Origin of the sequence: Pseudomonas sp. WP18 (assembly GCF_036689585.1) — a bacterium.
In the GTDB taxonomy this organism is placed as follows: domain Bacteria; phylum Pseudomonadota; class Gammaproteobacteria; order Pseudomonadales; family Pseudomonadaceae; genus Aquipseudomonas; species Aquipseudomonas chlororaphis_E.
In genome coordinates, this window is record NZ_CP144758.1 from 5,639,232 (window position 1) to 5,754,574 (window position 115,343).

General features: G+C 61.7%; 95 protein-coding genes, 7 tRNA genes, 3 rRNA genes and 1 pseudogene (2 of these 106 cut by a window edge). 54 read left to right on the forward strand and 52 right to left on the reverse strand.

The window, feature by feature from the left end:
* From nusG to tyrS, 16 genes are all read right to left on the reverse strand, one after another.
* On the reverse strand, positions 1-207 hold the start of the coding sequence (nusG, locus tag V5F23_RS25175; protein ID WP_010443972.1) for a transcription termination/antitermination protein NusG. 327 nt of this gene lie to the left of the window's left edge; 207 of the gene's 534 nt are visible here — the first part of the coding sequence; its start codon is at positions 205-207; its stop codon lies beyond the left edge, outside the window.
* 9 nt (positions 208-216) lie between these two features.
* Positions 217-585 (reverse strand): preprotein translocase subunit SecE, encoded by a 369-nt coding sequence (gene secE, locus V5F23_RS25180; protein ID WP_003186101.1) that lies wholly within the window; start codon positions 583-585, stop codon positions 217-219.
* Between the two features lie 44 nt (positions 586-629).
* Positions 630-705 (reverse strand) — tRNA-Trp (locus V5F23_RS25185).
* A 53-nt stretch (positions 706-758) separates the two neighbouring features.
* The gene (gene tuf / locus V5F23_RS25190) at positions 759-1,952 is read right to left on the reverse strand and encodes an elongation factor Tu (RefSeq protein WP_047736380.1); all 1,194 of its coding nucleotides are present in this window, start codon (positions 1,950-1,952) and stop codon (positions 759-761) included.
* A gap of 85 nt (positions 1,953-2,037) precedes the next feature.
* A tRNA-Thr gene (locus tag V5F23_RS25195) sits at positions 2,038-2,113 on the reverse strand.
* 26 nt (positions 2,114-2,139) lie between these two features.
* Positions 2,140-2,213 (reverse strand) — tRNA-Gly (locus V5F23_RS25200).
* 25 nt (positions 2,214-2,238) lie between these two features.
* Positions 2,239-2,323 (reverse strand) — tRNA-Tyr (locus tag V5F23_RS25205).
* Between the two features lie 142 nt (positions 2,324-2,465).
* Positions 2,466-2,921 (reverse strand): hypothetical protein, encoded by a 456-nt coding sequence (locus V5F23_RS25210; protein WP_042732896.1) that lies wholly within the window; start codon positions 2,919-2,921, stop codon positions 2,466-2,468.
* A 7-nt stretch (positions 2,922-2,928) separates the two neighbouring features.
* The gene (locus tag V5F23_RS25215) at positions 2,929-3,678 is read right to left on the reverse strand and encodes a pantothenate kinase (protein WP_338496910.1); all 750 of its coding nucleotides are present in this window, start codon (positions 3,676-3,678) and stop codon (positions 2,929-2,931) included.
* Positions 3,668-4,624, reverse strand: coding sequence for a bifunctional biotin--[acetyl-CoA-carboxylase] ligase/biotin operon repressor BirA (gene birA / locus V5F23_RS25220; protein WP_338496912.1), 957 nt, complete (start codon positions 4,622-4,624; stop codon positions 3,668-3,670). The genes V5F23_RS25215 and birA overlap by 11 nt, the downstream gene beginning before the upstream one ends.
* 131 nt (positions 4,625-4,755) lie before the next feature.
* Positions 4,756-4,871: ribosomal RNA gene (gene rrf, locus V5F23_RS25225) — 5S ribosomal RNA — on the reverse strand.
* A gap of 137 nt (positions 4,872-5,008) precedes the next feature.
* A 23S ribosomal RNA gene (locus V5F23_RS25230) occupies positions 5,009-7,900 on the reverse strand.
* Positions 7,901-8,146: 246 nt separating this feature from the next.
* Positions 8,147-8,222, reverse strand: a tRNA-Ala gene (locus tag V5F23_RS25235).
* A 30-nt stretch (positions 8,223-8,252) separates the two neighbouring features.
* A tRNA-Ile gene (locus V5F23_RS25240) sits at positions 8,253-8,329 on the reverse strand.
* Positions 8,330-8,452: 123 nt separating this feature from the next.
* Positions 8,453-9,989 (reverse strand): 16S ribosomal RNA (locus V5F23_RS25245).
* Together the 16S, 23S and 5S rRNA genes with 2 tRNA genes alongside form the textbook arrangement of a ribosomal RNA operon.
* A gap of 560 nt (positions 9,990-10,549) precedes the next feature.
* Positions 10,550-11,749: a tyrosine--tRNA ligase gene (gene tyrS, locus V5F23_RS25250; protein WP_047738451.1), complete on the reverse strand. Its 1,200-nt coding sequence runs from the start codon at positions 11,747-11,749 to the stop codon at positions 10,550-10,552.
* A gap of 210 nt (positions 11,750-11,959) precedes the next feature.
* Between tyrS and V5F23_RS25255 the strand changes: the two genes are divergently transcribed.
* Both V5F23_RS25255 and V5F23_RS25260 read left to right on the forward strand, forming a co-directional pair.
* Entirely contained in the window at positions 11,960-13,375 is a 1,416-nt protein-coding gene (locus V5F23_RS25255) for a peptidoglycan DD-metalloendopeptidase family protein (RefSeq protein WP_042730276.1), read from the forward strand.
* Positions 13,376-13,378: 3 nt separating this feature from the next.
* Positions 13,379-14,470: an anhydro-N-acetylmuramic acid kinase gene (locus tag V5F23_RS25260; RefSeq protein ID WP_338496918.1), complete on the forward strand. Its 1,092-nt coding sequence runs from the start codon at positions 13,379-13,381 to the stop codon at positions 14,468-14,470.
* A gap of 68 nt (positions 14,471-14,538) precedes the next feature.
* Here the strand turns inward: V5F23_RS25260 and erpA are convergent, their stop codons facing one another.
* Positions 14,539-14,889: an iron-sulfur cluster insertion protein ErpA gene (gene erpA, locus V5F23_RS25265; RefSeq protein WP_003177727.1), complete on the reverse strand. Its 351-nt coding sequence runs from the start codon at positions 14,887-14,889 to the stop codon at positions 14,539-14,541.
* 141 nt (positions 14,890-15,030) lie between these two features.
* Complete coding sequence (gene argC / locus V5F23_RS25270) at positions 15,031-16,065, reverse strand: N-acetyl-gamma-glutamyl-phosphate reductase (RefSeq protein WP_042730274.1); 1,035 nt, start codon at positions 16,063-16,065, stop codon at positions 15,031-15,033.
* Between the two features lie 134 nt (positions 16,066-16,199).
* Here argC and hemJ point away from each other — a divergent pair, with 134 nt between their 5' ends.
* The 6 genes from hemJ (at position 16,200) to coq7 (ending at position 20,664) form a co-directional block, all read left to right on the forward strand.
* Positions 16,200-16,631 carry a protoporphyrinogen oxidase HemJ gene (gene hemJ / locus V5F23_RS25275; protein WP_003177725.1) on the forward strand — a complete coding sequence of 144 codons (432 nt, stop codon included), beginning with the start codon at positions 16,200-16,202 and terminating at the stop codon, positions 16,629-16,631.
* Between the two features lie 49 nt (positions 16,632-16,680).
* On the forward strand, positions 16,681-17,649 hold the full coding sequence (locus V5F23_RS25280) for a nitronate monooxygenase family protein (protein WP_042730273.1): 969 nt from the start codon (positions 16,681-16,683) through the stop codon (positions 17,647-17,649).
* Positions 17,650-17,702: 53 nt separating this feature from the next.
* Positions 17,703-18,671, forward strand: coding sequence for a DUF805 domain-containing protein (locus tag V5F23_RS25285; protein WP_042730272.1), 969 nt, complete (start codon positions 17,703-17,705; stop codon positions 18,669-18,671).
* A 62-nt stretch (positions 18,672-18,733) separates the two neighbouring features.
* The gene (locus V5F23_RS25290) at positions 18,734-19,522 is read left to right on the forward strand and encodes an SDR family oxidoreductase (protein WP_042730271.1); all 789 of its coding nucleotides are present in this window, start codon (positions 18,734-18,736) and stop codon (positions 19,520-19,522) included.
* Positions 19,523-19,604: 82 nt separating this feature from the next.
* The gene (locus tag V5F23_RS25295; RefSeq protein WP_042730270.1) at positions 19,605-19,943 is read left to right on the forward strand and encodes a histidine triad nucleotide-binding protein; all 339 of its coding nucleotides are present in this window, start codon (positions 19,605-19,607) and stop codon (positions 19,941-19,943) included.
* Between the two features lie 73 nt (positions 19,944-20,016).
* A complete protein-coding gene (coq7, locus tag V5F23_RS25300; RefSeq protein WP_042730269.1) occupies positions 20,017-20,664 on the forward strand; it encodes a 2-polyprenyl-3-methyl-6-methoxy-1,4-benzoquinone monooxygenase in 648 nt (215 codons plus the stop codon).
* Between the two features lie 60 nt (positions 20,665-20,724).
* On the opposite strand, the gene V5F23_RS25305 is transcribed toward coq7, so the two are convergent.
* The gene (locus V5F23_RS25305) at positions 20,725-21,147 is read right to left on the reverse strand and encodes an OsmC family protein (protein WP_042730268.1); all 423 of its coding nucleotides are present in this window, start codon (positions 21,145-21,147) and stop codon (positions 20,725-20,727) included.
* 232 nt (positions 21,148-21,379) lie between these two features.
* On the opposite strand from V5F23_RS25305, the gene crp reads away from it, so the two are divergent.
* Positions 21,380-22,024, forward strand: a complete 645-nt coding sequence (crp, locus tag V5F23_RS25310; protein WP_042730267.1) for a cAMP-activated global transcriptional regulator CRP — start codon at positions 21,380-21,382, stop codon at positions 22,022-22,024.
* On the opposite strand, the gene V5F23_RS25315 is transcribed toward crp, so the two are convergent.
* From V5F23_RS25315 to V5F23_RS25330, 4 genes are read right to left on the reverse strand one after another with little or no spacing between them, the layout of a single operon-like run.
* Positions 22,021-22,722 carry a lipoate--protein ligase family protein gene (locus V5F23_RS25315; RefSeq protein WP_042730266.1) on the reverse strand — a complete coding sequence of 234 codons (702 nt, stop codon included), beginning with the start codon at positions 22,720-22,722 and terminating at the stop codon, positions 22,021-22,023. The two genes, crp and V5F23_RS25315, sit on opposite strands and share 4 nt — an antisense overlap.
* A 5-nt stretch (positions 22,723-22,727) precedes the next feature.
* Positions 22,728-23,564 (reverse strand): indole-3-glycerol phosphate synthase TrpC, encoded by an 837-nt coding sequence (gene trpC, locus V5F23_RS25320; RefSeq protein ID WP_042730265.1) that lies wholly within the window; start codon positions 23,562-23,564, stop codon positions 22,728-22,730.
* Positions 23,561-24,610, reverse strand: coding sequence for an anthranilate phosphoribosyltransferase (trpD, locus tag V5F23_RS25325; protein WP_042730264.1), 1,050 nt, complete (start codon positions 24,608-24,610; stop codon positions 23,561-23,563). The genes trpC and trpD overlap by 4 nt, the downstream gene beginning before the upstream one ends.
* 9 nt (positions 24,611-24,619) lie before the next feature.
* Positions 24,620-25,213, reverse strand: coding sequence for an aminodeoxychorismate/anthranilate synthase component II (locus V5F23_RS25330; RefSeq protein ID WP_042730263.1), 594 nt, complete (start codon positions 25,211-25,213; stop codon positions 24,620-24,622).
* 411 nt (positions 25,214-25,624) lie between these two features.
* Here V5F23_RS25330 and estP point away from each other — a divergent pair, with 411 nt between their 5' ends.
* The gene (gene estP / locus V5F23_RS25335) at positions 25,625-27,532 is read left to right on the forward strand and encodes an esterase EstP (RefSeq protein ID WP_053151320.1); all 1,908 of its coding nucleotides are present in this window, start codon (positions 25,625-25,627) and stop codon (positions 27,530-27,532) included.
* A gap of 125 nt (positions 27,533-27,657) precedes the next feature.
* On the opposite strand, the gene trpE is transcribed toward estP, so the two are convergent.
* The 10 genes from trpE to V5F23_RS25385 all read right to left on the reverse strand — a co-directional run bounded on the left by trpE (position 27,658) and on the right by V5F23_RS25385 (position 40,118).
* Positions 27,658-29,139, reverse strand: coding sequence for an anthranilate synthase component I (trpE, locus tag V5F23_RS25340; RefSeq protein ID WP_123579675.1), 1,482 nt, complete (start codon positions 29,137-29,139; stop codon positions 27,658-27,660).
* Between the two features lie 69 nt (positions 29,140-29,208).
* Positions 29,209-30,027, reverse strand: a complete 819-nt coding sequence (locus V5F23_RS25345) for a phosphoglycolate phosphatase (RefSeq protein WP_042730712.1) — start codon at positions 30,025-30,027, stop codon at positions 29,209-29,211.
* A complete protein-coding gene (gene rpe / locus V5F23_RS25350; protein ID WP_042730713.1) occupies positions 30,024-30,698 on the reverse strand; it encodes a ribulose-phosphate 3-epimerase in 675 nt (224 codons plus the stop codon). The genes V5F23_RS25345 and rpe overlap by 4 nt, the downstream gene beginning before the upstream one ends.
* A 78-nt stretch (positions 30,699-30,776) precedes the next feature.
* Positions 30,777-31,925, reverse strand: a complete 1,149-nt coding sequence (locus V5F23_RS25355) for an iron-containing alcohol dehydrogenase (protein WP_042730714.1) — start codon at positions 31,923-31,925, stop codon at positions 30,777-30,779.
* Between the two features lie 202 nt (positions 31,926-32,127).
* On the reverse strand, positions 32,128-32,952 hold the full coding sequence (locus V5F23_RS25360; RefSeq protein ID WP_042730715.1) for an ABC transporter permease: 825 nt from the start codon (positions 32,950-32,952) through the stop codon (positions 32,128-32,130).
* Between the two features lie 13 nt (positions 32,953-32,965).
* On the reverse strand, positions 32,966-34,213 hold the full coding sequence (locus tag V5F23_RS25365; RefSeq protein WP_338496922.1) for an ABC transporter permease: 1,248 nt from the start codon (positions 34,211-34,213) through the stop codon (positions 32,966-32,968).
* A gap of 201 nt (positions 34,214-34,414) precedes the next feature.
* Positions 34,415-35,458: an ABC transporter substrate-binding protein gene (locus tag V5F23_RS25370; protein WP_338496923.1), complete on the reverse strand. Its 1,044-nt coding sequence runs from the start codon at positions 35,456-35,458 to the stop codon at positions 34,415-34,417.
* 49 nt (positions 35,459-35,507) lie between these two features.
* Complete coding sequence (locus V5F23_RS25375; RefSeq protein WP_042730718.1) at positions 35,508-36,632, reverse strand: ABC transporter ATP-binding protein; 1,125 nt, start codon at positions 36,630-36,632, stop codon at positions 35,508-35,510.
* A 347-nt stretch (positions 36,633-36,979) separates the two neighbouring features.
* Positions 36,980-37,609: a response regulator transcription factor gene (locus tag V5F23_RS25380; RefSeq protein WP_042730721.1), complete on the reverse strand. Its 630-nt coding sequence runs from the start codon at positions 37,607-37,609 to the stop codon at positions 36,980-36,982.
* Positions 37,610-37,721: 112 nt separating this feature from the next.
* Complete coding sequence (locus tag V5F23_RS25385; RefSeq protein ID WP_123579676.1) at positions 37,722-40,118, reverse strand: sensor histidine kinase; 2,397 nt, start codon at positions 40,116-40,118, stop codon at positions 37,722-37,724.
* Positions 40,119-40,192: 74 nt separating this feature from the next.
* Here V5F23_RS25385 and V5F23_RS25390 point away from each other — a divergent pair, with 74 nt between their 5' ends.
* Positions 40,193-41,185 (forward strand): alpha/beta hydrolase family protein, encoded by a 993-nt coding sequence (locus V5F23_RS25390; protein WP_047735950.1) that lies wholly within the window; start codon positions 40,193-40,195, stop codon positions 41,183-41,185.
* A 65-nt stretch (positions 41,186-41,250) separates the two neighbouring features.
* Here V5F23_RS25390 and V5F23_RS25395 read toward each other — a convergent pair whose 3' ends face one another.
* The 3 genes from V5F23_RS25395 to V5F23_RS25405 are packed head-to-tail and all read right to left on the reverse strand — an operon-like array spanning position 41,251 to position 43,713.
* Positions 41,251-42,018 carry a TerB family tellurite resistance protein gene (locus V5F23_RS25395; protein ID WP_042730363.1) on the reverse strand — a complete coding sequence of 256 codons (768 nt, stop codon included), beginning with the start codon at positions 42,016-42,018 and terminating at the stop codon, positions 41,251-41,253.
* Position 42,019: 1 nt separating this feature from the next.
* Positions 42,020-42,691, reverse strand: a complete 672-nt coding sequence (murU, locus tag V5F23_RS25400; RefSeq protein ID WP_123579678.1) for an N-acetylmuramate alpha-1-phosphate uridylyltransferase MurU — start codon at positions 42,689-42,691, stop codon at positions 42,020-42,022.
* Positions 42,688-43,713 carry a phosphotransferase gene (locus V5F23_RS25405; protein ID WP_338473959.1) on the reverse strand — a complete coding sequence of 342 codons (1,026 nt, stop codon included), beginning with the start codon at positions 43,711-43,713 and terminating at the stop codon, positions 42,688-42,690. Before V5F23_RS25405 ends, murU begins: the two co-directional genes overlap by 4 nt.
* A gap of 130 nt (positions 43,714-43,843) precedes the next feature.
* Here V5F23_RS25405 and V5F23_RS25410 point away from each other — a divergent pair, with 130 nt between their 5' ends.
* The 11 genes from V5F23_RS25410 (at position 43,844) to V5F23_RS25460 (ending at position 57,930) form a co-directional block, all read left to right on the forward strand.
* Positions 43,844-46,642, forward strand: a complete 2,799-nt coding sequence (locus tag V5F23_RS25410) for an LPS-assembly protein LptD (protein WP_042730366.1) — start codon at positions 43,844-43,846, stop codon at positions 46,640-46,642.
* Complete coding sequence (gene surA, locus V5F23_RS25415) at positions 46,623-47,939, forward strand: peptidylprolyl isomerase SurA (RefSeq protein WP_148049567.1); 1,317 nt, start codon at positions 46,623-46,625, stop codon at positions 47,937-47,939. Before V5F23_RS25410 ends, surA begins: the two co-directional genes overlap by 20 nt.
* A complete protein-coding gene (pdxA, locus tag V5F23_RS25420; protein ID WP_338496926.1) occupies positions 47,936-48,925 on the forward strand; it encodes a 4-hydroxythreonine-4-phosphate dehydrogenase PdxA in 990 nt (329 codons plus the stop codon). Before surA ends, pdxA begins: the two co-directional genes overlap by 4 nt.
* Positions 48,922-49,740: a 16S rRNA (adenine(1518)-N(6)/adenine(1519)-N(6))-dimethyltransferase RsmA gene (gene rsmA, locus V5F23_RS25425; protein WP_047735947.1), complete on the forward strand. Its 819-nt coding sequence runs from the start codon at positions 48,922-48,924 to the stop codon at positions 49,738-49,740. Before pdxA ends, rsmA begins: the two co-directional genes overlap by 4 nt.
* Positions 49,741-49,853: 113 nt before the next feature.
* Positions 49,854-50,234, forward strand: coding sequence for a Co2+/Mg2+ efflux protein ApaG (apaG, locus tag V5F23_RS25430; protein WP_042730369.1), 381 nt, complete (start codon positions 49,854-49,856; stop codon positions 50,232-50,234).
* Positions 50,234-51,109: a symmetrical bis(5'-nucleosyl)-tetraphosphatase gene (locus V5F23_RS25435; RefSeq protein WP_338496928.1), complete on the forward strand. Its 876-nt coding sequence runs from the start codon at positions 50,234-50,236 to the stop codon at positions 51,107-51,109. The genes apaG and V5F23_RS25435 overlap by 1 nt, the downstream gene beginning before the upstream one ends.
* 31 nt (positions 51,110-51,140) lie before the next feature.
* Positions 51,141-51,470: a thiosulfate sulfurtransferase GlpE gene (gene glpE / locus V5F23_RS25440; protein WP_042730371.1), complete on the forward strand. Its 330-nt coding sequence runs from the start codon at positions 51,141-51,143 to the stop codon at positions 51,468-51,470.
* A gap of 300 nt (positions 51,471-51,770) precedes the next feature.
* Positions 51,771-53,693: a PrkA family serine protein kinase gene (locus tag V5F23_RS25445; RefSeq protein ID WP_042730372.1), complete on the forward strand. Its 1,923-nt coding sequence runs from the start codon at positions 51,771-51,773 to the stop codon at positions 53,691-53,693.
* A 112-nt stretch (positions 53,694-53,805) separates the two neighbouring features.
* On the forward strand, positions 53,806-55,077 hold the full coding sequence (locus tag V5F23_RS25450; RefSeq protein WP_003206179.1) for a YeaH/YhbH family protein: 1,272 nt from the start codon (positions 53,806-53,808) through the stop codon (positions 55,075-55,077).
* Positions 55,074-56,639, forward strand: coding sequence for a SpoVR family protein (locus tag V5F23_RS25455; protein WP_042730373.1), 1,566 nt, complete (start codon positions 55,074-55,076; stop codon positions 56,637-56,639). Before V5F23_RS25450 ends, V5F23_RS25455 begins: the two co-directional genes overlap by 4 nt.
* Before the next feature lie 64 nt (positions 56,640-56,703).
* Entirely contained in the window at positions 56,704-57,930 is a 1,227-nt protein-coding gene (locus V5F23_RS25460) for a multifunctional CCA addition/repair protein (protein WP_338473960.1), read from the forward strand.
* A 144-nt stretch (positions 57,931-58,074) separates the two neighbouring features.
* On the opposite strand, the gene folK is transcribed toward V5F23_RS25460, so the two are convergent.
* Complete coding sequence (gene folK / locus V5F23_RS25465) at positions 58,075-58,599, reverse strand: 2-amino-4-hydroxy-6-hydroxymethyldihydropteridine diphosphokinase (RefSeq protein WP_042729751.1); 525 nt, start codon at positions 58,597-58,599, stop codon at positions 58,075-58,077.
* Complete coding sequence (gene folB / locus V5F23_RS25470) at positions 58,590-58,943, reverse strand: dihydroneopterin aldolase (protein ID WP_018607238.1); 354 nt, start codon at positions 58,941-58,943, stop codon at positions 58,590-58,592. Before folB ends, folK begins: the two co-directional genes overlap by 10 nt.
* Positions 58,944-59,017: 74 nt before the next feature.
* Here folB and plsY point away from each other — a divergent pair, with 74 nt between their 5' ends.
* Positions 59,018-59,587: a glycerol-3-phosphate 1-O-acyltransferase PlsY gene (gene plsY, locus V5F23_RS25475; RefSeq protein ID WP_003206189.1), complete on the forward strand. Its 570-nt coding sequence runs from the start codon at positions 59,018-59,020 to the stop codon at positions 59,585-59,587.
* A gap of 51 nt (positions 59,588-59,638) precedes the next feature.
* On the opposite strand, the gene tsaD is transcribed toward plsY, so the two are convergent.
* Positions 59,639-60,664, reverse strand: a complete 1,026-nt coding sequence (gene tsaD / locus V5F23_RS25480) for a tRNA (adenosine(37)-N6)-threonylcarbamoyltransferase complex transferase subunit TsaD (RefSeq protein WP_338496930.1) — start codon at positions 60,662-60,664, stop codon at positions 59,639-59,641.
* A 199-nt stretch (positions 60,665-60,863) separates the two neighbouring features.
* Between tsaD and rpsU the strand changes: the two genes are divergently transcribed.
* The 16 genes from rpsU to V5F23_RS25560 all read left to right on the forward strand — a co-directional run bounded on the left by rpsU (position 60,864) and on the right by V5F23_RS25560 (position 83,042).
* Positions 60,864-61,079: a 30S ribosomal protein S21 gene (gene rpsU / locus V5F23_RS25485; RefSeq protein ID WP_002551877.1), complete on the forward strand. Its 216-nt coding sequence runs from the start codon at positions 60,864-60,866 to the stop codon at positions 61,077-61,079.
* A gap of 477 nt (positions 61,080-61,556) precedes the next feature.
* Positions 61,557-63,515 carry a DNA primase gene (gene dnaG, locus V5F23_RS25490; RefSeq protein ID WP_042729753.1) on the forward strand — a complete coding sequence of 653 codons (1,959 nt, stop codon included), beginning with the start codon at positions 61,557-61,559 and terminating at the stop codon, positions 63,513-63,515.
* Positions 63,516-63,582: 67 nt separating this feature from the next.
* The gene (gene rpoD, locus V5F23_RS25495; protein WP_042729754.1) at positions 63,583-65,430 is read left to right on the forward strand and encodes an RNA polymerase sigma factor RpoD; all 1,848 of its coding nucleotides are present in this window, start codon (positions 63,583-63,585) and stop codon (positions 65,428-65,430) included.
* A gap of 126 nt (positions 65,431-65,556) precedes the next feature.
* Complete coding sequence (locus V5F23_RS25500; protein WP_338496932.1) at positions 65,557-69,300, forward strand: EAL domain-containing protein; 3,744 nt, start codon at positions 65,557-65,559, stop codon at positions 69,298-69,300.
* A gap of 15 nt (positions 69,301-69,315) precedes the next feature.
* Positions 69,316-69,392 (forward strand) — tRNA-Ile (locus V5F23_RS25505).
* Between the two features lie 43 nt (positions 69,393-69,435).
* Positions 69,436-71,904: a hypothetical protein gene (locus tag V5F23_RS25510; protein WP_338496934.1), complete on the forward strand. Its 2,469-nt coding sequence runs from the start codon at positions 69,436-69,438 to the stop codon at positions 71,902-71,904.
* A gap of 35 nt (positions 71,905-71,939) precedes the next feature.
* Positions 71,940-72,401 carry an Lrp/AsnC family transcriptional regulator gene (locus V5F23_RS25515; RefSeq protein ID WP_042729756.1) on the forward strand — a complete coding sequence of 154 codons (462 nt, stop codon included), beginning with the start codon at positions 71,940-71,942 and terminating at the stop codon, positions 72,399-72,401.
* A gap of 267 nt (positions 72,402-72,668) precedes the next feature.
* The gene (locus V5F23_RS25520) at positions 72,669-74,351 is read left to right on the forward strand and encodes an NAD(P)/FAD-dependent oxidoreductase (protein WP_042729757.1); all 1,683 of its coding nucleotides are present in this window, start codon (positions 72,669-72,671) and stop codon (positions 74,349-74,351) included.
* Positions 74,352-74,363: 12 nt separating this feature from the next.
* Entirely contained in the window at positions 74,364-75,158 is a 795-nt protein-coding gene (locus V5F23_RS25525) for a carbon-nitrogen hydrolase family protein (RefSeq protein WP_042729758.1), read from the forward strand.
* Between the two features lie 48 nt (positions 75,159-75,206).
* Entirely contained in the window at positions 75,207-77,645 is a 2,439-nt protein-coding gene (pqqF, locus tag V5F23_RS25530) for a pyrroloquinoline quinone biosynthesis protein PqqF (RefSeq protein WP_212803088.1), read from the forward strand.
* 156 nt (positions 77,646-77,801) lie between these two features.
* The gene (pqqA, locus tag V5F23_RS25535; RefSeq protein ID WP_003177660.1) at positions 77,802-77,876 is read left to right on the forward strand and encodes a pyrroloquinoline quinone precursor peptide PqqA; all 75 of its coding nucleotides are present in this window, start codon (positions 77,802-77,804) and stop codon (positions 77,874-77,876) included.
* A gap of 80 nt (positions 77,877-77,956) precedes the next feature.
* A complete protein-coding gene (gene pqqB / locus V5F23_RS25540) occupies positions 77,957-78,868 on the forward strand; it encodes a pyrroloquinoline quinone biosynthesis protein PqqB (RefSeq protein ID WP_338496936.1) in 912 nt (303 codons plus the stop codon).
* Between the two features lie 213 nt (positions 78,869-79,081).
* Positions 79,082-79,834: a pyrroloquinoline-quinone synthase PqqC gene (pqqC, locus tag V5F23_RS25545; protein WP_047735939.1), complete on the forward strand. Its 753-nt coding sequence runs from the start codon at positions 79,082-79,084 to the stop codon at positions 79,832-79,834.
* Positions 79,831-80,106 (forward strand): pyrroloquinoline quinone biosynthesis peptide chaperone PqqD, encoded by a 276-nt coding sequence (gene pqqD, locus V5F23_RS25550; RefSeq protein WP_042730665.1) that lies wholly within the window; start codon positions 79,831-79,833, stop codon positions 80,104-80,106. The genes pqqC and pqqD overlap by 4 nt, the downstream gene beginning before the upstream one ends.
* Positions 80,078-81,247, forward strand: a complete 1,170-nt coding sequence (pqqE, locus tag V5F23_RS25555) for a pyrroloquinoline quinone biosynthesis protein PqqE (RefSeq protein ID WP_338496938.1) — start codon at positions 80,078-80,080, stop codon at positions 81,245-81,247. The genes pqqD and pqqE overlap by 29 nt, the downstream gene beginning before the upstream one ends.
* Positions 81,213-83,042, forward strand: coding sequence for a S9 family peptidase (locus tag V5F23_RS25560; protein WP_338496940.1), 1,830 nt, complete (start codon positions 81,213-81,215; stop codon positions 83,040-83,042). Before pqqE ends, V5F23_RS25560 begins: the two co-directional genes overlap by 35 nt.
* Positions 83,043-83,095: 53 nt before the next feature.
* Here V5F23_RS25560 and V5F23_RS25565 read toward each other — a convergent pair whose 3' ends face one another.
* From V5F23_RS25565 to bioB, 11 genes are all read right to left on the reverse strand, one after another.
* Complete coding sequence (locus tag V5F23_RS25565; RefSeq protein ID WP_003177654.1) at positions 83,096-83,254, reverse strand: YqaE/Pmp3 family membrane protein; 159 nt, start codon at positions 83,252-83,254, stop codon at positions 83,096-83,098.
* Between the two features lie 323 nt (positions 83,255-83,577).
* Positions 83,578-85,356 carry an acyl-CoA dehydrogenase C-terminal domain-containing protein gene (locus tag V5F23_RS25570; RefSeq protein WP_338496942.1) on the reverse strand — a complete coding sequence of 593 codons (1,779 nt, stop codon included), beginning with the start codon at positions 85,354-85,356 and terminating at the stop codon, positions 83,578-83,580.
* 174 nt (positions 85,357-85,530) lie between these two features.
* Positions 85,531-87,327 (reverse strand): acyl-CoA dehydrogenase C-terminal domain-containing protein, encoded by a 1,797-nt coding sequence (locus V5F23_RS25575; protein ID WP_338496944.1) that lies wholly within the window; start codon positions 87,325-87,327, stop codon positions 85,531-85,533.
* Between the two features lie 91 nt (positions 87,328-87,418).
* Positions 87,419-88,708 carry a GGDEF domain-containing protein gene (locus tag V5F23_RS25580; RefSeq protein ID WP_042730670.1) on the reverse strand — a complete coding sequence of 430 codons (1,290 nt, stop codon included), beginning with the start codon at positions 88,706-88,708 and terminating at the stop codon, positions 87,419-87,421.
* Positions 88,709-89,043: 335 nt separating this feature from the next.
* A complete protein-coding gene (locus tag V5F23_RS25585; protein ID WP_042730671.1) occupies positions 89,044-90,849 on the reverse strand; it encodes a phenylacyl-CoA dehydrogenase in 1,806 nt (601 codons plus the stop codon).
* 275 nt (positions 90,850-91,124) lie between these two features.
* Positions 91,125-91,421 carry a hypothetical protein gene (locus V5F23_RS25590; RefSeq protein ID WP_042730672.1) on the reverse strand — a complete coding sequence of 99 codons (297 nt, stop codon included), beginning with the start codon at positions 91,419-91,421 and terminating at the stop codon, positions 91,125-91,127.
* A gap of 108 nt (positions 91,422-91,529) precedes the next feature.
* Complete coding sequence (gene bioD / locus V5F23_RS25595) at positions 91,530-92,210, reverse strand: dethiobiotin synthase (RefSeq protein WP_047735934.1); 681 nt, start codon at positions 92,208-92,210, stop codon at positions 91,530-91,532.
* Positions 92,207-93,019 (reverse strand): malonyl-ACP O-methyltransferase BioC, encoded by an 813-nt coding sequence (bioC, locus tag V5F23_RS25600; protein WP_047735933.1) that lies wholly within the window; start codon positions 93,017-93,019, stop codon positions 92,207-92,209. Before bioC ends, bioD begins: the two co-directional genes overlap by 4 nt.
* The gene (locus V5F23_RS25605) at positions 93,012-93,743 is read right to left on the reverse strand and encodes an alpha/beta fold hydrolase (protein WP_338496946.1); all 732 of its coding nucleotides are present in this window, start codon (positions 93,741-93,743) and stop codon (positions 93,012-93,014) included. The genes bioC and V5F23_RS25605 overlap by 8 nt, the downstream gene beginning before the upstream one ends.
* Positions 93,736-94,914, reverse strand: coding sequence for an 8-amino-7-oxononanoate synthase (gene bioF, locus V5F23_RS25610; RefSeq protein ID WP_338496948.1), 1,179 nt, complete (start codon positions 94,912-94,914; stop codon positions 93,736-93,738). The genes V5F23_RS25605 and bioF overlap by 8 nt, the downstream gene beginning before the upstream one ends.
* A 161-nt stretch (positions 94,915-95,075) precedes the next feature.
* On the reverse strand, positions 95,076-96,131 hold the full coding sequence (bioB, locus tag V5F23_RS25615) for a biotin synthase BioB (RefSeq protein WP_047735930.1): 1,056 nt from the start codon (positions 96,129-96,131) through the stop codon (positions 95,076-95,078).
* 92 nt (positions 96,132-96,223) lie between these two features.
* Between bioB and V5F23_RS25620 the strand changes: the two genes are divergently transcribed.
* The 5 genes from V5F23_RS25620 (at position 96,224) to rarD (ending at position 102,037) form a co-directional block, all read left to right on the forward strand.
* Entirely contained in the window at positions 96,224-96,964 is a 741-nt protein-coding gene (locus tag V5F23_RS25620; RefSeq protein ID WP_042732645.1) for a ComF family protein, read from the forward strand.
* A gap of 57 nt (positions 96,965-97,021) precedes the next feature.
* The gene (locus tag V5F23_RS25625; protein ID WP_042732646.1) at positions 97,022-97,786 is read left to right on the forward strand and encodes a TOBE domain-containing protein; all 765 of its coding nucleotides are present in this window, start codon (positions 97,022-97,024) and stop codon (positions 97,784-97,786) included.
* Between the two features lie 66 nt (positions 97,787-97,852).
* The gene (locus V5F23_RS25630; protein ID WP_042732647.1) at positions 97,853-99,760 is read left to right on the forward strand and encodes a PhoX family phosphatase; all 1,908 of its coding nucleotides are present in this window, start codon (positions 97,853-97,855) and stop codon (positions 99,758-99,760) included.
* Positions 99,761-99,955: 195 nt separating this feature from the next.
* Positions 99,956-100,930: a serine/threonine protein kinase gene (locus V5F23_RS25635; protein WP_123579693.1), complete on the forward strand. Its 975-nt coding sequence runs from the start codon at positions 99,956-99,958 to the stop codon at positions 100,928-100,930.
* Positions 100,931-101,149: 219 nt separating this feature from the next.
* On the forward strand, positions 101,150-102,037 hold the full coding sequence (gene rarD, locus V5F23_RS25640; RefSeq protein ID WP_042732809.1) for an EamA family transporter RarD: 888 nt from the start codon (positions 101,150-101,152) through the stop codon (positions 102,035-102,037).
* 217 nt (positions 102,038-102,254) lie between these two features.
* On the opposite strand, the gene V5F23_RS25645 is transcribed toward rarD, so the two are convergent.
* Positions 102,255-102,773, reverse strand: coding sequence for an ACT domain-containing protein (locus V5F23_RS25645; protein WP_053151428.1), 519 nt, complete (start codon positions 102,771-102,773; stop codon positions 102,255-102,257).
* Positions 102,774-103,246: 473 nt separating this feature from the next.
* On the opposite strand from V5F23_RS25645, the gene V5F23_RS25650 reads away from it, so the two are divergent.
* A complete protein-coding gene (locus V5F23_RS25650) occupies positions 103,247-105,424 on the forward strand; it encodes a malate synthase G (RefSeq protein ID WP_338496953.1) in 2,178 nt (725 codons plus the stop codon).
* Between the two features lie 83 nt (positions 105,425-105,507).
* Here the strand turns inward: V5F23_RS25650 and V5F23_RS25655 are convergent, their stop codons facing one another.
* Positions 105,508-105,954, reverse strand: coding sequence for a response regulator (locus tag V5F23_RS25655; protein WP_042729620.1), 447 nt, complete (start codon positions 105,952-105,954; stop codon positions 105,508-105,510).
* A 258-nt stretch (positions 105,955-106,212) separates the two neighbouring features.
* On the opposite strand from V5F23_RS25655, the gene V5F23_RS25660 reads away from it, so the two are divergent.
* From V5F23_RS25660 to V5F23_RS25700, 9 genes and pseudogenes are all read left to right on the forward strand, one after another.
* On the forward strand, positions 106,213-108,147 hold the full coding sequence (locus tag V5F23_RS25660) for a putative nucleotidyltransferase substrate binding domain-containing protein (protein ID WP_311197337.1): 1,935 nt from the start codon (positions 106,213-106,215) through the stop codon (positions 108,145-108,147).
* Positions 108,144-108,851: a 3'-5' exonuclease gene (locus V5F23_RS25665; RefSeq protein WP_047735922.1), complete on the forward strand. Its 708-nt coding sequence runs from the start codon at positions 108,144-108,146 to the stop codon at positions 108,849-108,851. Before V5F23_RS25660 ends, V5F23_RS25665 begins: the two co-directional genes overlap by 4 nt.
* Before the next feature lie 220 nt (positions 108,852-109,071).
* Positions 109,072-109,590, forward strand: coding sequence for an RNA polymerase sigma factor (locus tag V5F23_RS25670; RefSeq protein ID WP_042729617.1), 519 nt, complete (start codon positions 109,072-109,074; stop codon positions 109,588-109,590).
* Positions 109,587-110,564, forward strand: a complete 978-nt coding sequence (locus tag V5F23_RS25675; protein ID WP_042729616.1) for a FecR family protein — start codon at positions 109,587-109,589, stop codon at positions 110,562-110,564. The genes V5F23_RS25670 and V5F23_RS25675 overlap by 4 nt, the downstream gene beginning before the upstream one ends.
* Before the next feature lie 173 nt (positions 110,565-110,737).
* Entirely contained in the window at positions 110,738-113,176 is a 2,439-nt protein-coding gene (locus V5F23_RS25680) for a TonB-dependent siderophore receptor (RefSeq protein ID WP_123579696.1), read from the forward strand.
* 33 nt (positions 113,177-113,209) lie between these two features.
* Positions 113,210-113,341 (forward strand): annotated as a pseudogene (locus V5F23_RS25685) (metal ABC transporter ATP-binding protein); the annotation flags it as partial.
* A gap of 49 nt (positions 113,342-113,390) precedes the next feature.
* Positions 113,391-114,521, forward strand: coding sequence for a PepSY-associated TM helix domain-containing protein (locus V5F23_RS25690; protein WP_047735917.1), 1,131 nt, complete (start codon positions 113,391-113,393; stop codon positions 114,519-114,521).
* Complete coding sequence (locus V5F23_RS25695) at positions 114,518-114,697, forward strand: hypothetical protein (protein WP_042729613.1); 180 nt, start codon at positions 114,518-114,520, stop codon at positions 114,695-114,697. The genes V5F23_RS25690 and V5F23_RS25695 overlap by 4 nt, the downstream gene beginning before the upstream one ends.
* Before the next feature lie 207 nt (positions 114,698-114,904).
* On the forward strand, positions 114,905-115,343 hold the 5' portion of the coding sequence (locus V5F23_RS25700; RefSeq protein ID WP_042729612.1) for an MFS transporter. 860 nt of this gene lie beyond the right edge of the window; the window shows 439 of its 1,299 coding nt (coding positions 1-439); its start codon is at positions 114,905-114,907; its stop codon lies beyond the right edge, outside the window.

A 115,343-nucleotide genomic window follows, 5' to 3' on the forward strand; every position in this document is an offset into this window, starting at 1 on the left:
CATCTGTACCAGCACGTAGCCTGGAAAGAACTTGCGTTCACTTTTGCGCTTCTGGCCATTACGCATCTCAACCACTTCTTCAGTGGGGACCAGAATCTCGCCAAAGCCGTCTTCCATGCCAGCCAGCTTTACGCGCTCAATCAGCGAGCGCATGACATGCTTCTCGTAACCCGAGTAAGCATGCACAACGTACCAACGCTTAGCCACGGGACACCCTTAGCCAACAATCAAGGAAACAAGCCAACCGAGCAGGGAATCAAGACCCCACAACAGCAACGCCATGACCAGGACAACAGCCACGACAATCAGCGTGGTCTGCGTGGTCTCTTGGCGAGTCGGCCATACGACTTTACGAATCTCGGTGCGAGCTTCCTTAGCGAGTACAAAGAAAGACTTGCCCTTGGCTGTCTGCAGACCAACGAAGGCAGCAACGGCAGCAATGGCGAGCAATGCAAGTACGCGGTACAGGATCGGCGAAGCAGAGTAATACTGATTGCCAACAACGCCAACAACCACCAAAGCGACTACCACTAGCCACTTAAGCAGATCGAAGCGAGAGCCTTGAGCTTCAGCTTTAGGAGTCATCTATCAGATCCTGTGAAAAGAAAGCCAGACACACCGAGTGAATCTGGCAGGTCAGGAGGGAATCGAACCCCCAACCTACGGTTTTGGAGACCGTCGCTCTGCCAATTGAGCTACTGACCTAAAACAAAATCAGGCCGACCATTATGCCGGCCCGAAAAAGACATTACAACTGTTTACTCGATGACTTTGGCTACGACGCCAGCGCCGACGGTACGACCGCCTTCACGGATAGCGAAACGCAGACCGTCTTCCATCGCGATAGTCTTGATCAGAGTGACAGTCATCTGGATGTTGTCACCTGGCATTACCATTTCAACGCCTTCTGGCAGCTCGCAGTTACCAGTCACGTCAGTTGTACGGAAGTAGAACTGTGGACGGTAGCCTTTGAAGAACGGAGTATGACGACCGCCTTCTTCCTTGCTCAGAACGTAAACTTCTGCGGTGAACTTGGTGTGCGGCTTGACGGTGCCTGGCTTGACCAGAACCTGGCCACGCTCAACGTCGTCACGCTTGGTGCCGCGCAGCAGCACACCGCAGTTCTCGCCAGCACGACCTTCGTCGAGCAGCTTGCGGAACATTTCAACGCCGGTGCAGGTAGTTTTCTGAGTGTCGCGCAGACCGACGATCTCAACTTCTTCCTGGATGCGGACGATGCCACGCTCAACACGACCAGTCACAACAGTACCGCGACCGGAGATCGAGAAGACGTCTTCGATTGGCATCAGGAACGGCTTGTCGATAGCACGCTCTGGCTCTGGGATGTAGCTGTCCAGAGTTTCAACCAGCTTCTTCACAGCGCTGGTGCCCATTTCGTTGTCGTCTTGGCCGTTCAGGGCCATCAGAGCCGAACCAATGATGATTGGAGTGTCATCACCTGGGAAGTCGTAAGTGCTCAGCAGGTCGCGCACTTCCATCTCAACCAGTTCCAGCAGCTCAGCGTCGTCAACCATGTCAGCCTTGTTCAGGAAGACAACGATGTACGGAACGCCTACCTGACGGGACAGCAGGATGTGCTCACGGGTTTGTGGCATCGGACCATCGGCAGCCGAGCAAACCAGGATCGCGCCGTCCATCTGGGCAGCACCGGTGATCATGTTTTTTACGTAGTCGGCGTGACCTGGGCAGTCAACGTGTGCGTAGTGACGCACGGACGAATCGTATTCAACGTGAGCGGTGTTGATGGTGATACCGCGAGCTTTCTCTTCCGGGGCGCTGTCGATCTTGTCGAAGTCAACCTTGGCCGAACCGAAAACTTCGGAGCAGACACGGGTCAGAGCAGCGGTCAGAGTGGTTTTACCGTGGTCGACGTGACCAATGGTACCCACGTTGACGTGCGGCTTATTACGTTCGAACTTTTCCTTAGCCATCGAAATCACCCTTAGGAGAAGAAATTTAGCGAGTCACACAAGCCATTAAAACAAAGGCAGATATTTTCATATCTGCCTTGTTATATGGAGCTCTTGAGCGGATTTGAACCGCTGACCTCACCCTTACCAAGGGTGTGCTCTACCAACTGAGCTACAAGAGCGAAACACTTTGCACGACCTGCAAGTTTGGAGCGGGTAGCGGGAATCGAACCCGCATCATCAGCTTGGAAGGCTGAGGTTCTACCACTAAACTATACCCGCGGAGCCTGCAGCTCACGCTAGAAACTGGTGGAGGGGGAAGGATTCGAACCTTCGAAGTCGTAGACGTCAGATTTACAGTCTGATCCCTTTGGCCGCTCGGGAACCCCTCCTAAGCGAGCCGGCATTCTATATCATGCCAGCCTTCTGTCAAGCATTTTCTCATTAAAAACCTGAGGTTAGCTGCGTTGACTACGCTTCGACGTGCCAACCGGTAAAGGTCTTCACTGCGAAGCGGGCGCCATTCTATGCAAACTACCCAGCAGGTGCAACCCCCTCACAAGGCATTATTTTATGTTTTAACTCATTGAATTCTTTAGAAAGGTTTTGAACCAGGGTTTCATTCACCTTCGCACCGCTGTCTGGCGAAACCTGAACCCAGAAACCAGCATTCTCAGATGAGTTTTGCACGCCCAATGTCACGGGGCGAGCTACGACACCCGATGCCGCCAGGCGCTGCTCCAATTGCCTGGCCATTTCCGGACGCGCCAAACCACCCAGGTAGACGCACGAAGTTTTTTGCGCCTCAGCGCTTGTAGAGTCGCGCCGGGCAAGCGCATCTGCTGTTTCGCTCAAGAGATGAATATCTTGCTGGGAGCCACGATACAAACTCAGCGGAGTGACATCCTTGGCTCGGAGGGGCGCCTCTTGCTGGTGCCAAACGTAATAAAAGACATTCAAAACCAGCAATAACAGAAACAGCCAGCGCATAGAAACCTCAAGATAAAGGACAGGCCATCGCCAGCCCGACAAAAACCAAGTCAGGCACCACTCTGGCACCAGGGACAACGCCGGAAACAAGACTGGCATCGCCTCCGGTGAGGAACACCACGAAGTCCTGCCCCCAATATTGCCGCGCGAGCTCAAGCTGAGTCAGGACGAAGCCCCTGAGCATCAGCAAACAACCACGCTCCACAGCCTCGACGGTCGTGCGACCAGGAGCGAGGCTCTCGTGGGCCCGCTCAGCGGCAGTATCGTCGTAGCGAATTCGCCGAGTATGGGTGCGCAATTGGTTACGCATCAACGGCATACCAGGACAGATAAACCCTCCGAGGTGCTCACCATCTGCCGCCACGAAATCGGCGGTGATCGCCGTACCGAAATCAAGCACCAGGCATGCACCTGCAGCAAGATGGTATCCGCCGAGAAGGGCTAGCCATCGATCCAGCCCCAACCGTTCAAAGTCTTCATAGCCGTTTCGCACGCCCGCCATCTCGCGAGTGGGTACGGCACGAACCACGGACACGCCAAATGCATCAACTAACATGGCAACCAGCGAGTCAGTTTCTTCCGGCGTCCGAACACTCACCAGCCGGCACTTCTTCAACTGGAATTTTTCGGCATCCTTCAGGCTCACCAACAGATCGCCATCAGAGCTGACAACACCTCCTTCAATAGGCGTTACCGCATCAGAGCGAAGTACACGCCACTTGATAAAGCTATTGCCGCAATCGAGCTCAAGAATCATCACGCAACCTCAAGCTGAGCTCACCGCCGCTAAATGTTTTTTCCACACCATCCACCTTCAAACGCAGCGCACCTTGGTGATCGATCCCCATGACAACGCCGTCGATTCGATTGACTCCAGCGATTAGCGACACAGCCCGCCCCTGCCACAAGTGAAACCTCTCCCACTCCGACTGGATCGCAGCAAACCCCGCCTCGTGATGAAGCGCCAGATATTGCTGAAGCTTCGCACCCAAGCGAGCCACAAGCTCATTGCGATCAAAATCTCGACCCGACTCAAGACTCATGGATGTCCACTGCTGATCGACCTCGTCAGTCGAGCGCATATTCACGTTAATGCCTACACCCAGAACCACATGACAAACATCCGCCGGATCTCCCACCAACTCAAGCAGGATGCCAGCGATCTTCTTGTCACCCACCAGGACGTCGTTGGGCCATTTCAATGCCGCTTCCGCAATTCCCATGTCGCGCAGCGCATGCATGACAGCAAGCCCTACAACGAGGCTCAGCCCTTCTATCTGGCGCATGCCACCGTCAATGCGCAACACCAGGCTGTGATAGAGATTGTCTGCAAACGGACTGACCCACTTGCGACCGCGACGACCGCGCCCGGCTATCTGCCTCTCAGCCAGAACCAGGAACGGCGCCTGGACACCACGCTCGATGGAACGCAACGCCTCGGCGTTGGTGGAGTCGATGGAATCGAATACATGAACAGGCCACTCACAGAGGCCATTTGCACAGATTTGCGCCACATCCAGAAGCAACAGCGGCTTGGCCAACTGGTACCCCTTACCTCGGACCTTATGAACCGATAGACCCAAGTCTGCCTCCAAGTGCTGTAGTTGCTTCCAGACAGCACTACGACTGATACCCAGCGCAGCACCCAGCGCCTGACCCGAATGAAAGCGACCGTCCTTGAGAAGTTTTAGCAACGTGAGCATGCGGACTGCGCCCTGACAATGAGGCCCGCATGATAGCCATGCGCAAGACGGTTGCATAGAAACACAAAATGACTTTCCTGCGGGCAAAACAAAACCCCAACTGCTTTCGCAATTGGGGTTTCGGAATTTAATCTTGACGATGACCTACTCTCACATGGGGAAACCCCACACTACCATCGGCGATGCATCGTTTCACTGCTGAGTTCGGGATGGGATCAGGTGGTTCCAATGCTCTATGGTCGTCAAGAAATTCTTGAGCCAGCGCGCTTTTCAGCGCTCCAGCGAATCGGGTATGTGATCGGGTGTGAGCCGCAAACTTTCGGTTCGTTTCGTCTTCACCACACCGCAATCTGGCTTTCTAAGCGCAAATTGCTTGGGTGTTATATGGTCAAGCCTCACGGGCAATTAGTACAGGTTAGCTCAACGCCTCACAGCGCTTACACACCCTGCCTATCAACGTCGTAGTCTTCGACGGCCCTTCAGGGAGCTCAAGGCTCCAGTGAGATCTCATCTTGAGGCAAGTTTCCCGCTTAGATGCTTTCAGCGGTTATCTTTTCCGAACATAGCTACCCGGCAATGCCACTGGCGTGACAACCGGAACACCAGAGGTTCGTCCACTCCGGTCCTCTCGTACTAGGAGCAGCCCCTCTCAAATCTCAAACGTCCACGGCAGATAGGGACCGAACTGTCTCACGACGTTCTAAACCCAGCTCGCGTACCACTTTAAATGGCGAACAGCCATACCCTTGGGACCGGCTTCAGCCCCAGGATGTGATGAGCCGACATCGAGGTGCCAAACACCGCCGTCGATATGAACTCTTGGGCGGTATCAGCCTGTTATCCCCGGAGTACCTTTTATCCGTTGAGCGATGGCCCTTCCATACAGAACCACCGGATCACTAAGACCTACTTTCGTACCTGCTCGACGTGTCTGTCTCGCAGTCAAGCGCGCTTTTGCCTTTATACTCTACGACCGATTTCCGACCGGTCTGAGCGCACCTTCGTACTCCTCCGTTACTCTTTAGGAGGAGACCGCCCCAGTCAAACTACCCACCATACACTGTCCTCGATCCGGATAACGGACCTGAGTTAGAACCTCAAAGTTGCCAGGGTGGTATTTCAAGGATGGCTCCACGCAGACTGGCGTCCACGCTTCAAAGCCTCCCACCTATCCTACACAAGCAAATTCAAAGTCCAGTGCAAAGCTATAGTAAAGGTTCACGGGGTCTTTCCGTCTAGCCGCGGATACACTGCATCTTCACAGCGATTTCAATTTCACTGAGTCTCGGGTGGAGACAGCGCCGCCATCGTTACGCCATTCGTGCAGGTCGGAACTTACCCGACAAGGAATTTCGCTACCTTAGGACCGTTATAGTTACGGCCGCCGTTTACCGGGGCTTCGATCAAGAGCTTCGCGTTAGCTAACCCCATCAATTAACCTTCCGGCACCGGGCAGGCGTCACACCCTATACGTCCACTTTCGTGTTTGCAGAGTGCTGTGTTTTTAATAAACAGTCGCAGCGGCCTGGTATCTTCGACCGGCGTGGGCTTACGCAGCAAGTGCTTCACCCTCACCGGCGCACCTTCTCCCGAAGTTACGGTGCCATTTTGCCTAGTTCCTTCACCCGAGTTCTCTCAAGCGCCTTGGTATTCTCTACCCAACCACCTGTGTCGGTTTGGGGTACGGTTCCTGGTTACCTGAAGCTTAGAAGCTTTTCTTGGAAGCATGGCATCAACCACTTCGTCACCCAAAGGGTAACTCGTCATCAGCTCTCGGCCTTGAAACCCCGGATTTACCTAAGATTTCAGCCTACCACCTTAAACTTGGACAACCAACGCCAAGCTGGCCTAGCCTTCTCCGTCCCTCCATCGCAATAACCAGAAGTACAGGAATATTAACCTGTTTTCCATCGACTACGCTTTTCAGCCTCGCCTTAGGGACCGACTAACCCTGCGTCGATTAACGTTGCGCAGGAAACCTTGGTCTTTCGGCGTGGGTGTTTTTCACACCCATTGTCGTTACTCATGTCAGCATTCGCACTTCTGATACCTCCAGCAAGCTTCTCAACTCACCTTCACAGGCTTACAGAACGCTCCTCTACCGCATCACTTACGTGATACCCGTAGCTTCGGTGTATGGTTTGAGCCCCGTTACATCTTCCGCGCAGGCCGACTCGACTAGTGAGCTATTACGCTTTCTTTAAAGGGTGGCTGCTTCTAAGCCAACCTCCTAGCTGTCTAAGCCTTCCCACATCGTTTCCCACTTAACCATAACTTTGGGACCTTAGCTGACGGTCTGGGTTGTTTCCCTTTTCACGACGGACGTTAGCACCCGCCGTGTGTCTCCCATGCTCGGCACTTGTAGGTATTCGGAGTTTGCATCGGTTTGGTAAGTCGGGATGACCCCCTAGCCGAAACAGTGCTCTACCCCCTACAGTGATACATGAGGCGCTACCTAAATAGCTTTCGAGGAGAACCAGCTATCTCCGAGCTTGATTAGCCTTTCACTCCGATCCACAGGTCATCCGCTAACTTTTCAACGGTAGTCGGTTCGGTCCTCCAGTCAGTGTTACCTAACCTTCAACCTGCCCATGGATAGATCGCCCGGTTTCGGGTCTATTCCCAGCGACTAGACGCCCTATTAAGACTCGCTTTCGCTACGCCTCCCCTATTCGGTTAAGCTCGCCACTGAAAATAAGTCGCTGACCCATTATACAAAAGGTACGCAGTCACAGAACAAAGTCTGCTCCCACTGCTTGTACGCATACGGTTTCAGGATCTATTTCACTCCCCTCTCCGGGGTTCTTTTCGCCTTTCCCTCACGGTACTAGTTCACTATCGGTCAGTCAGTAGTATTTAGCCTTGGAGGATGGTCCCCCCATATTCAGACAAAGTTTCTCGTGCTCCGTCCTACTCGATTTCACTTCTAAGATCCTTTCGCGTACAGGGCTATCACCCACTATGGCCGCACTTTCCAGAGCGTTCCGCTAAAATCAAAGAAGCTTAAGGGCTAGTCCCCGTTCGCTCGCCACTACTAAGGGAATCTCGGTTGATTTCTTTTCCTCAGGGTACTTAGATGTTTCAGTTCCCCTGGTTCGCCTCTTGCACCTATGTATTCAGTGCAAGATAACCATCTTATGATGGCTGGGTTCCCCCATTCAGACATCTCCGGATCACAGTCTGTTTGCCGACTCCCCGAAGCTTTTCGCAGGCTACCACGTCTTTCATCGCCTCTGACTGCCAAGGCATCCACCGTATGCGCTTCTTCACTTGACCATATAACCCCAAGCAATCTGGTTATACTGTGAAGACGACATTCGCCGAAAATTTGCATGCTCAATTAAGAACGCTCACAAATTTTACCTTAGCCTGATCCGTTACCAGTGAAAGTAACGTTCAGTCTATCTTTCTATCACATACCCAAATTTTTAAAGAACGATCCAGTCAAAAGACCAGAAATCAACATTCACCATCACGTCGATGGAATGCTCATTTCTAAGCTTTCAGTCTCAGAAGCAGTAGTGGTGGAGCCAAGCGGGATCGAACCGCTGACCTCCTGCGTGCAAGGCAGGCGCTCTCCCAGCTGAGCTATGGCCCCGTATTTCTACAGGCGTTTCCCACACAAAATTGGTGGGTCTGGGCAGATTCGAACTGCCGACCTCACCCTTATCAGGGGTGCGCTCTAACCAACTGAGCTACAGACCCAATTTCGAGCTTGTAACTGTTAGCGTGCGCTATCAGCTTGGAGCTTAAAGCTGCTTCTAATCGTCTTCTTCAATGAATCAAGCAATTCGTGTGGGAGCTCATGAAGCCGCTGCTGTCGTCGATTAAGGAGGTGATCCAGCCGCAGGTTCCCCTACGGCTACCTTGTTACGACTTCACCCCAGTCATGAATCACACCGTGGTAACCGTCCCCCCGAAGGTTAGACTAGCTACTTCTGGTGCAACCCACTCCCATGGTGTGACGGGCGGTGTGTACAAGGCCCGGGAACGTATTCACCGCGACATTCTGATTCGCGATTACTAGCGATTCCGACTTCACGCAGTCGAGTTGCAGACTGCGATCCGGACTACGATCGGTTTTATGGGATTAGCTCCACCTCGCGGCTTGGCAACCCTCTGTACCGACCATTGTAGCACGTGTGTAGCCCAGGCCGTAAGGGCCATGATGACTTGACGTCATCCCCACCTTCCTCCGGTTTGTCACCGGCAGTCTCCTTAGAGTGCCCACCATAACGTGCTGGTAACTAAGGACAAGGGTTGCGCTCGTTACGGGACTTAACCCAACATCTCACGACACGAGCTGACGACAGCCATGCAGCACCTGTCTCAATGCTCCCGAAGGCACCAATCCATCTCTGGAAAGTTCATTGGATGTCAAGGCCTGGTAAGGTTCTTCGCGTTGCTTCGAATTAAACCACATGCTCCACCGCTTGTGCGGGCCCCCGTCAATTCATTTGAGTTTTAACCTTGCGGCCGTACTCCCCAGGCGGTCAACTTAATGCGTTAGCTGCGCCACTAAGAGCTCAAGGCTCCCAACGGCTAGTTGACATCGTTTACGGCGTGGACTACCAGGGTATCTAATCCTGTTTGCTCCCCACGCTTTCGCACCTCAGTGTCAGTATCAGTCCAGGTGGTCGCCTTCGCCACTGGTGTTCCTTCCTATATCTACGCATTTCACCGCTACACAGGAAATTCCACCACCCTCTACCATACTCTAGCTCGACAGTTTTGAATGCAGTTCCCAGGTTGAGCCCGGGGCTTTCACATCCAACTTAACGAACCACCTACGCGCGCTTTACGCCCAGTAATTCCGATTAACGCTTGCACCCTCTGTATTACCGCGGCTGCTGGCACAGAGTTAGCCGGTGCTTATTCTGTCGGTAACGTCAAAATTGCAGAGTATTAATCTACAACCCTTCCTCCCAACTTAAAGTGCTTTACAATCCGAAGACCTTCTTCACACACGCGGCATGGCTGGATCAGGCTTTCGCCCATTGTCCAATATTCCCCACTGCTGCCTCCCGTAGGAGTCTGGACCGTGTCTCAGTTCCAGTGTGACTGATCATCCTCTCAGACCAGTTACGGATCGTCGCCTTGGTGAGCCATTACCTCACCAACTAGCTAATCCGACCTAGGCTCATCTGATAGCGCAAGGCCCGAAGGTCCCCTGCTTTCTCCCGTAGGACGTATGCGGTATTAGCGTTCGTTTCCGAACGTTATCCCCCACTACCAGGCAGATTCCTAGGCATTACTCACCCGTCCGCCGCTCTCAAGAGGTGCAAGCACCTCTCTACCGCTCGACTTGCATGTGTTAGGCCTGCCGCCAGCGTTCAATCTGAGCCATGATCAAACTCTTCAGTTCAAACATCTTTGGGTTTTGAGAAAACCCTAAACTTGGCTCAGCAATCGTTGGTTACATCTTTGATTTCTCGCGGAGTAACTTGTGATGCTGATAATCTGTTGACTAGCAGTCTGACTCCACAAGCACCCACACGAATTGCTTGATTCAGTTGTTAAAGAGCGGTGGTTGATTCTTTCGTCTCAACCGAGGCGCGCATTCTACAGCGCCTGGCGTTACTGTCAAGCGGTTATTTAAGAAGTTTTTCAAAGTTTCCCGTGGAAAACACTAACAACTTCAACCACTTGCGCTTTCGATCTCTCGTTAGCGGGAGGCGAATTCTACAGCGTTGTTCGCTGCCGTCAACACCTCTTTTTCACCGCTTTCGACCGGGAGGATCGAACCGTTGATAAAGCCAAACTACCGCGCCTTATCCACGGCTTCCGGACTTCGATGAACTGAAGCCCTGCACTGCCTAAAATCGTTTAACTCATTGAAACTCAAGGAGTTTTTCGTTTCGACTGCGCCGGAAGTGGGGCGAATTATAGACGTCTGGAATCTGCCGTCAACACTTAATTTCAGCTTTATTCGGATTTCAGCGTGATACGCGCAAAAGCCTTCTTACCAGCCTGACATACGTGAGTAGCGCCCAGCTTATATAGGAAGGCGCGATCAACCACCTCACCATCGATACGCACGCCACCCGAACCCAGGAGATCACGCGCCACAGCGGCGTTCTTGACCAAGCCAGCCTTATTAAGAACAGCCGCAATCGGCATATCTTCAGCCGCAGCCAGTTCGATCTCCGGCAGATCATCCGGCAACTCGCCATCCTTCATGCGGTTACCGGCCGCACGATGGGCGTTGGCCGCCGCTTCTTCACCGTGGAAACGAGCAACGATTTCCTCGGCCAGCTTGATCTTGATGTCCCGCGGATTGGCCCCCGCCTCGACATCGGCACGGAAAGCGTTGATCTCATCCATGGAGCGGAAACTCAGCAGCTCGAAGTAACGCCACATCAAAGCATCCGGAATGGAAACCAACTTTCCGTACATAACGCCCGGCGCTTCCTGGATACCGACGTAGTTGCCCAGCGACTTGGACATCTTCTTCACGCCATCCAGCCCTTCCAGCAACGGCATGGTCAAGATGCATTGAGCTTCCTGACCATAACCACGCTGCAGTTCACGTCCCATTAGCAGGTTGAACTTCTGATCCGTACCGCCCAACTCGACGTCGGCCCGCAATGCGACCGAGTCGTACCCCTGCACCAGCGGATAGAGGAATTCATGGATAGCGATGGGCTGATTGGTGGTGTAGCGCTTATCGAAGTCATCGCGCTCGAGCATACGAGCCACGGTGTACTGGGAGGTCAGGCGAATGAAGTCCGCCGGCCCCATCTTATCCATCCAAGTGGAGTTGAACGCCACCTCGGTCTTGGCCGGATCAAGAATCTTGAAAACCTGCGCCTTGTAGGTCTCGGCATTCTCGAGAACCTGCTCACGAGTCAGCGGTGGACGAGTCGCACTCTTGCCACTCGGATCACCAATCATCCCGGTGAAGTCACCGATCAGGAAGATGACCTGGTGCCCCAGGTCCTGGAACTGGCGCAGCTTATTAATAAGTACGGTATGCCCCAGGTGCAGATCGGGCGCCGTCGGGTCGAAACCGGCCTTGATACGCAGCGGCTGCCCACGCTTGAGTTTTTCGATCAGCTCGGACTCGACCAACAGTTCTTCCGCACCACGTTTGATCAGCGCTAGCTGCTCTTCAACCGACTTCATAACAGACCCGCAAGGCTCAGATTCAAAGGGCCCCAACCATACAATATCGCGCACCAAATACAAGGCTTGCCCGGCACGCGGACGCCAATCCACGGACAGAGCGTCCGCGGGCTTGCTTCGAAGGGGATTTGGTTATATTTTATACAGTTATTTCATCTTCATCATGTCATTCATCTTTTCCAATTCATCTTTTCAAAAGTCAAATTACCTATGACCACCGAACCGTCTAAAGCGCCACCGCTTTACCCGAAGACCCACCTGCTTGCCGCAAGTGGTATCGCCGCCCTCCTTAGCCTGGCGCTCCTGGTGTTCCCCTCCAGTGACGTGGAAGCCAAAAAGACGACGCTGAGCCTTGAACTGGAAAGCCCTGCCGAACAACTGACACAAGAACAAGACGCTGCCGAAGCCGTCCAAGCCACAAACGAACCGGCAGCCTCCCCTTTTGCGCAGATTGAAAACAACGCCGACGACGCCCCCGAGACCGCTCAGGCCGTTGCTCCTGCGGTCGAGGAAAAGAAAGGACCGGACCATCGCGAAGTGATTGTCGCTAAAGGCGACACCCTCTCTACGCTCTTTGAAAAAGTGGGCCTGCCTTCGACATCGGTCCACGAAATCCTGGCCAGCGACAAGCAAGCCAAGCAGTTCACTCAACTGCAGCGCGGCCAGAAGCTCGAATTCGAACTCAATCCAGATGGCCAGTTGAACAACCTGCACACCAAGTTGAGCGACCTGGAAAGCATCACCCTGACCAAGAATGACAAGGGCTATGTATTCAACCGCGTCATCGCCAAACCCACCGTTCGCTCGGCATATGTACATGGCGTGATCAACAGCTCGCTGTCGCAATCGGCAGCCCGGGCCGGCCTGTCCCACAGCCTGACCATGGACATGGCCAACGTATTTGGCTACGACATCGACTTCGCCCAGGATATTCGCCAGGGCGACGAGTTCGACATCATCTACGAGCAAAAGGTGGTCAACGGCAAAAGCGTCGGCAACGGCCCGATCCTGTCCGCACGCTTCACCAACCGTGGCAAGACGTACACTGCGGTGCGCTACACCAATAAACAGGGTAACAGCAGCTACTACACGGCGGACGGCAACAGCATGCGCAAGGCATTCATCCGTACGCCGGTTGACTTTGCTCGCATCAGCTCCAAGTTTTCCGCTGGCCGCAAGCACCCGATCCTGAACAAGATTCGCGCCCACAAAGGCGTCGACTACGCCGCACCACGGGGCACGCCGATCAAGGCTGCCGGCGATGGCAAGGTCCTGTTGGCCGGCCGCCGCGGCGGCTATGGCAACACGGTGATCATCCAGCACGGCAACACTTACCGGACGCTGTACGGCCACATGCAGGGCTTTGCCAAAGGCGTGAAGACTGGCGGCACCGTGAAGCAAGGCCAGGTGATCGGCTATATCGGAACCACCGGCCTGTCCACCGGACCGCACCTGCACTATGAATTCCAGGTCAATGGCGTCCACGTCGATCCACTGGGTCAGAAACTGCCGATGGCCGATCCGATCGCCAAGTCCGAGCGCGCCCGCTTCCTGGCTCAGAGCCAACCGCTGATGGCACGCATGGATCAAGAGAAAGCCACCCTGCTCGCCTCGAGCAAGCGCTAGGCCATGGCGCTTTATATCGGTGTGATGTCCGGGACCAGCCTCGACGGCCTGGATATCGCATTGGTCGAACTGGCTCCGGCGATCAAACTGGTCGCCACGCACTACATACCCATGCCCGCATCCCTGCGGGCCGAATTGCTCGAATTGTGCAGCAGCGGGCCCGATGAGATTGCCCGCTCCGCCATCGCCCAGCAGAACTGGGTAACGCTGGCCGCACAGGGCGTTCGCACCTTGCTCAACGAGCAGCAGCTCAAACCACAAGACATTACGGCGATTGGCAGCCATGGCCAGACCATTCGCCATGAGCCGGCGCGGGGCTTTACCGTACAGATCGGCAATCCGGCACTGCTCAGTGAGTTGACCGGAATCAGCATCGTCAGCGACTTTCGCAGCCGCGATGTCGCCGCCGGTGGGCAGGGTGCGCCCCTGGTACCGGCGTTTCACGAAGCATTGTTTGAAGAGCGAACTGGCAAACGGGCCGTATTGAATGTCGGTGGCTTCAGTAATCTCAGCCTGATCGAGCCAGGAAAAGCCGTTACCGGCTTCGATTGCGGCCCCGGCAACGTGTTGCTCGATGCCTGGATACATCAGCAGAAAGGTGAACACTTTGACCGCGACGGCCAATGGGCCGCCAGTGGCAACGTCGAACCCACCCTGTTGAAAACGCTGCTCGGTGACCCCTTCTTCGTGACCACGGGCCCCAAGAGTACAGGGCGAGAGGTATTCAACCTGCCTTGGCTGGCCCGGCACCTGTCGCACCTGCCGACCTTCACACCCGAAAACGTGCAAGCCACACTGCTAGAACTGTCGGCGGTGACCATCGTCGACGCCTTGCGACAGGCCCAGTCAGATACCGAAGAGCTGCTGGTTTGCGGCGGCGGCGCGCACAACCAGGCGCTGATGACGCGCTTGGCCGACTTGTTGCCGCAGACCCGCGTCAGCAGTACGGCGGTATACGGCGTCGATCCGGACTGGGTGGAGGCCATGGCATTCGCTTGGCTGGCCCATTGCTGCCTTCATGGCATTCCCGGCAACCGCCCAAGCGTGACCGGCGCACGAGGTCTTCGCGTACTCGGCGCCATCTACCCCGCTTGAGCCTATGAATCGCAGACAACAAAACGCCGCAGGGCCGTAAGGCACTGCGGCGTTTTTGATTGAAGCAATCAGATCGAGAACGAAGAGCCGCACCCACACGTCGTGGTAGCGTTAGGGTTCTTGATCACGAAACGCGAACCTTCCAGGCCTTCCTGATAATCCACCTCGGCACCCGCCAGGTACTGGAAGCTCATTGGATCGACCACCAGGCTGACGCCTTCGCGCTCCACGATGGTGTCGTCCTCGGCCACTTCCTCATCAAAAGTGAACCCGTACTGGAAACCGGAACAACCGCCGCCCGTTACAAATACGCGCAGCTTCAAACGATCATTGCCCTCTTCATCGACCAGGCTCTTCACCTTGTGCGCAGCACCGTGGGTAAATTGCAAAGCCGTGGGGGTGAAGGTTTCGACGCTCATGCTGAATATCTCCCGGCGTTTACGCCGCCATAATGCGTGATGGCGGGCATTATCCGCTTCTCCTACCAAATCGGTCAACTATTAGAAGCGCGGTGGCAAGCTCCAGGTTTCAGGCTGGAGTCTTGCCGCTTTCAAACGGCTTTAAGGCAACATCCCCGCGTGGGACAACCCCAGGCGCTCATCCAGCCCGAACAGGATGTTCATGTTCTGCACCGCCTGGCCCGATGCACCCTTGACCAGGTTATCGATGACCGACAACACCACCACCAGGTCACCATCCTGCGGACGGTGCACGGCGATACGGCAAACGTTCGCGCCACGCACACTGCGGGTTTCCGGATGACTGCCAGCCGGCATGACGTCCACGAACGGTTCGTTGGCATAGCGTTTTTCGAACAACGCCTGCAAGTCTACCGAGCGATCGACGACGGTTGCGTAGAGAGTGGAGTGGATGCCGCGAATCATCGGCGTCAGGTGCGGGACGAAGGTCAGGCCGACGTCCTTGCCCGCGGCACGGCGCAGGCCCTGGCGGATTTCCGGCAAATGCCGGTGACCTTTGACGGCATAGGCCTTCATGCTCTCCGATGTTTCGGAGTACAGCGAGCCTACGCTGGCGCCACGCCCGGCACCGCTGACACCGGATTTACAGTCGGCGATCAAGCGCGACGCATCGGCCAGGCCTGCTTCGAGCAGCGGCAGGAAGCCCAACTGTGTTGCCGTTGGATAGCAACCCGGCACCGCGATCAGTCGCGCTTGTTTTATTTTTTCGCGGTTGACTTCCGGCAGGCCGTAGACGGCTTCTTCGAGCAACTGCGGCGCACCGTGGGGCTGGCCGTACCATTTGGCCCACTCGTCCGCATCCTGCAGGCGGAAGTCCGCCGACAGATCGATGACCTTGGTCCCCGCAGCCAGCAGCTCACCCGCCAGGGCGTGGGCAACTCCGTGAGGCGTGGCGAAGAACACCACGTCGCAGGCGCCCAGGGTCTCGATGTCTGGAACACTGAAAGCCAGGCCATCGTAGTGGCCTCGCAGGTTCGGATACAGGTCGGCGACAGCCAGGCCAGCCTCGGATCGCGAGGTAATGACCACTACCTCAGCTTGCGGATGCTGTGCCAATAGACGCAGCAGTTCGACACCGGTGTAACCCGTGCCGCCGACGATACCGACCTTGACCATAAACCTGCCCTCAACGAACCCACTGGAAAGCCGTCGATGATAGGGGGCGCGCGGCGCCGCGACAACCGCCAAGGTGACGTGTGGCCGCTCTAACCTCTACTATCGGGCTACCGTGAATCTGGGAATAACTCAAAATGCTCTATCTGTGGCTCAAAGCACTTCACATCGTCAGCATGGTCTGCTGGTTCGCAGGGCTGTTCTACCTGCCTCGCCTGTTCGTCTATCACGCCCAAAGCGAGGACAGCGTCAGCCAGGAACGCTTCAGCGTGATGGAGCGCAAGTTGTATCGCGGCATCATGGGCCCGGCAATGATCGCCACCCTGGTGTTCGGCATCGGGCTGCTGAGCCTGAACGCCGGCGCGTATTTCACCCAGGGTGGCTGGATGCACGCCAAACTGACGCTGGTGGTGCTGCTGATCGGTTATCACCACATGTGCGGCGCCCAGGTAAAACGCTTCGCCCGTGGCGAAAACACCCGCAGCCATGTCTTTTATCGCTGGTTCAATGAAGTGCCGGTTCTGATATTGCTGGCTATTGTAATTCTGGTCGTGGTTCGCCCGTTCTAGGACAAAGCCTAACCTTCCAATCGGCACTACTTTATCCGGGGTACTTCTCATGTCGCTGCCCGCTCTACTCGAACAACGCCTGCGCTTGCCCGTCGTGGCTGCGCCGATGTTCCTGATTTCCAATCCACAGCTGGTACTGGCCTGCTGCCGAAACGGTATCGTCGGCAGCTTTCCCGCACTGAACCAGCGCGAAAGCAGTGGCTTCAAGGCCTGGCTGGAGGAAATCGAAGCAGGCCTGGCAGCGCTGGAGAATCCAGCCCCCTACGCCGTCAACCTGATCGTCCATCACAGCAATCCGCGCCTTCAGGCCGACCTGGCGATCTGCATCGAACACAAGGTGCCGATCGTCATCACCAGCCTGGGCGCGGTCAAGGAACTGGTGGACGCCGTGCATGGCTATGGTGGCCTGGTGTTCCACGACGTCACCACGCGGCGCCACGCCGAGAAAGCAGCCGAAGCCGGCGTTGATGGCCTGATCGCCGTGGCGGCCGGCGCCGGGGGCCATGCCGGAACCTGGAGCCCGTTCTCGCTGGTCGCCGAGATCCGCCAGTTCTTCGATAAAACCTTGCTGCTGGCGGGCTGTCTGAACCACGGCCATCAGATACTGGCCGCCCAGTTGCTCGGCGCGGACCTGGCCTATTTCGGGACACGCTTCATCGGCACCCGTGAAAGCCATGCGCCCGACGCCTATAAAGAGATGTTGCTCACATCCAGAGCCGCAGACATCGTGCATACTCCTGCGGTATCCGGGGTGCCGGCCAGCTTCATGCGCCAGAGCCTGGAAAACGCCGGCTTCGACCTCGCTGCCTTGCAGGGCAAAGGCGAAGTCGACTTTGGCTCGAAGCTCAAGCCGCTGAACGATGAGGCCAAGGCCTGGAAAACCGTGTGGTCCGCCGGCCAGGGCGTGGGGGAAATCCATGATCTGCCCAGCGTCGATGAGTTGGTGGCCCGACTGGACAAAGAATACCGCCAGGCGCAAGCCCGGGCGACGCAGCTCGGCGGCCAATGGCCTCGCTGAACTGCCCCGATCAAAAACCGCTGCATAACCATTTAGAGACAAGGATGCCGGGCATGAGTGAAACCCGTTTCAATATCGTATTCGACGGAGCCCTGATGCCGGGCGTCGATACCACCACAGCCAAACTCAACCTCGCCGAGTTGTTCAAGAGCGATGTCAGCGCCATCGAGCGGTTGTTCAGTGGCCGCAAGGTTGCGCTCAAAAGCAACCTGTCCCAAAGCGAAGCCCAGAAATACCTGGAAGCGCTGAACAAAAGCGGAATCGATGCCCGGATCGAGGCAGAGCCATCTCTCCAACTGGACCTCGGCGAAGTGCAGGACTCGCCCCAGCAGCCAGGCGCACGCCACTCTGACGCGCTCATTGATCCCGTCTCCCCCTACGCTCCCCCTCGGGCCGACGTTGGCGAAAGCCTCGCCACCTACAGCACCCTCAAACCCTTCAGTTTCGAAGGCCGTATCGGGCGCCTGCGCTACCTGGCCTGGACCATGGTCCTGACACTCGCCATGTTGCCCGTCATCGGCATCGCCTTCTGGTACAGCCTGTCATGGGTCCTCGCTTCGAATTCGCTGGCGGCCATGATCGTCGGCGGGTTGATCGGCGGGGCCATCTTCCTCGGCTTTGCCTTCGTGAGCATCCAGTTCAGCGTCCAGCGCCTGCATGACATTGGCTGGTCCGGCTGGCTGTGGCTGCTCAACCTGGTGCCGTTCGTAGGCAGCGTCTTCCCGCTCGTGATGATCTGCGCGCCAGGCAACGACGGCCCCAACCGCTACGGCCCACCGCCACCGCCTAACAGCACCGCGGTCAAGGTTCTGTCGTGGCTATGGGTCGTGCTGATCGTCCTGATGATCGTTGGCGCCGTGGCCGGGGCCTTCAGCGGCCTCTCCGAGGACTACGACACCAGTTCCCTGAGCAGCTACGAAAGCAGTGAATCCAGCGACGAGACCAGCGCAGAACCCGCTGCCGAGGCAGCCGAGCCCGCCTCTCCTTCTGTAGACTATGAAGAGGAACAAGAGGAACAATAAGCGCGCTGCGTACCGGTGACAGCCCAGTCCACTGGCGGCGGGCTGTTGCGATGGAGAACTGCATGACCCGTTACGCTCTGATCACTGGCGCTTCCAGCGGCATAGGCCTGGCCATGGCCGAAGCGCTGGCCCGGCGCGGTCGCGACCTGATACTGGTGGCCCGACAGCGTGATCGGCTGGAAAGTATTGCCATTGAACTGACCCAGCGCTTTGGCGTAGAGGTGTTGTTCCGGGCCTGCGACCTGGGCGAACCGTTGAGGCTTTCAGGTTTTCTCCTGGAGCTGGAGGAAGGCGAGCGGCAAATCGACTTGCTGGTCAATTGTGCGGGCATCGGCACCTGCGGCCCGTTCCTGGGCCAGGACTGGATGACCGAACAGGACCTGATCGAAGTGAACATCCTCGCCCTGACGCGCATTTGCCACGCCGTCGGCAACAGCATGGCCTTGCAGGGTGGCGGCCAGATCCTCAACGTGGCATCGACGGCCGCGTTCAAGCCCGGCCCATGGATGAGCACCTATCACGCCAGCAAGGCCTACGTGCTGCACTTCTCCGAGGCCCTGCGGGTCGAACTGAAAAAGTGTGCGATCAAGGTCTCGGTGCTTTGCCCCGGCCCGACCCGTACCGGTTTTTTCGCCAGGGCGCAGATGCACGAGCAACACCTCACCCACGACAAGCACCTGATGAGCCCGGAAGAAGTCGCGCTGTACGCCGTGCGTGCGCTGGACAAAAACACCGCCATCATCATTCCCGGACGCCGCAACCGCTGGTTGGCCGCCTTGCCACGCCTGGGCTCGCGGTGGCTGGTCCGGACCCTCGCCGGCAGGACCAACAAGGCCTACTGCCCGCGCTGATCTGCCGAACGTTTAAAAACCCAGGCTCGCCGACCGAGCCTTCAGTACACTCGACCTCGACCCACTCAACGGAGAAACAGCTGTGGATACTCTGTTTACCAAGATCATCAACCGGGAAATCCCGGCGAAGATCATTTACGAGGATGACCAGGTCCTGGCCTTCCACGACATCGCCCCCCAGGCGCCGGTGCATTTTCTGGTCATTCCGAAAAAACCGATTCGCACCCTCAATGACCTGACCGAAGCGGACAAAGGCCTGGCCGGGCACATTCTGTTCACCGCCCAGCGCCTGGCGCTTGAACTGGGCTGCGAGGAAGGCTTTCGCGTGGTGATGAACTGCAATGAACTCGGTGGACAGACCGTCTATCACATTCATATGCACGTGCTGGGACAGCGCCAGATGAACTGGCCGCCGGGTTGATAACCCTGACCCAACGCAAATCACCGGCGGCCGATTGAGTTAAACTGGCCGCTGTTTTTTCCCGGAGGTACGCATGACTACCCAACGTCACTACTCGCCGATTGACCGCCTGCTGCTGCAAGCCGATACCGCGATGCGCACGCTATTGCCCTTCAGTGGCCAACCGTATCGGCCATCGCCGGCTATCGTGCAGCCGGACGCCCAGCTCAGTGACGAGCAGACCCGCCACGTGGCTGGCCTGATGCGAATCAACCACACCGGTGAAGTCTGCGCCCAGGCCTTGTACCAAGGCCAGGCGTTGACCGCGAAATTGCCCCGGGTGCGCGAGGCCATGGAGCATGCCGCCGAAGAAGAAATCGACCATCTGGTCTGGTGCGAGCAACGCATTCGCCAACTGGGCAGCCACACCAGCGTCCTGAATCCGCTGTTCTACGGCATGTCATTCGGCATCGGCGCCGTGGCCGGGTTGATCAGCGACAAGGTCAGCCTGGGGTTCGTCGCCGCAACCGAGCATCAGGTGTGCAAGCACCTCAATGAACACCTGGAACAACTCCCCGCCGAGGATGAAAAATCCCGCGCGATTCTGGAGCAGATGCGCAAGGACGAAGAACACCACGCCGAAAGCGCGCTCGAGGCCGGCGGCTTCCGCTTCCCGGCTCCCGTGAAGTTCGGCATGAGCCTGCTGGCCAAGGTCATGACCAAGAGCACCTACCGGATCTGACAAGGCCAATGTTCATGTGGCAACGGCGTGTGCGCCCTTGCCACGATGAACTCAGCTCGATCAGCCCAGCTCGATGATTTCGTAATCGTGGGTGATTTCAACGCCCGCAGCGCCAAGCATGATCGAAGCCGAGCAGTATTTCTCGGCAGACAACTCGATGGCCCGCTTGACCTGGGCTTCCTTCAGCGCACGCCCTTTCACCACGAAATGCATGTGGATCTTGGTAAACACTTTCGGATCTTCCGTGGCGCGCTCCGCTTCCAGGAACGCTTCACAACTTTCGACGGCCTGGCGCGACTTCTTGAGAATGCTGACCACGTCGAAGTTACTGCAACCGCCTACGCCCAGCAGGAGCATTTCCATTGGCCGGACACCCAGGTTCCGACCACCGGCATCGGGCGGGCCATCCATGACGACCACGTGACCACTGCCCGACTCACCGAGGAACATGGCTTCGCCAGCCCATTGGATGCGTGCCTTCATCGCCAAGACTCCACTGTCTAAAAAAGGGTCGCCAGCTTAGCACAGCCCTCCGTCGTGGCTGCTTTTGCCTTACGTCGCCTGACACTTACGTCCCTGAGTAAATTCTCGAATCAATTTTGAGTGCCTCTGTTAAGCTGGCGCCAACTCGCTGGCTTATTGCCAGCTTTCAGCGATTTTCATCGCGCCCATAAAAAACCAAACCTCATACCGCGCCGTTTTTCGGGACACAACCATGGTTGCCATTACTCCCACGCTCAAGATCAAGAATCTCGACAAGCTCTTGATGCATTGCCAGCGCCGTCGCTATCCGGCCAAGCACAACATCATTTGCGCAGGGGACCGTTCGGACACGTTGTTTTTCATCATCAAGGGATCGGTCACCATCCTGATCGAGGATGACGACGGGCGGGAGATGATCATCGCCTACCTCAACTCCGGGGACTTTTTCGGTGAGCTGGGGTTGTTCGAGCAGGCAGGCAAGGAACAGCAACGCAGTGCGTGGGTGCGAACCAAGATCGAATGCGAAGTCGCGGAAATCAGCTACACGAAATTCCGAGAACTGTCCCTGCAAGACCCGGACATTCTTTACGTCCTCAGCGGACAAATCGCACAGCGCCTGCGCAACACAACTCGCAAGGTCGGCGACCTGGCCTTTTTCGACGTGACGGGGCGCGTGGCCCGCTGCCTGCTGGACCTGTGCAAGCAGCCCGACGCCATGACCCACCCGGACGGCATGCAAATCAAGGTCACTCGCCAGGAAATCGGCCGGATCGTTGGCTGCTCTCGGGAAATGGTCGGCCGTGTGCTGAAGGATCTGGAAGAGCGCAACCTGGTCGACGTCAAAGGCAAGACCATGGTGGTGTTCGGAACGCGTTAACCGCCAAGCAGTTCGGTCAACAACGCCCGGTACAACTCATCGAGCCGCTCCAACGCCTCGGGCGCGGGGAATTTCTCATGCAGCGCGATGTGGCTTTCGGCACGCACTCGCTGCTCCAGGCCACAGGCCTGGTTGAAGCGATTGACCGCCGCAACCATGGACTCACGCTCGTTCTCAAGCAGAAGTGCGCCATGGACCAGACCCACCGGACGCTGGCCGCCCTTGCTTTGGCGCCAGCGCTGGGCGGTGCCGACCATCTTGCGGCCATCGAGGTTAACGTTGAATCGACCGTCGCAGAACGCCCCCTCCACCTCGCCCAGGGAAGCCACGCCGCCCAACTCATCCAGCAACTGGCAGATGGGCTCGCACAACCGACGGTAGGCCGTTTCGATGCGGCCGTGATCCCCCTCGCTGCGCGGCGGCGCGTAGACCAGGGCGATATTGACCGTCGCAGAAGACTGCGGCACCGGCTCACCCCCCGTTTCACGCAAAAGCACCGGCCAGCCGTGGGCCGCCGATACCGCGCTGGCGTGTTCAAAGCCGGGCAGGCGACTCAAGCGCCGCGGCATGACCAGCGCGCGGTCACTGGGCTGCCAGAACAACAGGCCGAACTCGGCATCGCCCGCGCAAATGCTGGCGAGCAGATCCTGTTCGGCTTGCAGGCCCGCTTCGACGGCCAGGGAAATCACCGGCGACATGGGCCTCAGTCCAGCGTCGAGCCGCTGACCGGCAGGCCACGCTCAGGAAAGAACAGGCGTTGCAGCTCGGTGCCCGGGTTCTCGGCCCGCATGAACGCTTCACCCACCAGGAACGAATAGACGTCGCTGACTTCCATCAGCTCGACATCGGCGCGGTTGAGGATGCCACTTTCCGTGATGACGAGGCGGTCGCGCGGAATCCGCGGCAGCAGGTCCAGGGTGGTCTCCAGGCTGACCTCAAAGGTGTGCAGGTTGCGGTTGTTCACGCCCACCAGCTTGGTGTCGAGGGTTTTCAGCGCCCGCTCCAACTCGTCACCATCATGGACTTCCACCAGCACGTCCAGGCCCACGCCCTTGGCCACGGCGGCCAGCTCGGCCATCTTGACGTCGTCCAGGGCGGAGACGATCAACAGCACGCAATCGGCGCCCAGGGCACGCGCCTCGACGATCTGATACGGGTCGATCATGAAGTCCTTGCGAATCACCGGCAACTTGCAGGCCGCTCGCGCCTCCTGCAGATACGCGTCGGCGCCCTGAAAGAAGTCGACATCCGTCAGTACCGAAAGGCAGGTCGCCCCACCCTTCTCGTAGCTCTTGGCGATGTCGGCCGGGACAAAGTCCTCGCGAATCACGCCCTTGCTGGGAGAGGCTTTCTTGATTTCAGCGATGACCGCCGGTTGCTTTCTCTTGGCCTGATCGATCAGTGCCTGGGCAAACCCCCGGGGCGCATCCGCCGAGCGGGCCAGGCCTTCCAATTCGGCCAGGCTGACCCGAGCACGGCGCTCGGCCACTTCTTCAGCCTTGCGAGCCAGGATGTTTTCCAGAACCGTTGGCACACTCATCCTTCGTTCTCCACTTTGAATACGGCGGTAAATGCACCCAGTTCCTCGAGCTTTTCCCTCGCCAGGCCGGTGTGCAGCGCATCATGGGCCAGCTCGACGCCTTGTTTGAGGCTGCTGGCGTGGTCCGCCGCGTACAGCGCAGCGCCGGCATTGAGCACGATCATCTCGGCGGCTTTCTGGCCATTCTCGGTCTTGCGGCGGCCCAGGGCATCGCGGATCAGCTCCAGGGATTGGGCCGGGCCGTCGACCGCCAGGCCGTGCAAGCTCTGGCTCTTCATGCCCAGGTCTTCAGGTTCGACCCAATACTCGCTGATCTGATCATTTTTTAGTTCGGCCACGAAGGTGGGGGCCGCCAGGCTGAACTCATCCAGGCCATCTTTCGAATGAACCACCAGGACATGCTTGCTGCCCAGGCGCTGCAGGACTTCAGCCAATGGCCGGCACAGCGCCTGGCTGAAGACCCCGACCACCTGATGTTTCACGCCGGCCGGATTCGTAAGCGGGCCGAGCATGTTGAACAATGTGCGCAGCCCCAGATCGCGGCGCGGCGCGGCGGCGTGCTTCATGGCGCTGTGGTGGGTCTGGGCGAACATGAAGCCGATGCCGACGTTGTCGATGCAACGGGCCACCTGGACCGGCGTCAGGTTCAGGTAGATCCCGGCCGCTTCAAGCAGATCGGCGCTACCGCTCTTGCCCGACACCGCGCGATTGCCGTGCTTGGCAACGGTGCAGCCGGCCGCTGCGACGACGAACGCCGACGCGGTGGAAACGTTGAAGATATTGGCGCCATCGCCGCCGGTGCCCACGACGTCAACGACGCCGTCCAGAGTCTTGAGCTCGACCTTGTCGGCGAGCTCGCGCATGACCGAGACCGCGCCGACGATTTCATCGATGCTCTCGCTCTTCATGCGCATGGCCATCATGAATGCGCCAATCTGCGCATCCGTGCATTGCCCGGTCATGATTTCGCGCATTACGTCGCGCATCTCATCGGTGCTCAGGTCGAGATGGCCGACGATACGGCTCAGGGCTGTCTTGATATCCATGAAAAGTCCTTAGCGCGTGCCGCCGGTTTGTTTGAGGAAGTTGGCGAACAGCTCGTGGCCCTGCTCGGTGAGAATAGACTCGGGATGAAATTGCACACCCTCGATGTTTAACGTCTTGTGTCGCAGCCCCATGATTTCGTCCACAGAACCGTCGTCGAGCTGGGTCCAGGCCGTCAACTCCAGGCAATCGGGCAAGGTTTCGCGCTTGACGATCAGGGAGTGGTAGCGGGTAACGGTCAGCGGCCGGTTCAGGCCCTCGAACACGCCCTTGTCCTCGTGGAATACCGGGCTAGTCTTACCGTGCATGACTTGCCGGGCGCGCACCACATCGCCGCCGAACGCCTGGCCGATGGACTGATGGCCCAGGCAGACGCCCAGGATCGGCAGCTTGCCGGCGAAATACTTGATGGCTTCGATGGAGACGCCCGCTTCGGTCGGCGTGCACGGGCCGGGGGAGACAACGATGCGCTCAGGCTTGAGGGCTTCGATTTCGGCGATGGTCAATTCGTCGTTGCGCACGACCTTGACCTCGGCGCCCAGCTCGCCAAGGTACTGCACAACGTTGTAGGTAAAAGAGTCGTAGTTATCGATCATCAGCAACATGGCGTAAGCAACCTATTGAATTCACTGACTTTAAATACAGCCTTCGGAGAGTGACCCGCGCGGTGTTGCGCTTGGCAGGGCACGTGGCACCCCGGCAAAGCGGCTTTCAAGCGGGTAAAGAAGGCAAATCGGTACAGGTCCGGCGAGGCCGGCGGAGAATGTTCAGGCGCGCCAACGCCAGCGGGCGTGTGCCTTGATCATTTGATCCAGAAGTTTGCTGACAATCGACACAAGGGAAGTCTCGTTCATACGTCCCGGCACAGTAGCCTAGCTGGGCTGAGCACGCAATATGACCGATCCCGAAGGTCCTTGAAACAATCGCGGCAGCGCGGACAGATGGCAAAACGCCGGAAGTTTTTGGTACTGTCGTTTCGTTTGCCAAACAACAATAAGATAAAAACGGATTTTCCCATGATCAAAAAGACGCTGTTCGTACCGATTGCCAGTTGTCTGCTGGCGATGGCCTGCGCCCAGGCGAGCGCCGCATCCACCCCCTATTCCAAGTTCATCGTGTTCGGTGACAGCCTCAATGATGCCGGCCAATTCGCCGACCCCAATGGCCCACCTGGCTCGACCGAGCGCTACACCAACCGAACCGGCCCGAACTACACGAACGGCAGCGGCGAAGCCTATTCCGCCAACTCGACCCAACTGCTCGGCGGGCGCCTGGGTTATTCCGCCGACGAAACCGCCGCCTCCACCTCGGCGGTCCGCGCCAACGAGGGGCTCGCCGATGGCAATAACTGGGCGGTGGGCGGTTATCGCACCGACCAGATCCTGGAGTCGATTACCGGTGTGTCCGATACCGGCGAACGCAGCCGCCCTGGCTACTTGCAGTCCAATGGCCTGCGGGCCGATCCGAATGCGCTGTATTACCTTTCCGGGGGTGGTAACGACTTTCTCCAGGGCCGGGTCCTGAACACCGCGCAGGCGCAGGCCGCTGCCGACCGCCTGGCCGACAGCGTCCAGGTGCTGCAAACGGCCGGTGCCCGCTATGTGATGGTCTGGCTACTGCCCGACCTGGGCCTGACCCCAGCACTCAATGGCGGCCCGCTGCAGGACGTCTTCTCGCAACTGGGCAACGACTTCAACCAGCAACTGGTCACACGGTTGCAGGGCATCGACGCCGAAGTCATTCCGCTGAACATTCCGCTGCTGTTGCGCGAAAGCTTCGCCGACCCGGCACGGTTCGGCCTCGCCACCGGCGAGAACCTCACCGCCACCTGCTTCAGCGGCAATAACTGCACGGAAAACCCCACTTACGGCATCAACAGTGCCACGCCTGATCCCACCAAGCTGATCTACAACGACGCCGTCCACCCGACCGAGACCGGGCAAAAGCTGATCGCCGACTACGCCTATTCCCTGCTCGCAGCACCCTGGGAGCTGACCTTGCTGCCGGAAATGGCCCACTCGACCCTGCGCGCCCACCAGGATGAATTGCGCAGCCAGTGGCAATCGGATTGGGAGAACTGGCAGGCAGTCGGCCAATGGCGAGCGATCGTTGCAGGCGGCGGCCAGCATCTGGATGTCGACAGCCAGAGCAGCGGCGCCAGCGCCGATGGCAGCGGCTACAGCCTGAACATCGGCGGCAGCTATCGCCTCAATGAAGCCTGGCGCGTGGGTGTCGCGGCAGGCCTCTACCGCCAGGACATGGACGCCGGCCACAACGATTCGAACTACAAGCTCAACAGTTATCTGGCGACCGCTTTCGCCCAGTTCCAGCAGAATCGCTGGTGGGCCGACGCGGCACTGACCGGTGGCAAGCTCGACTACGACAGCCTGGAGCGCAAGTTCGACCTGGGCGTCAACGAGGCGCAGGAAAAAGGCGACACCGACGGTCACCTGTGGGCATTCAGCACCCGCGTGGGCTATGACATCGCCCAGCCGGGCAGCGAATGGCACCTGTCACCGTTCATCAGCGCCGACTATGCGAAGGTGGAAGTCGACGGTTATTCCGAGAAGAGCAACCGTTCCACCGCCCTGACCTTCGACGACCAGACTCGCGACTCGAAGCGCCTGGGCATTGGCTTGCAAGGCAAATACAACCTCACTCGCCAGACCCAGGTGTTTGGTGAATACGCCCACGAACGCGAGTACGAAGACGACACGCAGAAGGTGAACATCGCCCTCAACAGCCTGCCGGCCAACGACTTCACGCTTGAAGGCTACACGCCACAGAGCCACTTGAATCGCCTGAGCCTGGGGGTCAGCCACAAGTTGACCAACGACCTGGCACTGCGGGGCGGCTATACGTTGCGCAAGGATGATGACATGACCCAGCAAGGGGTGAGCGTGGGCGTCAGTCTGGACTTCTGATCGAGAGAACCTATGGGAGCGAGCTTGCTCGCGATTGCGGACTGTCAGTCAACTGGTTGGTTGAATATGACGGCCTCATCGCGAGCAAGCTCGCTCCCACACATTGATCGAGTTGTTGAAGGGGCTCAATCGCTCGAAGTCTGTTCGGCCAGCGCCACGGCACGGAACATCGCCCGGCGCTTGTTCAGGGTTTCTTCCCATTCCAGCGCTGGCACCGAGTCGGCGACGATGCCACCACCGGCCTGCACGTGCAGTTCACCGTTCTTGATCACCGCCGTGCGAATGGCAATGGCGGTGTCCATGTTGCCGTTCCAGGCGAAGTAACCCACCGCCCCGCCATACACGCCACGCTTGACCGGCTCGAGTTCGTCGATGATTTCCATCGCGCGGATTTTCGGCGCGCCGGACAAGGTGCCCGCCGGCAGGATCGCCCGCAGGGCGTCCATCGCCGTCAGTCCGGCCTTCAGTTGGCCGGTGACGTTGGACACGATGTGCATCACATTGGAATAGCGCTCGATGACCATTTTCTCGGTGAGCTTCACCGAGCCGACTTCCGACACCCGTCCAGTGTCGTTGCGCCCCAGGTCGATCAGCATCAGGTGCTCGGCGATTTCCTTGGCGTCCGACAGCAGGTCTTCTTCCAGCGCCCGGTCGGCTTCCTCGGTGGCGCCGCGGGGGCGCGTACCGGCGATCGGCCGCACGGTGATCAGGTTGTCTTCGACCCGAACCAGCACTTCCGGCGAACTGCCCACGACATGGAAGTCGCCGAAGTTGAAGAAGTACATGTAGGGCGTCGGGTTGAAGCAGCGCAGCGCCCGATACAGGTCGATGGGCGCCGCCTTGAAGTCGATGGACATTCGCTGCGACGGCACGACCTGCATGCAGTCACCGGCCAGGATGTATTCCTTGATGGTGTCGACGGCCCGCTCGTAATCAGCCTGGGTGAAGCTTGAACGGAACACCGGGTCGGCCGCCGACTGTTTGCTGAAATCCAGGCCAGGGCGCGGCGTGATCGGCTGGCGGAGCTTTTCCAACAACGCTTGCAGGCTTTGTTGGCCTTGCTCGTAGGCATCTTCGTGCGACGGATCGGCGAGGACGATCGCGTGCATCTTGCCGGCCAGGTTGTCGAAGACGACGACCGCGTCGGACACCATCAGCAGGATGTCCGGCACGCCCAGCGGATCGGGGTTCGGGCAGGTGCCGAGGCGTTTTTCCACGTAGCGCACGCAATCGTAGCCGAAGTACCCCACCAGGCCACCGTTGAAGCGCGGCAGCCCGGCAATGGTCGGCACGTTGTAGCGGGCCTTGAAGGTTTCGACGAAGGCCAGCGGGTCTTCGACCTCGTGGCTTTCGACCTCGACACCGTCATGGGTCACGCTGACGCGATGGTCGTGGACCCGAAGCACCGTGCGGCACGGCAGGCCGATGATGGAATAACGCCCCCACTTCTCGCCGCCCTGCACCGATTCGAGCAGGTAGGAATTGGGCTGGTCGGCCAGCTTGAGGTAGATCGACAACGGCGTGTCGAAGTCGGCCAGGGTTTCGCAGGCAAGCGGAATGCGGTTGTAGCCGGCAGCGGCTAGACGCAGGAATTCTTCGCGGATCATGGGGTGCCTCGTGGCAAGAGGAGCTGACAGTCAGGAATGCAAACGCGCCGGACAACCGGCAGGATCACGTCAGGCGCGCCAACGCCAGCGGGCCAGGGCCTTGATGACTTTCATCCAGAGTTTGCGAGTGACCACCACGATGGCGTTTCCAGAAGAGGATTGAACAGCGTCGGGCAACGTTATCTCAGCGGCAGGGTCCAGGCAACCGGGAATTAGCAGGCGCAAATCGTCGATCACCAACGCGGGAAACTCTTCGGCGATGGGCCGGCCATGGTTGTAGCCATAACTGAGCGCCACGCACTTGACCCCCGCCGCTTTCGCCGCCAGCACATCGCTGCGCGAGTCACCGACGAACAGCGATTGGGACGCCGGGATGTTGGCCATTTTCATGACGAAGAACAGCGCCGCCGGATCAGGCTTCTTCTGCGGCAAGGTGTCGCCACCGATGATCCAGCGGAAATAGCGGCCGATTTTCATCTGGTCCAGCAACGGCGCGACGAAGCGCTCCGGCTTGTTGGTGATCAGCGCCATTTCCACGCCCTGCTTTTGCAACCACTTGAGGGTGGAGCGCACGCCGGGGTAGACCACCGTCAGCGAATGATCGCCCTCATAGGCTTCATTGAACAGTTCCAGCGCCTGCTCGACCAGTGCGTCATCCACGCCCTCGGCTGCGATGTCATTGGCCAAAGCCCGGCGCACCAGCATCGGCGCGCCGTTGCCGACCCAATGCCGGACCGCATCGAGGCCAGCCGGCGGACGCCCGAGCTTGAGCAACATGCTGTCCACGGCCGCCGCGAGGTCCGGGACCGAATCGACCAGGGTGCCATCGAGGTCGAACATCACCAGACGCGGCAAGCTGCCGGGGAACAGCTGCTCGAAACCGCTCATGGGCGTGCCAGGGCCAGTTCGGCGCGCATCTTGTCGATGACGTCCTTGTAGTCCGGGGCATTGAAGATCGCCGAGCCGGCGACAAAGGTGTCGGCGCCGGCCATGGCGATTTCGCGGATGTTGTTCACATTCACGCCACCGTCGATTTCCAGGCGGATGTCACGGCCCGAGGCATCGATCAGCGCACGGGCTTCACGCAGTTTGTCGAGGGTGCCGGGAATGAACTTCTGCCCACCGAAGCCGGGGTTGACGCTCATGAGCAAGACCATGTCGACCTTGTCCATCACGTACTTGAGCACGTCCAGGGGCGTGGCCGGGTTGAACACCAGGCCGGACTTGCAACCGCCCTCGCGGATCAACTGCAGGGAACGGTCAATGTGCTGGGTGGCTTCGGGGTGAAAGGTGATGTAGGTCGCGCCGGCTTCGATGAAGTCGCCGACGATGCGGTCTACCGGGCTGACCATCAGGTGTGCGTCGATCGGCGCGGTGACGCCGTACTTGCGCAGCGCCGCGCAGACCATCGGACCGATGGTCAGGTTGGGCACGTAGTGATTGTCCATGACATCGAAGTGCACGATGTCGGCCCCGGCGGCCAGAACGTTGTCCACTTCCTCGCCCAGGCGGGCGAAGTCGGCGGAGAGAATCGACGGAGCAATAGCGAAGGGCTGCATGACGCACCTGTTTTGAGCGAAATCACGATGGCGCGCATTGTATACCGCAAGATTTGGCGCGCCCACCGTGACAGTCGATCAATACGCCGCGCGGTAGATCTTCTCGATATCCGCCGCACTCAGCTTGCGCGGGTTGTTGCGCATCAGCCGCTCGATCCCGGCGGCTTCCACGGCCATGGCCGGAATCACATCTTCGGTCACGCCCAGGCCGCTCATGCCCCGAGGGATCTCTACCGCGACACACAACGCAACCATGGCCTCGACAGCTTCATCGGCCGCCTCGAGATCGCTCAGGTGAGCAGTCTTGATGCCCATGGCCTCGGCGATGTCGCGCATGCGCTCGACACAGGCCATTTTGTTCCAGGCCATCACGTAGGGCAGCAACAGCGCATTGGCCACCCCATGGGAGATGTGGAAACGCCCGCCCAACGGGTACGCCAGCGCATGCACGGCCCCGACCCCGGCGTTGCCAAAGGCCATGCCGGCCATCAGGCTGGCGGTGGCCATGTCTTCGCGGGCTTGCAGGTGGGCCGGGTTGGCGTAGGCCTTGGGCAACGCGCGGGTGATCAGCTTGACCGCGCCGATGGCCAGGGCATCGGTGATCGGCGAAGCATTGAGCGACAGGTAGGCCTCGACGGCATGCACCAGCGCATCGACGCCACTGGACGCGGTCACGCTGCGCGGGCACGTCAGGGTCATCTGCGGGCTAACCAGCGCCACGTCCGGCAACAGGTAGTCGCTGACGATGCCTTTTTTCAGTTGCGCCGCCTTGTCGGAAAGGATCGCCACGTTGGTGACTTCCGAGCCCGTTCCGGCAGTGGTGGGGATGGCGATCATCGGCGGGCCTTTGCGCGGCACCTGGTCGACGCCGAACATGTCCTGCAACTCACCGTGATAGCCGGCGTAGACGCCGACGCACTTGGCAATGTCGATGGCACTGCCACCGCCCAGCCCGATCAGGCCGTCATGGCCGCCGTCACGGTAGGCCTGCATGCAATCTTCGACGATGGCGATTTCCGGGTCCGGCATGACCCGGTCGAAAATCTCGTAGTCACGCCCACCCAGATGTTGCAGGGCCAGCTCCACGGTGCCGGACTTGACCAGCACGGCATCGGTCACGATCAGCGGGTTGTCGACGTCCAGGCGCGTCAACTCGGCCGCCAGTTGCTCGATGGCAGCGGCACCGGTGATCAGTTTGTGGGCGATCTTGAATGAGGAAAGACTCATGTGCGCGGCCTCTTGTTCGAGTATGGGCTGGCACAAGGATAGCTCGGTATCGGGGGTTGTTCTGCCATTCAGCTGATGAATGCAATGAGAAACCCTGTGGGAGCGAGCTTGCTCGCGATAGCGCACTGACATTCAGCATCAATGTTGAATGCTCTACCGCTATCGCGAGCAAGCTCGCTCCCACATTTGGACAACGCAGCCTTCAGGCCTGGGCCGTGCGCAACTTCTCGCTGCGCCCGCGCAGCCACTCCAGCGTCAGCAGCAGGATCACCGAGAACGCGATCAACAGCGTCGCCGCCGCAGCGATGGTCGGGCTGAGGTTTTCACGGATGCCGCTGAACATCTGCCGAGGCAGCGTGGCCTGTTCGGGTCCGGCGAGGAACAGGGTCACCACCACTTCATCGAACGACGTCGCGAAGGCGAACAGCGCCCCGGAGATGACGCCCGGGGCGATCAACGGCAAGGTCACCCGACGAAATGCAGTCAGCGGCGAAGCGCCGAGGCTGGCGGCCGCCCGCACCAGGTTGTGGTTGAACCCCTGCAAGGTCGCCGACACGGTGATGATGACGAACGGTACGCCCAGCACCGCGTGCACCACAATCAGCGAGATGAAGCTGTTGCCCATCCCCAGCGGCGCGAAAAACAGGTAGCTGGCGACCCCGATGATCACCACCGGCACCACCATGGGCGAAATCACCAGGGCCATCACCAGCGCCTTGCCCGGAAAGTCGCCGCGGGTCAGGCCGATGGCCGCCAGCGTACCGAAGACCATCGCCAGCAACGTCGCCGCCGGGGCGACGATGATGCTGTTCTTCAGCGCGCGCATCCATTCAGCGGAGGCGAAGAAGTCGTGGTACCACTGCAGCGAAAAGCCCTGCAGCGGGTACACCAGGAAGCTGCCGGAGTTGAACGACAGCGGAACGATCACCAGCACCGGCAGGATCAGGAACAACAGGATCAGCCCGCAGAGCGTGCGCAAGCAGTAGAACCACACCCGTTCCACGGGGGACATGTAAGGACTCACCATTTTCAATCTCCCCTTAGCTCAGGCGCAGGCGACTGGCGCCCACCAGCCAGCTGTAAATCAGATAAAGCACGATGGTCGCCAGCAACAGCAGCCCGCCGAGTGCCGTGGCCATGCCCCAGTTGATGCTGGTATTGGTGTAGAAGGCGACGAAGTAGCTGACCATCTGGTCGTTCGGGCTGCCCAGCAATGCCGGGGTGATGTAGTAGCCGATGGCGAGGATGAACACCAACAGGCAACCGGCGCCGACGCCGGCATAGGTCTGCGAGAAGTACACCCGCCAGAAACTGGCGAATGGATGGCAGCCCAGGGAAATGGCCGCACGCATGTAGGTGGGCGAGATGCCTTTCATCACGCTGTAGATCGGCAGGATCATGAACGGCAGCAGGATGTGGACCATCGAGATGTAGACACCCGTGCGGTTGAACACCAGCTCCAGCGGCTTGTCGATCACGCCCATGGCCATCAGGGCGCTGTTGATCAAGCCACCCGATTGCAACAGCACGATCCACGCTGCCACCCGTACCAGGATCGATGTCCAGAACGGCAGCAGCACCAGGATCATCAGCAGGTTGCTCTGGCGCGACGGCAGGTTCGCCAGCAGGTAGGCCAACGGGTAGGCCAGCACCAGGCAGATCGCGGTGATGATCAGGCCCATCCAGAAGGTACGGGCGAAGATGTCCAGGTAGATCGCCTGGTCGGGGGTGGCCGGGGCCAGTTCGCCGAGGTCGTCGATACGGTGATCGACAGCCGCCAGCAGGTAATAAGGAGTGACGTTACTGGTATTGCGGCGGATCACCTGCCAGTAGGCCGGGTCGCCCCAACGCTCGTCGAGGTTTTCCAGGGCTTCTTTATAAGAGGCCGGCTCGGTGGCAAACGGCAACGCGCGGGCCGTCTTGGTCAACAGGCTGCGGTAGCCGGCCGACTCCATGTTCAGACGCTTGGACAGATCGCCCAGGGTCTGGTTCTTGCGGGCCTCGGCCAGGTCTTCACTGGCGGCCTTGTAGACCGGTTCGCCCGGCAACCCCCGTCCGTCCCACGTTGAGATCACAGCCACGGTGCGCGGCATGGCGCCGACCACTTCGGGGTTGCTGACGCTTTTGAACAACAGCGCCACGATGGGCACGAGGAACACCAGTAGCAGAAACAGCACCAGCGGCGCGATCAAGGCCTGGGCCTTCCAGCGGTTGACCCGCTCGGCGCGCTTGAGCCGCTGCTTCAGGTTGGGGCTGGTGCCCGCGTTCAGTGGAACGGCGATGGCCATGGCGAACTCCGCAAATCTTTTTATCGTTACAGGGGCGGGGGAGCGCCCCTGTTCTTTTGAAACACCCGATTGGAGCAAGAACCTGTGGGAGCGAGCTTGCTCGCGATGGCTACGGCACATTCAACATTGATGTGTCTGACAAACCGCTATCGCGAGCAAGCTCGCTCCCACATGGATTTCATCCAGCTTCAGACTGTCGGGTTACTTCGCCGCCCAGGAGTTGAAGCGCTGCTCCAGTTGCTCGCCGTTGTCAGCCCAGAAGCTGACGTCGATCTGCACCTGGTTGGCGATGTTTTCCGGGGTGGTCGGCATGTCCTTCAGGACATCCTTGGCCAGCAACGGTACGGCCTGGGTGTTGGCAGGGCCGTAGGCGATGTTTTCCGAGTAGGTCTTCTGCTGTTGCGGTGCCACCGAGAAGGCGATGAACTTCTTCGCCGCTTCGGCGCGGGTTTTGTCCAGGCCGCGCGGGATGGCCCAGGCGTCGAAGTCGTAGATGCCGCCGTTCCACACCACTTTCAGGTTGCTTTCCTTCTGTACCGCGGCGATCCGGCCGTTGTAGGCCGAGCTCATGACCACGTCACCGGAGGCCAGGTACTGCGGCGGCTGGGCGCCCGCTTCCCACCACTGGATGTTCGGCTTGAGTTCGTCGAGCTTCTTGAACGCACGGTCCTGGCCATCCTTGCCGGCCAGCACCTTGTACACGTCCTTGGGCGCGACGCCATCGGCCATCAAGGCGAATTCCAGGGTGTACTTGGCGCCCTTGCGCAGGCCACGCTTGCCCGGGAATTGCTTGGTGTCCCAGAAGTTGGCCCAACTGGTCGGCGCGGTCTTCAGTTTGTCGGCGTTGTAGGCCAGGACGGTCGACCACACGAAGAAGCCGACGCCGCACGGCTGGATGGCGCCCTTGACGTAGTCTTCGGTCTTGCCGAACAGGGCCGGGTCCAGTTGCTCGAACATGTCCTCGTCGCAACCGCGGGACAATTCCGGGGACTCGACTTCCACCAGGTCCCAGGAAACGCTCTTGGTGTCGACCATGGCCTTGACCTTGGCCATTTCGCCGTTGTACTCGCCCGCCACGATCTTGCCGTTGCCGGCCGCTTCCCAAGGTGCGTAGAAGGCCTTGACCTGCGCCGCCTTGTTCGCCCCGCCAAAAGACACCACGGTCAGGTCCGGGCCCGCCGCCATCGCGCTTGCCGCACCCATCATGCCCAGGGTCAGGGCTGTGAACTTCAGGGATCTCAACATTTATTGTTCTCTCCACGTGCAGGGTTGGTGTTGGTACAGCAGGGGGCGATCAATTCGCCTCTAGAAGGGGATCGAGCGCACGCACATGCTCGACTTGCCAGCCAAGCGGAACCACGTCCCCGACGGCGAGCCCGGGATCGAGCTCGGCAATCGGCTGTTTCACGAAGAAGTCGTTCTTGCCGCAGACTTCCAGGCGAACCCGGACGTGGTCGCCCAGATAGATGAATTCCGCCACCCTCCCTGAGAAGCGGTTGACACATTGTTCGCTTGCGCCGTTGAGGCTCACCCGCTCCGGGCGGATCGACAGGGTCACCGGCTCGCCGGGCTGGCCGACGTTGACCGCCAGCGCCTCGACCTTCTCGCCACGCCCCAACTCCACCAGGCAGCGATCGCCGGTCTGGCTGTGCAGGCGGCCGCTGAGGCGATTGTTCTCGCCGATGAAGTTGGCAACGAAGGTGTTTTTCGGCTCTTCATAAAGCGTGCGCGGTGGCGCGATCTGCTGGATCTCGCCCTGGTGGAACACCGCCACGCGGTCGGACATGGTCAAGGCTTCGCCCTGGTCGTGGGTCACGTAGACCACGGTCACGCCAAGGCGCTGGTGCAGGTGCTTGATTTCCATCTGCATGTGTTCGCGCAGTTGCTTGTCCAGCGCCCCGAGGGGTTCGTCCATCAGCACCAGTTGCGGCTCGAACACCAGGGCCCGGGCCAACGCCACACGCTGCTGCTGACCGCCGGACAGCTGCGCCGGGTAGCGTTGGGCGAAGCTGTCCAGCTGGACCATGCTCAGCACGCGCTTGACCCGGTCGCTCACGTCGCTCTTGTTCAGGCCACGCACGGTCAGCGGGAACGCGAGGTTCTCGGCGACGGTCATGTGGGGGAACAGCGCGTAGTTCTGGAACACCATGCCGATGTCGCGCTTGTGCGGCGGCACATGGTTGATGGCGCGTCCGGCCAGTTGGATTTCACCGGCCGTCGGGGTTTCAAATCCGGCGAGCATCATCAGGCTGGTGGTCTTGCCCGAGCCGGACGGCCCGAGCAGGGTGAGGAATTCGCCTTTGCGAATGTCCAGGTTGAGGTCCTTGACGATCAGGTTCTCGCCATCGTAGCTCTTTTGCACACCACGAAAGCTGACCAGCACATCGCTGGCCCCCGCGCTTGAATCGACCTGGCTCATACCCGCACCTTTTGTATTGATGACTGCTTGTGAATCAAGCCTAGTGGAGCCTCGCCCCCGCGCAAATCGGGGCGCAGGAGAGAATCACCTCAGACGGATGGAAGTGCGGGGGTAGGGATTGCCCTACACGGATGGCGGGATTGGATAAATGCAGCCACGAGCTTCGAGCGGCAGGCGGCAAGCAAGGGCGAGCAGCCGTGCTGGAGCGTGTCGCAAATGGATATGCCAACGCATTACCCCTGTGGGAGCGGGCTTGCTCGCGAAGGCGGTGCATCAGTCGATAGCCGTGTCGAGCAGGCTGACGCTTTCGCGAGCAAGCTCGCTCCCACAGGGGAATCTGGTGAAGATTAGAGGAGTTTGTGTTCCATGGCGTACTTCACCAGCTCGGCCAGGGAAGTGATGTTGAGTTTCTGCATCAGCCGCGCCTTGTGGGTGCTGATGGTCTTGCTGCTCAGGGCCAGTTGTTGGGCGATGTCATTGACGTTTGCGCCTTGGGCCAGGCGCTCGAACACAGAAAATTCGCGCTCCGACAGCAGTGAGTGCAACGGGCGCGTGTCGGTCAGGCCGACTTCGAAAACCATCCGGTCCGCCAGTTCCGGGTCTATGTAGCGGCCGCCGGCCGCCACCTTGCGAATCGCCATGAGCAGCAAGGCCGGGTCGCTGTCCTTGGTCGCGTAGCCCGCGGCGCCGACTTTCAGGGCGCGAGCGGCCATTTGCGCCTCGTCGTGCATCGACAGCATCAGGATCGCGGGTGGATTGTTCAGCGCACGGATCCGCGGGATCGCCTCCAGGCCATTGACGCCCGGCATGGAAATATCCAGCAGCACGACCTCGCAAGGCACCTGGCGCAGGATATCGAGCAGTTGCTCGCCATTGCTCGCCTCACCCACCACCACCAGGTCCTTCGCCAGGCCGATCAACTGCTTGATGCCTTCACGGACGATGGTGTGGTCTTCGGCTACCAGTACACGGATCACGTTTTTCTCCTGTTCAGAATCTTTCGCGAGCCGGCTTGCCCCCGCCTTGATCGAGACGCCCCGGTGGGAGCGAGTCCGCTCGCGAAGGCACCAGCCCAGTCACCCAAGTCTTTCAGCTTTCCTCCAACGGCACCCATACCGCCAGTGTAGTCCCCTCCCCCGGGTGGCTTTCCAGGGACAACCGCCCGCCCATGATCAGCACCCGTTCACGCATGCCGACCAGGCCAAAGGATGTCGGCCGACCTGCCGCTGCGATGAATCCTACACCGTCGTCGCTGACGGTCAGACACAATTCATCGCCCTCGCGCACCAGCGTCAGTTCCACGGTATGCGCCTGGGCATGGCGCATCACGTTGGTCAGCGCCTCCTGGAGAATCCGGAACAGGCCAATGGCCTTGGCATCGCTCAGGGGCGGCAGATTGTCCGGCACCTGCACCAGGCACGGAATCTGCGTACGGGCCTCGAAGCGCCGGGCCTGCCATTCGATGGCCGAGGCGATGCCCGCGTCGAGGATCGGCGGACGCAACGCCGTCGCCACGTCCCGCACCAGCTGGAACAACTGGGCGATCAGGCGCTTCATGCTGTTGAGTCGTTCCTGAAGGCCTGGGTCCAGTTGCGCGTAGGCCAGTTCACACATGGAAGTTTCCAGCTTCAACACCGTCAACATCTGGCCTAACTCGTCATGGACTTCCCGGGCGATGCGGGCCTTTTCCTCTTCCCGCACGCTTTCCAGGTGCGCCGACAACTCGCGCAACTGCTCCCGGGAGCTGGCCAGCTCCAACTCGATGCGTTTGCTGTCGGTGATGTCCCAGACAATGCCGTCCCAGACGTAGGCGCCATCTTCCAGCCGCCGGGTGATCGCCTTGATCTCGGCCCAGCGCTCCTGGCCTTCGCGGGTCAGGATGCGGCCCTGCCACGACCAGTCGCTGTCGCTGTCCAGCGCCTGGTCCTGGGTGCGGTGGTAACTGGCCTTGTCCTGCGGATGCACCAGGCTGCGCAGCCCGGTGTCACTGCGGGCAAGGGTCGCGGGGGAATACCCCACCAGGCTCTCGCTGCCCTCGCTGATGTAGGCAAAATCGATCTGGCCGCTGCCCGGCGCCCGTTCCAGGCGAAACACCAGGCCCGGTACATTGGCGGCGATGCCTTGCAAGCGCGCCTCGCTTTCACGCAAGGCCGCCAGCGCGCGTCGACGCTCGGTCACGTCGTTGAGGTAGACCACCAGGTATTCGGCGTCGCGAAAGCGCAAAAAGCTCAACGACACGTCGGCCGGCAGGATACTGCCGTCGGCGCGCACGCATTCGGTCTCGAAACTCTGCGGCCCGTCCTCGCTGGCACGGGCGCGCTTCCACAGGTTCAGCCAGCGATCCATGTGCAGGCCCGGCTCGAAGTCGATCAAGGGGCGGTCGATGATGGCGCCGGGGGCATAGCCGAGCATGGTTTCGGCGGCGCGGTTGGCATAGCGCACGTGGCTGTCCCAATTGACCCAGAGGATGCCGACCGTGCTCTGGTCAATGGAAAACTGCGTCAGGCGCAAGGCCTCCTCGCTGGCCGCTCTCTGGGCGATGTCCTCGCGCGCGGCCCGCAGTCGCCGCTCCAACGCCCGTTGCTGGCGGCGCTGCCAGAAGACGATGGCGATGCAGCTCAATGACAAGGCCAGCATCAGCAGGGTGAGGTTCTGCCAGAAGCCCGGCGTCTCGGTCAGGCGCGGGTACTTGGGTTTGAGCCAGCGACTGTGCAGTTGCTCCAGCTCCTTGGCCGGAATCGCCTGCAAGCCGCTGTCGATGATCTCGGCCAGTTCCGGCCAGTCCCGGCGCGTGGCCACGCGCAGCAACTGCGGCAAGCCGATGTCGCCGACCACCACCAACCCGGCGAATTCCGGCTCCACCATCAGCCGGCCCAACTGCGCCTCGTCGACCACGGCGTAGCGGGCCTGTTGGCTGAGCAACAATTGCAGGGCCTCGCGCTCCACCGGCACGCCTTGAAGATTCAACATCGGGTAGGTGCTGCGCAAGTAATCCGCGGTGGCACTGGGCATGCGCACCGCCACGCGAACCTGAGCGTCGAGCTTTTCCAGCTCCACGCCCTCGGCGCCTTTCTGTTCACCGACGATCAGTTGCGGCACACGCATGTAAGGATCGGAAAACTGCCAGAGCCGAAGCCCGCTCGGGGACTGGGTGAGGCCAGGCGCGACATCCACCTCGCCGTCGCGCAGCGCCGCCTCCAGCTGTGCGGTGTCCTGGAAGTTGCGCCAGGTGAGTTCCACGTTCAACGCCTTGCCCAGCCACTGCATCAGCTCGACGTTGGTGCCGGACAAGCGTTGCAGGCGCCGGTCGTATTGCGCATAGGGCGCCTGCAACACCAGGCCGACCCGCAGTTGCGGATGTTGCGCCAGCCATTGGCGCTGCTGCGCGTTGAGCGCGACCCCGTGCGTGGGCGGCGCGGGCGCGGCCCACGCCATCAAGGGAAGCCATAAACAGCCGATAACCCACAGGCAGCAAAAACGCATCATCGAAGTCTCATGCACTGACAAATACTGACCAACCCATTAGGCTGCCGGAACTACTTCTGGTCATGGAATATCCGATGCCCTCTGTTTACCGCCTGGCCTTGCCAGCATTGTGCCTGTCGCTGATCCTGCCGGGGTCCTTTTCTGCACAGGCCAGCGAACCGGCCCCCGCCGCTGCGGAGCAACCGGCCGAGAAGCCCGCCGAGCGCCAACCCCTGCTCGAGCGTAGTCAGGAAGAAGCCAGCGCCCTGGAACGAAAGGTACCGTCCCAGGAACAGCAGCAACTGCAAGCCGGCAGCGACACCTTCCTGGCCCTCTGGAAACCGGCCAACAGCAGCGACCCGAAGGGCGCGGTCATCTTGGTCCCCGGCGCTGGAGAAACGGCTGACTGGCCGCAAGTCATCGGCCCGTTGCGCAAGAAACTGCCCGATGTAGCCTGGAGCAGCCTGAGTATCACCCTGCCCGACCTGCAAAGCGACGTGATCGCTCCACGCGTGGTGCAAACGCCCCCGGACATCAAACCGGCGGATACCGCCGCCGCAGCACCGGATGCCACCACGGCGGCACCGATCGAACAAGTGGCCGGGGGCGAAGCCGACGCGGCGGATCCGGCCGTCGCCGAAACCGGTGAAGAGCACGCCAAGGCCGATGCCGAGCGTATCTTCGCCCGCATCGATGCCGCCCTGGCCTTCGCCGAACAGCAGAGTGCACGCCACATCGTGCTGCTGGGCCATGGCACGGGGGCCTATTGGGCGGCGCGTTACCTGAATGAACGGCAGCCGCCGCAAGTCGAGCGCTTCGTGATGGTGGCCGCCCAGGCGCCAGTCGCCGCCAAGCCTGGCCTGGCCGAACTGACACCGACCTTGAAACTGGCGACCGCCGACCTCTTCTACATGGATAAGCCGCTGGACCGCAACGCGGCGCTGGAGCGTCTGCAGGCGAGCAAGCGCTTGAAAGACTCGACCTTCAGCCAGGTGGCCCTCAAGGCGCTGCCCAATTTCTCGGCAGACCAGGAGCAGCTGTTTCGTCGGGTACGCGGTTGGTTGAATCCGCAAAATGCGGGGCAATAGAAGCCTTTAGTCCATGACGAGGGAGCGAGCGCCCTCGTCATGGGGCCGTCACCGATCCTGCGGAACTAGCGAAAATCCCGTCGTTCTCGGATCAGCCGATAAGCGTTGTGCAGCTCCCGGGTCTTCTCGGTCGCTTCACGCACCTGCAACGGCGTGGCCCCGCTGCCGGCGATCTTGTCCGGGTGGTGGCGACTGAGCAGGCGTCGGTAGGCCCGTTTGATCTGCGACGGTTCGCTGGTGGCCGAAACCCCCAGCAGGCGCAGCGCCTCCTGATACGTCACGCCGCTTGTGGGCAGCGACAGTTTCTGCGGCTCGTAATCCGCCGCCAGCGCCTTGACCTGCTGCGGCGTCCAACCTAGCCACTTGCCCCAACGGTCAATCAGTTCACGCTCGCTTTCACCCGCGCGACCGTCCGCCCAGACCATCCGCCAGCACGCGCGCAACACACCCTCGGCCGCATGAGGCTGGACAGCCAGGCGCCGCAGGTAGCCGCGCAACGGGACGTTTTGCGACTTGCCACGGTTGAATGCCGCGATGGCCCGGCGCTGCGCCGGCTCACTCAAATCCAGCGAGCGCATCTCCTGGCGAGCCTGCTGGATATGGCCATCGACCACGCGTCCATCGCTTTTGGCCAACCGGCCCAGCAAGACAAACAACAGCTCATCGTTGCGCAGCGCCGGACGTCCGCCCAACCGCTCGCGCACCTGCGCCCAGTCGTGCAGGTTCAGGCGCCGGTCCAGCGCCTGCCCCAGCAACGCGCCGAGCATGGCCCCCGGAATGCTGGCTATGGCAAAGCCCGCCCCGGCTCCAATCAGAGTCCCTGGCCACCACATATCAACCGCTCGCTTCTATCAAGGTTTCGACCTGCGCCAAACGTTCGTGAGTACCGACATCGACCCAATGCCCTTGCAGGCGCTCCCCACTGACGCGCCCCTCGGCCATGGCCTTGCGCAGCAGGGGTGCCAGCCTGAATGCGCCCGCCGTGCAACCGTCGAACAGTGCCGGATGCAGGACCGCGATGCCGCTGTAGGTCAGTTTGTCGGCAGCGGCGCCCTCATCCTGAACCTTTCCATCGATCAGAATGAAATCGCCTTCCGGGTGATGCGCCGGGTTGTCCACCAGCACCAGGTGCGCCAGCCCTTCGAGCGGCTTGCGCAAGGCGCTGAAATCGTAGTCGGTCCAGACATCACCATTGACCACCACAAACGCGTCCTCGCCCAACAACGGCATCGCACGCAAGATACCGCCGCCGGTCTCCAGCGGTTCACCTTCAGGCGAGTAACGGATGCTCAGGCCAAAGCGAGCACCGTCTCCCAGGTGATCCTCGATCTGCTGGCCGAGCCAGGCGTGATTGATCACGATGTCGGTGAACCCGGCCTTCGCCAGGGCCCGCAGGTGGTATTCGATCAAGGGCACGCCGCCCGCGCGAATCAGCGGCTTGGGGGTGGTGAGCGTCAGGGGGCGCATGCGCTCGCCCTTGCCCGCCGCCAGGATCATCGCCTTCATGCCGTGGCTCCAGCCGATGGACGCAGGCTGCCGAGCAACTCGGCCAGGGGAGCCAGCTCGGGACGCCGGGCAACGACGGCTTCTATATAAGCGAAGAAGCGCGGCACATCGCCCAGGTAACGGGGCTTGCCGTCACGGTGGCAGATGCGCGCGAAGATCCCGATCACCTTGAGATGACGCTGCACGCCCATCAGGTCGCTGGCCCGCAGGAAATCCTCGAGCTGCGGCTGAACCGGGATGCCCAGGGCACCGGCCTGCTGCCAGTAGTCCTGCAGCCAACCGCGCACGCGTGCCTCGGGCCAACTGAGGAAGGCATCCTTGAACAGGCAGGTCACGTCGTAGGTGACGGGGCCGTAGACCGCATCCTGGAAGTCCAGCACACCGGGATTCGGCGTACTGAGCATCAGGTTGCGTGGCATGTAGTCGCGATGCACCAGCACCTTTGGCTGGGCCAGTGCGCTGTCGATCAGCAGGTCGCTGGCTTGCTGCCAGAGCTGCTGCTGGGCGCCATCGAACTCGATGCCCAGCTCACGCTTGACGTACCACTCGGGGAACAGCTCCAGCTCGCGACGCAGCAAGGCGACGTCGTAGCTCGGCAGGGGCGCCACCATGGGCAGTTGCTGGAAAGCCAACAAAGCCTGCAGGGCATCGCGGAATAAATCGTCGGCATTTTCGCCGTTGATCACATCCAGGTAGGTCTGATTGCCCAGGTCATTGAGCAAAAGAAAGCCACGTTCGAGGTCTTCGGCATAAATTTTTGGCACGTTGATGCCGGATTTCGCCAGCAAAAACGCGATATCCACGAACGGTTTGCAGTTTTCCTGGGGCGGTGGCGCGTCCATCACGATCAGGCTGCGGCCCTCGCCTTCCCAGCGGAAATAACGCCGGAAACTCGCGTCGCTGCTGGCCGCGGTCAATGTGGCCGGGGGTACGGCGCCCCAGCCCTCGCGGGCAAAAAGGATCGGCAGTTGTTCATCGAGCCACACTTTAAGGTGTTGCAGGCGTACATCTTGGTCGGGCATTGCAAGGGTCTCCGACGGCGCTAGCCGTCAAGCGGGTCATGCTTTATTATCCAGCATCTTTTTCAGACCATCGAGAGGCGTGCGGCCCACACCGCGGGCAGATGGCACGCAGGAAGCCCGGACTAATAAGATGGCATTGAAATCCCCCGCGTTTCGTAAAAAATTTCCGTTGCTGGTCACCGGCAGTCTGCTGGCCCTGCAACCCCTGGCCTCTTCATTCGTCGTCGCGGCGCAGCAGTATGACTGCTCCGTCTCCGCTTCGGGTGCCTGGGACTGTGCACCGAAGACACCGGCCGCGGCCTTACCGCCGCGTCCCGTGCATGACGGCAGCGCCGTTTCTTCCAGCAGCGATGCGCCGGCCGAAAGCGGCTCGGTCGAACAGGCCGGTGAGAAACCGATGCTTGTCACTGAAGCCAAGGGCCGCGGCCTGAAGTCGCGCAGTGAAGACTACAGCCATCTGGATTGGGTTCCACGGGAGAACCTCACCCCGGCGCAATTGGCTGAAACCGGCCCTTATTGCTCCGGCGCCTATATCGAACCGTCTCGCCCTGGCATGAACGACAAGACCGCCAAGAGCGACGCCCCGACCTTCCTCGGCGCCAAGGCCTCCCGCTATGAGCAGGAACAGCAAGTGGCGACCCTGGCCGGTGACGTGGTCATGCGCCAGGGCAGCATGCAGGTCGAGGCCGACGAGGCCAGCCTGTACCAGGCCGAGAACCGTGGCGAGCTGAGCGGCAATGTGCGTGTTCGCGACAACGGTGCACTGATCGTCGGCGACCACGCCGATGTGCAGTTGGACACCGGCGAAGCCAAGGTCGACAACGCCGAATACGTGATGCACAAGTCACGCATCCGCGGTAACGCCCTGTACGCCAAGCGCGCCGAGAACGCGATCATCCGCCTTAAGGACGGCACGTACACCACATGTGAACCGAACAGCAACGCCTGGACGCTCAAGGGCAACAACATCACCCTGAACCCGGCCACCGGCTTCGGTACCGCGACCAACGTGACCCTGCGGGTCAAGGACTTCCCGGTCCTGTACACGCCGTACATCTACTTCCCGATCGACGACCGTCGCCAGTCCGGCTTCCTGCCGCCGACCATCGGCAGCGGCAGCGACACCGGCTTCCTGCTGGTCACCCCGTACTACTTCAACCTGGCGCCGAACTACGACGCCACGTTGTACCCGCGCTACATGAGCAAGCGCGGCCTGTTGATGGAAGGCGAATTCCGCTACCTGACCAAGTCCAGCGAAGGTCAGTTCGGTGCCGCCTACCTCAACGACGAAGACGACGATCGCAGCAAGCAGACCGACTACAGCAAGACCCGCTACATGTACAACTGGCAGCACAAGGGTGGTCTGGATTCGCGCATAGCGACTGAAGTCGACTACACCAAACTCAGCGACCCCTACTACTTCCAGGATTTGCAGAGCGACCAGATCGGTGTCGAGTCCCGGGACTACGTGAACCAGCAGGGCGCTGTCAGCTACCGGGGTGACACGTATACGGCACGTTTGAATGTCCAGGCCTATCAGATGGCCACGATCTCGAACATCACACCGTACGATCGCCTGCCGCAGATCACCTTCAATGGTGCACTGCCGCAGCATCCGGGCGGCTTGGATTTCGCTTACAACACGGAATTCGTGCGCTTTGATCGTGACTTGCGGACTGGGGACTACACGAACGAGGACGGCACCACCGATCCATTCCTGGACACAAACGTCCGAGGATTGGCCCGCGCCAACGGCGATCGGATGAACCTGGCCCCTGTCATCAGCCTGCCAATGAACGCAAGCTACGGGTACATCAAGCCATCGCTCAAGTACCAATACACCCAGTATGACCTGGACCTGGACAATCGCGGCAAAGCGGATATCGCCGCGCAAACTGCCGAAGGCGACCGTCTGAACGGCACCTATAGCCGCAACCAAAGCCGTGCCGTGCCAATCGCCAGCATCGACAGCGGCCTGTACTTCGACCGCGATACCCAGTGGTTCGGCAAGAACTACCGCCAGACCCTGGAACCGCGTCTGTTCTACCTCTATGTGCCGGAGAAGGATCAAAGCGACATTCCAGTCTTCGACACCAGCGAAAGCACCTTCAACTACTCGTCGCTGTTCCGGGACAACCGCTTCACCGGCTCCGACCGTGTCGGCGACGAGAACAAGTTGTCCCTGGGCGTGACCAACCGCTGGATCCAGGAAGACGGCTTCGAGCGTCAACGCATCAGCGTCGGCCAGGCCTTCTACTTCAAGGATCGCGAGGTCCAGCTGCCGGGCATCGACTTCAGGACGCGTGAAGATGCTCATTCCAGCGTTTCGCCTTACGCCCTGGAATACGAATACCGCTGGAACCGCGACTGGCGCACCACGGCCGACTACAACTGGGACCCGGACACCCACAGCCCTCGCTCGGGCAGTGCGATGTTCCACTACCAGCCGGAAGACAACCCGAACAAGGTCATCAACGCCGGTTACCGTTATCGTAACGACCAGATCCGCTACGACCAGAACACCGGTCAGTGGTCCGTGGGCGGCGGCGACTACGGCACGCCGGGCCAGCCTGGCTACGTGAAGGACTACTACAAGATCAAGCAGCACGACTTCTCGGTCATCTGGCCGATCGTGCCGCAGTGGAACGCGATCAGCCGTTGGCAGTATGACTACAACCGCAATCGTACCCTGGAAGCCTTTGGTGGTTTCGAATACGACAACTGCTGCTGGAAACTGCGCCTGATCAACCGTTACTGGGTCGACTATGAAGAATTCAGTCAAGCTGCCCCTGAAAACGAAAAAGGCGACCACGGCGTCTTCCTCCAAATTGTTCTGAAGGGACTCGGCGGCCTCACCGGCGCCAAGGTAGAGAGCTTCCTCGACAAAGGCATCCAAGGTTATCGTGAACGTGAAGACCAAGCTTTCTGATTGTCTGCGCCCGCTGATGCTGGGCGCACTGTTCCTGGGTACCGCGGCCAACGCCGCGGTTCAATCCATCGACAAAGTGGTGGCCATCGTCGACAACGACGTGGTCATGCAGAGCCAACTGGACCAACGCGTCCATGAAGTACAGCAAACCATCGCCAAGCGCGGTGGCGGCCTGCCGCCTCCGGGCGTGTTGGACCAACAAGTGCTGGAACGCCTGATCGTCGAGAACCTGCAACTGCAGATCGGCGAACGCTCCGGCATCCGCATCACCGATGAAGAGCTGAACCAGGCCGTCGGCACCATTGCCCAGCGCAACAACATGAGCCTGGAGCAATTCCGCGCCGCCCTGGCCCGTGACGGTCTCTCCTACGAGGACGCCCGCGACCAGATCCGTCGCGAGATGATCATCAGCCGCGTGCGCCAGCGCCGCGTGGCCGAGCGCATCCAGGTGTCCGAGCAGGAAGTGAAGAACTTCCTCGCCTCCGACCTGGGCAAGATGCAGCTTTCCGAAGAACTGCACCTGGCCAACATCCTGATCCCGACCCCGGAAAGCGCCAACTCCGAAGCCATTCAGAGTGCTTACCGCCAGGCCATGGACGTTTACCAGCAACTCAAGCAAGGCGCTGACTTCGGCCAGATGGCCGTCGCCCGCTCCGGCAGCGAAAACGCCCTGGAAGGCGGCGACATGGGCTGGCGCAAGCCTGCTCAACTGCCACCACCGTTCGACCGTGAGCTGAGTGCCATGGCCGTCGGCGATATCACCCAGCCAGCACGTACGCCCGGCGGTTTCATCATCCTCAAGGTGTTGGAAAAACGCGGTGGCGGCACCCAGGTTCGTGACGAAGTGCATGTCCGCCACATCCTGATCAAGCCAAGCGAGATTCGCAGCGAAGCCGAGACCAAGCGTCTGGCGGAAAAACTCTACGACCGCATCGAAGCGGGCGAAGACTTCGCCGAGCTGGCCAAGAGCTTCTCGGAAGACCCGGGTTCGGCCCTCAATGGCGGCGACCTCAACTGGGTCGATCCGAATGCCCTGGTGCCCGAGTTCCGCCAGGTCATGGCCGAAACGCCGCAAGGCCAACTGTCCAAGCCGTTCAAGAGCCCCTATGGCTGGCACGTTCTGGAAGTCCTTGGCCGCCGCGCCACCGACAGCACCACCCAGGCCCGTGAACAGCAGGCAATGACTGTGCTGCGCAACCGCAAATACGACGAAGAGCTGCAAACCTGGCTGCGTCAGATTCGCGACGAAGCCTATGTCGAGATCAAACTCCCTGGTGCAGACCAGGCAGCGCAGTGAAACCCAAGCGTTTCGCGCTGACCCCCGGCGAGCCTGCCGGCATCGGTCCCGACCTGTGCCTGCTGCTCGCCTCGCAGCCCCAGCCACACCCCCTGATTGCCATCACCAGCCGCGACCTGCTCCTTGAGCGGGCCGCGCAACTGGGGGTGGTCATCGACCTGTTGCCGGTGACGCCGCAGGCCTGGCCGGACGTCCCGGCGCCCGCCAACAGCCTGTATGTCTGGGACACGCCGCTGGGTGCCCCGGTCATCACCGGCCAGTTGGAAAAAGCCAACGCCGCCTTCGTCCTGCAAACCCTGACCCGCGCCGGCCAAGGCTGCCTGGACGGGGATTTCGCCGGCATGATCACGGCCCCGGTGCACAAGGGCGTGATCAACGAATCAGGCATCGCCTTTTCCGGCCATACCGAATTTTTGGCGGACCTGACCCACACCGCGCAAGTGGTGATGATGCTCGCGACCCGCGGCCTGCGCGTGGCCCTGGTGACCACTCACCTGCCCCTGCGGGACATCGCCGACGCCATCACCGCCGAACGCCTGGAGCGGGTCACACGCATCCTGCACGCTGCCCTGCAGGAAAAATTCGGCATCGCCCGGCCACGCATCCTCGTCTGCGGGCTCAACCCCCACGCCGGCGAAGGCGGACACCTGGGTCGTGAAGAAATCGACATCATAGAACCCACATTGGAACGCCTGCGCAGCGAGGGCATGAATCTGCATGGCCCGCTGCCGGCCGACACTCTGTTTACCCCCAAATATCTGGAGCACTGCGACGCAGTGCTGGCGATGTACCACGACCAGGGCCTGCCGGTGCTGAAGTACAAAGGCTTCGGCGCTGCGGTCAACGTGACCCTGGGCTTGCCGATCATCCGCACCTCCGTGGACCACGGCACCGCCCTGGACCTGGCCGGCAGCGGCAAGATCGACACCGGCAGCCTGCAAGTCGCGCTGGAAACCGCCTACCAGATGGCCGAGACCCATTTATGACCGAGCAATACCAACACCGCGCGCGCAAGCGCTTCGGCCAGAACTTCCTGCACGACGCCGGCGTGATCGATCGCATCCTGCGCTCCATCAATGCCAAGCCCGACGATCGCATGCTGGAAATCGGCCCGGGCCAGGGCGCCCTGACCGAAGGCCTGCTGGGCAGCGGCGCGCAACTCGACGTGGTGGAACTGGACAAGGACCTGGTGCCGATCCTCAACCAGCAGTTCGCCGGCAAGAGCAATTTCAGCCTGCACCAGGGCGACGCGCTGAAGTTCGACTTCAACAGCCTGAACGCCGCGCCGAACAGCCTGCGGGTGGTGGGTAACCTGCCATACAACATCTCCACACCGCTGATCTTCCACCTGCTGAGCAACGCCGGCCTGATCCGCGACATGCACTTCATGCTGCAGAAAGAAGTGGTCGAGCGCCTGGCCGCAGGGCCTGGCGGTGGCGATTGGGGTCGCCTGTCGATCATGGTCCAGTACCATTGCCGGGTCGAACACCTGTTCAACGTCGGCCCAGGGGCATTCAACCCGCCGCCGAAAGTCGACTCGGCCATTGTCCGCCTGGTCCCGCACGCAGTCCTGCCGCACCCGGCCAAGGACCATCGCCTGCTTGAGCGGGTGGTGCGCGAAGCGTTCAACCAGCGCCGCAAAACCCTGCGCAACACCTTGAAACTGTTGCTCAGCAGCGCCGAGATCGAAGCCGCCGGTGTCGACGGCAGCCTGCGGCCCGAGCAGTTGGACCTGGCGGCTTTCGTGCGCCTTGCCGACAAGCTCAGCGAACAGGTCGCCTCCAAAGCCGATGCCAGCTAACGGACGATGAGCGCTATCGGGTGGGACGTCGCTCTGGCCTACTACCCGATACTTGGCCTAGACTGATCCCCTCAGTCACGCCCGCGTCCCGCTTCGTTTTTAAGGCCTCTTGCATGTCCGATCCTCGTTATCAGGTCGACGTCAGCGTCACCACCCGCTTCCTGGCAGAACAATCGCAACCCGAGCACAACCGTTTTGCCTTCGCCTACACCATCACCGTGCGCAATAACGGCTCGCTACCGGCCAGGCTGCTGTCGCGGCACTGGGTCATCACCGACGGCGACGGCCATGTCGAGGAAGTCCGTGGCGAGGGCGTGGTTGGCCAGCAACCGCTGATCGACGCCGGAAAGAGCCACAACTACAGCAGCGGCACCGTGATGACGACTCGCGTCGGCACCATGCAAGGCACCTACCAGATGCTCGCCGAAGACGGCCAGCGCTTCGATGCCATCATCAAGCCCTTTCGCCTGGCGGTGCCCGGAGCCCTGCACTGATGGCCACTTATGCGGTGGGTGACCTGCAAGGTTGCCTCGACCCGCTCAAGTGCCTGCTGGAACGGGTTGCGTTCGCCCCCCAGAAAGACACGCTGTGGCTGGTGGGTGACCTGGTCAACCGCGGCCCGCAATCGCTCGAAACACTGCGCTTTCTCTACAGCATCCGCCAGTCGCTGGTGTGCGTGCTCGGCAACCACGACCTGCACTTGCTGGCGGCCTGGCAGAACATCGAGCGGCTGAAAAAATCCGACACCCTTGGCGAAATACTCGCAGCGCCCGATTGCGTCGAATTGCTGGAGTGGCTGCGCCTGCAAAAGCTCATGCACTATGACGAGCAGCGCAACCTGGCGTTGGTCCATGCCGGGCTTGCGCCCCAGTGGTCCCTGCGCAAGGCGCTCAAGTGCGCCGCCGAAGTCGAGCAAGCGTTGCGCGACGACAACCTGTTCGGCCCCTACCTCGACGGCATGTACGGCAACGAGCCGGTCAAGTGGGACAATGATCTCACCGGAGCGGCCCGTCTGCGGGTTATCACCAACTACTTCACCCGCATGCGGTTCTGCACCGCCGAAGGCAAGCTCGACCTCAAGGGCAAGGAAGGCATCGAGACGGCGCCTCCCGGCTACGCGCCCTGGTTCAAGCACAAGACGCGCAAGACCCGGAACCTGAAGATCATCTTCGGTCACTGGGCGGCGCTGGAAGGCCAATGCGACGAACCCGGCGTCTACGCGCTCGATACAGGGTGCGTATGGGGCGGCGCGATGACCCTGATGAATGTCGACACCGGCGAACAACTGCGTTGCGATTGCGACGATCAGGGCCACGCCACAACCCACCTTCCGACCATCGCATCACAGCCAGCCGACGCGGCCCCATGACCAGCGCCGGATCGGGCCACAGGAGTCCCCCATGACCGAATTCAAACGCATCCCCCCGGAACAGGCCCAGGCCTTGCGCGAGCAAGGCGCGGTGGTCGTCGATGTCCGTGACCCTGCCACCTTTGCCGCGCTGCACATCAGCGGCTCTCGGCATCTGGACAACCATTCCATCGCCGACTTCATCCGCGGCGCCGACCTCGACGCGCCGACCGTGGTGGTCTGCTACCACGGCAACTCCAGCCAGAGCGCAGCCGCCTATCTGGTCAGCCAGGGCTTCAGTGACGTCTACAGCCTGGACGGTGGTTTCGAGTTGTGGCGTGCGACTTTTCCGACAGAAACGACACAAGACACCCACGAATAATTTTTTATGTCGCCAGAGCCCGCGTGATCCGCGGGCTTGAGCGGTGGCGGACGAACGGTCGGCCATAACTAATTACGTATTGCGCCTTTACCTTTCCCATTCCGAACTATCCTTAGCCTCAGGCCATCCAAAACAGGGGAGAGCCGGTACACCGGCGCACGGGTAATCGGGAGTAAGCTTTCAGGGAGCCTGCATGCCTGGAAGCATTCTGGGGGGTAAACGGCCACTGGGTTCCCAGCGGCTGTCCAGCAACGACTGATTGATCCGACACCGGCTCCACGTATCGAGCGAGGTGACGTCATGAGTATTTTTAGCCACTTCCAGCAACGTTTCGAGTCCACGCGGCAGGAGGAATACTCGCTGCAGGAATACCTCGAACTCTGCAAGCAGGACCGCAGCGCCTACGTATCGGCTGCGGAGCGTCTGTTGCTGGCAATCGGAGAACCGGAACTGCTGGACACCTCGACCAACTCGAGGCTCTCGCGAATCTTCTCCAACAAGGTGATTCGCCGCTATCCAGCCTTTGCAGACTTCCACGGGATGGAAGAATGCATCGAGCAGATCGTGTCCTATTTCCGCCACGCCGCCCAAGGCCTGGAAGAGAAGAAACAGATTCTTTACCTGCTCGGCCCCGTAGGTGGCGGTAAATCGTCCCTGGCCGAGAAACTCAAGCAATTGATGGAAAAGGTGCCCTTCTACGCCATCAAAGGCTCGCCGGTGTTCGAATCGCCCCTGGGGCTGTTCAATGCCACCGAGGACGGCGCCATCCTCGAGGAAGACTTCGGCATCCCACGCCGCTACCTCAATACCATCATGTCGCCATGGGCCACCAAGCGCCTGGCCGAATTCGGCGGTGACATCAGCCAGTTCCGGGTGGTCAAGCTCTACCCCTCGATCCTTAACCAGATCGCGGTGGCCAAGACCGAGCCGGGCGATGAAAACAACCAGGACATTTCGGCGCTGGTCGGCAAGGTTGATATCCGCAAGCTGGAAGAATTCCCGCAGAACGACGCCGACGCCTACAGCTACTCGGGCGCATTGTGCCGGGCCAACCAGGGCCTGATGGAATTCGTCGAGATGTTCAAGGCGCCCATCAAGGTCCTGCACCCGCTGCTCACCGCCACCCAGGAAGGCAATTACAACAGCACCGAGGGCCTGGGGGCGATTCCGTTTACCGGCATCCTGCTGGCCCACTCCAACGAATCGGAATGGCACACCTTCCGCAACAACAAGAACAACGAGGCCTTCATCGACCGGATCTACATCGTCAAGGTGCCGTACTGCCTGCGAGTAACCGATGAGGTGAAGATCTACGACAAGCTGCTGTTCAACAGCTCGCTGTCCAAGGCCCATTGCGCCCCCGACACCTTGAAGATGCTGGCCCAGTTCACGGTGCTGTCGCGCCTCAAGGAACCGGAGAACTCCAACATCTACTCCAAGATGCGCGTGTACGACGGTGAAAACCTCAAGGACACCGATCCAAAGGCCAAGTCGATCCAGGAATACCGCGACAATGCGGGCGTCGACGAAGGGATGAACGGGCTCTCCACCCGCTTCGCGTTCAAGATCCTCTCCAAGGTCTTCAACTTCGATCCCCATGAGATCGCCGCCAACCCGGTCCACCTGCTGTACGTGCTGGAACAGCAGATCGAACAGGAACAGTTCCAGGCCGAAACCCGCGAGCGCTACCTGCGCTTCCTCAAGGAATACCTGGCGCCGCGCTACATCGAGTTCATCGGCAAGGAAATCCAGACCGCATACCTGGAGTCCTACAGCGAGTATGGCCAGAACATCTTCGACCGCTATGTGCTGTACGCGGACTTCTGGATCCAGGACCAGGAATATCGCGACCCGGAAACCGGCGAGATCCTCAATCGCGTCGCCCTGAACGAGGAGCTGGAGAAAATCGAAAAACCGGCCGGCATCAGCAATCCGAAGGATTTCCGCAACGAAATCGTCAACTTCGTACTGCGCGCCCGGGCCAACAACAATGGCAAGAACCCCACCTGGCTCAGCTATGAGAAGCTGCGGGTGGTTATCGAGAAGAAAATGTTCTCCAACACCGAGGACTTGCTACCGGTCATCAGCTTCAACGCCAAGGCCAGCAAGGAGGACCAGCAAAAACACAACGACTTCGTCACACGCATGGTCGAACGTGGCTACACCGACAAACAGGTACGGCTGCTCTCCGAGTGGTACCTGCGGGTCCGCAAATCGCAGTAAGCAGCGGCAAGCTTCTGGCGGCAGGCTGCGAGGGAACGACGTTGGGCCATGGCTCGGCGGAACGTCCCTTGCAGCTTGAGGCTTACGACTTGAAGCTCCCCTGGAGGGGCCTATGAGCTATGTGATCGACCGACGCCTTAATGGCAAGAACAAGAGCACGGTGAACCGCCAGCGGTTTCTGCGGCGCTACCGTGACCACATCAAGAAGGCCGTCGAAGAGGCGGTCAGCCGGCGTTCCATTACCGACATGGAACACGGCGAGCAGATCAGCATTCCCGGTCGCGACATCGATGAACCGGTGCTTCACCACGGCCGTGGTGGCAAGCAGACCGTCGTGCACCCCGGCAACAAGGAATTCACCAGCGGCGAGCACATCCCCAGGCCACAGGGCGGCGGCGGTGGCAAGGGGCCCGGCAAGGCGGGGAACTCCGGCGAAGGCATGGATGAGTTCGTGTTCCAGATCACCCAGGAGGAATTCCTGGAGTTCATGTTCGAGGACCTGGAACTGCCCAACCTGGTCAAGCGCAACCTGACCGGCACCGACACCTTCAAGACCGTGCGCGCCGGTATCAGCAACGAAGGCAACCCATCACGCATCAACATCATCCGCACCCTGCGCTCCGCCCACGCCCGGCGCATCGCACTGTCGGGCAGCAGCCGCGCCAAGCTGCGCGAAGCCAAGGAAGAGCTGGCCCGCCTGAAGCGCGAGGAGCCGGACAACTTCGGCGACATCCAGGACCTGGAAGCGGAAATCGAAAAACTCAGTGCGCGCATCCACCGCGTGCCGTTCCTCGACACCTTCGACCTCAAGTACAACCTGCTGGTGAAACAGCCCAATCCCAGCTCCAAGGCGGTGATGTTCTGCCTGATGGACGTGTCCGGTTCCATGACCCAGGCCACCAAGGACATCGCCAAGCGTTTCTTCATCCTGTTGTACCTGTTCCTGAAGCGCAATTACGACAAGATCGACGTAGTGTTCATCCGCCACCACACCAGCGCCCGGGAAGTCGACGAGGAAGAATTCTTCTATTCCAGGGAAACCGGCGGCACCATCGTTTCCAGCGCCCTGAAGCTGATGCAGGAAATCATGGCCGAACGCTACCCGGCCAACGAGTGGAACATCTACGCGGCCCAGGCGTCGGACGGCGACAACTGGAACGACGATTCGCCGATCTGCCGCGACATCCTGATCAACCAGATCATGCCGTTCGTCCAGTACTACACCTATGTGGAAATCACACCACGGGAACACCAGGCCTTGTGGTATGAATACGAACGGATTGCCGAAGCGTTTTCCGACACATTTGCCCAACAGCAACTGGTCTCGGCCGGGGATATCTACCCGGTCTTCCGTGAACTCTTCCAGCGCAGGTTAGTGACATGACCGCCAAAAAAGAGCAGAAGCGCCAGCCCATCTCCACCGGCTCCGAATGGACGTTCGAGCTGATCCAGGCCTACGACCGCGAAATCAGCCGTATCGCGGACCGCTATGCCCTCGACACCTACCCGAACCAAATCGAGGTGATCACCGCCGAGCAGATGATGGACGCCTACGCGTCGGTCGGCATGCCGCTGGGTTATCACCACTGGTCCTACGGCAAGCATTTCCTCAGCACCGAGAAGTCCTACAGCCGAGGCCAGATGGGGTTGGCCTATGAAATCGTGATCAACTCGGACCCGTGCATCGCCTACCTGATGGAAGAAAACACCATCTGCATGCAGGCGTTGGTGGTCGCCCACGCCTGCTACGGGCACAACAGCTTCTTCAAGGGCAACTACCTGTTCCGCACCTGGACCGACGCCAGTTCGATCATCGATTACCTGGTGTTTGCCAAGCAGTACATCATGCAATGCGAGGAGCGCCACGGCATCGATGCCGTGGAAGACTTGCTGGATTCCTGCCACGCCCTGATGAACTACGGCGTGGACCGCTACAAGCGCCCGTATCCGATTTCCGCCGAAGAAGAGCGCCGGCGCCAGAAGGATCGCGAAGAGCACTTGCAGAAGCAGATCAACGATCTGTGGCGCACCATTCCCAAGGGCGCGGACAAGTACAACGAGAAAGACAACGCGCGGTTCCCAGCAGAGCCCCAGGAGAACATCCTCTACTTCATTGAAAAACACGCGCCGCTGCTGGAGCCGTGGCAGCGGGAAATCGTGCGCATCGTGCGCAAGATCGCCCAGTATTTTTATCCACAACGCCAGACCCAGGTCATGAACGAAGGCTGGGCGACCTTCTGGCACTACACGCTGATGAACGACCTGTACGATGAAGGCCTGGTCACCGACGGCTTCATGATGGAGTTCCTGACGTCCCACACCAGCGTGGTATTCCAGCCCGGCTTCGACAGCCCGTACTACAGCGGCATCAACCCTTACGCCTTGGGTTTCGCCATGTACCGCGACATCCGGCGCATGTGCGAGGACCCTACCGAGGAGGATCGCCGCTGGTTCCCCGAAATCGCCGGCTCGGACTGGCTGTCCACCATCAAGTTCGCCATGAGCAGCTTCAAGGATGAGAGTTTCATCCTGCAGTACCTGTCGCCCAAGGTGATCCGCGACCTGAAGCTGTTCAGCATCCTCGATGACGACCAGAAGGACGACCTGCTGGTGCCGGCCATCCACGACGAAAGCGGCTATCGCATCATCCGCGAAACCCTGGCGGCGCAATACAATCTGGGCAATCGCGAGCCCAATGTGCAGATCTACAGCATCGACCGCCGTGGCGATCGCTCCCTGACCCTGCGACACCAGGCCCACAACCGCAAACCGTTGGGCGATTCCACCGACGAGGTGCTCAAGCACTTGCATCGCCTCTGGGGCTTCGACATTCACCTGGAAACCCTGCAGGGCGACCAAGTGATGAAAACCCACCATGTGCCGCCCCGCAACGAACAAGGCGAAGGGGACTACGGCCGCCTGGACCTGGCCGTCGTCCATCTCTGATCCCGTTTTCACCTCCGGAAGTCCGACGTAAAGGGTTATCCTGTCGGGCCAACGGAGGTTTTTTATGCAGATCTACAAAGTCGGCGGCGCGGTGCGCGACCGCTTGCTGGGCATTCCCATCACTGACGTCGACCGAGTCGTGGTAGGGGCCACTGCCGACGAAATGCTCGCCAGGGGGTTTCGCCCCGTGGGAGCCGATTTTCCGGTGTTCCTCGACCCGAAGACGGGCGAGGAATACGCCCTTGCCCGCACCGAACGCAAGAGCGGTCGGGGCTACGGCGGCTTCGTGTTTCATGCCAGTCCCGAGGTCACCCTCGAAGAAGACCTGATCCGCAGGGACTTGACGATCAACGCCATGGCCGAGGATGACCACGGCAACCTGACCGATCCATACCACGGCCAGCAAGACCTTGAAGCCCGCATACTGCGCCACGTTTCCCCCGCATTCGCCGAAGATCCGCTCCGTGTCCTGCGCGTCGCCCGCTTTGCCGCGCGATACGCGCCGCTGGGTTTCAAAGTGGCGGAGCAGACCCTCGGGCTAATGCGCCAGCTCAGCGAATCCGGAGAGCTCGAAGCGTTGACGCCCGAGCGCAGCTGGAAGGAAATTTCCCGGGCACTCATGGAAGACCAACCACAGGTGTTCATCCAGGTACTACGCGACTGCACCGCCCTCAAGGTCTTGATGCCCGAAGTCGATGCGCTGTTCGGCGTCCCCCAGCCCGAAGCCCATCACCCGGAAATCGACACCGGCATCCACACCCTGGGCGTGCTGGAGCAGGCCGCCCGTCACAGCCAACCGCTGACCGTGCGCTGGGCTTGCCTGCTCCATGACCTGGGGAAAGGCCTGACACCCGAACACGAATGGCCCCGCCACATCGCCCATGAACACAAGGGGCTGAAGCTGATCAAGGCCGTCAACGAGCGCTTCAAGGTGCCGCGCGACTGCCAGGAACTGGCGCTATTGGTGGGGCATTATCACACTCACGGTCATCGCGCGCTGGAGTTGAAGGCATCCACGCTGCTCGAACTGCTGCAAAGCTTTGATGTGTACCGTCGGCCCCAGCGCTTTGAAGAGTTCATTGCGGCCTGCGAGATGGACGCGCGAGGACGCAAAGGGTTTGAGCAGCGCAGTTATCCACAGGCTGACTATCTGCGAGGGGCCGCGGCGGCGGCTCGCGGGGTGGCGGTCCAGCCCTTGCTGGAAAAAGGCTTCAAGGGCCCGGAACTGGGCGAGGCGATCAAGCGCGAGCGGCTCAGGGCGTTGAAGGCGTACAAGGACGCGGCGAGCTGAGGGAAGTGGTGTATCAGTTGAATCTCTAGCAGATGTACGCCGCCATCGCGAGCAAGCCCGCTCCCACAAGAGGATCTGCGGCAAAGCCAAACGCCGTGGACACTACGCATCGCTGTGGGAGCGAGTTTGCTCGCGATGACGCTATCAGGAACGCAGCAGGGCTGAAGGCGTAAGCGGCTGCCCTCGCCATTCGAAGGCCACCGGCGCCAGTACCTGGTCGATCCGGGCTTCGTCCCACAGCGTGGCGAAACTCTTGCCGACACCAGGGTGCACCCGATCCGGCGCAATCAACGACAGGGGCCAGAGGACAAAGGCATTCTTGAGGATTTCCGCCCGCGGTAGCACCAGGCCATCGAAGTTGCCGACCTGTTCGCCATAGAGCAACACGTCGATGTCCAGCGGCAGTCCCTTGCGATCGGGGGCATAACGGCCGTTGTCAGCCTCGATGAACTTGAGGCGGCGATCCAGCTCCATCAGCGGCAAATCGGTGAAGGCCGACACGACGAAGTTGAAGAATGGCCCACTCTTGATGCCCACCGGCTGGCTCTCGAAGACGGCCGAACAATGAATGTCCACCAGAAAACCCGCCAGGGCTTCGAGACCGGCGCGCAAATGGGTCTCACGCTCGATATTGCTGCCGAGCCCGAGAAAAACCTGAGTCAGCGACATCCGCGCTCGATCTCCACGCCAACACCGCTGGCCGCCGGGACGGCGCCAGGCTTGGTCACTTTCAGCCGCAGCCAGGTGATCTTGAATTCGTCCATGAGCGCCTGGGCCAGTCGTTCGGCAAAGGTTTCAACCAGTTGGAACTGGGCTTGCTCGGCAAACGCCTGGATACGCGACGATACGCTGGCGTAGTCGAGCGCCAGGGTCAGGTCATCGCCTGCGGCGGCCGGACGGTTATCCCAGGCAAAACTCAGGTCGAGTCGCAGACACTGTCGGATGCCTCGCTCCCAGTCGTAGGCACCGATTACCGTGTCGACTTCCAGGCCCTCGATAAACACTCTGTCCAAGCACTCTTCTCCGCAGCACGACAAGGGCGCAATGCGCCGTTAGAATCAGGGCGTCCTCGCCCGGAATAGTTAGCATGTTTTGGTTACTGGCGATTCTCGCCTACCTGCTCGGCTCGCTGTCCTTCGCCATTTTGCTCAGCCGCCTCACCGGTCGCCCGGATCCGCGAATGAGTGGCTCAGGCAATGCCGGCGCCACCAACATGCTGCGCCTGGCCGGACGCAAACTCGCCATCCTGACCCTGCTTGGCGACCTCTGCAAAGGCCTTGTACCCGTACTGATTGCCAGCCTTGCAGGGCTCTCGTTGCAACAACAGGCCTGGATCGGCGTGTGCGCCGTGATCGGCCACCTGTTCCCGCTGTATTTTCGCTTTCGCGGCGGCAAGGGTGTCGCCACCGCCGCCGGCATGCTGCTGGGCCTGTACCCGCCCGCGGCCCTGCTGGCGGTGTGCGCTTGGCTGTTGACGTTCTACCTGACCCGCACCAGCTCCCTGGCGGCATTGATCGCTACACCGCTGACCCTGCCGCTGCTGGCCTGGCAGGAACCGGCCGCGTTGCTGCCAATGACAGCGCTGGTGGCACTGATCGTCTGGCGCCATCGGGGCAATCTACGCGACCTGTTCGCCGGGCGCGAACGACATTTCTAGGCGGTGCAGGAAAAAACCCACGGGTTCTTCCACACCCACCTCCCCGACGCCCTACAACGGCGACAACTGCTCCATCGGCCAACGCGCCTGCACACTGATCGCCAGGCTTTCCTGCTGGCCGACCTGCAGGCGTTGACAGCCGGCAAAGGCGATCATCGCGCCGTTATCGGTGCAGAACTCCGGCCGGGCGTAGTAAACGTCGCCCTTCATGTCGCCAAGCATTTTCTCCAGCGACGTGCGCAAGGCCTTGTTCGCACTCACCCCGCCGGCGATCACCAGCCGCTTGAGCCCGGCCTGCTTCAGGGCACGCTTGCACTTGATGGTCAAAGTCTCTACCACGGCCTGCTGGAACGCCAGCGAGATGTCGCAACGGGCTTGTTCGCCGTCGTCACCAGCGCTGACGCATTGCTGCCAGGTGTTCAGGGCGAAGGTTTTCAGGCCACTGAAACTGAAATCGAGGCCGGGCCGGTCGCACATCGGGCGCGGGAATACGAAACGTCCGTCGACACCCCGGGCCGCCAGGCGGGAGATCTCCGGGCCACCGGGGTAATTGAGGCCCATCATTTTCGCGGTTTTGTCGAAGGCTTCGCCGGCGGCGTCGTCGAGGGTCTCGCCGAGCAGCTCGTAGTGGCCGATGCCATCGACCCGGATCAGTTGCGTATGACCGCCCGATACCAACAAAGCGACGAACGGAAACTCTGGCGGCTGCGCCTCCAGCATCGGAGCCAGCAAATGGCCTTCCATGTGGTGCACGCCCAGGGCCGGAATACCCCAGGCAAAGGCCAGCGCCTGGGCACAGGACGCGCCCACCAGCAGCGCGCCCACCAGCCCCGGGCCGGCGGTGTAGGCAATGGCGTCGACCTCGGTCGGCACGCAGTCGGCTTCGGCCAGGACCTGGCGGATCAAGGGCAGCATGCGCTTGACGTGGTCGCGCGAAGCAAGCTCGGGCACCACCCCGCCGTAGGCGCGGTGCAGGTCGATCTGACTGAACAATGCATCGGCCAGCAGGCCGCGCTCACTGTCGTAGAGGGCGACACCGGTTTCGTCGCAGGAAGTTTCCAGTCCCAGTACTAGCATGGGTTTGCGCCTTGTAGCGGCTGAATTCGAAGGCGCGCATAATAGTCGCCGCGTTGTGCCCCGACCAGCGGTTTTCGATCAGAGGCTTTGCATTCCGAGCGTTGAGGGGTTAACATCCGCAACCCTTAAAAACCGACGTCTTCAAGTGCTCTTTTGCCGCGAGGATGTTGACCCCGGTAATGAATGAAGGTAGCTCTGGATGCCAGCCGTCAAAGTAAAAGAGAACGAACCCTTCGACGTAGCTCTGCGTCGTTTCAAGCGCTCCTGCGAAAAAGCCGGTGTTCTGGCTGAAGTTCGTAGCCGCGAATTCTACGAGAAGCCGACTTCTGAGCGTAAGCGCAAGGCAGCAGCCGCTGTTAAGCGTCACGCCAAGAAAGTTCAGCGCGAACAGCGCCGCGCCGTACGTCTGTACTAATACACAGACGTTCGTAGCAAGCTTCTGCCAAGCCCGGCCCTCAAGCCGGGCTTATGGCATTTGCGGAAAACGCTTGATGCTTCACCGTCAAAGCCGCAGACGCGACCGCGACAACCTGCTTCACCGCGTCAGACCTGGCTCTTTTGCCAGCGGTGCACGTCTCTTCTGACGAGCCTTCCAAGGCTACTGACGAGCACACCCTGATTCCTCTAACGACGATCAGCCCAAGGCACCTGCTTGCGTGCCCGCTTCATGAGCTATCCGAGGCCTGACCGGCCGTTACCGGACTCAGCACACTTATTCAAACCGTCAGATACTGATTGCCATTAACGTCAGTGGATTTTCGGCAGATACACTTCCCAACAGCGATGATGCAGACAACCCGGTCGAGCCACCGATTTACCGTGTCTCAAACCAAGCCCCGGTTACGCCTGTTGATTCCGGGCTCCTATTTCGCGCAGTGATGATGAGAACGCCATGGCCGGGCTGATTCCCCAGAGCTTTATTGACGACCTCCTGAACCGCACCGACATCGTCGATGTGGTCAGCTCTCGCGTGCAAATGAAGAAAGCAGGCAAGAACTACACGGCCTGCTGCCCGTTCCACAAGGAAAAAACCCCGTCCTTCAGCGTCAGCCCCGACAAGCAGTTCTACTACTGCTTCGGCTGCGGCGCGGGCGGCAATGCCCTCGGCTTCCTGATGGACCACGACAACCTGGAGTTCCCCCAGGCCGTCGAGGAACTGGCCAAGGCCGCCGGCATGGAAATTCCTCGCGAGGAAAGCGGCCGGCAGCACAAGCCCCGCCAACCGACCGATTCGCCGCTGTATCCCCTGCTGACAGCGGCGGCCGAGTTCTATCGCCAGGCGCTCAAGAGCCATCCCGCGCGCAAGGCGGCGGTGGACTATCTCAAGGGACGCGGCCTGACCGGCGAAATCGCCCGGGACTTTGGCCTCGGCTTTGCCCCGCCGGGCTGGGACAACCTGTACAAGCACCTGAGCAGCGACACGTTGCAGCAACGTGCCATGATCGACGCCGGCCTGCTGATCGAAAACGCCGAGACCGGCAAGCGCTATGACCGCTTCCGCGACCGGGTGATGTTTCCGATCCGCGACACCCGCGGGCGGATCATCGCCTTTGGCGGCCGGGTCCTGGGCGACGACAAGCCCAAGTACCTGAACTCCCCGGAAACCCCGGTCTTCCATAAAGGCCAGGAACTCTATGGCCTGTACGAAGCTCGCAAGAACAACCGCAACCTCGACGAAATCATCGTCGTCGAAGGCTACATGGACGTGATCGCACTGGCCCAGCAAGGCCTGCGTAACGCCGTCGCGACCCTGGGCACGGCCACCAGCGAAGAACACATGAAGCGCCTGTTCCGCGTCGTGCCCAACGTGCTGTTCTGCTTCGACGGCGACCAGGCCGGTCGTAACGCCGCCTGGCGCGCGCTGGAGGCTACCCTGCCCTGCCTGCAGGACGGACGGCGTGCCCGCTTCCTGTTCCTGCCCGAAGGCGAGGACCCGGACACTCTGGTGCGTTCCGAAGGTACGGACGCCTTCCGCGCGCGGATCAACCAGCACGCCCAGCCGCTGGCCGATTATTTTTTCCAGCAACTGACAGAAGAAGCCGACCCGCGCTCCCTCGAAGGCAAGGCCCACATGGCCACCCTCGCGGCGCCACTGATCGACAAGGTGCCAGGGGCCAACCTGCGCATCCTGATGCGCCAGCGCCTGACCGAGATCACCGGCCTCAACAGCGAGGCGGTCAATCAACTGGTCCACAGCGCGCCCCAGGAGGCCCCGCCGGCCTACGACCCGGGCATCGACTACGACGCGATGCCGGACTTCGCCGACTATCATCAACCCCAGCAGGATTACGCTCCCCAGCAGGAGTGGACGCCGAAGAAGCCCGGCAGCGGCGGCAAGAAATGGGACAAAAAACCCTGGGACAAGAACGGCAAGCGTGGCGATCGCGACCAACCACGTGCCCCGCGGGTCCCGGCCGCCGTCGAACCACCAACACTGGCCGCGTTGCGCACCTTGCTGCATCACCCGCAACTGGCCGAAAAAGTCGAGGATGCCGGGCATTTCGCCGCCGAGGACCACAGCAATACGCAATTGCTGGTCGCCCTTCTCGAGGCCGTGCAGAAGAACCCCAGGCTAAACTCTTTCCAGTTGATCGCGAGGTGGCACGGCACCGAGCAGGGGCGCCTGTTGAAGGCCCTGGCCGAGAAGGAGTGGCTGATTGACGGAGACAACCTTGAACAACAGTTTTTCGACACCATTACTAGCTTGTCCGCCCGCCAACGCGAGCGAAACCTGGAACAACTTCTGCGAAAAGCTCGCCAGAGCGAGCTGACCAGCGAAGAGAAAAACCAATTGCGCGACTTACTCAGCCGCAATGTTTGCGCATCAAACCCGACCTCAACTGGCGCGTGAGGTCACAGCTCAGGTATAATCCTCGGCTTGTTTTTTGCCCGCCAAGACCTTCAGTGGATAGGGTGTTATGTCCGGAAAAGCGCAACAGCAGTCTCGTATCAAAGAGTTGATCCTATTGGGTCGTGAGCAGGGCTACCTGACTTACGCGGAGGTCAACGACCACCTGCCGGAGGATATTTCAGATCCGGAACAGGTGGAAGACATCATCCGCATGATCAACGACATGGGGATCAACGTATTCGAGGTTGCGCCAGATAAGGATGCCCTTATGCTGGCCGACGCCGATACCGACGAGGCGGCCGCTGAAGAAGCAGCCGCAGCGCTGGCGGCGGTCGAGACCGACATTGGTCGCACCACCGACCCGGTGCGCATGTACATGCGCGAAATGGGTACGGTAGAACTCCTCACACGTGAAGGCGAGATCGAAATCGCCAAGCGTATTGAAGAAGGCATCCGTGAAGTGATGGGCGCAATCGCGCACTTCCCTGGCACGGTTGACCATATTCTTTCCGAGTACAACCGCGTCACCACCGAAGGTGGTCGCCTGTCCGACGTCCTGAGCGGCTACATCGACCCGGACGACGGCATCGCGCCGCCTGCCGCCGAAGTACCGCCACCGATCGACGCGAAAGCCGCCAAGGCCGACGACGACAACGATGACGAAGACGCCGAAGCCGGTGACGACGAAGAAGAAGCCGAAAGCGGTCCGGATCCGATCATCGCTGCACAGCGTTTCGGCGCTGTGGCCGACCAGATGGAAATCACCCGCAAGGCGCTGAAGAAGCACGGTCGCAACAACAAGGCGGCGATTGCCGAACTGTTGGCCCTGGCCGAGCTGTTCATGCCGATCAAGCTGGTGCCCAAGCAATTCGAAGGCCTGGTCGAGCGTGTTCGCAGCGCCCTGGATCGCCTGCGTCAGCAAGAGCGCGCGATCATGCAGCTGTGCGTGCGTGATGCCCGCATGCCGCGTGCCGACTTCCTGCGTCAGTTCCCCGGCAACGAAGTCGACGAAAGCTGGACCGACGCACTGGCCAAAGGCAAGAGCAAGTACGCCGAAGCCATTGCCCGCCTGCAACCGGACATCGTGCGTTGCCAGCAGAAACTGAGCGCGCTGGAAACCGAGACCGGCCTGAGCATTGCGGAAATCAAGGACATCAACCGTCGCATGTCCATCGGTGAGGCCAAGGCCCGCCGTGCGAAGAAAGAGATGGTTGAAGCGAACTTGCGTCTGGTGATCTCCATCGCCAAGAAGTACACCAACCGTGGCCTGCAATTCCTCGACCTGATCCAGGAAGGCAACATCGGCCTGATGAAAGCGGTGGACAAGTTCGAATACCGTCGCGGCTACAAGTTCTCGACCTATGCCACCTGGTGGATTCGTCAGGCGATCACTCGCTCGATCGCCGACCAGGCCCGCACCATCCGTATCCCGGTGCACATGATCGAGACGATCAACAAGCTCAACCGTATTTCCCGGCAGATGCTGCAGGAAATGGGTCGCGAACCGACGCCGGAAGAGCTGGGCGAACGCATGGAAATGCCTGAGGACAAGATCCGCAAGGTACTGAAGATCGCCAAAGAGCCGATCTCCATGGAAACCCCGATCGGTGATGACGAAGACTCCCATCTGGGTGACTTCATCGAAGACTCCACCATGCAGTCGCCGATAGATGTCGCCACCGTAGAGAGCCTCAAGGAAGCGACCCGCGAAGTACTCTCGGGCCTCACCGCACGTGAAGCCAAGGTACTGCGCATGCGCTTCGGCATCGACATGAATACCGACCACACCCTTGAGGAAGTCGGTAAGCAGTTCGATGTGACCCGTGAGCGGATCCGTCAGATCGAAGCCAAGGCGTTGCGCAAACTGCGCCACCCGACGCGAAGCGAACATCTGCGCTCCTTCCTCGACGAGTGACCCCCAAACCCCCCGGCCCTGCCGGGGGTTTTGCCATGTGTCGATAAAAACCCTCCGTTACGCCCTCCCCGCCCCGTTGGCCGTCTACACTCGAAACATCCTCCCCGAACCATTGACGAGACAGTGATGCCCAGACTGACGGCCGCGCTTTTGTTGTCATTGATGACATGGACCGCAACAGCTGGCGCGTTCACGCTCACCGACGAGGAGCAACGCTGGCTCAAGGACCATCCCGACCTGCGACTGGGCATCGATGCCTCCTGGCCGCCGTTTGAGTTTCGCGACGACCAGGGTCGTTACCAGGGCCTGGCCGCCGACTACGTCGACATCCTCCGCGAGCGGCTGGCCATCAAGATCGTCCCGATCGAGCCGGCCACCTGGACGGAGGTGCTGGAGCAGGTCGTACAGGGCAAGATCGACCTTCTGCCGGGCATCATGTCCACCCCCGAACGCCAGAATTACCTGGCCTTCACCCGTCCCTACCTCGACTTCCCCATTGTCATCCTGGCCCACCGCGGCGGCGCCCAACCCCATAAACTGGAAGACCTGTACGGGTTGAAAATCGCCGTGGTGGAGAACTACGCTCCCCACGAGCTGTTGCGCAATCATCACCCCGACCTGAATCTGGTGGCGCTGCCCAACGTCAGCTCAGCCCTGCAAGCCCTGGCGACCGACGAAGTGGACGCCGTGGTCGGCGACCTGGCCTCCAGCGTCTGGAGCCTGCGCCAACTCAAGCTCGAAGGCCTTTATGTCAGCGGGGAAACGCCCTACCGCTACCAATTGGCGATGGCCGTCCCACGGGACAGCAAGATCCTGGTGGGCATCCTGGACAAGGTCCTGGCTGACATGAGCCCGACCCAGGTCAGCGAGATCCAGGCGAAATGGGTCGGCAATGTGCATGACTACCGCCAGTTCTGGTCGGACCTGGTGGTCTACGGCCTGCCGGCCCTGCTGCTCCTGGTGGGCATCCTGGCGGTGGTGATTCGCATCAACCGTCGTCTCAGCTCGGAGATCGCCCGGCGCGTCGAGCTGGAGCAGGAGTTGCGCAGCAGCGAATATCATTACCGCGGACTGGTGGAAAGCCTGTCGGCCATTGCCTGGGAGGCCCGGGTCAGCGACTTCACCTACAGCTACGTGTCACCCCACGCCGAAGAACTGCTGGGCTACCCCCTCGCCCACTGGCTGATCCCGGGGTTCTGGCGCAATATCATTCACCCGGCCGACCTGACCCGCGCCGAGACCTATTGCAACCAGGAAGTGCTCGCCGGCCGCGACCATTGCATCGATTACCGCGTACTCACCGCCGACGGCCGCTGCCTGTGGGTGCGCGACATCGTCAGCCTGATCGAACATGCCCATGAACCCGTGATGCGCGGGCTGATGATCGACATCAGCGAGGCCAAGCGCACCGAGGAAGCCTTGCGCCTGTCCGAACAGAAATTCGCCTCGGTGTTCCGCCAGTGCCCAGACATTCTGGTGATTGCGCGCCTGCTCGACGGCTGCCTGCTGGAGGTCAACAGCGCTTTCGAGGAGCAGATCGGCCTGAGCGCCGCCGAGGTGGTGGGTCGGACCGCGACCGACCTCGACATCTGGGGCATCCAGGGGGTGGGGCCGAGCCTGTTGCAACGCCTGCAGGCCGGAAGCATCCGCAACCTGGAGATGCCTTTCCGCCGCAGCAACGGCCAGGCGTTCACCGGGCTGATTTCCGCCGAGCCGTTTGACCTCGACACCACGCCGGCCCTGGTCGTGGTAGTGCGTGACATCAGCCAGTTGAAGGAAACCCAGCAACAGTTGCAGACCTCCGAAGAGAAGTTTGCCAAGGCGTTCCACGCGTCACCGGATGGCTTGCTGCTGTCCCGGCAAAGCGACGGCCTGCTGATCGAGGTCAACGAAGGCTTCAGCCGCATCACCGGCTTCAACAGTGCCTTGTCGGTGGACCGCTCGACCCTGGACCTCGGCATCTGGGTCAATCTCAACGAACGCAAACAGATGCTCGACCTGTTGCAGCGCGACGGTTTCGTGCGGGATTTCAGTTGCCATATCCGGCGCAATGACGGGCAGATCCGGCTCTGCGAAGTGTCCAGCCGACCGCTGCCCATCGGCGACGAAGACTGCATGCTGACCATCGCCCGGGACATCACCGAACGCCACTTGATGCAGGAAAAGCTGCAACAGGCGGCCACCGTGTTCGAAAGCACCGCCGAAGGCGTGTTGATCACCGATACGCAACAACACATCAGTGCAGTGAACCGCGCCTTCACCGAAATCACCGGCTACAGCGAGACCGAAGCCTTGGGCCATACACCGCGCCTGCTGGCTTCCGGCCTGCATGACAGCGCGTTCTACGCCGCGATGTGGCACCAGTTGACGGCGGAGGGGCACTGGCAGGGGGAGATCTCCAACCGGCGCAAGAACGGCGAGCTGTACCCCAGCTGGCTGACCATCAGCGCGGTGCGCAACCGGGAACAACAGATCACCCATTTCGTGGCGGTGTTTGCCGACATCTCCAGCCTCAAGCATGCCCAGGCCCGGCTTGATTACCAGGCTCACCACGACCCGCTTACCGGCCTGCCGAATCGCACCCTGTTCGAAAGCCGCCTGCTGACAGCCTTGACCAGCCAGCAGGAGCAAGGTGGCCAGGGCGCGGTGCTGTTTCTCGACCTGGACCGTTTCAAGCACATCAACGACAGCCTCGGGCACCCGGTCGGCGACCTACTGCTCAAGGGCATCGCCGTGCGCTTGCGCGAGCAACTGCGTGATATCGACACCGTGGCTCGCCTGGGCGGCGACGAGTTCATCATCCTGCTGCCCGGCTTGCAGCAACCCAGCGACGCCGAGCACATCGCCCAGAAGCTGTTGAACTGTTTTACCGCGCCATTCCAGGCCGGCGAACACGAGTTCTTCATCAGCGCCAGCATCGGCACCAGTCTTTATCCACAGGACGGTTGCGACGTTGCCACGCTGGTCAAGAACGCCGACGCGGCGATGTACCGCTCCAAGGCCAAGGGCCGCAACCGGGTGGAAAGCTACACTCGCGACCTCACTGCCCAGGCCAGCGAGCGCGTGGCCCTGGAGCACGAGCTGCGCCGGGCGATCGAGCGCAATGAACTGTCGCTGTCCTTCCAGCCGAAAATCAGCCTCGCCGACAACCGACTGGTGGGGGCCGAGGCGCTGATTCGCTGGTACCACCCGACGTTTGGCGACGTGCCGCCGGAGCACTTCATTCCCCTGGCCGAAGAAAACGGCATGATCCTGCAGATCGGCGATTGGGTACTGGAGCGCGCGTGTCGGCAACTGTGCGAATGGAACAGCACCTACGAAAGCCTCGGCCCGTTGTCGGTCAACCTGGCCGGCGCCCAGCTACGCCAACCCAACCTGCTGGGGCGCATCGAACAATTGCTGCGGGAGAACCAGCTCGAACCGGGTCTGTTGCAACTGGAAATCACCGAAAACTTCATCATGAGCCAGGCTGAAGAAGCCCTGATGGTGCTGCACCAACTGAAAAAACTCGGCGTGCAACTGGCCATCGACGACTTCGGCACCGGTTATTCCTCCCTGAGCTACCTCAAGCGTCTGCCGCTGGACATCCTCAAGATCGACCAGTCCTTCGTCCGCGGCCTGCCCGACGACCCCCACGACGCCGCCATCGTACGGGCCATCATCGCCCTGGGCCGCAGCATGCAATTCACCATCATCGCCGAGGGCGTCGAGACCCTGGCCCAACAGCAGTTCCTCACCGAAGAAGGTTGCGAACAAATCCAGGGCTACATCGTCAGCCTGCCGCTGTGCGCCGCCGAGTTCGCCGCCACGTTCCTGCGTGTGACCGTATCGGATTATTCGGATAGCACAGCCGAGAAACCGTCGCTATAATCCGCGGCCTACTGAGGGCCTATAGCTCAGTTGGTTAGAGCAGAGGACTCATAATCCTTTGGTCCACGGTTCAAGTCCGTGTGGGCCCACCAAATTGAAAGCCGCGCATTGCGCGGCTTTTGCGTTTTTGAGAGGGTGGTTGCCTCGTTCCTCCCTCCCCTCCCAGAGACGTCCATCATCGCCAGCCCCAGCCTCCCCCGACTGTTTCTCGATCTGTTCTGGCAACTGGGCATCCTGGTGGTGCCGGCCTTTTTCGTCACGGTGATGCCGCCGGTGTTGGCCTTGCTGACGGTGCTGTTGCTCGGCGTGTCGATGGGTCTGGCGGTGCGCCTGGGCTTTCGATCGACCGCCCGAGGCCTGGCCCGATTGACGATTGGCGCGGTGTTTGGCCTGGGCTTCAGCCTGGGCAGGGCGCTGCCCGAGTGGTGGGGCATCCTGGCGGCGATCGCCGCGATCATCGGCGGGCTCGCGGGCGTCAGCACGTGGGAGCGGCGCCTTGGCCTGGTGGTGGAACCGGTCAAGGGCCCGAGTGCCTGGGGTGGCGGCGAGCCGCAGTTGACGCCCGAGGGCGAGCCGATCCGGACGTTCAATCACAGTGAAATCGCGATGGGGGGCCCGACCTATTGCGACTACCTGTTCCCCGACGGTGTGCTGTTACAAGGTCTCGGGTCTTCGGCGGTGTTCTCGGCGGATGGACGTTACTTTGCGGCAACCGTACCGTCCCGGCAGGCTTGGGGGTTGGTCGTGCTTGACCGCCAGCAGCGGCGGGTCTATCGCTGCGACAACAGCGAGTTCTGGGAATTGGACACGCTGGACCTCAACGGGTTGGCGGGTCGCCATAGCCCGCTGGTGGACGATGGCGCCCGCCAGGCCCGGCTCGATGAACTGCTGCAAACCGCCCGCGTCGCCGAACTGGTACCCGTCGCCGACCTCTGGCTGGAACCTGGCATTTACCCGGACGCTATCGCGCACACGATCGAGCGCCGCTCTGCCGACGGGCAACACTGCCTGACGGGCAGGCTTTCACTGCCTCCGGTGTTTCGCGACCTGCCCCAACCCCTGGCGCCGCTGGTGTCACCGCGCTATGCCATCAGCGTCAATGAGCAGCCCTCCGGCCTGTTGATGGCCGCCGATACGGCCATTGTCTGGAGCTCCGATCAGCGCGCTCTGGTGTGCCAGGCCCAGGAGCAGGGCGACAGTTCCGAGGGCGACCGGTACTGGTTGTGGCACGCCGACCAGGGCTGGCGCGCCCTTCCCTCGCCTTGGGTGAAGCATGACGTTGAGCCATCCTTTTACTGGAACGACGTGCTCGGTCTCGACGCCCATCATGTGCGCATAGGTGCGTACCTGGATTACCCACGCCCGTCCCTTGGCCGGCATGGCTACCGCCTCGACAGCATCCACGGCGATACCGAAACCCAGGCAGGTCACGATGCCCAGGGTCGCGTGCAGGTGGCCGAGTTTCAGTTGACCCGGATGAGCATCGTGCTGCCGTTGGACAGTGAGGGCCGACGAGGTGACGCGTTCATCGAGACACAGCCGTTGCTGGGTGGCCTCTGCGCCCACCTGACCTGGCTGACCGACAATCACGCCGGCATGGGCGCTTATCGTTGCCAGATCGGTGACTGGCAACTGCCTGGGCGCTGGCTGCTGGATCATCGGGTGTCGGACTGCGGACGGTATCTGGCGCTGTTGCCTTTTGCCGAAACGATGACGTTGGCCACCCATGCGGTGGTGGTCGATGTGCCGGCACGCAGCCTGTTGCAAGGACCGCCCCTGTGGGTGGCCCGCGTGCTTGATTTCCGTAATGGCCTGCTGAGCCTGGCGACGATTGCCGGCCGCCTGGGCCAGGACCTTGAAGGCAATGCACTGCAACGCTTCGACATCCCTGCGCCACCGGTCGGCAGCGATCCGTCGTTCTTTCATCCCGACGAGCGATCCCGGCTGTTCTACAACGCCGTAGAGCTGCGCGTGACCGGCTCTCAGCTACACAGCGTCGCCCCCTGGCGCCAAGTGGATCGCCCCCAGGTGGCCAATGCCGACGGCGATTTTATCCAGCCCGCACCGGGAGGCCAGGACGCCGCCTGGCTGTTCGGCAGTGAAACGGAGTACGGCGACAGCTGGATCCGCGCCAGCTCGCCACGGCTCGGCGGCCACCTGCTGACAGCCTCTGGCTGCGCGCTGAACGAGCTGGCGCCTTCAATGATCTGGTCACCGAAAGGCCGCTATCTCGCCCTGACCCGCATGGCGACAGATGTAACCGAGCTTTGTGGCCGCTATCGAGGCTGGCAGTTGCTGCTGCTCGATGTCCAGGAACACACGCTGCGGGTGCACCCGCAATGGCTGGGCAACCGTCCGCTGTTCGAACGCTTCGGCAACGAGCATGTGCAGGTCCGGTGTTTCGAACGGGATTGGGCAGCCGAGGACGATGATGACCCGGGCTCCGTGCAGTCCTTGCTGCTGGCCGCGCTGCTGCAATTGCCTATTGAACCGCTGGTCTGCCAGGACGGTATCTGGCTCAGGGCCACGCAAACACACTTGGCGCCTGCCTGGCGCGCGCTGACATTACCGGCCATCGGCTATTTCCAGCCAGAGAACCTGTAACATGTTCGCCCACAACGCCCACGCCGGAGCCCGCCTTGGCTGACACCCGTCCCCCCGTCCTCGACGAAATCGACCGCCAACTGATCGCGGCCCTGCAAATCAATGCCCGGGAAAGCGTCGCCATGCTCGCCCGGCAACTGGGCATCGCCCGGACGACCGTGACCTCACGACTGGCGCGCCTGGAAAAGACCAAGGTCATCACCGGATACGGCGTACGCCTCGGCCAGCGGCTGATTGATGGCGGCTTGCAGGCCTACGTCGGCATCAAGGTCCAGCCGCGCTCCGGCAAGGACGTGCTGCGGCGCCTGAGCGCCATGGCCCAGGTCCAGCAGCTTTGTGCCGTCAGTGGCGAGTTCGATTACGTGGCCTGGCTGCGCACCGATTCGCCAGAACAGCTGGATCAGTTGCTGGACCAGATCGGCAGCGTGGACGGCGTGGAAAAGACCACCACCTCGATCATCCTCAGCAGCAAGATCGACCGGGGCCAGCCGCTCTAGAACCCGCACTTGTGAGCGCGCGGCTGCTCGTGATTGCGTGAGACCAGGCAGTGCCTGCATCGCAGACATACGTCCTTCGTGAGCAGGCTCGTTCCCACGGGAAGGATTTTTGTCATTAAGACTGTCAAATACGTCAAATCGACTCATCACACATAAAAATGACGACATATTGTGTCTTATTAACGTATCTCCCACTCCCTAGAATGGCTGGCATCTTTCCTATACTCAGACGCGAGCTTTGCGTCGAGTCGCCCATCAAGGTCCGCCATGAACAAGCACAATCGCCATCCAGCAGACGGTAAGAAACCCATCACTATCTTCGGGCCGGACTTCCCTTTCGCTTTTGACGACTGGATCGAGCACCCGGCGGGGCTGGGCAGCATTCCTGCCGAGAACCTGGGTGCGGAGGTGGCGATTGTCGGGGCCGGGATCGCCGGGCTGGTGGCGGCGTACGAATTGATGAAGCTGGGCCTCAAGCCCGTGGTCTATGAAGCGTCGAAAATGGGTGGGCGGCTGCGCTCCCAACCATTCAATGGCGCCGAAGGGGTGATCGCCGAGTTGGGCGGCATGCGTTTCCCGGTGTCTTCCACGGCGTTCTACCACTACGTCGACAAGCTGGGCCTGGAAACCAAACCGTTTCCCAACCCGTTGACCCCAGCCTCGGGCAGCACGGTCATCGACCTCGAGGGCCAGACCTACTACGCCGAGAAAATGGCCGACCTGCCGGCCTTGTTCCAGGAAGTGGCGGACGCCTGGGCCGACGCCCTGGAGGATCGCTCGCGCTTCGGCGAGATCCAGCAGGCGATCCGCGACCGCGACGTGCCGCGCCTAAAGGCACTGTGGAACACCCTCGTCCCCCTGTGGGATGACCGCACGTTCTACGACTTCGTGGCCACTTCCAAGGCCTTCGCCAAACTCTCTTTCCAACACCGCGAGGTGTTCGGCCAGGTCGGTTTCGGCACGGGTGGCTGGGATTCGGACTTCCCCAACTCGATGCTGGAAATTTTCCGCGTGGTGATGACCAACTGCGACGATCACCAGCACCTGGTCGTCGGTGGCGTCGAGCAAGTGCCCTACGGCATCTGGAAGCACGTGCCGGAACGCTGCGCGCACTGGCCCCAGGGCACCAGCCTGAGTTCGTTGCACCTGGGCGCTCCGCGCAGCGGCGTGAAGCGCATCGCCCGGGCCGCCGACGATCGCTTCAGCGTGACGGACGTCTGGGGCGACACCCGCGAATATGCCGCCGTACTGGTCACCTGCCAGAGCTGGCTGCTGACCACCCAGATCGAATGCGAAGAGGCGCTGTTCTCGCAGAAGATGTGGATGGCCCTGGACCGCACCCGCTACATGCAATCGTCGAAGACGTTCGTGATGGTCGACCGGCCGTTCTGGAAGGACAAGGACCCGGAAACCGGCCGCGACCTGATGAGCATGACCCTGACCGATCGCCTGACCCGCGGCACGTACCTGTTCGACAACGGCGACGACAAGCCGGGGGTGATTTGCCTGTCCTACTCCTGGATGAGCGATGCGCTGAAAATGCTCCCGCACCCGGTGGAGAAACGGGTGAAGCTGGCCCTCGACGCGCTGAAAAAAATCTACCCCAAGGTGGACATCGCCGCGCGGATCATCGGCGACCCGATCACCGTGTCCTGGGAAGCCGACCCGCATTTCCTCGGTGCCTTCAAGGGCGCCCTGCCCGGCCACTATCGCTACAACCAGCGCATGTACGCGCATTTCATGCAGGACGACATGCCGGCTGAACAACGCGGGATCTTTATCGCCGGCGATGACGTCTCATGGACACCCGCCTGGGTTGAAGGCGCGGTACAGACCTCGCTCAATGCCGTGTGGGGAATCATGAAGCACTTCGGCGGAAAGACCCACGCCGAGAACCCGGGTCCAGGCGATGTGTTCCATGAGATCGGTCCGATCGCCCTGCCTGAATAAAAGGAGTTGTCGATGCGCGTAGCCCTCTATCAATGCCCACCGTTGCCACTGGATCCGGCCGCTAACCTGCAACGCCTGCACCAGATCGCGCTGGAAGCCAGGGGCGCCGATGTGCTGGTGCTGCCGGAGATGTTCCTGACCGGCTACAACATCGGCGTCGACGCGGTGAACGTATTGGCCGAGGTCTATAACGGCGAATGGGCGCAACAGGTCGGCCGCATTGCCAAGGCGGCCGGGCTGGCGATTGTCTATGGCTACCCCGAACGCAGCGAAGACGGGCAGATCTACAACGCGGTGCAATTGATCGACGCCCAGGGCGAACGCCTGGCCAACTACCGCAAAAGCCACTTGTTCGGCGATCTCGATCACGCGATGTTCAGCGCCGGGGACAATGCGCTGCCGATCGTGGAGCTCAATGGCTGGAAGCTCGGCATGTTGATCTGCTACGACCTGGAGTTCCCGGAGAACGCCCGGCGCCTGGCCCTGGCCGGTGCCGAACTGATCCTGGTGCCGACCGCCAATATGCAGCCTTATGACTTCATCGCCGATGTCACCGTGCGCGCCCGGGCCATCGAGAACCAGTGTTTCGTGGCCTACGCCAACTACTGCGGCCACGAGGGTGAACTGCAGTACTGCGGCCAAAGCAGCATTGCCGCGCCGGATGGCAGCCGGGCCGCGTTGGCGGGGTTGGACGAGGCCTTGATCGTGGGGGAACTGGATCGGCAAGTGATGGACGACGCTCGCACAGCCTACAACTACTTGCACGATCGCCGCCCAGAGCTTTACGGCGACTTGCACAAGCACTGACACGGTCTAATCCGCTAGCATGAGCGCATCTCTGTCCTGGAAGCGCTCATGCCGGCCCCCGATTCCCCTCGCCTGACTCCTGAAACCCTGGCCAACGGCCTGCAGGTGACCGTGCGTCACGTCCCTGGCCTGAAGCGCAGCGCCGCCGTGCTGCGGGTGGCGGCCGGCAGCCATGACGAGCCCCTGGCCTGGCCTGGAATGGCGCATCTGCTCGAACATCTGTTCTTCCTGGGTACCCAGCGTTTCCCCGTCGGCGAGAACCTGATGGCCTACGTGCAACGGCACGGCGGTCAGGTCAACGCACGCACCAGCGAACGCACCACCGACTTCTTCTTCGAAGTCCCCCCAGCGGCCTTCAGCGGCGGACTTGAACGGCTCGGGGACATGCTTACGCATCCGCGCCTGGATGAAGCCGATCAGTTGCGCGAACGAGAAGTGCTCCAGGCTGAGTTCGTCGCCTGGTCCCAAGACGCGACCGCCCAGCGACAGCTTGCCCTGCACAATGGGCTGTCGGCGACCCATCCGCTACGCGGCTTTTATGCCGGCAACCGCGACAGCCTGGCGGTTTCTCAAGCCGAATTCCAAGCGGCCTTGCACAGCTTCTACCAACGGTTTTACCAGAGTGGCCAAATGCGCCTGAGCCTGGTGGGCCCGCAGAGCGTCGAGGCGCTGATGGCGCTGGCCGAACAATTCGGTGAGCAACTGCCAAGGGGCGAAGCGGTGCGCAGGCAACTGCCGCCGCCGTTGATGGCAACGGCCCAGCCTCACTATCAACAGCTCGACAATGACAGCCTCGACCTGCTGTTTGCCTTCGAACAACTTCCTGACGCCTCGCCCCAAGCCCTGGCGTTTCTCTGCACGTGGCTGGAATCCAGCAAGCCGGGCGGCCTGCTGGCAGCGTTGCGTCAGCGTGGCCTGGCGGACAGCCTCAAGGCCAGCGTGTTGCATGAATTTGCCGGGCAAGCGCTGTTGCACCTCGAACTCAAGCTCATCGCTGATCAAGCGTCGAACGACATCCAGGCGTTACTCCACGATTGGCTGGGTTTCTTTGCCGCCCAGGATGACTGGGCGTCGTTGCGCAGCGCGTTCAGCGCCCGCTTGCAGCGTCGGCAGGAAACCGGTTCGGCGTTGCAACTCGCTCGCTGGGACAGCGAAGGGCTCGATGCGCCCCTGTCGGAGCACGACCTCGCGAGACTCAGGGAAATCCTCAGGCAATTGCACCCGGCCACTGATGTGATCGGCGAATGGCATTTGCCCGCGCCCAACCCCTTCCTGCAAACACCCGACGAAGCGCCCCGCGCCGGCCTGATACGCGGCCAGACCAGCGCCCATCGCGGGTTGCGCACCTTCGCCCAGGACCGCTCCCGGGGCCGCCGAGAGCGCTCGCCCATGTCGTTCAGCCCGGCGCTGGCGAACCACAACCGCGAAGGCGCGGTGTACCTGCGCTGGCGCTTGACCACCCAGGCACCGCCGGACCTTCAGACCAGGCTCGACCGGCATCTGCACGACCTGTACGAGGATGCCCGCCAGGCCGGCGTGGACATCACCTTCGAGCCGTCCGGCCACCAATGGCTGTTGAAACTGGTGGGCCTGCAAGCGCCCATGCCGTCGGTGCTCGAACATGTGCTGGCGAAACTGGGGGAGCCGCTGCCAACGGCCCGCGCCGCACACGAAGCGCCGCCGATGCCGATTCGACATCTATTGAAGGCCCTGCCGGGGTGTTGCAGCCGTTTATCGGTACCGCCATTGCCCATTGGGGCTCGCGATGAGGACCTCTGGGCAAGCGCCCAGTGGGATGGACTGGCCGTGGGGCTTTCAACGGTGGCTCAAGGGGCCATGGGCCCGGTGCTGGCCCGGGTGCCGGGCATCGGCAGCCAGGACTCCGATCCGCTGAAATGGCCCGCAGGGCGGCGCCTATGGAAAAACCTGCAGACCCATGGCGACGAACACGCCGTGTTGTTGTTTTGTCCGGCACCCACTACGACGCTGTCGGACGAGGCCGAATGGCGGCTGTTGGCGCAGTTGTGCCAGGCGCCGTTTTATCAGCGCCTGCGGGTCGACCTACAACTGGGCTATGGCGTGTTCAGTGGCTTGAAACAGCTCGACGGGCACACCGGCCTGCTGTTCGGCGTCCAGTCGCCCCATGCGTGCGCCACGACGCTGATCGGGCATATCGAGCAGTTCCTCAATGACCTGCCGGACTTGATCGAGCAGACCGAGGACCTGGCCCTGGGCAACTCGCAACGCAGCCTCGCTGCTCAGCTCCAGGGGGATGTCCTGCCGGCTCCGCAAGCGGCCGAGCTGCTCTGGCAAGCCCGGCTGGCCGGCCACCCGTCGGATTACCCCCAACGCTTGCCTGAGGCTCTCCAACAGGTGGATCGGACGCGGTTAATGGCAGCCGCCCAGCGCCTGATCGATGCCGAAGGCAGCTGGTTTTGCCTGGCCAACGGGGCCGGCGGGGGTTCGCCGTGGCAAAGCTGGGACTGATCGTTACCGGCGCTGCAAAGAGCTTTCTCCGAGAATCGCGGCCTGAAAATTGTTTAATTTAGTAACATAGTCGCCTAAGCATCTGAACATCTCCCAACGGAGGTGGACTATATGTATAGATCCCAACCGTCTCACCCCAACCAAAGGAGTATTCCCATGTCCTGGTCCAAACCCGCATATATCGACCTGCGTATCGGTTTCGAAGTCACCATGTACTTCGCCAGCCGTTGATCGTTGCAGGCACTTGAGCACGCAGCACAACGCCTCGGTCAACCGGGGCGTTTTTATTTTGGTTTGCAGATGGAGTGGCCATGTTTGTCCAGATTCTAGGTTCCGCCGCCGGCGGCGGTTTCCCCCAGTGGAACTGCAACTGCGTCAATTGCGCAGGTTTTCGCAACGGCAGCCTGCGGGCCCAGGCGCGCACCCAGTCGTCCATCGCGATTTCCGATGACGGCGTGAGTTGGGTGTTGTGCAACGCTTCCCCGGACATTCGCGCGCAACTCCAAAGCTTCGCCCCGATGCAGCCTGGCCGGGCCCTGCGGGACACCGGCATTGGCGCCATCATCCTGATGGACAGCCAGATCGACCACACCACCGGCCTGCTGAGCCTGCGTGAAGGTTGCCCGCACCAGGTGTGGTGCACCGACATGGTCCATGAGGACCTGAGCACCGGTTTTCCGCTGTTCAACATGTTGACGCACTGGAACGGCGGGTTGAGCTGGAATCGTATCGAGCTCGACCAAAGCTTCACCATCGCCGCCTGCCCGAACCTGCGTTTCACGCCACTGCCCCTGCGCAGCGCCGCGCCGCCCTATTCACCGCACCGCTTCGACCCGCACCCGGGCGATAACATCAGCCTGATCGTCGAAGACCTGCGCACCGGCGGCAAGCTGTTCTACGCTCCGGGCCTGGGCAAGGTCGATGGGCCGCTGCTGGAGATCATGGCCGGCAGCGACTGCCTGCTGGTGGACGGCACGATGTGGGACGACGATGAGATGCAACGCCGTGGCGTCGGCACCCGCACCGGCCGCGAGATGGGGCACCTGGCCCAGAACGGCCCCGGCGGGATGCTGGAGGTGCTGGAACAACTGCCCAACCAGCGCAAGATCCTTATCCATATCAACAACACCAACCCGATCCTCGATGAAGACTCGCCCGAGCGGGCCGAGCTTGTACGCCGAAAGATTGAAGTGTCTTACGACGGGATGAGTATTGAGTTGTAAGAAGAGTGGAACCAATGTGGGGGTGAGCTTGCGGTGCGTCAGTCAACGCTTGTGCTGGCTGAGAGGACGCCTTCGCGAGCAAGCTCGCTCCCACACTGGTTTTGCTGTGAATCGGATATCCAATGCAACTCGAATTACTGTGGGAGCGAGCTTGCTCGCGATGGGGCCAGCCCTGACGCCACAGACCCCACGGGCATTTCCCGGAGAATCAAAATGACTGACACCCCCCTGTCCCCCGCCGAGTTCGAAGCGGCCCTGCGTGCCAAGGGTGCGTATTACCACATCCATCACCCGTATCACGTGGCGATGTATGAAGGCCGCGCCACTCGCGAGCAGATCCAGGGCTGGGTCGCGAATCGCTTTTACTACCAGGTGAACATCCCGCTCAAGGATGCCGCAATCCTGGCCAATTGCCCGGACCGGGAAATCCGTCGCGAGTGGATCCAGCGCCTGCTCGACCATGATGGCGCGCCCGGCGAAGACGGCGGTATCGAGGCCTGGCTACGGCTGGGCCAGGCCGTGGGCCTGGACCCCGATCAACTGCGCTCCCAGGAGCTGGTGCTGCCGGGGGTGCGCTTCGCCGTGGACGCCTACGTCAACTTTGCCCGCCGGGCCAGTTGGCAAGAAGCCGCCAGCAGCTCGTTGACCGAATTGTTCGCCCCGCAGATCCACCAGTCGCGCCTGGACAGCTGGCCGCAGCATTACCCATGGATCGACCCGGCCGGCTATGAGTACTTCCGCACCCGCCTGGGCCAGGCCCGCCGCGATGTCGAACATGGGCTGGCAATTACCCTGCAGCACTACACCACTCGCGAAGGCCAGGAGCGCATGCTGCAAATCCTCCAGTTCAAACTGGACATCCTCTGGAGCATGCTCGACGCCATGAGCATGGCCTACGAATTGAATCGCCCGCCCTATCACAGCGTGACCGGAGAACGGGTGTGGCACACAGGAATCCCCCTATGAGTTTCGACCGCAGCAAAACCCCTCGCTGGCGTCCCGGCTATCGCTTCCAGTACGAACCGGCACAGAAAGGCCACGTGCTGCTCTATCCTGAAGGCATGATCAAGCTCAACGACAGCGCGGCGCTGATCGGCGGCCTGATCGACGGCGAGCGGGATGTCGCGGCCATCATCGGCGAACTGGCCAAACAGTTCCCGGACGTGCCGGAACTCGGTGACGACATCGAGCAATTCATGGAGGTCGCCCGTGCAGAACACTGGATCGAACTTGCCTGAGGCCAGCGGCCTGCCGGCCAAACCCGAAGTCGGCCTGCCGCTATGGTTGCTGGCGGAGCTGACTTATCGCTGCCCGCTGCAATGCCCGTACTGCTCCAACCCGCTGGACTTCGCCGAACAAGGCAAGGAGCTGAGCACCGAGCAGTGGTTCAAGGTGTTTCGCGAAGCCCGGGAAATGGGCGCCGCGCAACTGGGTTTTTCCGGTGGCGAGCCGCTGGTACGCCAGGACCTGGCCGAGCTGATCGGCGAGGCCCGCAGGCTGGGCTTCTACACCAACCTGATCACCTCCGGCATCGGCTTGACCGAGCAGAAGATCAGCGACTTCAAGAAGGCCGGCCTGGACCATATCCAGATCAGCTTCCAGGCCAGCGACGAACAGGTGAACAACCTGCTGGCCGGCTCGAAGAAAGCCTTTGCGCAAAAACTCGAAATGGCCCGGGCGGTGAAGGCCCACGGTTATCCGATGGTGCTGAACTTCGTCACCCACCGGCACAACATCGACAGGATCGACCGCATCATCGAACTGTGCATTGCCCTGGAGGCCGACTTCGTCGAACTTGCCACGTGCCAGTTCTACGGCTGGGCGCAGCTCAATCGCGTCGGGTTGCTGCCCACCCGGGAACAATTGGTGCGCGCCGAGCGCATTACCAACGAATATCGCGCCAAGCTTGAGGCCGAAGGCCACCCGTGCAAGTTGATCTTCGTCACCCCGGACTACTACGAGGAGCGCCCCAAGGCCTGCATGAATGGCTGGGGCAGCCTCTTCCTGACCGTCACCCCGGACGGCACCGCCCTACCCTGTCACGGCGCCCGACAGTTGCCGGTGCAGTTTCCCAATGTGCGCGACCACAGCATGCAGCACATCTGGTACGACTCGTTCGGCTTCAACCGCTTTCGCGGCTACGATTGGATGCCCGAGCCCTGCCGTTCCTGCGATGAAAAGGAGCAGGATTTCGGTGGCTGTCGCTGCCAGGCCTTCATGCTCACGGGCGATGCCAGCAACGCCGACCCGGTGTGCAGCAAATCCGACCACCACGGGGTGATTCTCAAGGCTCGCGAAGACGCCGAGCACGCCACCCAGACCATCGAGCAACTGGCCTTTCGCAATGAACGAAACTCACGCCTCATCGCCAAAAGCTGATCCGTTCAGCGCCGCCCAGGCCGTTGCCGCCGGCACCGACTTCGCCGAGCTGCGGGTAAGCCCGCTGGGCCTGTTCTGGAATGAATACCGGCCTGGCGACGGGGCCTGCCGGATCTGGCATTGGCAAGGCGCCCAGGCACGATGCCTGACCCCGGACGGGTTCAGCGCCAACAGCCGCGTCTACGAATACGGCGGCGGTGCGTTTTGCCTGGACGACGAAGGCGTGGTGTTCGTCAATGAGACCGACCAGCAGATCTATCGCCAGGCACTGGGGGCCGAACGCCCCGCGGCACTGACCTCGGGCGACTGTCGCCATGGAGACCTCAGCGTCGCCCGCGGCCAGGTACTGGCGGTGGAGCAGCAGGCCGATCGGCATCGGCTGGTGGCCATCGGCCTGGCGGACCGTCAGCGTCAATTGCTGGCCGAAGGCGCGGATTTCTACGCCTCGCCGACCGTCAGCGCCGACGGCCAGCGACTGGCGTGGATCGAATGGAGCCGGCCGCATCAGCCCTGGACGGCCACGCGATTGATGCTGGCCGAACGCAAGGGCTCGGGGTGGGGCGAGCCACGCTGTGTGGCCGGCGATGCTGCCGAAGAGTCCATCCAGCAGCCACGTTTCGATGCTTCGAATCGTCTTTACTGCCTGACCGATCGCGGCGGTTACTGGCAGCCCTGGATCGAATCGGCCGACGGCTTGCAACCACTGCCCGCCGCTCAAGCCGATCACGCACCGGCGCCGTGGCAAATGGGTGGTTGCACCTGGCTGCCGCTGGACGAACACACTTACCTGGCGAGTTGGACCGAAGCGGGGTTTGGCCGGCTGGGCCTGTGTTGCAGCGGGAACGCAAGCCAGGACTACACCGGCGCCTACACGCGCTTTCGCAGCCTGGCCCTGGACGAGCAGTTCATCTATGCCATCGCCGCCTCGCCCACCCTACCGTCAGCGGTGATCGCGATCGAGCGGCACAGTGTCGGCGTCGCGGTGCTGGCCGGCGGCGTCGCGCCACTGCCCGCCGCGCAGGTCAGCCGTCCGCGCACGTTGCGCTACCCCAGCGGTGCGGGTCAGGCCCATGGCTTCTTTTACCCGGCCATGGACAGCCAGGAGAAGCCGCCGTTGGTGGTGTTCATCCATGGTGGTCCCACCTCGGCCTGCTACCCGGTGTTCGATCCTCGCATTCAGTATTGGACCCACCGCGGCTTTGCCGTTGCCGACCTCAATTACCGTGGCAGCAGCGGCTATGGCCGGGCCTATCGACAAGCCTTGCACCTGAATTGGGGGGTGGTGGATGTCGAGGATGCCTGCGCGGTGGTCGCCTACCTCGCCGAGCAGGGCCTGGTCGACGGTGAACATGCGTTCATCCGTGGCGGCAGCGCCGGCGGCTACACGGCTCTTTGCGCCCTGGCGTTTCGAGAGGTGTTCCAGGCCGGCGCCAGCCTCTATGGCGTCAGCGATCCTGTCGCCCTGGCCCGCGCCACGCACAAGTTCGAAGGCGATTACCTGGACTGGCTGATTGGCGACCCGCAACGGGACGTCGAACGCTACCGCTCACGCACGCCGCTGCTACACGCGGATCGAATCCGCACACCGGTGATCTTCTTTCAAGGGGAACTGGATGCCGTGGTCGTGCCACAGCAGACCCGCGACATGGTCCGTGCGCTGGAGGACAACGGCGTCACGGTCGAGGCCCATTATTATCCGGATGAGCGCCACGGTTTTCGCAAGGCGGTGAACCAGGCCCATGCGCTGGAGCATGAGTGGTTGTTCTATCGCAAGGTGATGGGCGGCGTTGTCTAGGGAAATGAAGAAGTTGTGGGAGCTCGCTCCCACAGGATTCTCGATGAGATTGTTCAGCGCTTGGCGATGATATAGACCGCGTGAACGATGCCTGGAATGTAGCCTAGCAGCGTCAGCAGGATATTCAGCCAGAAAGCCCCGCCGAAGCCCACTTGCAGGAATACGCCCAGCGGCGGCAGCAGGATGGCGATGATGATACGAATAAAATCCATGGGTTGGCTCCTGGTTGATCATGGCTACGTTGCCATATAGCTCATTGACACCTGACCGCTCGTCAGGGTTCAGAGACAACCGAAAAGAAGCCCCGGATAAAAACGCGGGCAAAAGAAAACCCCGCCGAGGCGGGGCTTTGCAGACTGTTTCCCTGACATCCATTTCACTCCGCCTTCCTGGCAGAATCCTACGTGTCCGTGCTGTAACTTTTGCGCATCCTGCGCGACGTCCATGTGAAGTAGATTAACGGTGGATCCAATCCGCCGGTAGAGGGAAAACGCCAGCACGATGTGTAAGCAAATGCTTACACATCACCTCCGGGTCAGAACTGTCCAGCGTCCAGCAGGAACAACGATTCGCTACCGGCCTTCACACTGGCGCTCAGGGAATGAATGCGCGGCAGCAGGCGGGCGAAATAGAAACGCGCCGTGCCCAGCTTGCTCGCGTAGAAATCATCCTCGCCTTCCTTGCCCAGGGCGGCCTTGGCCATCAACGCCCACATGTAGGCGTACGCGGTGTAACCGAACGCCTGGAGGTATTCCACCGACGCAGCGCCAATTTCATTGGGGTTGGTTTTCGCCTGGTCCAACAGCCATTGGGTCAGCTCGTCCAACGTGCCGAGCGCCGCGTTCAGCGGCTGGGTGAACTCGGCCAGGTCGCCGCTGGCGGTAGCGGTGAAGTGGCGGATCTCATCGGCGAACAGGCGATAGAACGCGCCGCCACTGCCGACGATCTTGCGCCCGACCAGGTCCAGTGCCTGGATACCGTTGGTGCCCTCGTAGATCTGGGTAATGCGCACATCACGCACCAGTTGCTCCTGGCCCCACTCACGAATGTAGCCGTGGCCGCCGAAGATCTGCTGGCCATGGACGGTGGTCTCCAGGCCCAGGTCGGTCAGGAACGCCTTCGCCACCGGTGTCAGCAACGCCACCAGGTCTTCGGCGCGCTTGCGGGTGGCCGCGTCTTCGCTGAATTTGGCGGTGTCCAGTTGCATCGCCACGTAAGTGGAAAATGCCCGGCCGCCCTCGTTCGAGGCTTTCATGGTCAAGAGCATCCGACGCACGTCGGGGTGAACGATGATCGGGTCGGCCACCTTGTCCTTGTTCTGCGCGCCGGTCGGCGAACGGCTTTGCAGGCGGTCACGGGCGTATTCGATGGCGTTCTGGTAGGAACGCTCACCGGTGGCCAGGCCCTGGATACCCACGCCCAGGCGCTCGTAGTTCATCATGGTGAACATCGCCGCCAGGCCCTTGTTCGGTTCACCGACCAGGTAACCGACCGCGTCGTCGAAATTCATCACGCAGGTGGCGGATGCCTGGATGCCCATCTTGTGTTCGATCGAGCCGCAGTGGGCGGCGTTGCGCGCGCCCAGGCTGCCATCGGCATTGACCAGGAACTTGGGCACCAGGAACAACGAAATGCCTTTCGGGCCCGCTGGCGCGTCCGGCAACTTGGCCAGCACCAGGTGGATGATGTTTTCGGTGAGGTCGTGTTCGCCGCCGGTGATGAAGATCTTCGTGCCGCTGACCTTGTAGCGGCCATCCGCCTGAGGTTCGGCCTTGGTGCGGATGATCCCCAGGTCAGTACCGGCGTGCGGCTCGGTCAGGCACATGGAGCCCGCCCAGACGCCGGCGTACATGTTCGGCAGGTAGGCCGCCTTCAGTTCTTCGCTGGCGTGGGCGTTGATCGACAGGCAGGCGCCGGCGGTCAGCATCGGGTACAGGCCGAAAGACAGACTGGCGGAGTTGACCATTTCCTCGACCTGGGCCGAGACCGCCTTGGGCATGCCCATGCCGCCGTACGCCGGATCACCGCCGACACCGACCCAACCGCCTTCAGCGTACGTCTTGTAGGCCTGTGGGAAACCGGCCGGCGTGGTGACGGCGCCGTCAGCCCAATGGCAGCCTTCTTCGTCTGCGGCACGGCTGAGGGGCGCGATACTTTTGCTGGTGACTTTGCCGGCTTCTTCGAGAATCGCTTCGACGGTTTCGGCGTCGACGGTCTCGGCCAATGCCGGCAACTCGGCCCAGAGTTTTGCGACCTCGAACACTTCATTGAGGACGAAGCGCATATCGCGCAGGGGCGCTTTGTAGTCAGCCATGGCAAACCTCGCAGGATCTAAACAGTTGGTTCGTAAGAAAACGGTTTTTGCAGTGGCCGGAGTGTACCTCAACAACTTTTACGACACATAGGGTCAACGTGTGACTTTATTGTTATTTTTAGTCACTAACGACTCGACGGGCGCAAGCGCCCCCGCCAAGCCTGTTGCTGCCACTCAGAAGGCAAACGACTCCGCCGGAAGCTGCATCAGGCAATCGCTGCCCGCCTCTACTGCGGCCCGATGAGCGGCAGTGCGCGGCAGCAGACGCTTGAAGTAGAACTCGCAGGTCGCCAGTTTGCTGCGGCAGAAATCGCCGTCACCGTCGCCGCGCTCCAGGTGCGACTGGGCGACCAAGGCCATGCGCAACCACAGGTAGGCCAGGATGATGTAACCGCTGTACATCAGGTAGTCGACGGACGCGGCGCCCACCTCGTCCGGGTTTTTCATCGCGGCCATGCCCACCTGAGTAGTCAGCTCGCCCCACTGTCGGTTGAGCCCGTTGAGCTGCGCGACGTAATCCTTGAGCTGCGGATGTTCGGCGTTCGCGACACAGAACGTGTGAACGATCTTGGTGAACCCACGCAACAACTTGCCTTGGCTGCCCAACACCTTGCGGCCCAGCAGGTCCAGGGCCTGGATGCCGTTGGTGCCTTCATAGATCGGCGCAATGCGGCAGTCCCGCACCAGTTGCTCCATGCCCCATTCGCGAATGAAGCCATGCCCGCCAAACACCTGCATGCCGTGGTTCGTCACCTCGAGCCCGGTGTCGGTCATGAAGGCCTTGCAGATCGGCGTGAGGAAGGCCAGCAGGTCCTCGGCCTCCTGGCGAGCCGCCTCGTCGGCGCTCAGGTGCGCGGTGTCGAGCAACTGCGCGGTGAAGTACGTCAGCGCCCGGTTACCTTCATTGAAGGCTTTCATGGTCAGCAGCATCCGGCGCACGTCCGGGTGGACGATGATCGGGTCGGCGGGTTTTTCCGGGGCCTTGGGGCCGGTCAGCGAACGCATCTGCAAGCGGTCGTTGGCATAGCCGATGGCGCCCTGGAAGCTGGCCTCGCCCAGGCAGAGGCCCTGCATGCCGGTGCCGAGCCGGGCGTGGTTCATCATAGTGAACATGCAATTGAGGCCTTTGTTCGGCTCGCCGATCAGGAATCCCTTGGCCTCGTCGAAGTTCAACACGCAGGTGGCCGACGCCTTGATGCCCATCTTGTGTTCGATCGAGCCACAGGACACGCCATTGCGCTCGCCGGCTTCACCCGTGGCGTCGGGCAGGAACTTGGGCACGATGAACAACGAAATGCCTTTGGTCCCGGCCGGCGCGTCCGGCAGCTTGGCGAGGACCAGATGGACGATGTTCTCGCTCATGTCGTGTTCGCCGGCGGAAATGAAGATCTTGCTGCCGGTGATCCCATAGCTGCCGTCGGCCTGGGGCACGGCGCGGGTCTTGATAATGCCCAGGTCGGTGCCGCAGTGGGCTTCGGTGAGGCACATAGTGCCGGTCCATTGACCGGCGGTGAGTTTGCTCAGGTAGGTCTGCTTCTGGGCTTCGGTGCCGTGGGCGTGGATGGCCGACATCGCGCCGTGCGTCAGGCCCGGGTACATGCCCCATGAAGTGTTGCTGGAGCCGACCATCTCGCTGATGACCAGCCCCAGGGAACTGGGCAGGCCCTGGCCGCCATACGCCGGATCCGCCGCGAGCCCGTGCCAGCCGCCTTCCACGTATTGGGCGAACGCCTGCTTGAAACCTGCCGGCGTGGTGACGACACCGTTGTCGAAATGACAGCCCTCTTCATCACCGGAGCGATTAAGAGGCGCCAGCACGTTCTCGCAGAACCGGGCGCCCTCTTCGAGGATCGCGTTGATCATGTCCGGGCTGGCATCGCTGGCTCCCAGTTCGGCGTAACGGCCAGGGAAATCGAAGACGTGATCGATCAGAAAGCGCATGTCGCGCAACGGGGCTTTGTACTCGGGCATGGTGGTGTTCTCCGGTAGCAGATCGTTTCAACCTACTGCCGGCCACCGAGGGCCACAATCACAGTCCAGACGCTGAATGCGCCGTCATCACTCAACCCGCGGCAGTTTCCATGCGCACCGCGCCGCGGCGGTTCTGGCCAAAGGCGACCACGCAGTTACGCCCCGCGCCCTTGGCGTTATAGAGTGCCTGGTCGGCAGACTTGAGGACCTCTTCCGGCGTGCGCTGCTCGAGCCGTTCCGCCACACCGATGCTGATGGTCACCGATACGCTGGAGGCACTGCCGCCGGCTCGCCGCTGTCGGCCCTGCTGATCATCCTGGGGACGACTGTCGGGGTTGCGCAACTGGATGCTGTAGCTCTCGATGGATTGGCGGATGACCTCCAGGTGAGGCATGCACTCATCGAGGGTCTTACCGGCAAACACCAGCGCAAATTCCTCGCCGCCATAGCGATAGGCCCTACCGCCGCCACCGATTTTCGACAGTTTGCTGGCCACCAGGCGCAGCACCTGGTCACCCACGTCGTGGCCGTGGGTGTCGTTGAATTTCTTGAAATGGTCGACGTCGCTCATCGCCAGCACATAGTTGCGCCCCAGGCGCTGCATGCGCTCGTTCAGCGCCCGGCGTCCCGGCAAGCCGGTCAGTTCATCGCGGAAGGCCATTTGATAGGCCTCGTGGGCGACGGCGGCGGCGATCATCAACATCACCTGGCTGCACATGATGTTCAGGGTAAACGGCAGGATGAAGGTCTTCGGCAACATCCAGAACAAACCCAGCAACCCCACCAATTGCGCGGCATGCAACGGCCGGGGATTGCGCCAGTATTGCCAGGCCAGCAACGAGAAGGCCGCGATGAACACCGGGTAGGACAACTGGATCAGGCTCATCCAGGCCCCGTGCAGGGCCGGCCAGCGGATCTCCGAAAGCCACAGCAGCAGCGCCTGGGGAAAGCTCTGCTCCAGGGCCAGCGCCACGCTGCCGAAGATCAGCAGCACCGCGAACCGCGCCACCATGTCCTGGAACAGATGGGTGCGCTCCTGCCACGCGGCGAACAGGCCGAACAGCAGCGGCAACAGCAGGCAGACGAGGTGGAACACCACGGCAGCGTCTTCACGCACCTTGCCGTTATCACGGTAGAAGTCGGTCTGGGTGTCCAACAGGAAGTAGGCGATGTACACCGTGACCATCAAAAACAGTTCACGCTGGCGCCGGTACACCGAGCAATACGCCCCGCCCAGCAGCAGCACCAACGTTGGCAGGACATTGAACAGCGAGGTGAAGAAAACGTTGAGGTCCTTGACGTAGGCCGCCGCGAGCCCCGCCAGCAATAGCAGCAATGAGGGTAGGAAATGGCTGAAACGTACAGCGGAAGAACGCGGCAAGGGTAAAGCTCCGACCCGGCTGACCAAAGATGGCATTGTGCCTGCTATTACCGCAACAAGGCACGCAGGATGTGACAGATGTCACACTGCCATCGCTGTAACGGCAGAAGGGAGGGTTTTCTTAGGGAAGAGATGGATGAATATTGTTTCAGGATCGCCTTTGACCCTCTATGGGGGTGAGCTTGCTCGCGATGGCATTTGTTCAGCCAGCACCTCCATGGCCTGACACACCGCTATGGCGAGCAAGCTCGCTCGCAGCGGGATATTCATGGCGGACATGAAAAAGCCGCTGCGTCCCGAAGGAGGCAGCGGCTTTCAGAGAAACCGCGTAAGGCTTAGTAGCCCAGCGCGAAGTCTTCTTCTTTCATGTCCATCAGGTTGTTGGCACCCGACAGCATGGCCGCCACGTGGGTACGGGTACGCGGCAGGATGCGCTGGAAGTAGAAACGCGCAGTCTGCAGCTTGGCGGTGTAGAACGCCTCTTCGGTGGTGCCGGCGGCGAGTTTTTCCGCTGCCAGGCGTGCCATGTCGGCCCAGAAGTAGGCCAGGCAGGCGTAACCGGAGTACATCAGGTAGTCCACCGACGCCGCACCGACTTCCTCGCGGTCTTTCATGGCGGCCATGCCGACCTTCATGGTCAGTTCGCCCCACTCCTTGTTCAACGCAGCCAGAGGCCCTACGAACTCCTTGACCGCTTCGTTGCCTTCGTTGCCCTGGCAGAACTTGTGGACGATCTTGGTGAAGCCCTTGAGCGCTTCGCCCTGGGTCATCAGCACTTTACGGCCCAGCAGGTCGAGGGCCTGGATGCCGGTGGTGCCTTCGTACAGCATCGAGATACGGCTGTCGCGAACGTTCTGCTCCATGCCCCATTCGGCGATGAAGCCGTGGCCGCCATAGATCTGCACGCCGTGGTTGGCCGATTCGAAACCGACCTCGGTCATGAACGCCTTGGCGATCGGCGTCATGAACGCCAGCAGCGCATCGGCCTTTTTCTTCTCTTCCTCATCGACGCCGTACTTGACGATGTCGACCTGCTTGGCGGTGAAGTAGACCATCGCCCGGTTACCTTCGGCGAAGGCTTTCATGGTCAGCAGCATGCGACGCACGTCAGGGTGGACGATGATAGGGTCGGCCGCCTTGTCCGGCGCTTTCGGGCCGGTCAGGGAACGCATTTGCAGGCGGTCACGGGCGTATTTCAGGCCGCCCTGGAAACCGATCTCGGCGTGGGCCAGGCCTTGCAGCGCGGTGCCCAGGCGTGCGGTGTTCATGAAGGTGAACATGCAGTTCAAGCCTTTGTTCGCCGGGCCGATCAGGAAACCGGTGGCCGCGTCGAAGTTCATCACGCAAGTGGCGTTGCCGTGGATGCCCATCTTGTGTTCCAGGGAACCACAGTTCACCGCGTTGCGCTGGCCGAGGGTGCCATCGGCGTTAGGCAGGAACTTCGGCACGATGAACAGCGAGATACCCTTGGTACCGGCCGGTGCGTCCGGCAGGCGTGCCAGTACGATATGGACGATGTTGTCGGCCATGTCGTGTTCACCGGCCGAAATGAAGATCTTGGTGCCGGTGACCTTGTAGGAACCATCGGCCTGAGGCTCGGCCTTGGTGCGCAGCATGCCCAGGTCGGTGCCGCAATGCGGTTCGGTCAGGCACATGGTGCCGGTCCATTCGCCAGACACCAGCTTGGTCAGGTAGGCCTCTTGCTGCTCGGGCGTACCGTGCTCGGAAATGGTGTTCATCGCGCCATGGGACAGGCCCGGGTACATGCCCCACGACCAGTTGGCTTCACCGACCATCTCGCTGACGGCCAGGCCCAGGGACTCCGGCAGGCCTTGGCCACCGTGCGCCACGTCATGGGCCAGGCTTGGCCAGCCGCCTTCGACGAATTGCTTGTAGGCCTGCTTGAACCCGGTCGGGGTCTTCACGCCGGACTCGCTCCAGGTGCAGCCTTCGAGGTCGCCCACACGGTTCAGCGGTGCCAGCACCTGCTCACAAAACTTGGCGCCTTCTTCGAGAATGGCGTCAACCATGTCCGGAGTTGCGTCCTGGCAAGCCGGAAGGCTCTGATAATGCGCCTCGTAACCGAGCAGTTCGTCACGTACGAAGCGAATATCACGCAAGGGGGCCTTGTAGTCAGGCATAGCGATAAACCTCTGCTGATGTAACCGGGAATGAACGACCGCGTGGATTTGTTGTGACGGTCAAACAGTTGTTTGAAACATACGTTTACGCCCAAACCTTGTCAAGGCCCGATCTTTTGCCATTCGTCATCGGCTGTGGAAAATCTCGGGCACGGGCATTCGGTGACGCAGAAGAACCCGCGACACGCCTGGGAAAAGATTAGTTGAGCAAGAAGACCTTAGAGACAAAAACGCCGCGAATCATCGCGGCGTTCCGGTCAATCCAAGGGACAGAATCAGGCGAAGGTGTCGATCAACGTCCCGAGCATTTCGTCGGAAGCCTTGGCGACGTTCACGCCCAGTTGCACCTGGAACTTGCCTTGGGACATTTCCACCATGTTGGCGGCCACATCCGACTGCTGGCTGCGATCGACCGACCGCAGGCGATCCACCTGGACTTCGGAGGACTGGCTGGTGACCGAGCGCTCGATCGTGTTGTTGGCGACCTGGCCGGCTGCCAGATCGACACGGTTCTGCCCTGTCTGAATCGTGCTCAGACCGGCATAGAACGCGGTATTTCCTGAGATTTGCATGACAGAACTCGTTTTCTTGAAGGGTCGACAGTGGCCATTGAATCAGAAGGGCGCGGAAAAGGCCCGACAAAAACACTAATGGCACACTGCCTTATCATAGGGAAAACCCTAGTCCAGCAGGTCGAGGTGCAAGTGATCGGCGACGATTTCGGCCGTCACGCCCTTGATTTTCGGGACCCGCCCCAGGCACGGCGCGGGGAGGCGCTCGGCCAGGGTGGCGAGGTTTTCTTCCAGGCGCGAGGTCTTGGGGTCGATGATGTTCGCCACCCAGCCGGCCAGTTGCAGGCCGTCCCGGGCGATGGCCTCGGCGGTCAGCAACGCATGGCTGATGCAGCCCAGGCGCACGCCCACCACCAGGATCACCGGCAGGCCCAAGGCCATGGCCAGGTCCGAGAGATTATCCTGGTCGGCCAGCGGCACGCGCCAGCCACCGGCGCCTTCGATCAGGGTGAAATCGGCGCCCAGGGCCAGCACGTCACGCATCGGCCCCAGCAACGATTGCACGGTCAAGGCCACGCCCGCCTCCCGCGCCGCCAGATGCGGCGCGATGGCCGGTTCGAACGCCACCGGATTGACCTGCGCATAAGCAAGCGGCACCGAGCACTCGGCCAGCAATGTTAGGGCGTCGGCATTGCGCAGGCCTTTGGGCGTGACCTCGCAACCGGACGCCACGGGCTTGCCGGCGGCGGTGCTCCTGCCGGCCTGTCGCGCCGCGTGCAGCAGCCCCGCCGCGACAGTGGTCTTGCCCACGTCGGTGTCAGTGCCGGTGATGAAATAGGCCTGGCTCATAGCGGTTTCTCCAAAACGGCGTAGACCACCTGGTAAGTCGCCGGCAGCCCTTGCGCCTGGCGAAACTGCTCATACGCCTCGACCAGCGCCAGGATCCGCGCCCTGCCCGTCAGGCCTCCGGGTCGACCTGGGTTCAGATTGTGCGCACCCAACGCTTTCAGTTCGTGGGTCAGGCTGCGCACATCAGGGTAGTGCAGGACATGGGGACGGCTTTCAAGGCTGAGCACATTCAGGCCGCTGGCGGCGCACAGCTGCTGGTAGGTGTCGAACCCGCGGAAACGGTTGACGTGCACCAGGCCATCCACCTGACGCCAGCTGTCGCGCAGTTCGTACAACGTACCGACACACAGGCTGGTAAAGGCCAGCACACCGCCGGGTTTCAGGACACGTCGGGCCTCACTCAACACCGACGCGAAATCCGCACACCATTGCACCGCCAGGCTGGAGAACACCAGCTCGCAACTCGATGCCTGCAAGGGTAGCCGCTCGGCGTCAGCGGCGACAAAATGCGCGGCGCCGCCTTGTGGGCGGGCGTGGTTCAGCATGCCTTCGGCAATGTCCAGCGCCAGCCCGCCCGCCTCGCCAAAGCGCGCCGCCAGCGCCCGGGTGAAATACCCGGTGCCACAGCCCAGGTCTACCCAACGCGGTGGGGTGAGCGATGGCGGCAACCGCTCCAGCAACTGTTCGCCCACGTCACGCTGCAACGCTGCAACGCTGTCATAGCTCGTCGCCGCCCGGGAGAACGAAGCCGCCACCTGACGCTTGTCCGGTAAGGCACCGGGTAATGTCACGAGAGACAAATCAGTCATCACCGCACTCGTGCAAAAAAGCCTGGATAGCCCCCGCCACACCGTGGGGGTCTTCCAGGAGGAATCCATGGCCGGCCTGTTCGATCAGGCCGATTTCGACATCCGGCAACAGCGCGAGCAATTCACCCGCCGCTTCGGCCGGCACCAAGGCATCGAGCCCGGCGAACAGGTGCAGTTGCGGCCCCCGAAAGCCCTGCAACGCGGCGCGGGTATCCAGTTGCGCCAGCACCTGCAACCCGGCGATCAAGACCTCGGGCGAGGTGTTCGGTGCACCGGCCAGCAGCAAGCGCGACAACCCGCGCGGGTCGCTGCACCCCTGGGCGCACAGCATGCTGAAGCGCTTGAGGGTCTGGCGCGGATCGGCGGCACACCCGGCCACAAACCCATTGAAAGTGTCTGCCGCCATCGCGTTCGACCACTGCTCTTGGGCGACGAACGCGGCGTTGCTGGCCAGGGTCAGCAGGCCACAGCAGCGCTCGCCGCGCCGCGCCGCCAGTGCCGAGGCGAGCATGCCGCCAAGGGACCAGCCGCCGAGCCAGGCATCCTCGGGGATGGCGGCGTCCAGCTCGTCGAGCCATTCGTCAGGATCACTCGACGCCAACGCTGGCAACGGTTCGATCTCCACCCGCAGGTGCTCATCGAGCCCTTGCAGCGCAGCCGCCAACGGCTCCAGCGGTGAAATGCCCAGGCCCCAACCGGGCAGCAGGATCAGTCGATCACGCATGGCTGGGCTCCTTTCGCAATTGGGCAAAACAATCGGCCAGGGCTTCGAGCAGGCGCTGCACCTGAACCTCGCTGTGGGCGGCCGTCAAGGTCACGCGCAAACGGGCGCTGCCGGCCGGCACGGTAGGGGGACGGATGGCGGTGACCATCAGCCCGCGCTCACGCAACATTTGCGACAGGCGCAGCGCGTGTCCCGCATCGCCCACCAGAATCGGCTGGATCGGCGTGAAGCTGTCCATCAACTGCAGGCCGATCTGCTCGGCCCCCTGGCGGAACTGGCGGATCAGCACCTGCAAGTGCTCGCGTCGCCAATGCTCGCTGCGCAGCAACTCAAGGCTCTTGAGCGTGGCGCAGGCCAGGGCCGGCGGTTGGCTGGTGGTGTAGATGTAGGGGCGGGCGAACTGGATCAGGCTCTCGATCAGCTCTTCACTGCCGGCGACGAACGCTCCGGCGGTGCCGAACGCCTTGCCCAGGGTACCCACCAGCACGGGGACGTCGTCCTGGCTCAAGCCGAAGTGCTCGACGACGCCGCCGCCCTGGGCGCCCAACGGGCCGAAACCGTGGGCATCGTCGACCATCAGCCAGGCGCCCCTGGCCTTGGCTTCACGGGCCAGGGCCGGCAGGTCGGCGATGTCGCCGTCCATGCTGAACACGCCGTCGGTGACCACCAGGGTATTGCCGGTGGCTTTCTCCAGGCGAGTGGCCAGGCTCCGGGCGTCGTTGTGCAGGTAACGGTTGAACCGTGCGCCGGACAACAACCCGGCGTCGAGCAACGAGGCGTGATTGAGCCGGTCTTCCAGCACCGTGTCGCCCTGCCCCACCAGCGCGGTCACCGCGCCGAGGTTGGCCATGTAGCCGGTGGTGAACAGCAAGGCCCGGGGCCGGCCGGTCAAGTCAGCCAGGGCTTCCTCCAGGGCATGGTGCGGGCCGCTGTGGCCGATCACCAGGTGGGAAGCGCCGCCACCGACGCCCCAACGAGTCGCACCGGCGCGCCAGGCTTCGATCACCTGCGGGTGGTTCGCCAGACCCAGGTAGTCGTTGTTGCAGAACGCCAGCAACGGCTGGCCGTCCACCACCACCTCCGGCCCCTGCGGACTTTCGAGTAATGGGCGCTGGCGATAGAGGTTTTCGGCACGACGGGCAGCCAGGCGTGCGGCGAGATCAAAGGACATGCAGGCCTCAACTGTTTAAAGACTGGCCAAAGCCCCTTGTGGGAGCGAGCTTGCTCGCGATAGCGGTGTGTCAGTCGACATAAATGTGAATGTTCCATCGCCATCGCGAGCAAGCTCGCTCCCACAGGGGCTTGCATTCCAATCCGGGTATCGGAGAGTGGTCAAACCGCCGCGTTGTAGAACTGCTCGCTGCTCTTGTGCTCCACCAGTGCCTGTTCAATCGCGGCCTGGTGCACTTCGTCGGCGTGCTCTTCACGGGCTTCGGGCTGGATGCCGAGGCGGGCGAACAGTTGCATGTCCTTGTCGGCCTGCGGGTTGGCGGTGGTCAGCAGTTTGTCGCCGTAGAAAATCGAGTTCGCGCCGGCCAGGAAGGCCAGGGCCTGCATCTGCTCGTTCATCGCTTCACGGCCGGCAGACAGGCGCACATGGGACTTGGGCATCAGGATCCGCGCCACGGCGAGCATGCGAATGAAGTCGAACGGATCGACGTCCTCGGCGTTTTCCAGCGGCGTGCCGGCAACCTTGACCAGCATATTGATCGGCACCGATTCAGGGTGCTCCGGCAGGTTGGCCAGCTGGATCAGCAGGTTGGCGCGATCGTCCAGGGACTCTCCCATGCCGAGGATGCCACCGGAGCAGATCTTCATCCCCGAGTCACGCACGTAGGCCAGGGTTTGCAGGCGCTCGCTGTAGGTGCGGGTGGTGATGATGCTGGTGTAGAACTCCGGCGAGGTGTCGAGGTTGTGGTTGTAGTAGTCCAGGCCAGCCTGGGCCAGCGCCTGGGTCTGCTCCTGGTCGAGCCGGCCCAGGGTCATGCAGGTTTCCAGGCCCATGGCCTTCACGCCCTTGACCATCTCCAGCACGTAAGGCATGTCCTTGGCCGAAGGATGCTTCCAGGCCGCGCCCATGCAGAAACGGGTCGAACCAATGGCCTTGGCGCGCGCGGCCTCTTCGAGGACCTTCTGCACTTCCAGCAACTTCTCTTTATCCAGCCCGGTGTTGTAGTGGCCGGACTGCGGACAATATTTGCAATCTTCCGGGCACGCGCCGGTCTTGATCGACAGCAGCGTGGAAACCTGGACGCGGTTGGCGTCGAAGTGCGCGCGGTGCACGGTCTGCGCCTGGAACAGCAGGTCGTTGAATGGCTGGACGAAGAGTGCTTTGACTTCGGCCAAAGACCAGTCATGACGCAGGTTGGCAGTGGTGCTGGCGCTCATGGGCAATTCCTTGATTATGCTTGGCTGGCGCCTTGGGTTTACGCAATACCCACAGGCGCGACACGGATGTTCGGCATATTTAAGGAAGAGTCATGCGCTGTCAACCACGATACGAAGGCCAGGTTTACATCTGGTTAAAAAACAAACAAAACTGCCTGTTATGCGGGGATACCACTGACACACCGCAGCCGATCTGCACACCCTGCGAGGCCGACCTGCCCTGGCTCGGTGATCAATGCAGCGTCTGCGCTTTGCCGTTGCCCATGGCCGGGCTGCGTTGTGGACAGTGTGCCGCACAGCCGCCAGCATTCGAGCGGGTGCTGGCGCCCTGGGCCTATGACTTTCCGGTGGACAGTTTGATCACCCGCTTCAAGCATCAAGCGAAATGGCCCCTCGGCCGGCTGATGGGCGAGCTGTTGGCGCAGTCGCTGCAACACCAGTTCGACGAAGGCCTGGAGCGCCCCGACGCGCTGCTGCCGGTGCCCCTGGCCGCGCCGCGCCTGCGCCAGCGGGGCTTCAACCAGGCGGCTCTGCTGGCTCGCTGGCTCAGCCAGCCGTTGGGCCTTGCGTGCGAAGAACACTGGCTGCGCCGCGTCCAGGACACTCCCGCACAGCAGGCGCTCGATGCCAAGGCGCGGCGGCAAAACCTGCTCCGGGCCTTTGCCTTGGCCCCCGAGGCGCAACTGCGCAACCGCCACCTGGCGCTGGTGGACGATGTGCTCACCACTGGCGCTACCGCCCAGGCCCTGGCACACCTGCTGCTGGAGGCCGGCGCGGCGCGGGTGGACGTGTATTGCCTGGCGCGCACGCCGAAAGCGGCGGAGCCGGCTTGACGCGCGGCGCCCAAGCCGCCAACGTCGGCCCATCACTCCTGCACGCAGTTTTTCGTCATGTCATTGCCTACGCTCCTGACCCAACACATTGTCCGCCGCCCACAACGCATCGCCTTGCTTCAGCACATCGCCGAACAAGGCTCGATCACCCGCGCCGCCAAGAGCGCGGGCCTGAGCTACAAGGCGGCGTGGGACGCCATCGATGAATTGAACAACCTGGCGGACCAACCGCTGGTGGAGCGCAGTGTCGGCGGCAAGGGCGGTGGCGGCGCCAGGTTGTCCGAGGAAGGGCAACGGGTGTTGCGCCTGTACCTGCGCCTGCAAACCTTGCAGGCGCAATTGCTCGAAGCAAGCGAAGACGCCGCAGACCTGGGCCTGCTGGGCCGCCTGATGTTGCGCACCAGCGCGCGCAACCAGTTGCACGGCAAAGTCATCGGGATCGAAGCCACCGGCCACAACGACCGGATACGCCTGGAGCTGGCCCGGGGGCTGGTCATCGAGGCACGGATCACCCACGACAGCACGGTCCGGCTGGAACTGGCGATCGGCACCGAAGTGGTCGCCCTGATCAAGGCCGGCTGGCTGGAACTGCACCCCGCCGGGCAGCCGGCCATGGCGGGCGACAATTCCTTGCAAGGTCTGATCGAGCAGGTCGTCGCCGCTGAAAACGGCCCCAGCGAGGTGCGGATCGGCTTGCCCAACGGCCAGACCCTCTGCGCCCTGGCCGATCCGCTGCAATTGCGTGAACGACAGCTGGAGGTCGGCGGCGCGGTGCAAGTGAGGTTTTCGCCCACGAATGTGCTGCTCGGCACACCGCTGTAGCGCGCTGCAACAATAGCTTCATCGACCCGCTTTAAGGTGACTGCCAAAACCAGCAGGGAGCCTGAAATGAGCCTACTAGAAGAAAACCAATCCACCGACCTGGAAAAGATCGTCGGCCTCAGCCGTCGTGGTTTCATCAGCGCCGGCGCCCTGTGTGGCGCCGCCATGTTCCTGGGCGGCAACCTGCTGAGTCGCAGCGTCATGGCCGCCGCCGTGAGCGAAGGCAACAGCAGGCTGCTGGGTTTCAACAGCATCGCCGCCGCGACCACCGACACCATCACCCTGCCGCCAGGCTACAAGTCCTCGGTGCTGATCAGTTGGGGCCAGCCGCTGCAGAAAAACGCACCGGCGTTCGACCCCAGCGGCAACGGCACCGCCCGCGCCCAGGAAATGCAGTTCGGCGACAACAACGACGGCATGAGCCTGTTCCCGTTCCCCGGTGACAACAACCGGGCGCTGATGGCGATCAACAACGAATACACCAACTACCGCTACTTGTTCGCCCACGGCGGCCAGCCGCAATCGGCCGAAGACGTGCACAAGGCCCAGGCCAGCGAAGGCGTCTCGGTGATCGAGGTCCAGCGCCGTCGCGGCGGCCAGTGGCAGTTCGTCCAGGAGTCGCGCTACAACCGCCGGATCCACGGCAATACGCCGATTCGCCTGCGCGGCCCGGCGGCCGGTCACGAGTTGCTCAAGACCAGCGCCGACAAGAGCGGCAAGAAAGTACTTGGCACGTTCCAGAACTGCGCCAACGGCATGACGCCGTGGGGCACCTACCTGACCTGCGAAGAAAACTTCACCGATTGCTTCGGCAGCAGCCAATCCGACTTGCAGTTCGATGAGGCGCAAAAACGCTACGGCGCCACCGTCACCAGCCGCGAGATCAACTGGCACCTGTTCGATCCACGCTTCGACCTGGCGAAGAACCCCAACGAACTCAACCGTCATGGTTGGGTGGTGGAAATCGACCCGTTCGATCCAGACTCCACCCCGGTCAAGCGCACCGCCCTGGGCCGCTTCAAGCATGAAAACGCCGCGCTGGCGCAAACCAATGACGGTCGCGCCGTGGTGTACATGGGCGACGATGAACGCGGTGAGTTCATCTACAAGTTCGTCAGCCGCGAGCGCATCAACCCCCGCAACGCCAAGGCCAACCGCAACCTGCTGGACCATGGCACCCTGTACGTGGCGCGCTTCGACGCCGGCGACGCCAACCCCGATCACCCCAAAGGCAAGGGCCAGTGGATCGAGCTGACCCACGGCAAGAACGGCCTGGACGCCAGCAGCGGTTTCGCCGACCAGGCCGAAGTGCTGATCCATGCCCGCCTGGCCGCCAGCGCCGTGGGCGCCACGCGCATGGACCGTCCGGAGTGGATCGTGGTGAGCCCGAAAGACGGCCAGGTCTACTGCACCCTGACCAACAACTCCAAGCGCGGCGAAGATGGCCAGCCGGTGGGCGGGCCGAACCCGCGGGCCAAGAACGTCTACGGGCAGATCCTGCGCTGGCGCACCAGCCGCGACGACCACGCCTCCAAGACCTTCGACTGGGACCTGTTCGTGGTCGCGGGCAACCCGACGGTCCATGCCGGTACGCCAAAAGCCGGGTCGTCGAACATCACCCCGCAGAACATGTTCAACAGCCCCGATGGCCTGGGCTTCGACAAAGCGGGTCGGCTGTGGATCCTCACCGACGGTGACGTCAGCAACACTGGCGACTTCGCCGGCATGGGCAACAACCAGATGCTCTGCGCCGACCCCAACAGCGGAGAGATCCGCCGCTTCATGGTCGGGCCGGTGGGCTGCGAAGTGACCGGCATCAGTTTCGCGCCGGACCACAGGAGCCTGTTCGTCGGGATCCAGCACCCTGGCGAAAACGGCGGTTCGACCTTTCCCGAGCACCTGCCCAACGGCAAGCCGCGTTCATCGGTGATGGTGATTACCCGTGAGGACGGCGGGGTGATCGGCGCGGCCTGACATTTGCTTTTGTGGCGAGGGAGCTTGCTCCCGCTTGGGTGCGCAGCGCCCATAAATATCTGGGGTCGCTGCGCAACCCAGCGGGAGCAAGCTCCCTCGCCACGAAGCTGATTCAGGACTGACAATCAATCCAGACTGCTTTGCGCTACCATGCTGGGCCGGACGCGGCAGCCCTGCCGCTGCGCAGGAGTCAGCATGTCCCATCCGTTTGAAACCCTCACCCCCGATCTCGTACTCGACGCCGTTGAAAGCCTGGGCTTGCTCAGTGATGCCCGGGTGTTGGCGCTCAACAGTTATGAGAACCGTGTCTACCAGGTCGGTATCGAGGACGGCGAGCCGCTGATCGCCAAGTTCTATCGCCCTGCGCGCTGGACCAATGAAGCGATCCTGGAAGAACACCGTTTCACGTTCGAACTGGCCGATTGCGACGTGCCGGTGGTGGCGCCATTGATCCATGACGGCGCCAGCCTGCACGAACACGCAGGCTTTCGCTTCACCCTGTTTCCCCGTCGTGGCGGCCGTGCGCCGGAACCGGGTAACCTCGACCAGCTCTACCGCCTCGGGCAACTGCTCGGACGACTGCACGCCGTGGGCGCCAGCCGCCCGTTCGAGCACCGCGAAGCCTTGGGCGTGAAGAACTTCGGCCACGATTCCCTGGCCACGGTGCTGGACAGCGGCTTCGTCCCGCGCAGCCTGTTGCCGGCCTACGAGTCTGTCGCCAGGGACCTGCTCAAGCGTGTCGAAGAGGCCTACGCCGCCACACCCCACCAGACCATCCGCATGCACGGCGACTGTCATCCCGGCAACATGATGTGTCGCGACGAGGTGTTTCACATCGTCGACCTCGACGATTGCCGCATGGGCCCCGCGGTCCAGGACCTGTGGATGATGCTCGCCGGCGACCGCCAGGCCTGCCTGGGGCAGTTGTCGGAATTGATGGACGGTTACCAGGAGTTCCACGACTTCGACCCACGGGAACTGGCGCTGATCGAACCTTTGCGCGCCCTGCGCCTGATGCACTACAGCGCCTGGCTCGCACGCCGCTGGGACGACCCGGCCTTCCCCCGCAGCTTTCCGTGGTTCGGCAGTGAACGCTACTGGGGCGACCAGGTGCTGGCCTTGCGCGAGCAACTGGCGGCACTGAATGAAGAGCCGTTGAAGTTGTTCTGATGGGTTTCAGCTGTCACCGCGCCCCGTGTGGGAGCGGGCTTGCTCGCGAAGCCGGAGGAACATTCAATATCCATCTCGACTGACCCACCGCTTTCGCGAGCAAGCCCGCTCCCACAGAAGGATCTGTGGCGGGGCCAGGACGTTCACAAAGGTTCACACCCAACCTGACAAATCTCCTTACAATCACTTCTTTGTTAGCTGCCTAAGCAAGGATTCTGCATGCAAGCCGCCAACCCGCGTCGCGGGTACATCCTGGGCCTGACCGCCTATATCGTCTGGGGATTGTTCCCCATCTATTTCAAAGCCATCGCCAGCGTGCCAGCCGTGGAGATCATCATCCACCGCGTCCTGTGGTCGGCGCTGTTCGGCGCGGCATTGCTGCTGGTCTGGAAGCATCCGGGCTGGTGGCGCGAACTGCGGGACAACCCACGCCGACTGGCGATCCTGGCCCTGAGCGGTACGCTGATCGCGGTCAACTGGCTGACCTACGTCTGGGCGGTGAACAATGGGCGGATGCTCGAAGCGAGCCTGGGCTATTACATCAATCCGCTGGTGAACGTGCTGCTGGGCATGCTGATCCTGGGTGAACGGCTGCGGCCCATGCAATGGGTGGCGGTGGGGTTGGCGGCGGTGGGCGTGGCGCAGCAGGTCTGGCAAGTGGGCAGCCTGCCATGGGTATCGCTGGCGTTGGCGCTGACCTTCGGTTTCTATGGATTGATCCGCAAGCAGGCGCCGGTCAAGGCCCTGCCGGGGTTGGTGGTGGAAACCTGGATGCTGGTGCCGATTGCCGTGGCCTGGCTGCTGCTCAACCCGGCGGCCACCAGTGCCCAGGCTGCTTTCTGGAGCACTTCCGAAGCCTGGTGGCTCGTGGCCGCAGGCCCGGTAACGTTGGTTCCGCTGGTGTGCTTCAACGCCGCGGCCCGGCACCTGCCCTACACCACGCTGGGGTTCCTCCAGTACATCGCCCCGACCTTGGTGCTGCTGCTGGCGGTGACACTGTTCGGCGAGCACCTGTCGTCCAGCACCCTGGTGGCGTTCCTGTTCATCTGGGCGGGGCTCGCGGTGTACAGCATCGATGCCGTGATCAGCCTGCGTCGGCGCAACTGATCAAAAAACGCACAAACGTGCGCAGGCCCCGTGCAACGTGGCCTGCGCTGATTCTTCCCAAGGTTATCCACAGCGTGGTCCCCGCCGTTTGTGCACAAGCCCTTGATATACGGTGATTTTTTGATCATCGCCGGCTAAGGCCCAGCGGGCCTGGGCTGGCGCCGGGTCTCTACAGGTTATCCACAGGCAGGCTCAGGTTTTCCTTGGATAACCCGCTTCACGCTTCGTCGCTGAGCTTGAGCTCCACCATCAATTCATCGGCCAGGGTCTCCAGGCGTTCCTGCAACGTGTCCAGCGATAAGGCCAGCGGCACGCCAAGGATCGCCTCGGCGTGAAACAGCAACTCGCTGCTCATGGGGGCCGGGCGCACATGGGTGACCAGCCGCTCGACATTGACCCCTTGTTCGCTCAGCAGCCGGGTGATGTCGCGCACGATGCCAGGCCGATCGTTACCCACCAGCTCCATGACAATGGGTTTCCAACTGCACGACGCCTCGGCGGCGCTCTCGGCGATCAGCACGCGGATGCCGTGGACCGACAGCCCCTGCAAGGCCTCGATCAACGCTTCATGGGCCTCGGCGGGGGCGCTGAGGCGCAGGATCCCGGCAAACTGCCCGGCCAGGTGCGACATGCGACTTTCCAGCCAGTTGCCGCCGTGCTCGGCGATGCAATCGGCGATGCGCTCGACCTGCCCGGGCTTGTCCGGGGCAAAAACAGTGATAACCAGATGGTCCATGGCGCAGCCCTCTTGTGGTGAGAAGCAGGAGTATAGAAGTGCACATCAATTCTGTGGCGAGGGGGACTTCCCCTCGTCACCAGGGGCGTGACTGGCCAACCGAACAATCGTGTACAAGTTTCAAGATTTATCTGGAACAATCCCTCTGTTTTTTGAGAACATCCGATGTCTCGTCGTGACTGTACGCCTTTAGTCGGTCGCAGAACGACGCATTTAGTCTGATTTTCACAACCGCAGTTGATCATGTAGTATGCCGCAGCGAGCACTACATAACGTTGGACCGATGTCTGCTTAAGGCGCAGTCGCATCCCTGAAAGCCCCGTCAGCAAGGCCAAGAGCCCTTTGATAGGTCCCACCCAGCCGCCAGCGATGGCATGTACTGGTACCGGGGTTTGTGGTTTAAATGTCCCGAGGCTTCATTGTCAAAATCGAAGAGCTGAAAAGCGAAATAGCTGAGCAGAGTGAGGCAAGCAATGACTGAACACGTTCAAGTCGGTGGCCTGCAGGTCGCCAAAGTCCTGTTCGACTTCGTGAATAACGAAGCCATTCCCGGAACCGGCCTCACCGCCGACGCATTCTGGGCCGGTGCCGACAAGGTCATCCATGATCTGGCACCGAAGAACCAAGCCCTACTCGCCAAACGCGACGACTTCCAGGCACGGATCGATGCCTGGCATCAGGCCCGTGCCGGCCAGGCCCACGACGCCGTGGCTTACAAAGCCTTCCTGCAAGACATCGGATATCTGCTGCCAGAAGCGGCGGATTTCCAGGCCGCGACCCAAAACGTCGATGACGAAATCGCCCGCATGGCCGGCCCGCAGTTGGTGGTGCCGGTGATGAACGCCCGCTTCGCCCTCAACGCCTCGAATGCCCGCTGGGGTTCGCTGTACGACGCGCTGTACGGCACCGACGCCATCAGCGAAGCCGACGGCGCACAAAAGGGCAAGGGCTACAACAAGGTTCGCGGCGACAAGGTCATTGCCTTCGCCCGCGCCTTCCTCGACGAAGCAGCCCCCCTGGCGGCCGGCTCCCATGTCGACTCCACCGCCTACAAGATCGTCGACGGCAAACTGGTGGTCACCCTCAAGGGCGGCAGCAACAGTGGCCTGCGTGACGATGCTCAACTGATCGGTTTCCAGGGTGATGCCGCGGCGCCGGCCGCCGTGCTGCTCAAGCACAACGGTCTGCACTTCGAAATCCAGATCGACGCCAGCACCCCGGTCGGCCAGACCGACGCGGCTGGTGTGAAAGACATCCTGATGGAAGCGGCGCTGACCACCATCATGGACTGCGAAGACTCGGTCGCCGCCGTCGACGCCGATGACAAGGTGGTGATCTACCGTAACTGGCTCGGCCTGATGAAGGGTGATCTGTCGGAGCAAGTGACCAAGGGCGACCAGACGTTCACCCGCACCATGAACGCCGACCGCGCCTACACCACCGCCGACGGCTCGGGCCTGACGCTGCACGGTCGCTCGCTGCTGTTCGTGCGTAACGTCGGGCACCTGATGACCATCGACGCGATCCTGGACAAGCACGGCAACGAAGTGCCGGAAGGTATCCTCGACGGCCTGATCACCAGCCTGGCGGCGATCCACAGCCTCAACGGCAACACCTCCCGCCGCAACAGCCGCACCGGCTCGGTGTACATCGTCAAGCCGAAGATGCACGGGCCCGAGGAAGCCGCCTTCACCAACGAGCTGTTCGGTCGTATCGAAGACGTGCTGAACCTGCCGCGCAACACCCTCAAGGTCGGGATCATGGACGAGGAGCGCCGCACCACGGTCAACCTCAAGGCCTGCATCAAGGCAGCCAGCGAGCGCGTGGTGTTCATCAACACCGGCTTCCTGGACCGCACCGGCGACGAAATCCACACCTCGATGGAAGCCGGCCCGATGGTGCGCAAGGCCGACATGAAGGCCGAGAAGTGGATCGCCGCGTACGAAAACTGGAACGTCGACATCGGTTTGAGCACCGGCCTGCAAGGTCGCGCACAAATCGGCAAGGGCATGTGGGCCATGCCCGACCTGATGGCGGCGATGCTCGAACAGAAAGTCGCCCACCCAATGGCCGGCGCCAACACCGCCTGGGTGCCGTCGCCGACCGCCGCTGCCCTGCACGCCCTGCACTACCACAAGGTCGACGTATTCGCTCGCCAGGCCGAACTGGCCAAGCGCACCCGCGCGTCGGTGGACGACATCCTGACCATCCCGCTGGCCGCCAACCCGAACTGGACACCGGAGCAGATCAGGAACGAACTGGACAACAACGCCCAGGGCATCCTCGGCTACGTGGTGCGCTGGATCGACCAAGGCGTGGGTTGTTCCAAGGTGCCGGACATCAACGACATCGGCCTGATGGAAGACCGGGCGACGCTGCGCATTTCCAGCCAGCACATCGCCAACTGGCTGCGCCATGGCATCGTCACGCAGGACCAGGTGATGGAAAGCCTCAAGCGCATGGCGCCGGTGGTGGATCGCCAGAACGCCAACGACCCGCTGTACCGCCCGCTGGCACCGGACTTCGACAGCAACATCGCCTTCCAGGCGGCGGTCGAACTGGTGATCGAAGGCACCCGCCAGCCTAACGGCTACACCGAGCCGGTGCTGCACCGCCGCCGTCGTGAGTTCAAGGCAGCCAATGGGTTGTGATTGAGCGGTAGCGATCAATGAGAAAGGCCCTGATCTTGCGATCAGGGCCTTTTTTGTTTGCCGTGCGGACCGATCGCCACAGGCTAGAGGTCCATCCCCAACTCCCGCTTGACCAACCCCAACAATTTCTCCGTATCGATGGGCTTGAGCAGGAAGTCCACCACGCTCAGGTGCATGGCTTCGATGGCGTCCTTCACGTCGGCGTCGCCGGACACCAGGATGATCGGCAACGCTGCCCGCTCGGACTCGCGCACCAGGCGGACCAGTTCCAGGCCATCGACATTGCCCATGCGCAGATCAGTGATTATCAGGCCGATCGACGGCTTGGTTTCCAGCATCTTGAGTGCCGTTTCACCGCTGGCGGCGGTCATGCAGTGAATCCCGTCCAGCGCCAGAATTTCCGACAGCAGTTCACGGGCGTCCTTGTCGTCATCGACGATCAAGACTCGCTGCGGCGGCAGGTCGGGTTCCAGCATGACGGCACTCAGCGCCTCGCGCTCGGCGTCACTCAAAATATCGTGGTCGGACATGGGGCTCTCTACGTTCTCGAATCATTCCCTTGGCAAGTGGTCAGACATCGTTGCAAGGCGCTTCAATGTGCACTTCGTCGGATTTTTTTCCAAGAACATTTAATGAAGTTTTTTTAAGGCCCTCACAGGGCATTTCCCCCCGGTTTCGCCCTATCGCGGGCGACCTAGACTTACGTCCAATGGGCACCCCGCGCTCAGGGGCCGACCATGGGAGAACAGATCCGACCACAACAATTCGAAAAAGATTGCGTAATGGCTATGAAAAAAGCGGACGCCTTCACCCAGGCAGGGAAAACCGCGGTGTTGCAAAACATCCAGGGGACACTGCAGTTTCTCCAGCGCTTCCCGCCGTTCAACCACATGGAAAATGCCCACCTGGCGTACCTGGTGGAGCAATGCCTGCTGCGTTTCTACGCCACTGGCGAAACCATCATCAAGCCGGCCGATGGCCCGGTGGAACACTTCTACATCGTCAAGCAGGGCCGGGTGGTGGGCGAGCGTCCGCATTCGGCCAAGGGCGGCACCGAGACCACCTTCGAAATCACCACCGGCGAGTGTTTTCCCCTCGCCGCCTTGCTCGGCGAGCGCGCCACCCGCACCGAACACCGGGCCGGCGAGGACACGTTCTGCCTGCAACTGAACAAACAGGCCTTCATCAAGCTGTTCGCCCTCTCCGGGCCGTTTCGCGACTTCGCCTTGCGCGGGGTCAGCAGCCTCCTGGACCAGGTCAACCAGCAGGTCCAACAGAAATCCGCGCAGACCCTGGGCACGCAGTACTCCCTCAATACGCGCCTGGGTGAACTGGCGATGCGTCACCCAGTGAGTTGCAGCCCCGACACGCCCTTGCGCGAAGCCGTGAAACTGATGCACGAGCAACAGGTTGGCAGCATCGTGGTCGTGACGGAACAGAAGACGCCGGTCGGGATTTTCACCCTGCGCGACCTGCGGCAAGTGGTGGCCGATGGGGCCGGGGATTTCTCCCAGGCCATCGCCGGGCACATGACTCAGGCGCCGTTTTTCCTGTCGCCGGACCACAGCGCCTTCGACGCCGCGATTGCCATGACCGAACGTCACATCGCCCACGTCTGCCTGGTCAAGGAGCAGCGCCTGTGCGGCGTGGTGTCCGAGCGTGATCTGTTTTCCCTGCAACGAGTCGACCTGGTGCACCTGGCCCGTACCATCCGCAGCGCACCGAAGGTGGAAAACCTGGTGGCCCTGCGTGGCGAGATCGGTCAACTGGTGGAGCGCATGCTCGCCCATGGCGCCTCCTCGACCCAGATCACTCACATCATCACGTTGCTCAACGACCACACGGTGTGCCGGATCATCGAGCTGACCCTGGCCGACAAGGGCGACCCCGGCGTGCCGTTCAGTTGGCTGTGTTTCGGCAGCGAAGGCCGCCGCGAGCAAACCCTGCACACCGACCAGGACAACGGCATCCTGTTCGAAGCCCGGGACGCCGCCCACGCCGCGCAGATCCGAGGCCTGCTGCTGCCCATCGCCCAACAGATCAACCAGAGCCTGGCCCTGTGCGGCTTCACGCTGTGCAAGGGCAACATCATGGCCGGCAACCCCGAGCTGTGTCTGTCCCGCGCCGAATGGGCCCGGCGCTTTGCCGCGTTCATTCGCGAGGCGACGCCGGAGAACCTGTTGGGCTCGAGCATCTATTTCGACCTGCGGGTGGTCTGGGGTGACGAACAAGGTTGCGAACAATTGCGCCAGCAGATCCTCGACCAGGTGGGCGATAACCGTCTGTTCCAGCGCATGATGGCCGACAACGCGTTGCGCCATCGCCCGCCGGTGGGGCGCTTCAGAGAGTTTGTGCTCAGCCGCAAGAACGGTGAAAAAGCCACCCTCGACCTCAAGGTGCAAGGCCTGACGCCTTTCGTGGACGGCGCCCGTTTGCTGGCCCTGGCCAATGGCATCGGCGCCAACAACACCCTGGAGCGCTTGCGGCAACTGGTCGCCCGCCAGGTGATCGAACCCCTCGACGGCGCGGCCTATGAAGAGGCCTATCACTTCATCCAACAGACCCGCATGCAACAGCATCAACTGCAAACCCGCGAGAACCTGCCGTACTCCAACCGCGTCGACCCCGACAGCCTCAACCATCTGGACCGACGCATCCTGCGCGAATCCCTGCGCCAGGCCCAACGTCTGCAAAGCAGCCTGAGCCTGAGGTATCAGCTGTGAGCCTGTTTTCCTGGCTGCGCCCGGCCCAGCCGTCATTGCCGGACGCCTTGCAGCAACGCCTGGCAGACCTGCCGTCGGCTGCCGCCCTGGGTGAATGCAGCCTGCGGGAACAGCGTTGGGTGGTGCTGGACCTGGAAACCACCGGGCTGAACCTCAACAAGGACCAGGTGCTGTCCATTGGCGCAGTGGCCATCGAAGACGGCGCGATCGATTTCGGCCAGCAGTTCGAACGCACCTTGCAATGCGACAAACAAAAGCTCGGGCCCAGCGTGTTGATCCATGGCCTGGCGCCGAGCACGATTGCCGCTGGCAGCGAACCGGCCGAAGCGTTGCTGGCGTTCATGGAGTACGTCGGCGACAGCCCGTTGCTGGCCTTCCACTCACCCTTCGATGCCCACATGCTCGGGCGCGCATTGAAGGATCACCTGGGCTATCGCTTGCAGCACCCGTTCCTCGACGTCGCGGACCTGGCCCCGATGCTCTGCCCCCAGGTCGCCCTGCGCCAGGCGGGCCTGGACGACTGGATCGACGCGTTCAAGCTGCAGGTGCAGGAGCGCCACAACGCCAGCGCCGACGCCCTGGCCACGGCGGAACTGGCGCTGATCCTGTTCAGCCGCGCCCGCCAGCAACAGATCCCCAGCCCGCTGGCGTTGCAGCAGCGCCTGGGCCAATGGAAACGCCGGCAGCAGGCGCCTTCGATCTAACCCCTGTTAGGAGAACACCATCGGCCCTGTGGGAGCTTGCTCGCGATAGCGTACTGTCGGCCGACACTGATATGAGTTGATCGCTCATCATCGCGAGCAATCTCGCTCCCACACCCAACAACCCCAGAAGCCCCACCCGACCAGTGCCAATTGCTTTCGCTCTGCCGCCTCTGTCACAATCGCGAACAATTCTCGTTACTTAAAACATCGGTGATGCTCCGTGTCGTCAGTTCCTAGCCCTCACAGTGATCTGGTTGGTGCGTTGTACCGTGACCATCGCGGTTGGCTATTGGCCTGGTTGCGGCGCAACGTGGCCTGTGCACAACGGGCCGAGGACTTGAGCCAGGACACGTTCGTGCGCCTGCTCGGCCGCGACCAACTGACCACGCCTCGCGAGCCGCGGGCGTTCCTGGTGGCGATCGCCAAGGGGCTGCTGTTCGATTATTTCCGCCGGGCAGCCCTGGAGCAGGCCTACCTCACCGAGTTGATGCTGATCCCCGAAAGCGAACAGCCGTCGCTGGAAGAACAGCAGATGATCCTCGAAGACCTCAAGCACATCGACCGGCTGCTCGGCCAGTTGTCGAGCAAGGCTCGCGCTGCCTTTCTCTACAACCGCCTCGACGGTCTCGGCCACGCCGAGATCGCCCAGCGCCTGGGGGTTTCGGTGCCACGGGTACGGCAATACCTGGCCCAGGGCATTCGCCAGTGCTACATCGCCCTGTATGGCGAGCCGACATGAACCCAGCCTGCGCCAAACCGGTATCGGCCCGTGTGCTGGATGCCGCCATTGCCTGGCAGTTGTCGCTGGATTCGGGCAGCGCCCAGGAGCGCGAGGCGTTCGCCCGCTGGCATGCCGCCGATGAAGAACATGCCCGCGCCTGGCGGCAGTTGGGCATGCTCGACCAGCGTTTCAGCGTCGCCAGCGGGCCGGCGCGGGCCGCATTGTTGCAATCGCGCACGACCCTCCGGCGACGGTTGCGCAAGATGGGCAGCGGCCTGGCCAGCCTGGTCGCAGTCGTCGGCCTGACGCTGTTCGTCGCCGAGCGCTACCTGTCGCTGGACTATTGGCTGGCCGACCAGCGCACCGCCACGGGCGAACAGCGCACCCTGCGCCTGGCCGACGGAACAGTGGTCAACCTCAACACCCACAGCGCGCTGGACGTGCGCTTCGATGCCCGGCAGCGACGCATTGTCCTGCAGGAAGGCGAGATCCTGGTGGAAACCGGCCACAACGACCCGCGTCCCTTCATCGTCGAAACCCGCGAAGGCCGCCTGCGTGCCTTGGGCACGCGGTTCCTGGTCAAGCGAGAAGACCAGGGCACGCGCCTGAGCGTGTTGCAATCGGCCGTGGCCGCGCACCCCCAGGCAACGGACGAAGAGCAGGTCCTGCGCGAAGGCCAGCAAGTGCTGATGCGCCGCGACGGGCTCGGGCCGACGTTGGCGCTGGGTCCCGGCGCAGACGCCTGGACCCGCGGCATGTTGGTGGTCGACAACGCCCGCCTGGAGGATCTGGTGCACGAACTGGGGCGCTATCGGCGCGGCTACCTGGGCGTCGAGCCGCAGGTCGCGGACCTGCGCATCACCGGCAGCTTCCCGCTGCACGACACCGACCTGGCCTTGGCGGCGCTGCTGCCGACCTTGCCGGTGCAGGTCGAGCATCACACGCGGTGGTGGGCCGTGGTGGCGCCTAGGGACGGAGCAAAATCCAAGTAATCGGACGGGCGCAAGGCCTTCTTTACGTTCAAACTCGCGAAGAGACCATCGCCCCCGACATTGCCCACCCGCTTGCACGCTGAATCTAAATTATTTTCATCCCGCCCTATCACTTTTCGATTCTCATCCGGCACTCAGGCAATTGAGAAATATTTCCATTCAGGAGCCGCCGTATGTCCCGCCCGCTAGACACCCTGTTGCGCCCCAGCCTGCTGGCCGTCGCCATTGCCTTTGCCGCCCCGCTCGCCAGCGGGCCGCTGTTGGCCGCCGAGCAGGCCACCAGCCTGCACGCCTACAATCTGCCCGCCGCGCCGTTGGCCAGTACCTTGAACCAGATCGCCAGCCAGGCCGGCCTTGCGCTGAGCCTGAACCCGTCCCTGGCATCGGGCAAAACATCGGCACCGGTGCAGGGCCAGTTCGATGCCACCGGCGCGTTGCGTGAAGCGCTGCGCGGCACCGGCCTGCAACTGGAGCAAAGCAGCGCCGGCACCTACAGCCTGGTGGCCGTGCCGGAGGGCGTCATGGTGTTGCCGGAAACCAGCGTGATCGGCGCGGGCAGCAGCGAAACCGCGTGGGGCCCGACCGAGGGCTATGCCGCCACCCGCACCGCCGCCGGCACCAAGACCGATACACCGATCGTCGAGCTGCCGCGCTCGGTCTCGGTGGTCACGCGCCAGCAGATGGAAGACCGCTCCGTGCTCAACCTCAACGACGCGCTGCGCTACACCGCCGGCGTGCAGAGCAGCGGGTATGGTTCGGATACGCGCAACGACTGGCTGCTGGTGCGCGGCTTCGTGCCGACCCAGTTCCTCGACGGCCTGCCACTGCCGCGGGGCAACTACGTCACGCCCAAGATCGAGACCTGGAACCTTGAGCGCATCGCCGTGCTGCGTGGCCCGGCCTCCTCGGTCTACGGCCAGACGCCACCGGGCGGCATGCTGGACATGGTCAGCCGTCGTCCCCAGGCCGACAGCAGCCACGAAGTCCAATTGCAGGCCGGCAGCAACGAGCACAAGCAGATCAACTTCGACAGCACCGGCAAGGTCGACGACGAAGGCCAGTTTCTCTATCGGGTCAGCGGCACCGTGCGCGACAGCAATGCCCAGGTCGACCACATTCCGGACAAGCGCTACAACATCGCCCCCAGCCTGACCTGGAACATCAACGACGACACCCGCCTGACCTTCCTGTCCCAGTACACCCGCGACGACACCGGCATCACCGGGCAATTCCTGCCGTTGCAAGGCACCAAGCTGGCCTCGCCGGCAGGCACGATTTCCCACCACAAGAACCTCGGCGACCCGGATTGGGAGTTCTACGACCGCACCTACTACGCACTGGGCTATGCCTTCGAACATCGCCTCAACGACACCTGGCAGTTCCGCCAGAACCTGCGCTATACCAAGAGCGATCTGGAATTCCAGGGCATCTCCGCCGGCGGCTCGTTCTGGCCGGACGGTCCTGACACCTCGGTGAGCGCCGACGGCACCGTCAAGCGCAGCGCCAGCATTGTCGACGAAGACATCAGCCAGTTCGCCGTGGACAACAACTTCCAGGCCGACTTCCAGACCGGCGCCTTGAGCCACACCCTTTTGCTGGGCCTGGATCACCAGCGCTCCAACAGCAACGCGCGCTGGCAGTGGGGCTCCGGCGGCGTGCCGACCAGCAACATCAACAACCCGGTCTATGGGCAGGACTTCTCCAACGTCCAGTACTTCACCATGTACGACTACAACCAGAAGACCAACCAGACCGGCCTCTACGTCCAGGACCAGATGGCCCTTGACAACTGGCGCCTGACCCTCGGCGGGCGTGAAGACTGGATTCACACCGGCACGCTGTTCCACAACCAGAACGATGCGACCACCACCCAGCGCGACAAGAAATTCAGCGGCAACGCAGCGCTGAGCTACGTCTTCGATAACGGCGTGACGCCGTACATTTCCTTCGCCCAGTCGTTCCAGGCGGCGACCGGTTCGGTCATCACCAGCACCCAGGCGTTCAAACCCACCGAAGGCGAACAATACGAAGCCGGTATCAAGTACCAGCCGCCCGGCACCAAGACCTTGCTGACCGCCGCCGTGTTTGACCTGACCCAGAAAAACAACTCCGTCACCGAGAACAACATCACCCGCCAGGTGGGTGAAGTGCAAGTTCGCGGCCTGGAGCTGGAAGCCTCTGGCGATGTCACCGACAACCTGAAACTGGTCGGGTCCTACACCTACAACGACAGCGAGATCACCAAGGGCACCGCCGCCGAAAAAGGCAAGCGCATGGCCCAGGTGCCTCGTAACCAGGCCACCGCATGGGCCGACTACACCTGGCACAACGGCCCGCTCGATGGCTTTGGCGTCGGCGCGGGTGTGCGCTATGTCGGCGACACCTATGGCAACACCACCAACACCGATTGGGGCCACGTCGGTTCCTACACCGTGTACGACGCCTCGGCCCACTACGACCTGGGACGCCTGAGCAACGCCCTCAAGGGCGTGTCGGTGGCGGTGGACGCGAAAAACATCTTCAACAAGGACTACCTGTCCACCTGCGACGGGTTCTATTGCTACTACGGCGACCAGCGCAATGTCGTCGCCAGCGTGAATTACAAATGGTAAACGGTTAGCATTTGCAAAACCTTTCGAGGGCACCTGTCCCGAAGACCTGTCAGCCAAATACCCCCTGTGGGAGCGAGCTTGCTCGCGAAAGCGGTGCGCCAGACAACATCAACGTTGACTGTTACGCCGTCTTCGCGAGCAAGCTCGCTCCCACAGGTTCGCGGCTTGGCTGACGGGGCTCTGGCATCGAGGCCCTCTCGCATTCGGATCGACCATGAAAAGCAAAACCATCCGCCGCTGGTCCTTCGTCCACACCTGGACCAGCCTGATCTGCACGGTGTTCCTGCTGATGCTGGCGATCACCGGGCTGCCGTTGATCTTCCACCATGAAATCGAACACCTGCTGGGCGACGCCCCCGAGCTGCGGCAAATGCCCGCCGACACGCCGCCCCTGGACCTTGCGCAACTGGTGGAAAAAGCCAAGGCCCATCGTCCCGGCGAAGTGGTCCAGTACTTTGGCTGGGATGAAGACGAGCCCAACGGCGTCATCACCATCATGGCGCCGACGCCGGGCACCGAGCCCAATTCGTCCCACACCTTCATGCTCGACGGGCGCACCGGTGAAGCCCTGGAAATGCCCTCGGCCAATGGCGGCTTCATGATGGTCATGCTGCGCCTGCACGTGGACATGTTCGCCGGCTTGCCAGGCAAGTTGTTCCTGGCGTTCATGGGCCTGCTGTTCGTGGTGGCCATCGTCTCCGGGGTGGTCTTGTACCTGCCGTTCATGCGCCGCTTGAAGTTCGCCACCGTGCGCCAGGACAAATCGACCCGCCTGCGCTGGCTCGACCTGCACAACCTGATCGGCGTGGTCACGCTGGTCTGGGCGCTGACGGTGGGGGTCACCGGCGTGATTGCCGCGTGCGCCGAGTTGATCATCGCCGCCTGGCGCAACGATAGCCTCAGCAGCATGATCGAACCTTATCGCGATGCCCCGCCACTGACGCAACTGGCACCGGCCACCCGCCTGCTGGACATCGCCAGGGACGTCGCGCCCGGCATGGAGCCCAGTTTCATCGCCTTCCCCGGCACGCTGTTCTCCAGCGCCCACCACTATGGCGTGTTCATGAAGGGCAACACTCACCTGACGTCTCACCTGCTCACGCCGGTGCTGATCGACGCCAGCACCCTGGCCGTCACCGCCGTGGCCGAACGCCCGTGGTACATGGACGTCATGAGCCTGTCGCTGCCCCTGCATTTCGGCGACTACGGCGGCCGGCCGATGCAGATTTTCTGGGCGGTCCTCGACGTGCTGACCATCATCGTGCTCGGCAGCGGCGTCTACCTGTGGGTGGTGCGGCGCAAAGCGGCCAAGCCAGCAGCCATTACCGCGCAGGCCACCTCGTGAAGCCGCGCCAGTCGAGTTTCTGGAGGGTGTTTGGCCTTCCCATGGGGATCGGCGTGCTCTGCGCCGCCGGGTTGTTCAGCGCCTTGCTGGGCGATGGCCTGTGGGACGCCGTGAGCTGGCTCGGGCTGGGCGTGCCGTGCGTGTTGGGGGTGCGGGGATTGCTCCCGCGCCGCTGAGCCCTCCGGGCGCCATCCCATTGATCTGGCGCCCTTTCTCCTGACGTTATACGACGACACTTCGCCGCGTCGCGGCATGCGCGCGCCTGCCCACTGACATATTTGTTGACAAATTTATCCTTGCACTCCTATAAATGCGCACGTTGTACGACAACCTACAACAAACATCCCTGCGACACCAAATCCAAAAATAATCATGGTGAAGTGATGAAAATCAAAGGCATCCGCTGGTGGATGGTCGGCCTGGTCACGGCCGGCCTGATGGTCAACTACCTGGCCCGCAATACCCTCTCGGTGGCTGCCCCCACCCTGATGAGCGACATGAACATTTCCACCGAGCAGTATTCGCACATCGTCGTGGCCTGGCAGGTCTGCTACGCGCTGATGCAGCCGGTGGCCGGCTACATCATCGATGCCATCGGCACCAAGATGGGCTTCGCCATTTTTGCGTTCGCCTGGTCCCTGGCCTGCGCCGCGGCAGCCATGGCCTCGGGCTGGCAAGGCCTGGCCTTCTTCCGTGGGTTGTTGGGCGTGACCGAAGCGGCCGGGTTGCCGGCAGCGGTCAAGGCCTCCACCGAATGGTTTCCGGCCAAGGAGCGTTCGGTCGCCATCGGCTGGTTCAACATCGGCTCGTCGATCGGGGCCG

Coding starts and splice junctions, on each gene's coding strand:
- secE (WP_003186101.1), bottom strand. CDS start 585: ATGACTCCTAAAGCTGAAGCTCAAGGCTCTCGCTTCGATCTGCTTAAG.
- tuf (WP_047736380.1), bottom strand. CDS start 1,952: ATGGCTAAGGAAAAGTTCGAACGTAATAAGCCGCACGTCAACGTGGGT.
- V5F23_RS25210 (WP_042732896.1), bottom strand. CDS start 2,921: ATGCGCTGGCTGTTTCTGTTATTGCTGGTTTTGAATGTCTTTTATTAC.
- V5F23_RS25215 (WP_338496910.1), bottom strand. CDS start 3,678: ATGATTCTTGAGCTCGATTGCGGCAATAGCTTTATCAAGTGGCGTGTA.
- birA (WP_338496912.1), bottom strand. CDS start 4,624: ATGCTCACGTTGCTAAAACTTCTCAAGGACGGTCGCTTTCATTCGGGT.
- tyrS (WP_047738451.1), bottom strand. CDS start 11,749: ATGAAGTCGGTTGAAGAGCAGCTAGCGCTGATCAAACGTGGTGCGGAA.
- V5F23_RS25255 (WP_042730276.1), top strand. CDS start 11,960: ATGACCACCGAACCGTCTAAAGCGCCACCGCTTTACCCGAAGACCCAC.
- V5F23_RS25260 (WP_338496918.1), top strand. CDS start 13,379: ATGGCGCTTTATATCGGTGTGATGTCCGGGACCAGCCTCGACGGCCTG.
- erpA (WP_003177727.1), bottom strand. CDS start 14,889: ATGAGCGTCGAAACCTTCACCCCCACGGCTTTGCAATTTACCCACGGT.
- argC (WP_042730274.1), bottom strand. CDS start 16,065: ATGGTCAAGGTCGGTATCGTCGGCGGCACGGGTTACACCGGTGTCGAA.
- hemJ (WP_003177725.1), top strand. CDS start 16,200: ATGCTCTATCTGTGGCTCAAAGCACTTCACATCGTCAGCATGGTCTGC.
- V5F23_RS25280 (WP_042730273.1), top strand. CDS start 16,681: ATGTCGCTGCCCGCTCTACTCGAACAACGCCTGCGCTTGCCCGTCGTG.
- V5F23_RS25285 (WP_042730272.1), top strand. CDS start 17,703: ATGAGTGAAACCCGTTTCAATATCGTATTCGACGGAGCCCTGATGCCG.
- V5F23_RS25290 (WP_042730271.1), top strand. CDS start 18,734: ATGACCCGTTACGCTCTGATCACTGGCGCTTCCAGCGGCATAGGCCTG.
- coq7 (WP_042730269.1), top strand. CDS start 20,017: ATGACTACCCAACGTCACTACTCGCCGATTGACCGCCTGCTGCTGCAA.
- V5F23_RS25305 (WP_042730268.1), bottom strand. CDS start 21,147: ATGAAGGCACGCATCCAATGGGCTGGCGAAGCCATGTTCCTCGGTGAG.
- crp (WP_042730267.1), top strand. CDS start 21,380: ATGGTTGCCATTACTCCCACGCTCAAGATCAAGAATCTCGACAAGCTC.
- V5F23_RS25315 (WP_042730266.1), bottom strand. CDS start 22,722: ATGTCGCCGGTGATTTCCCTGGCCGTCGAAGCGGGCCTGCAAGCCGAA.
- trpC (WP_042730265.1), bottom strand. CDS start 23,564: ATGAGTGTGCCAACGGTTCTGGAAAACATCCTGGCTCGCAAGGCTGAA.
- trpD (WP_042730264.1), bottom strand. CDS start 24,610: ATGGATATCAAGACAGCCCTGAGCCGTATCGTCGGCCATCTCGACCTG.
- V5F23_RS25330 (WP_042730263.1), bottom strand. CDS start 25,213: ATGTTGCTGATGATCGATAACTACGACTCTTTTACCTACAACGTTGTG.
- estP (WP_053151320.1), top strand. CDS start 25,625: ATGATCAAAAAGACGCTGTTCGTACCGATTGCCAGTTGTCTGCTGGCG.
- trpE (WP_123579675.1), bottom strand. CDS start 29,139: ATGATCCGCGAAGAATTCCTGCGTCTAGCCGCTGCCGGCTACAACCGC.
- V5F23_RS25345 (WP_042730712.1), bottom strand. CDS start 30,027: ATGAGCGGTTTCGAGCAGCTGTTCCCCGGCAGCTTGCCGCGTCTGGTG.
- rpe (WP_042730713.1), bottom strand. CDS start 30,698: ATGCAGCCCTTCGCTATTGCTCCGTCGATTCTCTCCGCCGACTTCGCC.
- V5F23_RS25355 (WP_042730714.1), bottom strand. CDS start 31,925: ATGAGTCTTTCCTCATTCAAGATCGCCCACAAACTGATCACCGGTGCC.
- V5F23_RS25360 (WP_042730715.1), bottom strand. CDS start 32,952: ATGGTGAGTCCTTACATGTCCCCCGTGGAACGGGTGTGGTTCTACTGC.
- V5F23_RS25365 (WP_338496922.1), bottom strand. CDS start 34,213: ATGGCCATCGCCGTTCCACTGAACGCGGGCACCAGCCCCAACCTGAAG.
- V5F23_RS25370 (WP_338496923.1), bottom strand. CDS start 35,458: ATGTTGAGATCCCTGAAGTTCACAGCCCTGACCCTGGGCATGATGGGT.
- V5F23_RS25375 (WP_042730718.1), bottom strand. CDS start 36,632: ATGAGCCAGGTCGATTCAAGCGCGGGGGCCAGCGATGTGCTGGTCAGC.
- V5F23_RS25385 (WP_123579676.1), bottom strand. CDS start 40,118: ATGATGCGTTTTTGCTGCCTGTGGGTTATCGGCTGTTTATGGCTTCCC.
- V5F23_RS25390 (WP_047735950.1), top strand. CDS start 40,193: ATGCCCTCTGTTTACCGCCTGGCCTTGCCAGCATTGTGCCTGTCGCTG.
- V5F23_RS25395 (WP_042730363.1), bottom strand. CDS start 42,018: ATGTGGTGGCCAGGGACTCTGATTGGAGCCGGGGCGGGCTTTGCCATA.
- murU (WP_123579678.1), bottom strand. CDS start 42,691: ATGAAGGCGATGATCCTGGCGGCGGGCAAGGGCGAGCGCATGCGCCCC.
- V5F23_RS25405 (WP_338473959.1), bottom strand. CDS start 43,713: ATGCCCGACCAAGATGTACGCCTGCAACACCTTAAAGTGTGGCTCGAT.
- V5F23_RS25410 (WP_042730366.1), top strand. CDS start 43,844: ATGGCATTGAAATCCCCCGCGTTTCGTAAAAAATTTCCGTTGCTGGTC.
- rsmA (WP_047735947.1), top strand. CDS start 48,922: ATGACCGAGCAATACCAACACCGCGCGCGCAAGCGCTTCGGCCAGAAC.
- apaG (WP_042730369.1), top strand. CDS start 49,854: ATGTCCGATCCTCGTTATCAGGTCGACGTCAGCGTCACCACCCGCTTC.
- V5F23_RS25435 (WP_338496928.1), top strand. CDS start 50,234: ATGGCCACTTATGCGGTGGGTGACCTGCAAGGTTGCCTCGACCCGCTC.
- glpE (WP_042730371.1), top strand. CDS start 51,141: ATGACCGAATTCAAACGCATCCCCCCGGAACAGGCCCAGGCCTTGCGC.
- V5F23_RS25445 (WP_042730372.1), top strand. CDS start 51,771: ATGAGTATTTTTAGCCACTTCCAGCAACGTTTCGAGTCCACGCGGCAG.
- V5F23_RS25450 (WP_003206179.1), top strand. CDS start 53,806: ATGAGCTATGTGATCGACCGACGCCTTAATGGCAAGAACAAGAGCACG.
- V5F23_RS25455 (WP_042730373.1), top strand. CDS start 55,074: ATGACCGCCAAAAAAGAGCAGAAGCGCCAGCCCATCTCCACCGGCTCC.
- V5F23_RS25460 (WP_338473960.1), top strand. CDS start 56,704: ATGCAGATCTACAAAGTCGGCGGCGCGGTGCGCGACCGCTTGCTGGGC.
- folK (WP_042729751.1), bottom strand. CDS start 58,599: ATGTCGCTGACTCAGGTTTTTCTCGGGCTCGGCAGCAATATCGAGCGT.
- plsY (WP_003206189.1), top strand. CDS start 59,018: ATGTTTTGGTTACTGGCGATTCTCGCCTACCTGCTCGGCTCGCTGTCC.
- tsaD (WP_338496930.1), bottom strand. CDS start 60,664: ATGCTAGTACTGGGACTGGAAACTTCCTGCGACGAAACCGGTGTCGCC.
- rpsU (WP_002551877.1), top strand. CDS start 60,864: ATGCCAGCCGTCAAAGTAAAAGAGAACGAACCCTTCGACGTAGCTCTG.
- dnaG (WP_042729753.1), top strand. CDS start 61,557: ATGGCCGGGCTGATTCCCCAGAGCTTTATTGACGACCTCCTGAACCGC.
- rpoD (WP_042729754.1), top strand. CDS start 63,583: ATGTCCGGAAAAGCGCAACAGCAGTCTCGTATCAAAGAGTTGATCCTA.
- V5F23_RS25500 (WP_338496932.1), top strand. CDS start 65,557: ATGCCCAGACTGACGGCCGCGCTTTTGTTGTCATTGATGACATGGACC.
- V5F23_RS25520 (WP_042729757.1), top strand. CDS start 72,669: ATGAACAAGCACAATCGCCATCCAGCAGACGGTAAGAAACCCATCACT.
- V5F23_RS25525 (WP_042729758.1), top strand. CDS start 74,364: ATGCGCGTAGCCCTCTATCAATGCCCACCGTTGCCACTGGATCCGGCC.
- pqqF (WP_212803088.1), top strand. CDS start 75,207: ATGCCGGCCCCCGATTCCCCTCGCCTGACTCCTGAAACCCTGGCCAAC.
- pqqB (WP_338496936.1), top strand. CDS start 77,957: ATGTTTGTCCAGATTCTAGGTTCCGCCGCCGGCGGCGGTTTCCCCCAG.
- pqqC (WP_047735939.1), top strand. CDS start 79,082: ATGACTGACACCCCCCTGTCCCCCGCCGAGTTCGAAGCGGCCCTGCGT.
- pqqD (WP_042730665.1), top strand. CDS start 79,831: ATGAGTTTCGACCGCAGCAAAACCCCTCGCTGGCGTCCCGGCTATCGC.
- V5F23_RS25560 (WP_338496940.1), top strand. CDS start 81,213: ATGAACGAAACTCACGCCTCATCGCCAAAAGCTGATCCGTTCAGCGCC.
- V5F23_RS25565 (WP_003177654.1), bottom strand. CDS start 83,254: ATGGATTTTATTCGTATCATCATCGCCATCCTGCTGCCGCCGCTGGGC.
- V5F23_RS25570 (WP_338496942.1), bottom strand. CDS start 85,356: ATGGCTGACTACAAAGCGCCCCTGCGCGATATGCGCTTCGTCCTCAAT.
- V5F23_RS25575 (WP_338496944.1), bottom strand. CDS start 87,327: ATGCCCGAGTACAAAGCCCCGTTGCGCGACATGCGCTTTCTGATCGAT.
- V5F23_RS25585 (WP_042730671.1), bottom strand. CDS start 90,849: ATGCCTGACTACAAGGCCCCCTTGCGTGATATTCGCTTCGTACGTGAC.
- V5F23_RS25590 (WP_042730672.1), bottom strand. CDS start 91,421: ATGCAAATCTCAGGAAATACCGCGTTCTATGCCGGTCTGAGCACGATT.
- bioD (WP_047735934.1), bottom strand. CDS start 92,210: ATGAGCCAGGCCTATTTCATCACCGGCACTGACACCGACGTGGGCAAG.
- bioC (WP_047735933.1), bottom strand. CDS start 93,019: ATGACTGATTTGTCTCTCGTGACATTACCCGGTGCCTTACCGGACAAG.
- V5F23_RS25605 (WP_338496946.1), bottom strand. CDS start 93,743: ATGCGTGATCGACTGATCCTGCTGCCCGGTTGGGGCCTGGGCATTTCA.
- bioF (WP_338496948.1), bottom strand. CDS start 94,914: ATGTCCTTTGATCTCGCCGCACGCCTGGCTGCCCGTCGTGCCGAAAAC.
- bioB (WP_047735930.1), bottom strand. CDS start 96,131: ATGAGCGCCAGCACCACTGCCAACCTGCGTCATGACTGGTCTTTGGCC.
- V5F23_RS25620 (WP_042732645.1), top strand. CDS start 96,224: ATGCGCTGTCAACCACGATACGAAGGCCAGGTTTACATCTGGTTAAAA.
- V5F23_RS25625 (WP_042732646.1), top strand. CDS start 97,022: ATGTCATTGCCTACGCTCCTGACCCAACACATTGTCCGCCGCCCACAA.
- V5F23_RS25630 (WP_042732647.1), top strand. CDS start 97,853: ATGAGCCTACTAGAAGAAAACCAATCCACCGACCTGGAAAAGATCGTC.
- V5F23_RS25635 (WP_123579693.1), top strand. CDS start 99,956: ATGTCCCATCCGTTTGAAACCCTCACCCCCGATCTCGTACTCGACGCC.
- rarD (WP_042732809.1), top strand. CDS start 101,150: ATGCAAGCCGCCAACCCGCGTCGCGGGTACATCCTGGGCCTGACCGCC.
- V5F23_RS25645 (WP_053151428.1), bottom strand. CDS start 102,773: ATGGACCATCTGGTTATCACTGTTTTTGCCCCGGACAAGCCCGGGCAG.
- V5F23_RS25650 (WP_338496953.1), top strand. CDS start 103,247: ATGACTGAACACGTTCAAGTCGGTGGCCTGCAGGTCGCCAAAGTCCTG.
- V5F23_RS25655 (WP_042729620.1), bottom strand. CDS start 105,954: ATGTCCGACCACGATATTTTGAGTGACGCCGAGCGCGAGGCGCTGAGT.
- V5F23_RS25660 (WP_311197337.1), top strand. CDS start 106,213: ATGAAAAAAGCGGACGCCTTCACCCAGGCAGGGAAAACCGCGGTGTTG.
- V5F23_RS25675 (WP_042729616.1), top strand. CDS start 109,587: ATGAACCCAGCCTGCGCCAAACCGGTATCGGCCCGTGTGCTGGATGCC.
- V5F23_RS25680 (WP_123579696.1), top strand. CDS start 110,738: ATGTCCCGCCCGCTAGACACCCTGTTGCGCCCCAGCCTGCTGGCCGTC.
- V5F23_RS25690 (WP_047735917.1), top strand. CDS start 113,391: ATGAAAAGCAAAACCATCCGCCGCTGGTCCTTCGTCCACACCTGGACC.